Raw genomic sequence first — 114,630 nt, forward strand, 5'->3', positions numbered from 1 at the left:
TGCGGCACCACTGCGGCTTCGACCACAGCCGGATGCTCGATGAGAACACTCTCCAACTCGAATGGTGACACTTTGTAGTCGGAGGATTTGAACACGTCGTCGGTGCGGCCTACGTAGGTGATGTAGCCATCCGAATCACGTTGTGCCACATCCCCGGTGTGGTAGTAGCCGCCAGCCATTACCTGTTCGTTTCGCACCGGATCGCCGAGATAGCCGGTCATCAGATTCATCGGGCCGCGAGACAGGTCCAAGCAGATCTCGCCCTCGTCACCGAGTTCGCCGGTCACTGGATCGACCAACACCACCGGCACACCCGGCATCGGTCGCCCCATCGAACCCGCCTTAACCGGCTGTCCCGGCGTATTGCCCACCTGCAGCGTCGTCTCGGTCTGCCCGAAGCCGTCACGGATCGTCAGGCCCCACGCGTGTTCCACCTGCCGGATCACGTCGGGGTTCAGCGGTTCACCCGCGCCCAATAGCTCGCGCAGTCCAGCAGGCTTCTCGCCGAGGTCGGCCTGAATTAGCATGCGCCACACCGTTGGAGGTGCGCAGAAGGTGCTTACCGCAGCCCTGCGCAACTGGCCCATCAAGGCCGCGGCGTCGAATCGGGAATAGTTGTAGACGAAGATCGTCGACTCGGCGATCCACGGCGCGAAGAAGCAACTCCACGCATGTTTGGCCCAGCCCGGCGAACTGATCGCCAGATGCACATCGCCGGGCCGCAGCCCGATCCACGCGACAGTGGTGAAATGACCTACCGCATAACTGATTTGCGAGTGCTCCACCAACTTGGGCTTGCTCGTGGTACCTGAGGTGAAGTAGATCAGCATCGGTTCATCGACCGTGGTCACCGAATCGAACGGACCGGCCGTCTCGACATCGGCAGAATTTGAGTACGATTGCCAGCCGGCCGCATCACCGCCCACCACGATCGACAGATAGTCGCCTGCGATCTCGGCGAACTTGGCGGTATCGGCGAGATTTGTTATGACGCAACGTGCTTGGCCTCGCTCGATACGGTCACGCAGATCGTCGGGCCCGAGCGCCGCGGTCGTCGGCATCACAATGGCGCCGAGCTTCATCGCCGCGAGCATTACCTCCCACAATTCGACCTGATTGCCAAGCATCAGAATCAGTCTGTCGCCCTTGATGATTCCCAACTCGGCAAGCCAGGTGGCGACCCGGTCTGAACGGCGTACCATCTCGTCGAAGGTGACTTTGAGATCTGAACCATCCTGCTCGGTGATCCACAGGGCGATGCCGTCATTTCCGCGCGCGAAGGCGTCGAACCAGTCGATTGCCCAGTTGAAGGAGCCGGTCAGTGTCGGCCAATGGAATTCGGCGACGGCACGGTCGTAGTCACCGATCGTCTCGATCAGCTCGTCGCGACTGTGTCGATAGAGGTCGGTATTGGTAGACATGATTCTATGATCCACATCACAGCGGTCATCGACCACCCTCCGAAGAGGGTGCGAGTGCTATGCCCTGGCCAACCGTTCCGATACCCAGGTCAGCATGTCGTCGCGCACCTGAACTCGATTGGTTTCGTTGAGGATTTCGTGACGCGCCTGCGGATAGGCCGTCAGCGTCACGTCGTTCAGACCGCCGTCGTGCAGATGGTCGATCAACAGGTTGGCAAGTGCCAGTTGCCCGTTCACCGGGTCGTGTTCGCCGACCGCGACCAGAATCGGCAGATCCGAGCGCATTTCGCCGACCTGTGCCGTATCCCCGATCGACCGAGCGCCGATGAACATCTGCTTACCCGACGCCGCGTCAATACCGAACCCACAGAGATCATCAGCGATGTACCGGTCCACGACGGACTCGTCCCGCGATAGCCAATCGAAGTCGGTGCGGGCGGGCGAAAACGGAGCATTGAAAGCTGAAAGATCCAGTGGTTCATCGAGATTGAGCACGGGTTCCAGACCATCGAGCGCAGCGGTCCCACTGAGGATAACGGCGTCGGGGACATCGGAGTTCGCCAATAGGTACTGCTGAGTGGCGAATGACCCCATGCTGTGTGCGAGGACCACCAGCGGCAGATCCGGATGCTCACGAACGGCGTGGCCGACAATCACGCCGATCTCAGCGACAAGAGCTGGCCAGCCGTCCGGACCGAGATCACCGGGTTCCCGACCGTCGAGCATGGAGTGCCCGTGCCCTCGATGGTCGTAGGCGTATACCGCGAAACCGTTGTCGGCGAAGAACTCTGCGGTCTGCGCATATCGAAGGGAATGCTCACCCATGCCGTGCACGATGACGAGGATCGCATGTGCGCCGTCAACTGGCACCCAGCGTCGCCCGGCCAAGGCGTTACCGCCGATTCCAGTTTCAGTGAAGGTATCCATCAAGTTCTCCTGAGCACTTCGTCGTGGTTAGGTCAACCATCGCCTAGGCTACTGGCATGAACAGGGTGGCTGACGTGCTATTCGCCTTGTTGTGGGGGGCACCGATTCCCAACTCGTGAGGACGACGAGAAACGCCAGCGGCGCAATCCTCAATCGGATTGCGCCGCTGGCGTTTTCAGTTGCTGATATCTAGCTGGCGTCAGCCTCGCCGCCGGCTGTCTTAGACATCTCGATCGGCGTGTCTGGCACCTCACGGGGCTTCTCAGAGCCGACGAAGGTGAACTTCGCGTCGTCCCCGTCGCCCTCGCCGTCCCAGTTCTCCACGTCGACGAGCACGATCTGACCGGCCGTGATGTCGCCGAATAGGATCTTCTCGGAGAGCTGATCCTCGATCTCGCGCTGGATCGTCCGACGCAACGGGCGGGCACCGAGCACCGGGTCGAAGCCGCGCCTGGACAGCAGCGACTTGGCCTTGTCGGTGACCTCGATGGCCATGTCCTTGTTCTTAAGCGCACCTTCCACACGGTTCAGCATCAGGTCGACCATCTGGATGATCTCGTCGCGCGTCAACTGGTGGAACACGACGATGTCGTCGATACGGTTGAGGAACTCGGGCCGGAAATGCTTCTTGAGCTCGTCGTTGACCTTAAGCTTCATCCGCTCGTAATTCGAGGTCGAGTCGTCACCCTTGGTGAAGCCCAACCCAACAGCCTTCGAGATATCCGAAGTGCCCAGGTTCGAGGTGAAGATCAGCACGGTGTTCTTGAAGTCCACCGTACGTCCCTGTCCGTCGGTAAGACGGCCGTCTTCGAGGACCTGCAACAGAGTGTTGTAGATCTCCGAGTGAGCCTTCTCGATCTCGTCGAACAACACCACCGAGAACGGCTTGCGCCGCACCTTCTCGGTCAGTTGGCCGCCCTCTTCGTAGCCGACGTAGCCGGGAGGCGCACCGAACAAACGCGATGCGGTGAACCGGTCGTGGAACTCACCCATGTCGATCTGGATCAGCGCATCGTCGTCACCGAATAGGAAGTTGGCCAACGCCTTTGACAGCTCGGTCTTGCCGACACCCGACGGTCCGGCGAAGATGAACGAACCGGACGGACGCTTGGGATCCTTCAGGCCCGCACGCGTACGGCGGATCGCCTTGGAAACAGCCCTGACGGCGTCTTCCTGGCCGATGATCCGCTTGTGCAGTTCTTCCTCCATACGAAGCAGACGGGTGGTCTCCTCCTCGGTGAGCTTGAACACCGGGATGCCGGTCCAGTTCCCGAGGACCTCGGCGATCTGCTCGTCGTCGACCTCGGCCACGACATCCATATCGCCACTGCGCCATTGCTTTTCACGCTCGGCACGCTCAGCGACGAGGGTCTTTTCCTTATCGCGCAGGCTCGCTGCTTTCTCGAAGTCCTGGGCGTCGATCGCCGATTCCTTCTCCTTGCGGGCATCGGCGATGCGATCATCGAATTCCCGCAGGTCTGGCGGCGCGGTCATCCGGCGGATACGCATCCGCGCACCGGCCTCGTCGATGAGGTCGATCGCCTTGTCCGGCAGGAACCGGTCGTTGATATAGCGGTCGGCCAGTGTGGCCGCGGCCACCAACGCGCCATCGGTGATGGAAACGCGGTGGTGCGACTCGTAGCGGTCGCGCAGTCCCTTGAGGATTTCAATGGTGTGTTCCACCGACGGCTCGCCGACCTGCACCGGCTGGAAGCGCCGTTCAAGGGCCGCATCCTTCTCGATGTACTTGCGGTACTCGTCGAGGGTGGTCGCACCGATGGTCTGCAGCTCGCCGCGGGCCAGTTTCGGCTTGAGGATCGACGCCGCGTCGATGGCGCCTTCGGCCGCGCCAGCACCCACGAGCGTATGCAACTCGTCGATGAACAGAATGATGTCACCGCGGGTGTTGATCTCCTTGAGTACCTTCTTCAGGCGCTCTTCGAAGTCACCGCGATAGCGGCTGCCTGCGACCAGCGAACCGAGGTCGAGAGTGTAAAGCTGCTTGTCCTTGAGCGTCTCGGGCACATTGCCATTGACGATCGCCTGCGCCAGACCCTCGACAACGGCGGTCTTGCCGACGCCGGGCTCGCCGATGAGGACGGGGTTGTTCTTGGTACGGCGGCTCAGCACCTGCATGACCCGCTCGATTTCCTTCTCCCGGCCGATCACCGGGTCAAGTTTGCCCTCGCCGGCCGCAGCGGTCAGGTTCCGGCCGAACTGATCGAGGACCAGCGACGTCGACGGGCTGCCCGCCTCGGTGCTGCGGCCACCGGTGCCGGCTTCCTGCGGCTCCTTGCCCTGGTACCCGCTCAGCAACTGGATGACTTGCTGACGGACTCGGTTGAGGTCGGCGCCGAGTTTGACGAGTACCTGTGCGGCGACGCCTTCACCCTCGCGGATCAGGCCGAGCAGGATGTGCTCGGTGCCGATGTAGTTGTGGCCGAGTTGCAGCGCTTCACGCAGCGAGAGCTCTAGTACCTTCTTGGCACGCGGAGTGAAGGGAATATGCCCCGAGGGTGCCTGCTGGCCCTGGCCGATGATCTCCTCGACCTGGCTGCGGACGCCCTCTAGCGAGATGCCCAGCGACTCCAGCGCCTTGGCGGCAACGCCTTCACCCTCGTGGATCAAACCCAGCAGGATGTGCTCGGTGCCGATGTAGTTGTGATTGAGCATGCGCGCTTCTTCTTGGGCCAAAACCACAACCCGCCGAGCGCGATCGGTGAACCGTTCGAACATCGTTCTCCCTTTTCTTTAAAGCCTTCGACCCAGCCGCGTGACACGACAAACAGCCTGCTTGCCTCAAGTCTAGTGGTCACGTGAACTACGCCTGCAGTTAATGTCCACCCAAACGATTGACACCTGGGTCGGACTGCGGGTCTTGCAGGGCTCAACGCCGCAGGCAGAGCATCTGTTCCGAGGTCGCTACGCCCTGAGCGAACGTGCCTCAAGCTTGGGTCGCCAGGGCTGATATCAGCTGTTCAATGACATTGCGAGTCTCCCGGCGAGCTTGAGCCGGATCGTCGGCGCGAGAAATATAGAGTGCCAATTCGTCGACCGCACCGATCACCAGATGCGCTAACGGTCGCAGCGGCTGCGGTCGCAACTGCCCAAGTTCGACCGCTTGTCCCAACACGGCCTCGACGACGCTAAATCCGTATTGCTCCCCTCGCGCCCGCCATTCCTGCCAGCCGAGTACTGCCGGGGCGTCGATGAGGATGATGCGACTGAGAGCCGGATCGGCCAGACGCGCGGTGAAATCGTCGAAGCCGATGACCAGCGCGCCGAGCGGATCGTCGGCATCCGCGGTGGACATCGCCGTCGCCGTCGCGGCGATGACTTCGCTCTCGACATCGTCGAAGACCGCGGCGAATAGGCCGGTCTTGTCGCCGAATTGGTGATAGAGCGCTCCCCTGCTGACACCGGCGGCGTCGACGATCATCTGAGTGCCAACCCCCGCGAAGCCATGCTCGGCGAAGAGTCCGCGCGCAGCCGTCCGCAGTGCGTGCCGCGTGGCGGCGGTGCGCTCGGCCTGGGTTCGCCTGTTGACTTTCATACAGAGTGTTTGTAACTTTCATGCAAGGTGTTTGTAAGTCTCGTCGAAGGATAGCGCGCATGCCACTCGCAGAACTGCCCTCGGGCCAAATCGAGTACGACGTCTACGGCCCGGAAGACTCAGCCCATTCACCCGTATTGTTCGTACACGGCGTCCTGGTTAACGGATTGCTCTGGCGCGACGTCGCCCAACGCCTAGCCGATGCCGGCTACCGCAGTTATGTCCCGACCTTTCCGCTCGGCGCACACCGCATCCCCGTCCCGGTTGGGAACGAACTCACCCCACCGGCCATTGCTCAATTAATCCGCGAGTTCGTATCCGCCTTCGACCTCGGCGACGCCACGCTGGTTGGCAACGACACCGGCGGCGGCCTATGCCAATTCGCACTCGGCGTGGAACCCGATCTCGTCGGTCGCGTGGTGCTCACCAACTGCGACGCTTTCGACAAATTCCCGCCACAGCCATTCAAATTCGTCTTCACACTCCTCAAACGCAAACCTGTCCTGAATGCCGCGATGCCCGCGATGGGCGCTAAGTGGCTACGACACTCTTGGCTCGGATTCGGTTTGCTGGCAACTAAACCCGACGCCGCGCTCACCGCCGAGATGGTGCAGACGGTCCGAGCCGATCCGGCGATTCGGGCCGACGCCGCCGCGGTCATCGCGGGAATCGACGCGCTGGGCGACATGAGCATGGCGACCACCCGGATGTCGAGAGTCAAGGTCCCGGTCACCATTCTGTGGGGGATGGCCGACCGATGTTTCACCGCTGCGCTCGGTCGCCGCCTCGCATCAGCCTTCCCGGACGCGAAGTTCGTAGAAGTTCCCGGCTCCCGCACCTTCGTTTCGCTCGATGCTCCGCAGGCGGTAGTCGACGCCGTGGTGGCGATCGGGGCACGGACGAGCGACTGATTCCAGGGCGCGGCTACGCTGGATCCTCATGGGCATGCCGCCGATCCAACCGTTTCCCTTTGGTGAGTCCTCGCCGCTCGCAACAGCATTCACGTGGGCCGGGACTTCCGGACTGAACAACGAACAGCTAGCCGCACTCAGCGTCGGCGCTATCTTGAACTGCTCCAACGGATTCGCGTGCGACACCCTCGACACCGGCGAGGCGATCGTTGACGCGCAGCGACGGATGAGTGACTGGTGGGGTATCGATGACGCGGTATCGGCGCGAATCGCGGTCGGCGGCCTCCTCGACGGAATGCACAGCCGGGGTTTCGAGGTCGTCGCACCGCTTGTCCAAGACGCGATCGACAGCACCGATTCACTGATTATCGACAACCACCGCGAATTTCTCGCCGCACGCCTCACCGCGAGTGCTCTACCGGTTGTCGGCCGAATCGATGACTACAACGCGCTCTACAACCTGCGCACGATGGATATTCTCCGGCCGGTATTGCGTAACGAGAATTTCCCCGGTCATATTCGCGCATGGGATCTGGGCCGGGTCGCTTTTGTCGTCCGAATGAGTTTGCGCTGCGAATACCTCACCGAGGACGAGGCGTGGCCGATGTTGATCGCGGCCCTGTCGGCGGCACGTGACTACTACGCGAACTGGCGCCAATTCGCACATGGCTATTTGATCGGCCGCGCTTATTGGATGGCCGGCTTTGACCTCAAGAAGGCAGGAACGTCGGCATCGGAAGTCGGCGCGATGATCAACGCATTACTCGTCCGCGCGGAGAGTCCGTGGCGGCGAATGGCGCTGACCGCCGACTCCTAGGCGAAAATCCGAGCGATCGCGTGACGTGCGGTGTCTTCGTCGAGTCCGCCGGTTCGCTGTGCATCGCGAATCGACATGAACCGCTTGAATTGATCTCGCACACCCGCGTCGTCGGCCTTGTCGAGATCGTCGCGGCGCTCGTTCATCAGGTTGCGCGTCAACCAGAAAACGCGCTGGTCGGGGATGTCGATTGGCAACTTGTTACTCGTGAAGATCTTTGTCCACGATTCGTAGTCTTGCAGTTGGCCCACAAAGTACTTGCCATCCTTGTCACCCTGCGCGAAGCCCAGGATCGCGGCCGCGGGTAGTTCGTAGGCGAACCCGCGCTTGTCGTCGGCACCCGCGGCGACCATCAGAATGCGATCAGTAGTCACGGCGAGTAGACCCCACTGACCTTTGAACCAGGCGATACATGCGTTGAGCAGCAATTCACGACTGGTGAGGTATGCGATCAGGCATTCCGCGTCGGCGTCGGCCTGCGGCGACCACCACAGCGCGGCCGCGATGTCGGCACGCTCACGGTGTGCGACGCCGTAATTCTGTTCTGCTGTCACAGTAGGAATGTTGTCCGCCTCCGCCGCACTCACCGTCGGTCATACGTCTCACGCGCCTGCGCTACATCATCGACCTGCCCTTGAATGAGCTCGATCAGTACGTACAACTGACCGGCGACCGCTGCACCCCGTTCGGTCAGCGAGTATTCAACCTTTGGCGGAATAGATTGCAGCACTTCACGATTGACGAATCCGTCCCGTTCGAGCGACTGCAGCGTCACCGACAGCATCCGCTCACTTACCCCGTCGACCCGTCGTCGCAGCGCACTGAATCGCAACTCCCCCTCCCGTAGCGCGGCAAGTGCCAGCAACCCCCACCGGCTTGTCACCGCCTGCAGGATGTCGCGCGACGAGCAGTCCCGCGCGAAGACGTCGGCTTCCAGGGCAGGGTCGACGACAGGCTCACCCACGGACTCGTCAACCCTTTTCAGCGCCATGAGTCTGAGCATACTCCCGGACATGTTCTTACTTCAATATTGACACTTACTTCTAGTAAGTGCATAGTGGCTAGGAAGCACGCACCAGTGCTGAGGAAACTCTCATCGGAACCAAGGAGAACCCCAATGACCACCTATGCAGTGACCGGAGCAACCGGCGGACTCGGCGGCGCCGCCATCGACGCGCTACTCGCCAAAGGGGTCGACGCAGCCGACATCGTCGCAGTCGTACGCGACTCCACCAAGGCCGGCACCCTCGCCGACAGCGGCGTTGCGGTGCGCCAGGCGGACTATAACGACGTGCAAGCGTTGACCACCGCGCTCGCCGGCGTGGACAAATTGCTATTCGTTTCCGGTTCCGAAGTCGGTCAGCGCGCGGCACAACACGCCAATGTCATCGCCGCCATCAAGGCCGCGGGCGTGAGTTTCACGGCGTACACGAGCCTGCTTCGCGCGACCGAGAGCGCGTTGGCCCTGGGCGACGAGCACCGCGCGACCGAGAAGTCCCTCGCCGACAGCGGCATCACATACGCGCTCCTGCGCAACGGCTGGTACTGGGAGAACTACCTCGCCGCGGCAGACGCGGCTAGCGAGTCGGGCACGCTATACGGTGCCGCCGCAGACGGCCGGGTGGCAGGCGCCTCCCGTACCGACTACGCCGGGGCAGCAGTGGCAGTCTTGCTGGCAGATACCCCCCGCGCGGTCTACGAGCTCGCTGGCGACCACCCACTCACCTACGCCGAACTGGCCGCGCAGATCAGCGATATCACCGGTAAACCCGTTGTCTACCAGAATCTTTCGCAGGAGGACTACGCCGCCGCGCTGGCCGGCAACGGCCTGCCCGAACCAGTTGCGCAGATCCTCGCCGATGCCGACGCCGGGGTCGCCAACGGCCAGCTTGATTCGACGTCGACTGATCTCGTGGACCTGATCGGTCAGCCGAGCACGCCATTCGCCGAAGTGTTGCGCACGGCGCGGTAGTTCTACACTGACGGCCGAGTGGCAATCAGGCCGAAGGCAAGAACGGCGAAGCCGCCCAGATGCGCGACGGTGCGCACGACATTCCATCGGGCCCAGGAGGCCGCGAAGTCCGACCACTCGGCGACGGCCTGCTGGGCCGATGGGATGCCAGCCGCGTCAAGTTGGTTGTTGAGCGGCACGTTGAACGCCACTGTCACCAAGGTGCCAACCAAATAGCAGCCGAGCCCGACCAGAGCCCACCATCGAAGGTTCGTGTTCCAGCTGACGGCGGCGGCGAGGGCTGAGACGATCAGTCCGCCGCCGAAGATCACTCCGAATATGGGATTGAGTATTGCGACGTTGATCCGTTGCATGACGGCGACGGACGACGACGCATCGGTACGGGCGAGTGCGGGCATCACGGAGTAGGCGAATGCCGCGAAGAGGCCAGCCATGAGCCCGGAGCACAACATCGCGAGGAGTAAGACGAGAGAGCGAAGGAGGGTCATAGGACTAAGTCAACGAGACTTCTATGAGTCTCTACATAGCTAAATCACTCGAATGCATATCTATTCGTCTCATTCTCGCGATACGCTCGACCACGTGGATGCACTTGGCAGTCTGCTCAGCGGCCCTCGTGCCCAGGCCCCCTTCCTGCTACGAATGGTGATGGCCGGCAGCTGGGCGATCCGTATCGAGGACAAGGCACCGCTGACCGTCGTCGCGGTAAGTCGGGGCGAGATAGTGGTCACGTATCGCGATGGTGCGACCCACCGACTTACCACCGGATCGATCGCACTGTTTCGAGGCACCGAGTCCTACCTCGTCTGCGACGACCCAGCCAGTCCGGTGGTCGCGGTCATCGACGCGAATGGCGACTGCTACGACCCAACCGGCACCCATCCGGTCGCCGAACAGATGCGTCGGGGCATCCGCTCCTGGGGTAACGCTGACCGGGGTGCCGACACTGTCGCACTAATCGGCGCCTACCAGCTCGGCGAGGTCGGCAAGCCGCTTCTCGCCGCGCTGAGTCGCGTCACAATCGTTGCCGCGCAAGATAATCCGCTGATCGAACTGTTGGACGGCGAATTGTCGGTCAGCGCTCCCGCCCAGGAAGCCGTGCTCAATCGGTTACTGGATCTGCTTCTGGTGATGACCCTGCGCACACATCTCGCAGCCGACCCGTCGCAAGCGCCCCGCTGGTATCGAGCACATACCGATCCCGTTGTCGGATCCGCACTGGCACTGATGCACAACAACGTCGAACGGGGGTGGACCGTCGAATCACTTGCCAACCAGACCGGCGTCTCACGGGCTTGTCTGGCCAGGCGCTTCGCCGGACTCGTCGGCGAACCTCCGATGACCTACCTGACCGACTGGCGGCTGCGCGTCGCGGCGGACCTGCTGCTCGGCACCGACCTGACGATGGCGAGTATCGCCGAACGCGTCGGCTACAGTTCGGCTTTCGCGTTCAGCAGCGCGTTCAAGCGACGCCGGGGCAGCACGCCCACCGAGTACCGCCGAGCCGCGGCGGGCGACGTCGGAGACAACCGCTTACCGATGCCATGATTGACTGATATCCATGTCAGGGCAGTTCCGAAAGGTCACCAAACGTGTCGGCATCGGCACCGTAGTGGCGATTTGCTGCGTCCTGCTGGTGGTGTCGGTTGGGCTCGTCCTCGCCATCAAAACACCGCCGTCGACGGGGTATGGCCAACTACGGAACTACTCGTCGCAGCCGGAGACCGCATGGACCGTAGACAGCGATACCCTGCCCGAATACGGGCAGGGCGACGGAATCACCGTCGCGGGCAGATGGCTGGATCGATGGCTGCTATCCTATCCATCGGGCCTGGGACGCGCCTATCTCTTGGTCAGTGCGGTTTCCGGAAAACCGCTGTGGGACAACCCTATTCGAGTCGGCCTGGGAAGTTGCGCACTCAACGACGACGGCGAAGTCGGATGCGCAGTCAAACTCGGTGAAGCCGCCAATGGGTTCTATCTAGCCGATCTGGATTCCGGCAAGCTGGGGAGCGTATCGAATCTCGACTCGACGGCACAGGTGGTCGGCGTCGGATCGAATTTTCTACGCGTCGACGAAGCAGGCTACCGGGCCATGCTCGCCACACCGTCGGGTGCGGAAATCTGGACACGCACCTTCGCCTCAGCGATGCGGGCCCGCTTCGAGAATCGCATCCTGATCCTTGCCGGAGCCGACGGCACGAACGCCGTGGTCGACACCGCGACCGGCGGCAACCGACTGCGCTGCACTGATTGCGATATCAACGTCTACCCCTCCGGAATCACCTTGCAACACAACACCTACGGCAAACAGAGCGTCGATTTCTACGCGACCTCCGACGGCGCGCTCGACACCTCGAATCCGACCCACCGATCGGGCAACATCGAAGTTGTGCGGGGCGCCTCGACGTTGCCGGTACTGACCGGGATCGGTGACGCGACCGTGCAGCAAACGCAGGGACGCTACGAGATTCGCGACCCAGCCAAGCCAAAAGCACTGTGGGCCATCACCGACCCAGAACTTTCGAAGGCAAACACCCGACCGTGCGGCACCGTGGTTGCCCTCGCTCGAAAAGACCGCTCACGTGCGATCTACCGACTAGCCGACGGCACATCAGTCGGCAACATACCCGGTCCCGATCTTGATAACCCTGACGCGAATATTGACCAGCTGACCTGCGTGGGATCATCGGAGCAGACCATCGTGTTCGCGAATGCCAATCAGCTCACCGGATTCGCAGTGTCCGACGGCACCAAATGGGAACTGCCCATCATCGGCTGGGCGCAGAATGTCGACGGATATTTGGTCCTACACCAGGGACAATCACTCTCCGTCCTCGCGCCGGACTAACTGTCGGACAGAAAGGCTTGCAGCGCAGCCGAATACATCCAGACATCGTCGACGCCCATCAACTCGCGTGCGCTGTGCATTGCCAATTGCGGGGCACCGACGTCGACCGTCCGCAAGCCGGTACGGGTCGCGGTGATCGGTCCGATCGTTGACCCGCAGGGTAGATCGGCACGATGTACATACCGCTGCAGCGGCACTTTCGCCCGCTCGCACGCCAACGCGAAGACCGCCTCTCCCAGCGCATCCGAGGCATACCGCAGATTCTGATTGACCTTCAGTACCGGACCGCCGTTGATCGCGATCTGGTGTGCGGGCTCGTGTCGATCGGGATAGTTGGGATGGGTAGCGTGCGCCATATCTCCGGATACGCAGACGCTGGCCGCCATGGTCCGCAGATAGTCCTCGCGGGATCCGCCGCGCGACAACACGATTCGCTCGCACACAGTCGACAGTAGATCCGAGGCAGCACCCCGTTCGGAGCCGCTGCCGACCTCTTCATGATCGAAGAGCGCCAGCATGCGGACACCCGGAGTCTGGGGCGAATCCAGCAACGCCCGCAGCCCGGCGTAACAGGTGCCCTGATTGTCTAGCCGGGGCGCACTCAGCAGATCCTGTTGCGCGCCAACAACTCCGGAAGGGTTTACGTCGTGGGTCATCAGTTCCCACCCGAGTACCGAAACCGGCTCGACGTCGACCTGCCGGGCAACCCAGTCCAGTAGCGGCGGCGCCTGCCGCACCGCGAAGATCGCGTCGACATGGCGTTGCGGATTCGGCGTAATCCCTTTGCGATCCTCGGATAGATGAATCGCCAATTGGGGTACGCGCAGAATCGGCTCGGCGATGTGAATCAGCTTGTGACTCACCGACGAACCATCGCGGTAGGCGATGCGTCCGGACAGACCGAGGTCGCGGTCTAGCCACGAATTCAGCCAGGCACCGCCATAGGGTTCGAGCCCAACCATCGACAGCCCAGCCGAAGTCTTGTCCGGATGTTGCTTGACGCGCAGATTGGGGCTGTCGGTATGCCCACCGACAATGCGGAACGGCCCTTGGCCGGACTCCGATGACCACGCGACGATCGAGCCGCCGCGGATCACATAGAACGAACCACCGCCAGTCGGCCAGGGTGCGGTCTCTGCCAGTCGGCGATATCCCGCTGCGTCGAGTTCCGTTGCGACAGTGTCACATACGTGAAAGGGCGACGGCGAGGCATCGATGAATGCGCCAAGGCCCGCGGCGGTGGCACTAGTGTTGGTCATACCTCAACTCCTATCAAGGACATCTCTGCTCGCGCCCAGTGGGTCACCGATACCAACGTGGCGACAATCGTGGTTTGCAGAACGAGTTCGCCCGCGTTGCTGATCCAGAGAACGCCGGGCACCGCTGCCGCGGCAAACATGACCAAGGCTCCAACGAGCAGCCACGGCCACCCCGCGGCACGCCATGCGAGCGCCCCAAGGCCGATCAACACGATAATGGTGACGATGGCCGGGATCGGCGGCCCGTACATCGCGTCGTTGACATACCGCGTCGCGCCACCCGCATCGGATTCGACCAGGTCCAGCGGAGTGAGTTCGCCGATCACGCCGATAACTACGAGGCTGGCAACCATAACGGAATCGACGACGATCGCCGCTCGGGTGGTCAACCATCCGACGCCGAGTCGCGCGACCAGAAGTCCACCGACGATGATGAGCAGCGGCAGCGTGAATACGTGTAACCAGAAGCGCGGCACGTTGATAGCTGACAGCACATCGCCATAGTCGATCAGCGGACCGATGGCTACTACTACGTTGTCATAGGCCAAACCTAAGCTCACGACGACGGTGAGCCCAGATGCCACCGGCGCGGTGTCACGGCAGCGTGCCGCGACAATCGCCAATACGATCATCGCGGCACCGATCGCCGCCATGATCGCCGATATCATCAGACGTTCGCGAGGACCGTATCCAGCACAGAGTAGAACAGGCCGAGGCCGTCATCGCTTGGACCGGTCAATGCCTCGGTGGCATGCTCGGGATGCGGCATCAGGCCGACGACGCGGTTGTTCGCGCTGCAGATTCCGGCGATGTCGAGTTGTGAACCATTTGGGTTACCGCCGGCATAGCTGAAGACGATCCGCCCCTCGCCTTTGAGTTCTTCAAGCTTCTCGTCGGAGGCGACATAGCGTCCCTCACCCGATTTGAGCGGCACGAGAATCTCGGCACCCGAGTCGAATCGTGAGGTCCACGCCGTGGTGTTGTTCTCAACCTTGAGCCATTGGTCGCGGCAGATGAAATGCAGTCCCTCGTTACGCGTGAGCGCGCCGGGCAGCAGCCCGGACTCGCACAACACCTGAAAACCGTTGCAGATACCCAGAACCGGCATACCTTTGCCTGCGGCGTCAACCACCGAGCGCATCACTGGGGCGAATTTCGCGATGGCGCCGGCACGCAAGTAGTCGCCGTAGGAGAAGCCGCCAGGAACCACGACCGCGTCGACACCTTTCAGATCGTCGTCACCGTGCCACAGTTCGACTGCCTGCGCCCCGGCCAGTCGGACCGCTCGAGCCGCGTCCACGTCGTCGAGGGTGCCGGGAAAAGTGATGACACCGATACGCGCACTCACGCTCAGGCCTCCACGCGGGTCACGTTGAAGTTTTCGATAACGGTGTTCGTCAACAACTCTTCCGCGATGCGCTCGAGCGCGAGATCATCGACGGAGTCGTCTACTTCGAGTTCGAATCGCTTGCCCTGGCGAACGTCGGCGATGCCGGAGAACCCAAGTCGGCCGAGCGCACCGACAATCGCCTGTCCCTGGGGATCGAGAATCTCAGCCTTGGGCATCACGTCGACAACCACACGCGCCATGAAAGGGAACTCCTTTGAAGTGGAAATTCGGTCGCCTCAGCTTACCCGGCGCATAGGGAAGCTACAGCGCAGCCTCAATGGCGGAGATGACCTCGGGTGCACCCGGTTCGGTGCGAGGTCGGAACCGATTGACAACCGTGCCCGACGCGTCGACGAGGAACTTCTCGAAATTCCACTGCACGTCCCCGGACTCGCCGTCGGCGTCAGCGGCTTTGGTCAGCTCGGCGTAGAGCGGGTGCTGAGCTTCGCCTTTGACATCGGCCTTCTCCAGCAGTGGAAAGGTGACACCGTAGGTTGTCGAGCAGAAGGTGGCTATCTCGTCGGCGCTGCCGGGCTCCTGGCCCATGAATTGATTGCATGGCACGCCGACGACAGTCAAGCCGCGATCGCCATAGGTCTTCGCGAGCTCTTCGAGGCCGGTGTACTGCGGCGTCAGACCGCATTTGCTGGCGACATTGACTACCAACAACGGACCGGAAAAGCCGGCGAGATTCAGTGCGCTGCCGTCGAGCGCTCTTACTTCGATGTCTTTGACGTTGCTCACACCCAACGACGCTACCCGCTGGCTCGCGCCGCATCGCGGTGATTGCCGCCACCGCCGCCCGAGGCAGTGAGGCAATTCACTATTAGTTGCGCTTGCGTCAATAGTTGCGTGGAGGTTACCTTTGTCGGCGTGCAATCATCTGTTTCATCGTCTGACGATCCGGTCGGGGCCACCTGCGCCGTGCTGGAACAGTTCTTCGAGCGCATCACGTGCTCGGCGAAAGCGGCGACGATGGACACCATGGTTGCCACCGAGCTCACCTTTTCGCAGATGCGTTCGGTGTTCATTCTCGGCTCGCACGGACTGCCGATGTCGGTCAACGAACTCGCCGGTGAACTCGGCCTATCGCTCGCCGCGGCCGGCCGGGGCATCGACAAGCTCGTCGGGCTCGGCATCGTCGATCGGCGCGAAGATGCGGCGGATCGTCGCATCAAACGAATCTCATTGACCGACAAGGGCCAGGACATTGTCGACGCCCAGCTGTCTATCAAAGAAGACCTGTTGCGCGACTTCGTTTCTCGGCTGCCAGCCGAATTGCGAGACGACCTTCAGTCAACCTTGAGTTCAATTGTCAACGGCGACAACGATTATTTCCCGACTTCCATCCCACAGAAAGCTCACGCATGACGTCACCATCTTCGGCCGGCGCCGCGAAGGCACCGGACACCACGCTCGATCGGCATGTGCTGATCGTCGCTGGCGTGGTCGTGCTCGGCGCGATCATGTCCATTCTCGACGTCACCGTTGTCTCGGTGGCACAGAACACCTTCCAGACGACATTCAACACCGATGCCGCCGGCGCCGCCTGGACGATGACCGGCTACACCTTGGCCTTGGCCTCAGTTATCCCGCTATCGTCCTGGGCGGCTTCGCGTTTCGGCACCAAAAAGGTCTACCTGACCTCACTGGTGCTATTCCTGGCCGGCTCGATTCTGTGCGCGTTCGCCTGGAATATCGGCTCACTGGTCGCGTTCCGTGTGATCCAGGGTCTCGGCGGCGGTTTGCTGATGCCGATCGGCATGATGATTCTGACCAAGGCCGCCGGACCGGAGCGGATCGGTTCGATCATGGCCGTCCTCGGTATCCCGATGCTGCTCGGCCCCATCGCCGGTCCGATCCTCGGTGGCCTGCTGATCGAGAAGGCTTCGTGGCACTGGGTCTTCCTCATCAACGTGCCCGTCGGCATCGTCGCGCTGGTCTACGCCGCCCTGGTCCTCAAGGACGATGACGAGAAGTCACGTCCCAAGATCGACCTGGTCGGTCTGTTGATGCTGTCCCCCGGTCTCGCACTGTTCCTCTATGGAATTTCCTCGAGTACCGAGTCCGGCACCTTCATCACGCCGAAGGTCCTCATCCCGGCCATCGTCGGTGCGGTTCTGATCGGGCTGTTCATCTGGCACGCGCTCAACTCTGACAAGCCGCTGCTGGACTTGCGACTATTCAAGAACAAGACGCTGACCGTCTCGGTCATCACCATGAGCATCTTCATGATGGCCTTCTTCGGTGCGTCGCTGCTCTACCCGCAGTACTTCATCGCAGTCCGCGGCGAATCAACCCTGGCCGCAGGACTTTTGCTGGCTCCGCAGGGTATCGGCGCCATGCTGACCATGCCGATCGCCGGTCGGATGACGGACAAAATCGGTCCGGGCAAGTTCGTCTTGGGCGGCATCGTACTGATCTTCATCGGCATGGGGACGTTCACCATGCTCGGCGCGGATACGTCCTACTGGCTGCTTTGCGGCGCGCTGTTCGTCCAGGGTCTGGGCATGGGCATGACGATGATGCCGATCATGTCCGCCGCGCTGGCAACCCTGACCAACGCTCAGGTGCCCGACGGCTCGACGATGATGAACGTGGTGCAGCAGACCGCGTCGTCAATCGGTACTGCGGTCATCGCTGTTATCTTGGCCTCGGGCCTGAAGGGCGACATGTTCGGTGGCGCCGCATTGCTCTCGAATACCGATCCGGATAAGTACGACCAGATCGTGCAGGCCGGTAAGGCGCCGGCCCAGCCACCGCTGGACTGGTTCGAGTCGGCCGCCGGCCACTACGGCACAGCGTTCATCGTCGCGGCGGTTTTGGTCGCCGTGACGTTGATCCCGGCCTTCTTCCTGCCGCGCACGAAGATCGCATCTTCGCTGACCGAGGAAGAGATGGATCGCCAGCCGACGATCATCCACTGATCGCCGGGCTCGCACTCCCGCTCAACTAGCTGTAGCCCCCGTCTCGACGGGGGCTACAGCTATTTTGGAGGGTACGCGATCAGAGCCAGCGCTGTGCGGCCACCAGATAGTCGCGGAAGCCGGCGAAACTGTCCACTACCTGCGCAGCGGTTCGGTGCTCGGTGACCAGCCCAGCAGACTCGCCCGCATAGACCGGGGCCATCGCGGTATCGCCTTGCACACGAGCCTGTTTCATTTGCGCGGTCATCGCGTCGGGAACGTCGGCCTCCAGTTCGGTGACCCGCTCAGCCCACTGCGCGGTGAAGTCGTTGCTCAGCGCGCGGCCTCCGTAGATGGTCGGCCAATCGAACCGTTGCGCCACATCGAAAGCCCTCGTATAGACCGTCTGATCGGTGTCCGCGTCGATCACGGCCTGTTTGGCCGAGTCCTTGAACAGGCTCTCCTCCGCCGCCGCGAAGGGCGTGCCAACCCACGCGGCAGCAGCTCCGGCCGCGAGAACCGCGGCAAGTCCCCGTGCCGTCGCAATACCTCCGGCGGCCAATACCGGCTTGTCGGTGATATCCAGGACTTGTTGCAGCAGAGGCAAAGTGGCAACAACACCGCGTCCGTGGCCACCGCCTTCGTCGCCACGTACCACCACCGCGTCGACACCGGCATCAAGTACATCGAGCGCTTCGGTTCGAGTTCCGACCTGCGCCACCACCGGGATACCCGCACCGTGCACGACACTCAGATACGGCCGTGGATCACCGAAACTCAAGCTGATCACTGCAGGGGATGCCGCCAGGGTGACATCGAGCAGTTCAGGATTGTCCGGCAACGACCAGCACATCAGGCCGACACCGAATCTGCCGCCAGCCGAAGCGATTTCGAGCTCGGGCGCAAGCTGCTCGACAGTCGCGACATTCCCGACGCCGACCATGCCCAAACCGCCCGCAGCGGTGATAGCTGATGCCAGCCGACCACCGGCGGCACCGGCCATCGGCGCTCCGACGACCGGAACGCGGAGGTCGTTGAGAAGACCGTCGATATCAGTCATCGGCCAGCGCACCGGTTTGCCGCAGGATCCAGGCCAGCTCGTACGCGGTCTCCTCCCACTGCTTGTACCGACCGGAAACGCCGCCGTGGCCGGCCGACATCTCCGTTTTCAGCAAGATGGGGTTGTCCGCGGTGGTGTTCTCCTGTAGTCGCGCAACCCATTTCGCAGCCTCGACATATAGAACGCGGGTGTCGTTGAGTGAATTGAGCGCGAGAATTGACGGATACGGCTTGGGCCCGACGTTCTCATACGGCGAATACGACTTCATATATTCGTAGACCTCGGAGTCATGCAGCGGGTCACCCCACTCATCCCATTCGATGACGGTCAGCGGTAGCGACGGATCGAGAATCGAATTGAGGGCGTCCACGAATGGCACCGACGCGAGAATGCCGTTGAACAACTCGGGCGCGAGGTTGGCGACCGCACCCATCAGCAATCCGCCGGCCGAACCACCTTCTGCCACCAGATGTTTCGGATCTGTCCAGCCGGTGCCGATGAGATGACGTGCCGAATCGACGAAGTCGGTGAAGGTGTTCTTCTTGGTGAGGGTCTTCCCGTCCTCATACCAGTGACGGCCGAGTTCGCCGCCGCCACGGATATGTGCGATGACGAATACGACGCCACGGTCGAGCATCGACAACCTCGACACTGAGAATCCGGGATCCATACTCGCCTCATACGAACCGTAAGCATAGAGCAGTGTCGGCCTGGGCTCGTCGGCCGTGGCCTCAATTCCCTTGCGCCGCACAATCGAGAGCGGAATCCTGGTTCCGTCCGCGGCGGTGGCCCACTCCCGACTCTGGGTGTAGTCGCCGACGTTGTACTCACCGAGAACCACTTGCCGCTTCAGGAGCGTGCGCTGTCCGGTCGCGACGTCGAGCGACGTCACTTCCGACGGCTCGATAAAGCTCGTGTAGCCGATGCGCAGCGACGGCGTCACAAATTCCGGGTTTCCGCCCAGCCCAACGGAATACAACTCTTGGTCAAAGGTCAGCGGTGCGAAATCCTCGGCGCGCGGGATTCCTTCGATCGACCGAAGGTCGGCGATAGCGACCTGTGGGAGCGCATTCTCCCGATACGACAGGGTGAGGTAGTCGGCGAAAGCATCGACCCCTTCGATTCGCCGTTCCGACGAGTGACCGATCAGTTCCCGACGTAGCGTCGGATCGGCGACCGGCGCGATATCGACTGCCGAATTCTCATATTTGACGCCGTCGCGTTCCTCGTTGTGGGTGAACAGGAAGTAGTCCGAACCCCCGATCACGGCATGTTCGACGTCATATTCCACCCCCTCGACTCGCGGTGCGACACTGACGAATTCACCGGTCGGATTGTCAGCGGCCAGCACGTAGGCCTCCGAAGTGATCTTCGATCCAACCCCGATGACCAGATACTGCCGGCTACGAGTCAATCCCATCCCGACCCAATAGCGTTCGTCGGGCTCGTGAAAGACCTTCACGTCTTCGGTGCCGGCACCAATGTCGTGCCGCCACACCGTATCCGGACGCCACGAGTCGTCGACCGTCTGATAGAAGACATGTGCGGCGTCCTGCGACCAAACGGCCCCGCCAGCGGTATCGGCGATGACATCGTCGAGCAATTCGCCGGTAGTCAGATTCTTGAAGCGCAGTGTGTAGCGCTCGTCGCCGACGACGTCGGTGCTATAGGCCAACCACTGACCGTCGTTGCTGACCGTTGCCGCGCCGAGGCTGAAGAAGTCGTGCCCTTGCGACTCGATGTTGCTGTCCAGCAACACTTCCTCGCCGGGGAGCACTTCGCCCGGGCTCACCTTGGGCGGTGTCCAGTCGTCGGCGGAGGCGATCGGAACCCGGCAGGAAACCGAATACTGTTTGCCCTCTTCGGTTCGGACGAAGTACCAGAACTTGCCGAGCCGATACGGCAGCGACATATCGGTTTCTTGGACACGGCTCTTGATCTCACCGAAAATCTCGTCACGAAGTCCAGCAAGTGAGTCGGTATGCGCTGCGGTGTAAGCGTTTTGCGCTTCGAGATACGCGATGACCTCGGCGTCGTCCTTATCTCGCAACCACTCGTAGTTGTCGACGACGGTGTCGCCGTGGTGCGTTCGCTCGTTGCGCACCTTCTTGGCGACAGGTGGTGTGCTCGGCACGGTTGCCAATGAATCGCTCCTATTCGGCGGTCGGCCAGTCCGCGAAGGACAGCCCGGAAATTCGTTCGTACGCTTCGAGATAGCGGGCCCGAGTCCGCTCGACGACATCGGCGGGCAGCGGCGGCGGCGGGGCCTCGCCGTGCCGGTCCCAGCCGGACTCCGGGCCGGTGAGCCAGTTCCGCACAATCTGCTTGTCAAAGGAAGGTTGCACCTGCCCCGCGGTGTAACCAGCTGCCTCCCAATACCGTGACGAATCGGGAGTGAGTACCTCGTCGGCCAGAACAAGCGTGCCGTCGGCATTCTGTCCGAACTCGAATTTTGTGTCGGCCAACAGGATTCCCCGATCGGCGGCCAGCGCCGCACCGCGTGAGTAGATGTCCAGGGTTACCGTTCGCAACGTGGTGGCGAGTTCCTCGCCCACTTGTTCGGCGACGTAGCCGAAGGACACGTTCTCATCGTGATCGCCCTGCGCCGCCTTGGTAGCCGGTGTGAAGATCGGCTCGGGAAGTCGGCTCGCCTCGCCAAGTCCGGCCGGCAACTCGACACCGCAAACCGTGCCGGTGTCGCGGTAGTCGATCAATCCCGATCCGGTCAGGTAACCCCGGGCCACACACTCGACCTCCACCATCGGCAATCTGCGCACAATCATCGAACGGCCAAGGACGGTTGCGGGGATCCGCTCGTCGGTCGGCGATCCGGCGAGATGATTGGGTACCCCGAGCACGTCGAACCAGAAGAAGCTCATCGCGGTGAGGATGCGTCCCTTGTCGTCGATCGGAGTATCGAGGATGAAGTCGTATGCCGAGATCCGATCGGTGGCGACGAGCAGCAGCGTGTCGTCGTCAACTTCGTAGATCTCGCGTACCTTGCCCGACGCGATATGTCGGTACGAATCCAGGGTTGGGCGCATATGACGAGGCTAGTGCCTACAGGATCGGCGCCGGGACGTAGGTCGCCGCCTCCGGATACTGTCCGATGATCTTCTGCGCCGCGGCGATGACATCGGCCACCTGCTGTTCGGCCGCCCCGACGAAAGCCTTCTTATCAGCAAGCGCTTCATCCAGTTGGGCGCGATCGAGCGGCAGCCGATCGTCGGCGGCCAGCCGATCGAGTAGGTCGGGCTCTTTGCCGTCCTCACGCATCGCGAGGGCAACCGCGACCGCGTTTTCCTTAATCGCCTCGTGGGCGGTCTCGCGCCCGACGCCCGCGCGCACCGCCGCCATCAGCACCTTGGTGGTGGCGAGGAACGGCAGGTAGCGATCGAGTTCATTGGCGATGACGGCCGGGTACGCGCCGAATTCGGCAAGCACGGTGAGGAAGGTCTCCATCAAACCGTCGAGGGCGAAGAAGGCGTCGGGCAGAGCGACGCGGCGCACCACTGAGCAGAAGACATCGCCCTCGTTCCACTGCGCTCCGGCCAATTCGGCCGCCATCGAGCCATAGCCGCGCAACACCACGGCGAGACCGTTGACCCGTTCACAACTGCGGGTGTTCATCTTGTGCGGCATCGCCGAACTGCCGACCTGGCCGGGCTGGAATCCCTCGGTGACCAGCTCATGGCCGGCCATCAATCGAATGGTGTGGGCCAATGACGACGGTGCCGCTGCCGTCTGCACCAGCGCCGAGACAACGTCGTGGTCAAGCGAACGCGGGTAGATCTGCCCGACCGAGGTCAACGACCGCGCAAATCCGAGATGTGCGGCAACCGCGTCCTCCAACTGCGCCAGCTTCTCGGCATCGCCGCCGAGCAGGTCGAGCATGTCTTGCGACGTACCCATCGGCCCCTTGATGCCACGTAGCGGATAACGGTCGATGAGCTCCGACAGCCGGGTGAGTGCGATCATGAGTTCGTCTGCGGCAGAGGCGAATCGCTTGCCCAGGGTGGTCGCCTGCGCCGCGACGTTGTGGCTGCGCCCGGCCATCACGACAGTCGCGTACTGCGCCGCCCGATCGGTGATGCGCGCCAGGGTCGTAACGCCGTGGGCATGTACGTGGCGCAGTGACGCGAGGATCTGTAGCTGTTCCACATTCTCCGTCAGGTCCCGGCTCGTCATGCCCTTGTGGACCTGCTCATGTCCGGCGAGGGCGTTGAACTCCTCAATGCGGGCCTTCACGTCGTGGCGGGTCACGCGTTCGCGGTCGGCGATCGAGTCCAGGTCGATCTGGTCGATGACCCGCTCGTAGTCGGCGATCGCCTGTTCCGGAACGTCGATACCCAGATCGCGTTGCGCCTTGAGGACCGCGATCCACAACTGCCGCTCAGCGGCGATCTTGTTGCGCGGTGACCAGATCTCCGCCAGCTCGGCGGAGGCGTAGCGGGCGGCCAGGACATTGGAAATCGCGGGTTTAGGCACCTGACCAGTGTAGTGGGGCACTGAAATCCGCCTCAGCCGACAGCGGGGCTAGTACATCTACCACCTCGACCAGTGCGTCTCGTGCGGCGCTCGCGGCATCCAGGTCACCCTGCGCGAGCGCGCCGACGACAGCTCCGTCCTCCACCGCCAGTAATTGCGCGGCATGCGCGACATCCCCGGTTCGTCCCGACTTGACCAGCGCATCGACATGCAAAACCGACAGCAGGCCCTGCCGTTCCCGGATCGAGTCCTGCAATCCGGTGTACCGCGCGGCCAAGACCACCAGCTCATATCTGGTCGCCAACTGAGCTCGGGTGGTATCACTCCCAACGAAGACTTCAGCGAGCGCGTCGGCAGTGGCCGCCGCTCCCCGACGCCGACGAGACAAGGCGTCACATCGTACCGAGATCGCAGCTGCATCGGCTGAACTCACGTGACTGACGGCCGCGGCGAGCAGATCATCGAGCGACCCGAAGTAGTAAGTGGTGGACGCCAACGGCAACTCCGCCCGGTCGGCCACCGCTCGATGCCGCACGGCGTCCACCCCACCGGCCATCAACAGTTCCGCCGCAGCCTCGACCAAGCGGGCACGACGCCGCAGACCTTTTGGCGTCGCAGCTGTTGACATGGGGAACATCGTGCCAAACCAGTGATCACGCGGGTGGTGTATTGATCGAAATCATGAATGCCGAGCACCAGTTACCGACATAACGGGCCACCGCCGAGAAGTACCGCGACGTGAACCGCCACACTCTGGATGCCGCCCTGCTCCGCGATCAGCACCCGCTCGCCGTGAACCGCCGGCACCCAGCGGGTCCACGCGACCCCATCGTGCGGGGCCACTGAACCGGCGACGGTGACCGACCGCCCGCCGTCGACATCTGATTCGACGAAGGTCACCTCCTGGTGACTCGGAACCGGCAGGCTCAGCCGATAGACGCAGTCCGTGCCGTACCGCGACGTCGAGGTCGACACACCGGCACCAGCATGCCCAGCGGACGTCAGCGCGATCACGCCCGCCCCCGCGAACACCAAGGCCCGGCGTCCACCCGATAGCCCCTTCGCGTGACCCGAACTCATAAGCGGCGACCTTTCGCGACATGGCATTTCAGTGACATATTCCACTGTGATCGTCGCGCGATACCGAAGCGCGAGTAGCGCACTACTCGTCTATTCGCTCCCCCCGACGGAAAGGGCCTGTCGGATTACCGATCGACATCGCACAGCACGTATTCTGTTGGACGATGACTTCTTCCTCCCACAACCGATTTCCGACCGCCGTCACCCGACGTGCGGTCTTGTTGTCTGGGCTGGGTGCAGCCGCTACCGCCGGCCTCGCGGCCTGCGGCACGTCGCAAGATCGACCCAGAATCGACCCGAAGAAGATGGAGCAGCCGCAGACCGCGGACGACGAGCTCCCGCCGGAGACAAGCGAGTCGGTGGCCGAAGGCGGCCCTCCCCTGATCAACGGCAGTTTCGTATCCGCCAAGATGGGTGGACGCGCGACGAATTGGATCGTGGCACGCCCCAAAGGCGTGACCGGAAAACTCCCGGTCGTCGTGGTACTACACGCACTGAACACCAACGAGAAATCGATCTTCAGTTCCAAACTGCAAATGCATGTCGCGCTGCAGCAATATGTCGATGCCGGCAATCCACCATTCGCGCTCGCATCGGTTGATGCGCAGCGAAATTATTACCACCTGCGCGCCGATGGAACCGACGGTGGCGCGATGGTCCTCGATGAGTTCCTGCCGATGCTGGCGTCGAATCCGGCGTTGAACCTGTCGACCGAACGCATTGGCTTGTTCGGCTGGTCGATGGGCGGATACGGCGCATTGCGGCTCGGGGCGATGCTCGGAGCCCCTCGAGTCGCTGCGGTGTCAGTGAGTTCGCCCGCATTGTGGGGCGATCCCCGGAACTTCCCGCCGCGAGCATTCGACTCGTTCGAGGACTACCAGGCCAATTCCCTTTTCGGACAACAAGATCGGTTCGCTCGTATCCCACTGATGATCGATATCGGCTCCAGCGATCAGTTCTTCATGTACACGCGACAGTGGGCTGCGGGCCTACGCCCGCCGCCGGCCTTCGCCACGAGCGCGGGTGGGCACACCAATCGCTACTGGCGCAGCGTGCTGCCAGATCACATCACCTTCCTCGGGCGAAACCTGGCCGTGTAAGACGACCGGCCGCCGACAAAGCCCCACCCCGGTAGTCGAGTGCTGACGAACGAGTCAGCCACCCCCGATGGTCGAGTGCTGACGACGAGCCTGCGAGATCGTCAGTGTATCGAGACCCCCGCCAGACAAATCCCCAACTCAACCACAAACCGTCACGCACATCAAAAGCATTGACCAACTTCACCTTTCGGCCCATCCGGTCTCGATACACCGGCGGGCTCGCAAGCTCGCACGACGGCACTCGACCAACCGACAGGCCGCGCTAACTCACTCAGTTCCCCGACGGGATCGAGATTCGCCCCTCCTGTGCCGCCAGGCCGATATCACTCCGAAAGTGACTGCCCGACAACTTGATCGACGACAGACGTTCATAAGCCTTCGATCGGGCCGCAGCAAGGTCCGCTCCGGTGCCGACGACCGCGAGGACTCGACCGCCAGCCGAGATCACGTCTCCGTCGTCGTCGAAAGCCGTGCCCGCGTGTAGCACTCCGTCGCCCTGCGCACCACTGATCGCGTCGCCGGTGCGCGGCTTACCCGGATAGTTCTCCGCGGCGAGAACCACGGTGACTGCCGCGCCGTCGGACCATTCCAACACGGGGAGATCGGCCAGCGTCCCGGTAGCTGTTGCCCGAAGCGCCTGTCCCAGCGGGGATTGCAGCAGTGCGAGAACCGCCTGCGTCTCAGGATCACCGAAGCGACAATTGAATTCGACGACAGCGGGCCCTTCGGCTCCCATCGCCAGCCCAGCGTAGAGCAAACCGGAGAACGGTACGCCACGTCGAACCATCTCTGCCGCAACAGGTTTCACCACATCGGCAACGATCTGATCAACCGCGCCGGTCGGCAACCACGGCAGCGGCGTGTAGGCCCCCATTCCACCGGTGTTCGGGCCGGTATCGGCGTCACCGACGCGCTTGTGGTCCTGCGCCGGGATGAGTGGGACCACAGTCTCGCCGTCGACCAGGCAGAACAACGACACCTCGGGTCCGTCCAGGAAACTCTCCAGCAGAACCGGATGCCCGGTCTCCAGAAGTTCAGCGGCATGATCACGGGCCTTCGCCCGCTCGGGGGTCACCACCACACCCTTACCCGCGGCAAGACCGTCATCCTTGACCACCCAGGTGGGACCGAAACGATCAAGTGCCGCATCGAGATTCGCCGCACTGTCGATGATCTCGCTCCGCGCGGTGCGTACACCGGCAGCAGACATCACGTCCTTGGCGAAGGCCTTGGATCCTTCGATCCGCGCCGCGGCCGCACTTGGCCCGAAAGTCGCAAACCCGGCTGCCCGCAAGTCGTCGGCGACACCGAGTACCAACGGAACCTCGGGGCCGATCACCACCAGGTCGGCCTCCACCTTCGCGGCCAAGCTCACCACCGCTTCACCGGAACTCACATCGACGGCGTGATTGGTCGCAACCGCGCCCGTCCCCGCGTTACCGGGGGCTACGTGGAGTTCGGTGACCTGCGAGTCGCGGCTCAAACCAAGAAGCAGGGCGTGTTCGCGGCCGCCCGAGCCGATCACTAGTACGCGCACGGACAGTCACCTTACTGCAGGGCCTCTTCGGCTGGATCGGCCCGCGCCGCCAACCGCTCCAAGGCCACATCGCGGCGGGCGCCTCCACCGGCCTCGTCGACTACGAGGATGAACAACGGCGCACCCGCGGCCACCACCAAGGCGACAACGATGGATACTCCGGCCGACGCGAGAATCACCGAGCCAGCCAGAAATACCAGTGCACCCCCGCCGAGCACCACTGTGAGCGGGTCGAAGTCGAGGAGGTAGTCGTAGATCGCCAGGATTCCGATGCAGAAGATGCCGAGCGGCACCGCGACCGTCGCAGCGACAACACCGGCGCCGACATGCGCCTCATGTTCGATATAGAGTGCCGCGACATGTAACCCCGCGCCGACCGCCGCGGTAGCCATAAAGATGATGATGTGCCCGTATCCCCAGGCGAAACACTTACGGCGGCGCAGGTGCAGTGCCTCACCCGTGGGCACCACGAAGTAGATCCACCACATGGCGAACGGAATCGTCATTCCGGTCAGGCCGAGCACTGCGGTCTCGACCGTCCATCCCTCGACTCCGACGACGGCCTGGAGGGCTGCGGTAGTACCGACGATGCCCTCCCCCAAGGTGATGATGGTCAGCAATCCGTACCGCTCGGCGATATGGTGCGCGTGCCACGGAGTCGGACCCGATTTGCTGTTCTCGGCGATGACCGGTCCGCTAAGTTCGACGAAGAACAGGATGAGCGATGCGAGCGCCGCCGGTAGAAACGGCAGGTCGATAATCGCGATTGTTACCCAGCCGATCTGCGCGACGCAGATGGCAGCGGCGTAGGTCAGGCAAACGCCACGGTATCGTTCCGACGCCAGCGCGGCGCGGATCCATTGAATCGACATCGCCACGCGCATGATCACATAGCCGAATACCAACACCCGGTTGTCGAGATGCTCACGCTCCTCGAGTGAGGCGAAGACCGCCGGGATCCCCAGTGCCACTACCGCGACGCCGATCATCTGGAACAGCGTGGTTACCCGGAAGAACCAGTCGTCGGTATCGAAGGCCGACGCGAACCAACTGAAATTGATCCACGCCCAGATCGCGGCGAAGGTGGAAAAGACGAAACCCGCTGTCGCGACGAAGAAGTGCCCTTCGGCCAACGCGTGGGCTACTTGGACGCCGGCAACCGAGAAGGCCACGACGAATACCAAGTCGAAGAACAACTCGAGTGTCGTCGCGACCCGCCCGGATTCGTGCGGGTCGCGACCGGCCATTCTGGTTACTCGATGCTGGGCAGAAATCCTCATGATCGAGCACTATATTGGGTTTGCCCCAATCTGGTGCTACGACACCTTGATTGCGGTCAGCTCATAAAGCGTGATCCCGTCCACCGTCTTCGCCGTGAAGTTGCTCTCGACCCAGTCACTAATCTGCGCCGACGTTCGCGACGAGTCGGAATTGCCCATGAATCCGTCTCGACCACTTGCGATGTAGTAGTGGATCTTCTTCTGTGTCACCAACTCTTTGAACTGATCTAGCGTGGGTGACGGATCGGTCCCATTGAAGCCGCCGATCGGCATCACCGAGTGGTTCGTCGACAACTGGTATCCCGAAGCCGTCATCGACCCGACTGCCGCCGCGACCCAGGTATACCGGTCGGCGTTCTCGTTGAGGGTGGCGATGACCGTACCAGTGGGATTCGATCCCCACAGCAAACCTCCACTGCGGCCACCGGGACCGCCTTGGGAATTCGAGCCACCCGGACTCGCCTGCCTACTGTTCATCCCGCCTAGGCCACCACGGCTTCCACCGTTCATGCCGGGCATCCCGGTTGTACTGCCCGGCCCGCCCGTGTTGCCGCCGGGCATACCGTTCATGCCAGTCATGCCTGGGCCACCGCCCCGCCCGCCGCGTCGTCCGAAGCCTCCACCCGGACCACCCATGCCGCCGTTGACATTTGGCCCGGCGCTGATGATCGAACCGGATTTCGCCGTGCCGACCGTGTCGAGTGTGTATGCGAGCGGCCCGGCCAGACCGGCCACGACGGCCAGCGCGGCTGCGATGATCGCGGTCTTACGTTGCGATGGGAGGAACGCGAGGCCCCCGGCGATGCCGGCCAACAACACCAGCCAGCGTAACCATGGAAGAAAGTCGGGCGAGCGATTCAACAGTGCGAATCCCCAACCGGCCGTTGCCCATACCGCCACCGCTGCAACGATACGGACCCACAATTCGCTCCGCTGCCGCCACAACAGGGTCGCGCCGCCGCCGATCAGCGCGGCAATCGCGGGCGCCAGCGCCGCGGTGTAGTAGCTGTGGAAGATACCTTCCATGAAGCTGAATACGCCCATCGTGACAAGCAGCCACAGTCCCCATACGACGAGGAAGGCTCGCTGAGGATCACGGCGAGACATCTTGCGCAGCACAATGATTCCAGCAACCGCCACGATCAGCGCGGCCGGGATAAGCCAGGCGATCTGCCCACCTTGTCCCGGTTCGAACATCCGCGACCAGCCAGCTTCACCAAATGGGCTGAACCGACCACCCCCGGCCCCGCCGCCCGGACCACCGTAGTTGCCCATTCGGCCCGGTCCAACCGAACCAGTCTCCTCGCCGTTGATCCGGCCGATCCCGTTGTAGCCCAGAGTCAATTCCAGGATCGAGTTGGTCGGTGAACCGCCGATATACGGCCTCGACGACGCTGGCCACAGTTCGACGGTGAGGATCCACCAACCCGCGCTGACAATCAGACCGGCGAGTGCGGCGAATAGCTGCACCAGGCGCTTGCCCCAGCCATACGGACCGAACGCGAAATAGGCGATCGCAAGGCCCGGCACGATCAGCAAGACGGCCATTTGCTTTGTCAGGAAACCGAAACCGACGAACACACCGCACAGCACCAGCCAGCGGGTCCGCCCATCCTCGATCGCGCTCAAGGCCGCCCACACCGCACCGATCATCAGCAGGAGCAGCAACGCTTCAGGGTTGTTGAACCGGAACATCAGCGCTGCAACCGGCGTGACCGCCAACGTCGCACCGGCGAGAATCGCGGCCCAATGCCCGAAATAGCGTCTAGTCACGAAATACAGCAACGCGACGGAACCGATGCCCATCAGCACCTCGGGCACCAGCATCGCCCAACTGTTCAGTCCGAATATTCGCACCGACAGACCTGGAATCCACAGGGAGGCAGGCGGTTTGTCGACGGTTATCGAATTCGCCATATCCGAGGAGCCGAAGAACCATGCCTTCCACGATTGGGATCCGGCTTGGATGGCCGCGGCATAGAAGGAATTGCCCCAGCCATTGGCGGACAGATTCCAGAGGTAAGCAATGGTGGTGGCTACAAGCAATACCGCCAACGACACGCGGTGAGCGATTTGCGTTGTCCACCATCCGGATTCACGCTCTGATGCCGAGCCCCCAGCGACCTGGTCGGTCACCGGGGTGTCGGGCCGTCCGACTGATTCGTTATTGGTATCGGTGTCGGTCGCAGTTGTCATATCAGGCGCTCGCAATCGCTGCGGCGGACTGACTCTTGGCGCGAAAGACCCACCGCAGTCCGACGAATCGGGTGACGGTGGCCACCAGGTTCGCGACGACCAGCACGATCAATTCGACATGTTTACCCGCTTCCGGCGCCCAATAGTGAAGGGCAACAAGGGATAGGGCGGTGATCGCCCAACCGAACAGAAATATGCCGAAGCCGAGCATCTGATGCTGTACCGCGTTGTCGCGACCGCGGACACCAAAACTGAACCGGCGGTTGGCCGTGGTGTTGGCTACCGCGGTGATTCCCAAAGCAAGGAAATTCGCGACCTGCGCACCACAGAAGCTGTGTAACAACAGGTATAGGACGGCGTAGGCGATCGTCGACGCGACACCGACCACGCAGAACCGAATGAGCTGCCCCATCAGACCGGGTGGCACACCGTCGAGATCCGACCCTGGCGCCCGGTCTTGACCGATGGCATTGCGCAACTCGACAACCGGGATCTGTCCCCGCGCGAATGCGGTGCCGACGCGCAGGCATCCTTTGAGATCGGCGACGGCCGTCCCGACGATATCGACACTACTGTTGACATCGTCAACCCAGTCGACAGGCACCTCGGCGATACGAAGCCCGAGCCGTTCGGCGAGCACCAGGAGTTCGGTGTCGAAGAACCAGCCGGTGTCGACGATATAGGGCAGCACCACATGCGCGACGTCGGCGCGGACAGCCTTGAACCCGCACTGGGCGTCGGAGAATTTGGCGCCCATCGTGGTCCGCAAGATGAAGTTGTAGCTGCGTGAGATGAATTCCCGCTTCGGTCCGCGTACAACCCGCGAGGTACGGGCCAACCGGGTGCCGATGGCAACGTCGGAGTGGCCGGAGATCAGCGGCGCGATCAGCGGCATCAGCGCGTTGAGGTCGGTGGAGAGGTCGACGTCGCAGTAGGCGACGATCTCGGCGTCGCTGGCCTGCCACACGGCGTTGAGCGCACGGCCCCGCCCCTTCTGGTCGAGATGGGCCACGCGAAGACCGGCGACCTCGGCCACCATCGCGGCGGCGATCTCCAGGGTGCCGTCGGTGCTGGCGTTGTCAGCCACGGTGATCCGGGAGGTGTAGGGCACATGCTGGTCAAGGTGGGCCCGCAGCCGACGCAGTGTCGAACCGATGTCGTCGCGCTCGTTGTATACCGGAACGACGATGTCGAGGACGGGTGCGGTCTGGGAGTTGTCGGCGACGACGGTGATCGGCTCGGTCACAATCGGCATCCCGGTGTCGGAGCCCGCGGCGGCGGGAAGCGTGTCGGTGGTCATGGGATACAGCTTCGGATGCCGGACTTGCGCACAACTGCGTCGACGCTGTGAGGTGACTGTGCGCACCTTCTCCCCCGAAGGCTGTCGGCGCCGGGCGATACGGTGAGGGCATGACTCCCGACGCGCCCACCGCACTGCAACCCGCGCAGCAACAGGTCGCCGACCGGGTAATCACCGCACTTGCCGGCCCGCGGGCGACGTTTCGATCCGATCAATTGCGGGCCGTGAGCGCCCTTCTCGCGCCTGCGGCGCGCGTACTCGTTGTTCAAGCAACAGGGTGGGGAAAATCCGCCGTCTACTGGGCCGCGACCGCGATCCGCCGCAGCGGCGGTGCCGGGCCGACGCTGATCGTGTCACCGCTGCTGTCGCTGATGCGCGATCAAGTGGCCGCTGCCGAACGCGCGGGTCTGCTTGCCGCGACGCTGAATTCGGCGAATGTCGACGACTGGTCGGCGATCGAAGAGCAACTGCGCAACGGCGATCTCGACGTGTTGCTGGTGTCCCCGGAACGTCTGGCCAATCCGGGGTTCGGACGCCGAGTCCTCCAGGCACTGGCAGGCAACCTCGGACTACTCGTGATCGATGAGGCTCATGCCATCTCCGACTGGGGACACGATTTTCGTCCGGACTACCGCCGCGTCTCCGATGTCCTGACGACTCTCAACCCCGAAACCCCCGTCCTCGCGACGACGGCGACCGCGAATGCTCGCGTCACCGAGGATGTGGCCGTGCAACTGGGCGACGACACGCTGGTGTTGAGAGGACCACTAGCCCGAAAATCGTTACATCTCAATGTGATCAATGGCCTGTCGCCGATCCAGCGATACGGCTGGATCGCGCAGTCACTACCCGAGTTGCCGGGGTCAGGCATTGTTTACGCACTGACCGTCGCCGACACCGATCGCCTGGTCGCGGCGATAAAAGCTGTGCACGGCAACGACTATCCGGTCGCGGCCTACTCCGGCCAGCTTGACCCGACGACCCGCCACCGCCTGGAAGATGCGTTGCTGCACAACGAGATCAAGGCGCTCGTCGCAACATCGGCTCTCGGCATGGGTTATGACAAACCCGACCTCGGATTCGTGGTGCACGTCGGTTCGCCACCGTCGCCAGTCTCCTACTACCAGCAGGTCGGCCGTGCCGGTCGCGCAATCGACGAGTCCGTTGTCGCGCTGCTGGCCTCACCGATAGACGATGCCATCTGGGAGTATTTCGCCACCGCGACGATCCCCAATCCGAATCATATGGAGACCTTGCTGACAACGCTTGGCGGCCAATCAGATCCGATGTCAGTGCCTCAGCTCGAGTCGGTGACCAATTTGCGCCGTACCCGAATCGAACTCATGCTCAAACAACTCGCCGTCGACGATGTCGTCGAACGCGTGACCGACGGCTGGCGGGCGACCGGCAAGGACTGGACTTACGACCAGGCGCACTACGACGGCGTGGTGGCTGCCCGACGCCGCGAGGCAGACATTATGCGTGACTACGTGCAGGGCCGCGCGTGTTTGATGCGATTGCTCGTCGAATCCCTCGATGACCCTGACCCCGCCGATTGCGGAAAGTGCTCGGTTTGCCGCGGGCAATTGACCAACGACCTCGTGTCCACCACCGACCCCGGACAATTGCGCACGATCACCACCGCCCTGCGCCGCGACGCCATGATCCTCGAACCCCGCAAGATGTGGCCGGGCGGAACGTTCGGACAACGCGGTCGGATCAGTCCCGATGCGAAGGCCGAGGTCGGGCGGGTGTTGATTCATGCCGACGCGCCGGAATGGTCGGAGGTGCTGCGGGCCGCCCAGAACGGTGACGTTGCGGCGGTCAGCGAATTAGGCGATGCCGCCGTCGCGACGTTGGCCTCCTGGGTGCGCGCCGCCGAAATCCGGCCCGATTCCATTGTCTCGCTTCGACTTACCGGAACTGATCTCGCCGAGGCGGTCGCGAGCCATCTCCGTTCGGTCGGTCGGCGCCCGGGAACGGTCCTCCCGGTCCAAGCCGGGAGAACCCCCGACTCCGGCGCGACGGGCGCCGTCGAGGCGGCGTACTGGCGCGATCACATCGATGCACCCGATCCAAGTTCCGGCACGGTTGCCGGGCAGGTGGTGCTGATGGTGGCCGACGCGTCGTCGTCGGGGTGGCCGCTGACGATCGCCGCGGCCAAACTCCGCGAGGCTGGCGCATCGGCGGTGATGCCGTTGCTGATTCACAGAACGGTGTAGATCCGGCCAGCGAAGTCGAAGCCGCTACTCCGCGATGTGCTCGTCGAACCCCAGTTTGCGCAGGCTCGCGCGAATCTTCGCCGCAGCGTCGTCAAGTGCTGCCGGATCCGGGTTCTGGTCGGCCTTGGCCAAGTCGAAGGTTTCCAGACTGGCCGCCGGGAATACATGGATATGCAGATGCGGTACTTCGAGTCCTGCGATGAGCAATCCGACGCGGGGTGCGTCGAACGCGTCTTTGACTGCCCTACCCACCTTGCGCGAAATATCGGTCAGATGCAGGTACAGCTCGTTATCGACCTGTTCCCAGTGATCGACTTCTTCACGTGGCACTACCAGAACGTGGCCGGGCGCAACGGGATTGATCGTCAGAAAGACGACAGCGGTCTCGTCGCGCCACACGAACCGGCCGGGAAGGTCACCGTTGATGATCATGCTGAAGACAGAAGCCATGAACCCAGCCTAACGGTAGTGCTACTGCGGTATGCCGCCCTCGCCGTCGAATTCTGCGCCGTCGAACTCCTCACCATCTAACGCACCGTCGATATCGGGTGGAGCATCGATCGGCAGCCGAACCCAGAACGTCGCGCCTTCGCTCGGTGCTGAATCGACTCCGACGGTTCCACCGTGGGCGTCGATCAGTGCCGCCACTATCGACAGGCCAAGCCCGCTGCCGCCGCTCGCCTCGGTTCGATGCCGCGACGAGTCGCCACGGTAGAACCGATCGAATACATGCGCCTGTTCTTCGGCGGTCAGGCCATCACCGGTATCGATGACTTGCACCAGCGCCGACGTCGCATCGGTCGAAATCGCGAGCCGGATCGTCGCGTTGGCCGGCGTGTGAATGATCGCGTTGCGCACCAGATTGCTGAACACCTGCACTAATCGCGGCGAATCGCCGATGACAATCGGCGGTACCGTCACCCCCTTCACCTCCAGGCTGATATCCCGCGCCGGCGACGCGGCGCGGGCACTGTGGACGACGTCGGAGCCGAGCATCAGCAGATCGACCGGTTGCTGCTCGATCGGGCGCTCCTGATCAAGACGGGCCAGAATCAACAGATCCGATACCAGCAGATTCATCCGGTTGGCCTCGGCGTCGATACGCCGCATCGCGTCGGTGGGATCGGGTGCCGGCCCCTTGGAATGCAATTCGGCGAAACCTTTGATGGAGGTCAGCGGTGTGCGAAGTTCGTGGCTCGCATCTGCGACGAACTGGCGCATCTTCTCTTCGGAGCGTCGGGCAGCTCGTTCCGACGCGGCGGTCGTGGCGAACGCATGCTGAATCTGGCCCAGCATTGTGTTGAGCGAGGTCGCCAGACTACCGACTTCGGTGTTCGGCGATGCGGTGGGAACACGCATATTGAGGTTGCCACCGGCGATCGCATGGGCGGTCTCCTCAACTCTTCGCAGCGGTGCCAGACTACCGCGTACGAGCAGATAACTGAGCAACCCGATGATCACGATGACCACCGCCCCGCCGCCCAGTTGTAACCACATCAACCGCGACAGGGTTGCTTGCACATCGGTGAGTGGCGTCGCCACAATCGAGCTGCCGTTTTGGTTGGATACCTTGATAACTCGCCATTCGGGGCCGTTGCCATCGGCGGATCCGACCGTGACCGGTCCGACGCTGTAACCGTCCAGCCCCGTCAGATCGGGTGCGTCGGACGTATCGTTCGTGCTGGTTCGGATGCCATCGGAATCGGTGGTCTGCACGTAGTACTGCGACGGCGGACGGCGTGGACCAAGCGGAATCGGAATATGTATCGGCGGCGGCCCCTTCGGACGGGCCCAACTCACGACAGCGGCGTGCAGGCCGTCGTCGGTTCGCCGAATCAAGTCTTCATGCATCGACTTCGTGACCGCGAGACCGGAAACCGCGAGACCGAGAAGGAGCATGAACATGGTCAGCGCAACGAGTGACACCCGAAGCGGTACACGGCTGTTCCAGGACGTCACGGTACCGTCACCCGCGCGGTTCGCGCATGACATAACCGACGCCACGCAGGGTGTGAATCAAACGCTTGTCGCCCGTGTCGATCTTGCGCCGCAGATATGACACGTATGACTCGACGACGTTGACTTCACCGCCGAAGTCGTAGTTCCACACGTGGTCGAGAATGCGCGGCTTGGACAGCACGGTGCCTGCGTTGACCATGAAATAGCGCAGAAGGGTGAACTCGGTCGGTGACAGCGAGACCAGTTCGCCCGACTTCCATACCTCGTGCGTCTCGTCGTCGAGTTCCAGATCGGCAAAAATGATGCGCGCCGACTTCTCGGCTTGCGCTTCAAAACCACTGCGCCGCAATAGAACCTGCAGCCGGGTGACGACCTCTTCGAGGCTGAACGGCTTGGTGACGTAGTCGTCACCGCCGATCGTCAGACCGTTGACCTTGTCTTCGACACTGTCCTTCGCGGACAGAAACAGAGCGGGCGCCTCGATACCGTCGGCACGTAACCGGCGCAGCAGTCCGAACCCATCCATGCCGGGCATCATGACGTCGAGTACGAGCAGGTCGGGACGATAGGTCCGGCAGATATCGAGTGCTGCCGGGCCATTGCTGGCGGTACGGACCTCATACCCCTGGAACTTCAGCGAAACGGAGAGCAATTCGCGGATATTGTCTTCGTCGTCGACGACGAGGACTCTGGGGTTCGGGAGTGTGGTGTTGTTACCGGCCGTCACGGGCAAACCTTCAGTCATGAGATACATGGTGGGGTACCAGCATCCTCCCAGTCTGCCAGCAAACTGGGAGGTTCCTGTGAACGGTCAGCAGCAGGTTGTCAGCACATGCCGCAGGGCATCGAGCGCGTCTCTGTTGACTCGGGAGTACACACTCATGCCACGGCGTTCCGACGACACCAGTCCCGCTTTGCGGAGTTGACTCAGATGATGGCTGACGGTGGGTTCGCTCAAACCGAGCCGACCGGCGAGATCTCCGCTGCGTACGTCGTCGGCATTCATGAGTATCGATATCATCCGAATTCGCGCCGGATCGGCCAGAGCTTTTAGCCGAAGCGCCAATTCGAGGGCACCGTCGTCACCCATCGGCGGTGACGCCGAGATCGGCTCGCAGCAGATGGGCGCACTGATATCGATGACTGGCAAAGCCTTCGGCATGCGGTCACCATATCACCAAGATTGACATACGTCGAAAAGGTTGGTAGTCCTTGAAGGGCCACTTCGACATATGTCGAATATCTAGGAGGTAGTGATGTCACGTATTCAGTTGGCGCTCAACGTCGATGACCTCGACCGCGCCGTCAGATTTTACTCGAAACTCTTCGGCACTCAACCCACGAAACTTAAGCCGGGGTACGCGAACTTCGCCGTCGCAGACCCTCCGCTGAAGCTGGTATTGATGGAGACTCGCGGCCAGGGTGGATCGATCAACCACCTTGGCGTAGAGGTGGATTCGTCGGAGACCGTACGCCGGGAAGTCGAACGCTTAACCGGCCAGGGGCTGTTCACCGACCAGGAAGTCGGCAGCACCTGCTGCTACGCCACCCAAGACAAAGTGTGGATAACCGGACCGAATGAGGAACGCTGGGAGGTCTACACAGTTCTAGCAGATTCCGAGACATTCGGCGCTAGCATCGCTCCGGACCGCGAGGCATGTTGCAGCACAACAGCTTCTGAATCAACGGCGTAGACGTTGCGCGAGATCGTCGACCCGACCGACGATCTCGTCACGAATCGAACGCATCCGTTCAACCCCACCGATCCCACGTGCAGACGGCTCGTCGGTATCCCATACTTCGACCACCACTCCGGCGGGTGGCCGGATGACCGCAGCGGTTCCGACTGCCACAATCAGGTCGGCCGTGACCATTAGCTCATTGGTGAGCTGACGCGGTTCGTGGTCGCCAATATTGACACCAATCTCCGAAAGCACCCGCGTGGAAGTCTCGTTCACCGAGCCCCCGATCTCGGCGGCTGTCCCGGCTGATTCCGCTTCGAAGACCTCCGCGGCATTTGATCGCGAAATCGCCTCAGCCATAACCGATTTACCTCGGTTACTCACACAGACGAATAACACGGTGGGGCGAGTGGGGATCATCGAAACCGCTTCCTGAGCGCGAGCGAGACATAGACCAGGGCCACCAGCACGGGAACCTCGATCAACGGACCAACCACACCGGCCAAGGCCTGCCCCGAGGTGACACCGTAGGTACCGACTGCGACGGCGATAGCAAGCTCAAAGTTGTTGCCCGCAGCGGTAAATGCCAGTGTGGCCGTGCGTGGATAGCCTATGCCGACGAGGGCGCCGACTAGATATCCGCCGCCCCACATGATGGCGAAGTATGCAAGTAGCGGCAGCGCTATTCGCACGACATCCCATGGGTGCGTAGTTATCTGATCACCCTGCAGCGCGAATAGAATCACGATCGTGAATAGGAGTCCGTAAAGCGCAAAGGGACCGATCTTCGGCAGGAACCGTGACTCATACCAGTCGCGCCCATTGACGCTCTCGCCCAGACGACGAGTGAAAAATCCTGCCGCCAAGGGGATTCCGAGGAAGATGAACACCGATTTGGCGATATCCCACGGGGCCACCTCGATGGCAGTCTGTTCCAGACCGAGCCAACCGGGCAGCACTGACAGGTAGAACCATCCGAGTGCGGCGAACATGACGACCTGGAATATCGAGTTGATTGCGACCAACACCGCGGCGGCTTCTCGGTCACCGCAGGCGAGGTCATTCCAAATGATGACCATCGCGATACACCGGGCCAGACCAACAATAATCAGCCCGGTGCGGTACTCGGGCAGATCCGGCAGCATCAGCCAGGCGAGCGCGAACATCACCGCGGGGCCGAGTACCCAATTCAGCAGCAGCGACCAAATCAAGAGTGCGCGGTCGCCGGTGACGATGTCGAGTCGGTCGTAGCGAACCTTCGCGAGGACCGGGTACATCATTATCAACAGACCAATCGCGATCGGGAGCGAGACTCCGTCGACGGTCACTGCCGCGATCGAATTGTCGAGGCCCGGAATCAGCCGTCCCAGAACAAGTCCGGCGGCCATCGCCATCCCGATCCACACCGGCAGAAACCTGTCGAGCGCAGAGAGTCTCGTCAGGACACCACCGCCGGGGTCGGCAATTGGCTCCGGTTGTGTCACATCTGTTCCCGGCAGTCAGATCCGCTGATCCGCGACGCCGGGTCGACCATCAATATCGACGAGAGTTGTTGTAGCGCAGCCGGAATAACCCGGTAGTACACCCACGTCCCGCGGCGTTCGGATTCCAGGACGCCGGCATCGCGAAGGACTTTGAGATGATGCGAGATCGTCGGCTGCGACAGTTCGAAGGCCGGCAGGATGTCGCAGACACACGCCTGCGCGTTGACATGACTCGCGATGAGACTCAACAGTCGCAATCGCACCGGATCACCAATGGCCTTGAACACCCGTGCGAGCGGCTCTGCCTGCGCAACGGACAACGGTTCGGCGACCAGCGACGAACAACGCTCACCAGCAGGCTGTATGGACATATGTCTATATTGACAGATATCAATATAGAAGCCAACCTACCTGAGAAACGGAGCCGGATAACCTGGTCGCAACTGAGTTCCGTCGAGCCAGTCCGTCAATTCTGCGGCTCGCTCGCTTAATGCCCGCCGCGCCGCGACGGACACGTCCTCAAGTAGGTGCAACCGGACCCGCGCCGCATCGTCCTGCAACCAGCCGCCGACGATGCGCCCGCCCCACCACGCGGTGGCGCCGCCATTGCCATTGCTGTCGAATAGCTGGGCCCGGTGTCCGCCGAGGTAGAAGTCGCGTTCCTTGTATCCCATTGTCGTCGGATCAAGTTCGGGTAGCAGAGCTGCCTGCGGATCGGCAGCTTCGACGTCGTCCGCGTCGTCCGCGAGGACATAACCGAGGTGCCCGCCGTCCAGTTCCACCTCGACGATGTCGATGTCCGCCAACGCTTTTCGAACGGCAGTCTTGGTTGAACCCAGCCACCACACGATATCAGTCTCGGTGCCCGGCCCAAATGTCGCCAGCCAGCGTCGAATCATGGCGACGTGGCCAGCGTGAGCATCCTCCAGCGCCAGCGGTTCCCCGAGCCACTGCGTCATTCCCGCCCATCGTGGCCGCGACTGATACCACTTCCCCTCGTTGGGCCCGCGCACGATCTCGCCCGCCGCACTCATCATGCTCAGGACCCGCGGCGCCATCGCCATCCTGCCGCCGTAGGATTTCTCCGGCTTGTAGTGGATGTGACCGTCGAGGGCAGGCAGGCGCTTACGCAACTCAGCGGCGGTGTGGTCGGTGCCGTCCGCGAGTTCGGCCAAGACAGCGGCCCGAGCGGTGTCGATCCACGCTTCCGGATCATCGAAGTCGGGGCTGCGACGCAGGTCGCGCAGCATATTGGTCCGCTCCGACGCGCTGACGCGGGCAGCCGTCGCCGAGACCGCGTCGGCGAGAACCGGACGCGACATCACGAAAAGCGTTCGCCTCATACAGAGCTGTTTGACCAACGTCCTGGACTCGCAGAGTGCATCGGACATCGACTCGCGCCCAAAGCCGCTCATCCGTGCCCAAGCGGACAGATACACCGTCCACGCCGTCGTCGCATGAAGTGCGACCATCGCGTCGGCTGCTGCCTCGACGGTATTGACGCGATGCTCCGCGGCGAGAAGCTGCCGGCTGACGAGGCGGGCTCGACGCTGATCGTCGGTGATCCTGGGACGGGTCATGCGGCGATCATAGGGGTCGACTCGGACAGCTCGCGTCCTACAACCCCAACTCCTTGGCGATGATCGTCTTCATCACCTCGGTGGTGCCGCCGAAGATTCGACTCACCCGGGTGTTGGCGTAGAGGCGCGCGATCGGGTATTCCCACATGTATCCGTAGCCACCGTGTAGTTGCAGGCATTTATCGATGATCTGCCCTGCGGTCTCGGTGGCGAACAACTTGATTCGTGCGGCATCGGAGGCACTGAGTTCTCCGGCGTCGTCGAGTTCGATGCCCTTATCCACCAGCGCCTGGATGGCATCAGCTTGTGCGGCACATTCGGCCAGGACGAACTTGGTGTTCTGGAAGGCAGCAACCGGCTTCTCGAAGACAAGCCGTTCCTGCACATAGTCTTTGGCGAAACCGATGGCGGCCCACGATGTCGCGGCTGCCGCGTTACCAATGGACAGGCGCTCGCGCGGAAGATTCTGCCCAAGGTAGAAGAACCCCTTATCCTGTTCTCCCAGAAGGTTCTCCACCGGAACCATGACATCGGTAAAGGATAATTCGTTGGTATCGCTGGCCTTCAGTCCGATCTTCTCCAGTTTTCGCCCATAGGCGAACCCAGGCGCGTCAGTCGGCACGACGATCAGACTGAGGCCGAGGCGGCGGTTGGTTTCGGACGGCGGCGAGGTTCGCGCAACCACAACGCACAGTTCGGAATTCAGCGCACCGGTGATGAAAGTCTTCGAACCGTTGAGCACATAGTGTGTGCCGTCTTCGGTCAACTTCGCGGTTGTCTTGATACCAGCCAGGTCGCTGCCGGTTCCCGGTTCGGTCATCGCTATGCACAAACAGATGTCGCCAGCCGCGATGCCGGGGAACCACCGCTTCTTCTGCTCGTCGTTCGCGAGCTTGAGCAGATACGGCACGACGATGCCGGTGGTAACGCTGTAATGCCCGAACGCGACCGCCGCCTTGGCGGCCTCCTCATCCATAATGGCCTGGAATTTGTAGCTGGTCTCGCCGGCACCACCATATTCCTCGGGGATGTCGAAGCCCATCACACCCAGCTCACCCATCTTCTTGAGGAGTTCGCGCGGCACTCGACCGTCGTGTTCCCAATCGCTGTAGAACGGGCTGATCTCCTTGGCAATGAAGGCGGCGATCGTTTGCCGGAACGCTTCGTGTTCGTCGGAGTAGATGGTGCGCTTCATATGGGCCTCAATCCGTCGCAATAGGTTATTCGGGATTCACTTTGCGACCCATAGCAGCTGTTGTCAAGCAGTTCTCTTGGTAGAGTTCTGGTGATGCGACCTTCTCAACGTCGCCGCCCGCCCGACCGTGCTCAGCAAATCGTGCGGGCCGCGTCCACCTTGTTTGCCGCACACGGATTCGCGCAAGTGTCGATGGCCGACATCGCTGCTGCCGTCGGCGTCACACCGAGTTCGCTGTACCGACATTTCCCCAATAAGCACGCCTTGCTACGTGCGACGGTCGGCGCGAGCGTCCGCGCGGTCGGCCGCGTTGACCGCACATCCGACCTCAACGCGGCAATCGCGGCCGGGGCCGTCGACGCCGCATCCGATCGCTTCGCCGCCGTCCTCTGGCAACGCGAAGCGCGAAACCTCAACACGGCAGATCGCGCGGAGTTGGGAACGGAGTTGGTCAGTGCCGCCGCCGGCCTCGCCACACTCGTCAAGGCCCGCCGCCCCGAAGTGTCCGACGCCGATGCCACATTGCTCGCATGGGCGATACTCGCAGTGTTCGGCAGCACCGCTATGCATCGAGCGACGTTGCCACGCAACATCTTCGCGAATCAGCTCGAGGCCGCCGCGTTTGCAGTGGTCGACGTCGAACTGGGAGCGACAACCGCGACACTCGAGTGCGCACCGGACGAACCGCCACTTTCCACTCGCGAAATGCTTCTGGCACAGGCGATTCGACTCTTCGGCGAACGAGGATTCACCGCGGTCAGCACTGCTGACATCGGGCGTGCGGCCGGAACGTCGGGACCAAATATCTACAAGCATTTCCCGAGCAAGGCCGACATACTCGCCGCGATAGCGACGCGCGCAGGCGAGTACCGGCGTCGCGGTGTGGCCGAGGCACTCGCCGGTGTCGCCGATCCGACCGATCGACTTGCTCGACTTCTGCACGCGCACATCACCTTCGCGGTGAAGCAGCGAGATCTGATGCGCGTCCTGACCAGTGAGTTGCATCAGCTTCCCGACCCGCAGCGCAAAGGCGCACGACAGGCACAGCGTGACTATCTCAAACTCTGGGCACAGACTCTGGTCGATGCGCGGTCGGATCTCACGCCCGCACAAGCTCGAATAGTCGTGCCGGCCGCGCTGGCGATTGCCGACGATGCGGCGCGCACCGGGCAGATCGCTTCGCGCATTGACCTACCCGACCGGCTGACCGAGATCTGCTGGGCGGTACTGAATTCCGGCGGATAAGCCGGTCGACACTTGCGATGAGATAGTCCGCTAACGTAACGTTGGGGTTCGAAATCATGCAGAGGTCCGGGGGTGGCTATAGACATGACTGGTGCGATCACGAATAGCTCGGATCATATTTACCCAGCCGAAATCGGCCTATTCTTTTGTGCGATGACGATGCTCGCCCTTCCCTTCGCGCTGATTCCAACATTCCGCAACAGGAGGATCAGCCCGCTGGAGAAGTATCTTCGAGTCCTCGTGGTTATCGCCATCGAAGCGATCGTCTTCGCAATGATCCTTGGCCTGCTGATTTTCGCCCCGTTGCCGGATTCCGGCGAATTCGTCAGCTGACGGCGACGTCGATCTGTTCGGCGACTACACCACCCGGTAGCCTCGCGCTGGGCGCTGCTCCGAAACTCAATAGTGCTTGCGGGCAACGTACGTGACAGCGTGGCTGAACGAAACAGCCCTCCACCAGCCGTAGCGAGTGGAGGGCATAGCGAGCCCCCTGTCAGGATTGAACTGACGACCGCTCGCTTACAAGGCGAGTGCTCTACCACTGAGCTAAGGAGGCGTACGTGCGCAAGTATATCGGTCAGGCGATGCGGCGCCTCATCGGCACCAGCCAGGCGACGATCGACACCATCGAGCCCGGCAGCATCACGGTGTCGCCCCGCAAACCGATCGACTTCGACGACGACGCCGCAATCACCGAAATCCTCGACCTCGCCACGAAGATCGGCGCGGTTCTCCTCGATTCGGGTACCGCGGCAATCGACACCCAGGAGCAAATCCGCTTCGTCGCGGGTGTTTACGGCCTGGAGAACGTCGAAGTTGACGTCACCTACAACACCATCGTCGTGCTCGCCCGCCGAGGCAACAACCTGCCGCCGGTGACCACCATGCGGCAGGTCTACTACCGTTCGATGGATTTCACGCGACTCGCGCAGGTCGATCGCCTGGTCCGACGTATCCGCGACATGGCGCTGAGCCCGAAGACCGCCCACAGCATCGTCAACGAGATCGTGTCCGCGCCGCATCCCTACCCGCACTGGGTCGCGACCTTCGCGTGGGGATTCATGGCATCGGGTATTTCGGTACTGCTCGGCGGTCGATTCGTGGTCGGCGCCATCGCGCTGCTCACGACGATGGTGATCGTGGTGGTCAACCGATTCCTCAACCGAGTCGGCATACCAATGTTCTTCCAGCAGGTCGCGGGCGGCTTCATCACCGTCGTGCCGGCAGCGCTGATGTACGCGGCCGCACCATCGCTCGGTATCGAACTGGTGCCGTCGCAGATCATCGCGTCGGGCATGGTCGTCCTGCTGTCTGGATTGTCCCTGGTCGGGTCGGTTGAGGATGCGATCACCGGTGCCCCGATCACCGGCGTCGCGCGATTCTTCGAACTGTTGCTGATGACCGGCGGGATCATCGCGGGCGTCAGCATGGCCATCCGGCTACTCGAAGGCACCGGCATCTACCTGCCAACCATCACCGCGAATACCAACTTCGGGTTCGTCGATGCCCCTGCGCAAATCATCGCCGGAGGCCTGGCCGCCGCCGCCTACGCGCTCGCGTCCTACGCCGAGATGCGCGCCCTGCCGGTGGCCTTCTTGGCTGGGGCGATCGGAATCACGGTCGTGGTACTGACCAATCAACTTTCCGCCGGCCCGATCGTGGCGAGCAGCATCGCAGCGACGGTAACCGGCTTGTTCGGTGGTCTGCTCGCACGTAGGGCGCTGACGCCGCCACTTGTCGTCGCCGTCGCGGGCATCACTCCACTCCTGCCCGGTCTCGCCGTCTATCGCGGCCTCTACGGAATCCTCAACAGTCAATCACTTGTCGGCTTTACCTCGCTCGCCAGCGCATTCGCCATCGGGTGTGCACTCGCGGCCGGTGTGACCCTCGGCGAGTTCGTTGCTCGTGCCCTGCGTCGGCCGCAGATTCCGCACCGCCCGACGTGGAACCTGCGCCCGACCTGGATGCAGCGGACCAGGCGCGGGTAGAATCGGTACTCGACCCGTGCTTCTACCAAAGGACACCATGCCTCCGAAGACGACCGACATCGCCGACACCGACATCGAGCCCGCCGCCCTCGCCGACGAGACCGCCAGCTCGGCCCGGCGCGTCGTCGCAGCGTATGCCACCGATGCCGACGAGTGCCGCATGCTGCTCTCGATGCTCGGAATCGCCCCCGGCGACGCCAACTAATCCCCGCCCAACGGCGCACCAATAATCAAATGACTGTTTCCAGCGGCTCGGACCGCGACTCATCCCAAGATGCCCGCACCGCCGATTTTGTCGTGGTCGCCAACCGGCTTCCGGTCGACAAGGAAGTACTGCCCGACGGCACCGTTCACTGGAAGCGCAGTCCCGGTGGGCTGGTGACCGCACTCGAACCGATTCTGCAATCGCATACCGGGGCCTGGGTCGGCTGGTCGGGCGTCCCTGACTCCGACGACAACCCCGACATCGAGGGCATCGACATCCATGCGGTGCCGCTGAGCACCGAAGAGATCAACGAATACTACGAGGGGTTCTCCAACGCGACGCTGTGGCCGTTGTACCACGACGTCATCGTCAAACCGGAGTATCACCGCGAGTGGTGGAACACCTACGTCGAGATCAATCGACGCTTCGCCCAGGCGGCGTCGAAGGCCGCTGCACACGGTGCCATCGTGTGGATTCAGGACTACCAGCTGCAGCTTGTGCCGAAGATGTTGCGCATGCTCCGGCCGGACCTACGCATCGGCTTCTTCCTACATATCCCGTTTCCGCCGGTCGAGTTGTTCATGCAGATGCCGTGGCGTACCGAGATTGTCGAAGGCCTACTCGGTGCCGACCTCATCGGGTTTCACCTGCCCGGCGGCGCCCAGAATTTCCTCTACCTGGCTCGACGTCTGGCCGGGCATGCGGTCTCCAAGGGCTCCATCGGGGTTCGATCCAAATTCGGCCTGGTTCAGGTGGGATTCCGGACCGTTCGAGTTGGGGCGTTTCCCATTTCGATCGACTCCGAATCCCTCAACACACAGGCGAAGTCGAAAGCGATCCGCGCTCGCGCTGCCGAGATCCGCGCAGAGCTGGGCAATCCCAAGACAGTACTGCTCGGCGTCGACCGACTCGACTACACCAAAGGCATCGACGTCCGCCTCAAAGCATTATCCGAACTTCTCGACGAGAAGCGGGTCGATCCGAGCGACACCGCGATGGTGCAGCTCGCGACACCGAGTCGCGAACGTGTCGACTCCTATATCGCGATGCGTGCCGGTATCGAGCAGCTCGTGGGAAATATCAACGGACGCTACGGACAAGTCGGCCATCCGATAATCCAGTATCTTCACCGACCGGTGCCGCGTGAGGATTTGATCGCCTTCTTCGTCGCAGCCGACGTGATGCTCGTGACCCCACTGCGCGACGGCATGAATCTCGTTGCCAAGGAGTATGTCGCGTGCCGCAGCGATCTCGGCGGCGCGCTGGTATTGAGTGAATTCACCGGCGCCGCAGCCGAATTGCGTTCGGCGTATCAGGCCAACCCGTATGACCTGGACGGCGTCAAAGACGCGATCATGGCCGCCGTCAATCAAGATCCGGCGGAAGGTCGACGTCGCATGCGTGCGCTGCGCAGGCAGGTTCTCGCGCATGACGTCGAGCGCTGGGCTCATAGTTTCCTATCCACACTAGCCGAGAGTCAGCCGACGGTTCCAAGCGTCGATCGCACCCTCGTGCCAGCACCTCACGAAGAAGACGAGTATCCGGAAGGCTGAAATGCTTTGAGCAGCAACGGCATCCCCGAAGATCTCGCAGCTGCCCTCACCGGGCTCGCAGCGTTGCCGCGCGTCGTCGTAGCATCGGACTACGACGGCTGCATGGCGCCGATAGTTTCGCGCCCGCAAGACGCCAAACCCAATCCAGCGTCGGCAGCAGCAATCGAAAGCCTTGCGACAGCACCGGATACGTTGGCAGCGGTGGTATCGGGGCGGGCCCTATCCGACTTACGCGCATTGTCGGGTCTCAGTACGAGAGTCACCCTGATCGGCAGTCACGGCAGCGAGTTCGCTGACGGCTTCACCGTACCGATCACACCCGACGACACTGCGCGGCTGAGTCGCATCGTCAGTGAATTCCATTCACTGGCAACTCGATTCAACGGCGTCACCGTCGAGGTGAAGCCGGCCAGTACGACACTCCACGTACGCAACGCCTCCCCCGACGACGCGCAGGCCGCACTGGTCGCTGCCCGCACCGGCCCCGCAACATGGCCCGGCGTACACGCCACCGAAGGCAAAGCTGTGATCGAACTGGCCGTCATCGAGACCAGCAAAGGTATCGCGCTGGACAGCCTACGCAACCAATTCGACGCCAGCGCCGTCGTCTATCTTGGCGACGACGTGACCGACGAGAAAGCATTCGCCCACCTGCGCCACGGTCGGGATGTGAGCATCAAAGTCGGTGAAGGTTCGACCGGCGCAGAATATCGAATTCCTGGGACCGATAGCGTGGCAGCGGTTTTGGAAACCCTGGCGCAGTTGCGTCGCCGCTGAAATTTCGTCCCCCTCATAGAGCTCGGAGGGCAATATGCCCTTTGACCACAGCGAGGGGGACGAAAAATCCCGGGCGGGCACGCCCTCAATCAGCCGAAAGCGTCACTGACGTAATCGGATCCGCGTACAACACGCTCAACGCCACCACGATCGCCGCACCCTCCTGCACTCGTAGCCCAAATCTCGACGGACACAGCTCCAACGGCCAGGGCGTATGGCTCGCAGCGTCGAACGCAGCCTGGATCGGCGCCAGCCCGCGCGGATGTCCGGCGAACGCATCACCCGCGACGACAATCGCATCCGGATTCAGCACATCACGCATCATCGCCAACGACTGTCCGAGTACCCGGGCACGCTCATCAAGCAGTTCGTGATCTTCGGGAGTCTGCCCCCTACGCAGTGCGGCGGCCTGCAATGCCTCCGAGCCGATAACGTCCTGCAAGGTCGTCGACAGCGGCGACACCTGCACGGCATCTGCCGCCAGCAACGGCGCGTCAACCGGCAGATGCGCGATCGTCCCAGCACCCCGCGCGGGCACCCGCACCTTGCCGTCGAATGTTATTGCCATACCTACGGTTTCGCGCGCGTAACAGAAGAGTCCGGTGCCGCCGCCGTCTTGCGGGAATCCAAGGAGAAGCTCGGCCGCGGCCATCGCCTGCACATGCTCACACACCGACACCGGCACACCGAGGGCTTCGGTGAGGCGCAGCCCAACCGGAACCCGCCGCCATCCGAGTACCGGATGGTCGACGACACCCGAATGTTCGTCAACGTCGCCGCCCAGGGCCACGCCGCCCCACATGAGCCGGCGCCCACTGAATCGATCCGCTAATTCGCTTAGCTGCGTGGACAATTGGCTGATCGCGTCATTTCCATCGCCACTCGGTGTGGCCACCGCGTGGCTGTAGAGGGTTCGGCCGCCGATGTCAGCGATAGCCAGCAGGGTGCGCTTGGCGCCGATATGCATGCCGGCGACGCATAGTTTGTCGCGGTCGGTGGTCAGCGGATTCTTCGGGCGCCCAATGCTGCCCGGATCGACGAGGTCGGGTCGTTCCACAGTCAGCCCCACCCTCGTGAGTGCGTGAAGCTGTCGATTCACCGTCGCAGCCGACAGGCCGGTGGCCAGAACAAGTTGATCGCGGGTAATCGGCCCACCGGTACGAACGGCTTGAAGAACAGCAGCAGCGGGCACCGAACCCACGTGCAGCTCGGCAGCGACTACACCGGAACGCGACATGGCCACGAATCTAGCAGTGACTAGGCTGGTTTCATGACTTCCGCCTCATCTGACGATCGATCTGCAATCAGGGCTGATGCTAACCCTTCCGAACGTCGTGTTGCCGTGGTAACAGGAGCCAGTTCAGGTATCGGTGAGGCCACCGCGCGCTTACTCGCCGCGCAGGGCTATCACGTGGTCGTCGGCGCACGACGCCTCGACCGCATCCAACAGCTCGCCGACGAGATCGGCGGCAGCGGCTATCGACTCGATGTCACCGACCAGCAGTCGGTGACCGACTTCATCGCAAGACTCGACCGAGTCGACATTCTGGTCAACAACGCAGGTGGCGCTAAAGGCGTGCGATCGGTCGCCGAAGCCGACCTCGACGAGTGGCGCTGGATGTGGGAAACCAACGTACTCGGCACACTTCGTCTGACCAAAAGCCTACTGCCAGCGCTGATCTCCTCCGGAGACGGCTTGATCGTCACCGTCACCTCGGTCGCGGCTTTGGAGGCATATGACAACGGTGCCGGTTATACCTCGGCCAAACATGCCCAGGCATTGCTGCACCGGACGCTACGGCTCGAGTTGCTAGGGCAGCCGGTACGACTGACCGAAATCGCACCGGGCATGGTGGAGACCGAATTCTCCGTCGTACGCTTGGGTGACCAGGCCAAGGCCGATGCGATCTACGAAGGTCTGACGCCACTGTCCGCCGACGACATCGCCGAGGTGATCGGATTCGTTGCGTCGCGCCCACCGCACGTCAATCTCGACCAGATCGTCATCAAGCCTCGCGATCAGGCGAACGCGCGACGAAATATCAAGAACAACAAGTAGTTTGTGTTGTGGGACAGTGGAATTCGCTGGCTTGCGGGGTCTCGATACACCTCGTCGCTAGCGCTCCTCGGCACTCGACCAGCGAGTTGGGGGCGCAGCCACCGAACTCCGGCACTCGACCAGCGGTTGGGGGCGCAGCCAGCGACATTCGAACCCGACCGCCTACCGCGGCACCGGTGCGCCCTTCGGCGTCGCGGGCGCAGTCTTCGACGGCGCCTGGCCCTTGACCGCCGACCAACTCTTCCAGGTCTCCCAGCTGACCGCCCAGTCGTAGATGTCGCCATCAGCTTCGGACAGATCGATACGAGTGCCGGTCACCTCAACCGGATCGCCATAGATCGCAGTCGCGAAATACTGCTCGGCATTTGCCAGCGATAGATTGATGCAGCCGTTGGTGACATTCGAAGCACCTTGTACGCCAACGGTTTCCGGGTTGGCGTGGATGAACTCACCGTTATTCGAGATGCGCACCGCCCAGCGTTCTCGAATATTGAAGTAGCCCGCGGCCGGATTACTCATATAGAAGTCGGCGTGCTTCTCACTGACCACGTGAATGCCCGACCGAGTGACATTCCGGTCAACGTCGCCCTGACCGTAGCTGCATGGAATCGTCATCAAAGTGGCACCGCCGCGGATCACCACGATCTGATGCGACGACGCCTCGGCCTTCACGACCTGTGCGCGGCCGATGACGAAATCGCTGGTGACATCGCTATCACCGTAAGCGCCGCCACCGAAGTCGAGTCCGTAAAACTTGGCGGTCACATGCACTTTGGTGCCCGGTTCGAAGTATTCCCTGCTGCGCCAGTGAATCCGCGACCCGTTGTCTTCACCAAGCCAGGCCCAACTGCCTTCGGTATGTGGCGTCGTGGTGACCGTCAACGCGTTCTCGACAGCCTCCTTGTCATCGACGGTCCCATCGAATCTCAAAATGATCGGTGCGGCGATGCCAACTTCTTGGCCGTCGGCGATATTCACGACGACGCCGATCTTCTCCTTCGGCGCCAGCGTGGTGAACGATCCGTCCAACTTCCGCGACACTCGGTCATAGCCCACCGCACTGCCCGACCAGGTGTATTTGGTCCCGTACCCGAGCGGCACACTGACGGTGAAAGTCATCCGATCGTCCGACAGGGTTCCGGGAACCGCATGGCCGGCAGCGTTGAGCAACTTCACATCGGGATTGAGTACACCGCCGCCCGCTGTGACTGAGAATTTCTCGGTCGGGTTGGGCGGCGCGCTATCGAGTGCGGGCGAGAAGGTCAACGTGACGGTCGGCTGACGTGGTCCGGTCGGTTTTTTGGGCGTGGAATCTGTCGCACACGCGGCCGCTGCACCGGCCACCGCGAGCCCGGCCGCGGCGAGTACCGCGCGCCGTGTCGGCCCTTTGGCATTCATTGGACCGAGTTTACCGGCGGCGGGCCCCATACATGCGCCGGCAATTATGCGTGTGGCGCAGCCGACAGTCGCGACGTCGTGTAGTCAGGCGTCCGGAAACCCGTCGAGCACCGCCCGCGTACCGGACAAACCTAGCCGTGTCGCGCCCGCTTCTACCAGGTCAGCGGCGAATTCCGCGGTGCGGATGCCGCCACTGGCTTTCACCCCGACCCGGTCGCTGACCGCGGCACGCATCAATCGCACTGCCTCGACACTCGCACCGCCAGCCGGATGAAAACCGGTGGAGGTCTTCACAAATCCGGCACCGGCCTGCTCCGCCCGTCGACATACCTCGGTCACCGTGTCGGGGCCGGCTAACGACAGCAACGCCGCCGACTCGATGATGACTTTCAGCAGCGCGGCGTCGCCGAGCGCTTCACGCACCGTCAGGATGTCGGCGAAGACTTCGTCGAAACGTTGATCGACGGCCATACCGACGTCGATGACCATATCGACTTCGCGTGCCCCGGAATCGGCGGCGAGTCGCGCTTCGGCGGCCTTAACCAGCGAATGGTGCTTCCCAGACGGAAATCCCGCTACTACGCATAACACCTGATTGCCGGTGTCGATGGGCAACATCGACGGCGACAGGCATACGGCGTAGGTACCCAATTCGGCTGCTTCCGCGACGGTAGCCTGCGCTTGCGCGCGCGTCGCCTCCGGCTTGAGCAGCGTGTGGTCGACCAGCGCGGCGACGTCGGATCGAGTCAAGGAACGGGGGTTTGGCGAAGTCACGGAGTCGAGCTTGACACACTGACTAGGTGACCGCCGCCGACGCCCCGCAAAATTCGCAGCCCGACGCCAGCGATCGATATGTGTTGACGTTGGGTTGTCCCGACCAGACCGGCATCGTCGCACGGATCTCGGCCTTCCTGCTCGATGCCGGCGGCTGGATCACCGAAGCCGCCTATCACTCCGACGATGAGACCGGGTGGTTCTTCACCCGGCAGGCGGTTCGGGCGGATTCGATCACCGTCGGCTTCGAGGAGCTGCGCGGCCGATTCGCCGAAACCGTCGCCGCAGAATTCGGCCCGCGGACCGACTGGAGACTGACGTCCACTCGCGAGCCGAAGAAGGTCGTCCTCCTGGTCAGCAAGGATAGTCACTGCCTGATCGACCTACTCGGGCGCGCCAACCGCGGCGAATTGCCAGCGCAGATCAGTGCCGTCATCGGGAATCATGCCGACCTCGGCGAGCTGTGTACCAGTTTCGGTGTGCCGTTTCATCATGTCCCGTTCGGTGACGACAAGTCGGCCGCATTCGCGCGGGTCTCCGATATCGTCGACGCCGTCGAGCCCGACGCCGTGGTGCTGGCCAGATTCATGCAGATACTGCCGTCTGAACTCTGCGAGCGCTGGGCCGGACGCGCCATCAACATCCATCACAGCTTCCTGCCCAGTTTCGTCGGGGCGCGGCCCTATCACCAGGCATTCGCCCGGGGCGTCAAACTGATCGGCGCCACCTGCCACTACGTGACCGCCGAACTCGATGCCGGACCGATCATCGAACAAGACGTCACCCGCATCGACCACACTGATTCGACAGCCGACATGGTCCGTCAGGGCCGCGACATCGAGACATTGGTCCTCGCCCGCGGCGTTCGCTGGCATCTGGAGGACCGAATTTTGGTACACGGCCGCAAGACGGTCGTATTCGACTAGGACTTCACCAACTCGCGGATGGCCGGCCATCGCAGCGTCGGCCGCGTCAGATTGGCAGCGATGACGACCTGATCGCCTCGCGCCGCGAATTCGATGCCGTCGTCGCCGACGATGATCTGCTCGACGGTGGCGTATCGCTCGATGGCGGTCCGCAGCGTATTGCCGAGATCATCGACGATTGCCTGCGCGAACTGCGTCGGCAACCCGAACACTAGTGTGTGCACCCGAGTCACCACGAAACTGATACCTTCACCGCCGAATTCGGGGCGAATCGTGAGGGTCAACGGCAATGCCAGCACCGGCGTGCGGGCAACGATGTCCACTCGAATGCTGCGCCGGCCGGCACTGCCTCTGAGGCGGACGAGCTTATGCGGCGACGAGCCGAATAACTCACGCTCACTGACGAATTCGACGATTCGCGAATACGGCAGATATCCCTGGCAGACAACGGTCTCCAAGGTCGAGGTCGAGTCGTCACCGGTGATCCCGACTAACCGTAGCGATATCGTCACATCACCCGGCGTCGTCTGGGTGGCAATCTCGACCCAATCGACCGACCGTGAAAGCGATTGCCAGATAATCGATTTCGGCCCGAAGGACGTCACCGTAGGCAAGCCCGCCGCCTCGTGGCACCGTTCACGCACCGCCGCGTCGATCTTTGCCCGCGCGACGCCTTCGGCGGCGAGGAACACCCCACCGACGAAGGCAACCGCGAGCAGCAGCGCGACGAGCAGGGTCATCGCAGCAGTCTAAACGCAGCGGCCGACGGCCGACCGGTCGCGATCAGAACAGGGAAGAGCAGCTTCCACTCGGGCTCGACACATCCTGCTTGAGGCTGACATTGTCACCGGCGACGACGAAGTCGATCCCGGTGTCGGTGACCTTGAGCGAGGTGAACTTCACCGTGTCAAACATCGAGTCGAACATCGATTTCGACACCTGGTCGACGATGCCCTGCGCGAAATCCGACGGGATACCGAAAATTGCAGCCGTCGCGTTGGTCACCTTGAACGAAATCTTGCCATCGGCGATCTCAGGTTTCATCGTGACCGACACCGGAATCGGGATAAACGCCAACGTGTACGTCGAGTCAATCTTGATGGTTCCGTCGGCGGCGTTGCCTTCGACCTTCGTGATCTGCGTGTCACTCGATGACAAGCCGCCGGTCTCACCCGGCGTCGTCGACGACGGTGTGGTGCCGAACCCACCGGTCTTCGACAGTTCCATCACACGTGCGAAGGACAACGAGCCGTTACCGGCGATCGACCCGACCTTCGACGTGTCGCCATCCTGCGACAGGTTATCGAGCCGCATATGCAATTTCGTGCTGGCATCGGCGGCATCTTTGGTGTCGATCTGCACGAACGGAATATCGCCGGACATCCACTGCAGGAGCACTGGCTTTCCGCTCAGCGACACATCAGCTTCCGAACCCGTGAATTCGCTGACCCCTTGCGAGAGACAATCTTTGACCTTGTGCCGGAAATAGAGCTCCCCGCCTGCGAAGGCGATCACCAGCAGTAGCACCACCCCGACGCTGACCAGTGCAATGATTTTGCCGAGATGCCGTTTTGCCGGCGGATAATTGGACACCTGCGGGCTTTCGGACTGACCCGACGGTTGCGGGGTTCCAAACGCTTCGCTTGGGCTCCCGAAACTCGCCGTCGAGCCGACCGGCACGAAATCATCGTCGGCACCCTCGGGTACCTGTGAATATGCTCGAGCCGAGGGGTCGGTCGGCGGCGGCGGAAGCTGCGTGGTCTCCGGCGACTTGTCGGGGTCGGTGGACTCATCGCGTGGTTCGTCGGTCATGTTCCGGCGGTTCTCCTCGTATGGCGCTCGGTGCACCGGGGTTCGGTCAGCGGATCGGTGTTCGGTTCGCGAGGACCCCGAGCCGCTCACGTGCCGTAGCAACGATGGACAGGTCGACGTCGAAGATAACTGTGGCGGCCGTCTCACCGAAGGTCGATACAACGGTACCGAATGGATCTGTGAGCTGACTGAACCCGATACCTGTCGGCGCCTTACCCACACGTATCTCCTCGTCGTCGGGCAACGCCTGCCCGACCGCGGCAACATACGACGCGCAGTCAAGTGCACGGGCGGTCGCCAGGGTCTGCCATTGATGCAATTTGCCGGGCCCTGATCCCCACGACGTCGGGACGGCGATCAGCTCGGCACCCAATTCTGCGAGCGCCACGAATTGATCGGGAAAGCGCAGGTCATAGCAGGTTGCGACGCCGACGGTATGCCCGTCGATCTCAACGGTGACCAGGCGATCTCCCGGTGCGACGGTCGCGGATTCAGCGAATCCGAAGGCATCGTAGAGGTGGATCTTGTGATAGCCGGTCCGCGTGCCGTCGGGGCCGGCGATCAGCAACGTGTTGTAGACCCGGCCGACATCGGCCGGCGTGAACATACCGGCGATGACAGTGAGCCGATGGCGCGATGCCAGCTCGGCTACCGCGCTCGCCCACGGACCGTCGAGCGGCTCGGCGACCGGTGCCAGCGGAACTCCGAATCGACACATCGCCGCTTCTGGGAAGATCACCAAATCTACACCGTGAGCTGCGGCTTCTTCGATTTCAGCGCTCAACGTCGCCAGATTGGCAGCAGGATCGCTGCCACTGGAGATCTGAGCCAGGGCAAGACGCATGACACTCACCCTAGACGGGCGCGACGACGTCCCACGGCACGGTGAGGACATTGTCTCGGGTGGTCCGCCGGGCGACGTCGACCGGTACCCCGGCAACGCGCATCAGGCGCACCGTTTCCCGCCACCGAATCCGCTGTCCGAATGATGCGTGTGCGGCCGCCATCGTCCAGCAACGATCGGCCACGGTGAGCAGTTCGTGCACCCGTTCGCCTGGCACATTGCGGTGAATGAGCGCTTTGGGCAGTCGCGGTGCGAGTTCGGAGGGAGGACCGGTGTGCTCGGGCGCCCAGCTGAGCGTCAGGGTCCGTGGGCCGACGGCGTCGAGCAGTATCCAGCAGCAGCGACGACCGATCTCGTCGCAGGTGCCCTCGACTATCACGCCGCCCGGGGCGAGAGCGTCTTGCATCTGCCGCCATGCCCCCTCGACCTCGGACTCGTCATATTGCCTCAGCACGTTGAACGCCCGCACCAGTTGTGGTCGCAGACCTGCCAATTCGAATCCACCGACCGCGAATTCGACGCCGTCGATGGCCGACACCACGCGATCAGGATCAATCTCCAGGCCGACTAGGCGCAATGCGGGGTGATGGGCCCGCAACCGAGCGGCCATCTCGACGGCGGTATGCGGTCTGCCGCCGTAACCGAGGTCCACCGCCAGCGGCGATGGAGTTGAGTTGAGCGCGGCGAGAACCGCCGGACTCGACGCCATCCACCGATCCACCCGGCGGAGCCGGTTGATATTCGTCGTGCCGCGGGTGACGCGGCCCGATGGGCGAGGGTCAGAGATTCTTGTTGACCCAGTCCGCGGCGTACTCGGCCTCGGCACGGAACAGGTCGACGAGGTTGACCAACATCATCTGCTCGAGTTTGCCGTTGATGAACGGGATGAAGACCTTGACCTCGGAGGTCTTGCGGATGGTGCACCCGGTCTCGGTGGGGAACAGTTCCTGCCATCCGTTGAGGCTGCCCGGGCCGGCCGGAATCGACGCGTCGTAGTTGCCTGTGGTCTTCTCGGGGTCGAATGCTCCGAACGACTCCTCGCGGGTGATGACCATATCTTTCATCAACACCGTCTGTGCCAGCGGCGGAAGCTGATCGCGACCGATCGTCTGCTTGAGCACCACCCGCATACCGGCGTCACCGGATTCGAATTCCGCGACTTCGCAATGCGGCGAGATCATCTGGAATCCCGCCATCATGTCATCCCAGTACTGCCGGCTGCTCTGCGCAGCGTAGAGCTTTTCCACCGGATGCTTGTATCGAGCTGAATAGCTGAGCCGTCGTGCCATAAGCGTCACGTTACCGCTCGCAATTCACCTAAACCCAATTGACACGGGTCATTTCGGCCATTTCGGCCGTCAGCGGTGAGCTTGCTCCCATTCGACGGTGTGCTCCTGCTCAGCGTCAAGCAGCACGATGAGCTGGTCGAGGATGGCCTTTTCCACCTTGCCGCCGACGAAGGGGATGTTGACGTTGACCGTTCCGGTGTAGCGCGTCGTCGACTCTGGCGCACCAGACGTCGACAGCTTGCCGTCGACCTTGGCCGGCGCACCGTCGACTGTCGCGGTCAGTTCGCCGACGATGATGTCGCCCTGGCGGCGCAAGACCGATTTACGCGGGATATGTAGGTCACCCGGACGGATTTTGGTCACCATCGACGGCAGTTTGTCTGCCGGGACGGTCTGCGTCATCGTGACGGTGACGGTATCGCCGTCGTGAGTGAAGGTGTCCAGGCCGCCGTGGCCAATCGCTTCGAGAAGGTCGTGCCAGTATTGCTCGGTGGACACTACGGTCCAGAGCCGTTCGGTGGAAAAGGGATAGCTGACCGAGTGTTCCAAGGTGCTCGCCATACGAACAATCCCATCACATCGGCCAGCACGACGTGTGTCCAACTCCCCGGTATTCGCCGACAGCGCACCGACCGACGGCAAATTGCACCGTTCGCGCTAGCCTCTGATGGTGAATTCTCCTCGCCTGGCCGATCTGACCACGCTCCGTCTCGGCGGGCCGGTCGGTTCATTGATCCGCGCGACGACCACCCCCGACGTCATCTCAGCGCTGCGTCACGCCGACGCCGATGGTGTCGATGTATTGGTCGTCGGTGGCGGCTCCAACCTCGTGATAGCCGATGATGGATTCCGCGGCACCGCCGTGGTCATCGCGACGTCGGGTCTGGAACTCGGCTCCGACGCCGGCCGCGCGTTCGTCACCGTCGAGGCCGGAAAGCCTTGGGATTCAGTTGTTTCGGCGACGATCGAAGCCGGATTCGGTGGGCTGGAATGCCTTTCGGGTATTCCCGGATCCGCTGGCGCCACCCCGGTACAGAACGTGGGCGCATACGGCGTGGAGATCGCTGACCTCCTGCGCGAGGTGACGCTGTACGACCGGGCGTCGGGTACCAGCGCAACCGTCGGACCGGACGCCCTGGCGTTGAGCTATCGCACCAGCAGCCTTAAGCATCGCAGCGACCGGATCGTGACGTCGGTGTCGTTGTGGCTCAACGACAATGGTCGTTCGCAGCCGTTGCGCTACCGCGAGTTGGCGCAGGCGATGGGTGTGAACGAAGGCGACCGGGCATCGGCTGCGGCGGTTCGCGACCAGGTGCTGAGCCTGCGGCGCGGCAAGGGAATGGTCTCCGACGCCGACGATCATGACACCTGGAGTGCCGGTTCGTTTTTCACCAATCCGATCCTGCCGGCCGACGAGGCTGCGGCGGTCTTCGCGCGGATCCATCAGCGCATCGGCGACGACATCACCATCCCCCGCTACGCAGCCGACGACGGCGTTAAACTGTCCGCGGGCTGGCTGATCGAACGGTCGGGCTACTCGCGCGGTTATCCCGGACCGGACTCACCAGTCCGCTTGTCGACCAAACACACTCTGGCGCTGACGAATCGGGGAAACGCGACCACCGAAGAACTACTCGATCTGGCCCGCGACGTGCGCGGCGGCGTGCATCATGCATTTGGCGTATGGCTCACACCCGAGCCGGTCCTGGTCGGGTGTGAGTTCTGACGCCCGGACTACGACGCCAGTTCGGCCGCTTTGTCGGCGAGTACGGCGTCGAGCAGTTGATTGAACTTCTCCCCCGCCTCGATACTCGACATGTGGCCAACGCTGTCCCACACCACGTAGTCGTGCAGGAAACCGTTGCGCCGTAACCGATCTGCCATCAGATCTGATTGCACTTGCGGAAGTAACTTGTCCTCGGTCCCGATGACGACGGTGGTCGGCACGGTGAGCGCGTCCAATGCCGAGGCGGCGTCGAATTTTGCCAGCGCAGACCCGCACGACGCCCGACCGATCCGGTCGCAGCTGCTGACCATCTCGTCGACGAATTCGACGTGGGCGGCTCGCGCCCGGTCCCGCATCGAAATGTACTGGCCGATCTTGGCGCCGGCCGCCACCCGCGGCGTCGGCGCCGGGGTTGATGCGACGAGATATGCCGCGAGCACGCGGAACGGCTCACCGAATCTCGGCATGGTCGACGGCGCGATCTGCATATTGCTGAGAATCTTCTCCGACGCGGTTGACACCAGGAAGATATGCGAAATCTGTTCTGCCACTTGGTCGGGGAACTGCTGCGCCCAGGTCTGAATGGTCATGCCACCCATGCTGTGGCCCATCACAACCGCCTTGCGGCCGGATGGCAATACGGCCCCCAGGACGGCGTTGAGGTCACGGCCAATCAGTTCGGCAGTGGTGCGCTCATGTCCCAATGTGCTATCGCCGTGACCGCGCTGGTCGTAGGCGACGATGGTGCGCCCCGGATCGGTCGCCAGCAGATGATTGATCTGGGGCAGCCAGTAGTCGGTGTTACAGGTCCAGCCGTGCACCATGACGACGACGTCGCCGGTGCTCGCCGAGGGTTCAGGGCCGTAGGTCAGCACATTGAGCGCGGCGCCGTCGGCTGCCGTGACCGTCGAGCGGCGCGGTGCGACAGCGGGTTTTGCCAGCAGCGGGTCGGGTCCGTCTTCGATGGCGGTGTAATTCAGCGCGGCCCGCACCAGGCTGCCCAGCACCGTCACGACACCGGCCGCGGTGACTCCGATTCCCAGCGCCGCCGCACCGCCGGCAACCAGGCCAACATTCTTGATCTTCACTGACTTTGCCACTTATTCATCACTTTCCTTGGCCGCCGAGTCGGAAGACTCATCGGCGGAGAACTCGTCGGGCGGCGACTCGAAATACTTTGACGCCATCCCGACCGCTTGGGAGATCTCTTTGTCCAACGCCCTACTGAACGTAGTCTCCACGATCTCGTGGGCCATCGGCCGCACGGTCTGGATCAGTCCGGCCACCTTCGCGATCTCGACGTCGCTCATATCCCTCAGCCGCTCGTCGAAATACCGATCAGTGATGATCGAGACGAAGCTATGCGCGACATCGGCGAGGTCAGCTTCCACCCGTAACCACCGGTCGAGGAGGGCGTCGATGTCGATACCGCCGCGAACCAACGCCTCAGCGCCTTCGAGGAGTTCCGGATTGCGAATCGCGTACTGAGCACCGTCCTTCGCCAGCAGGCCGAGGGTTTGCGACAGCGCGATCGTCCGGTCACTCGCGTTGAGGGTCTTGCGAAGCTCGGTGATCGTGATCGTCGCTGCGCGGCGCAGGCTACGAAGGCGCCCGCCTCGCGGCGAACCGCGCAACACATGCTCGACGGTCATGCCGTAATGCGCGGCATGTAGGAGCTCGCTGATAGTCGCGAAGGTGTAGCCGCGCTCGAGCATGCGCGAAATCAGATTGAGGCGAACCAGATGCTCGTCGGAATACCAGCCGGTGCGACCTTTGATGATCGGCGCGGGAAGTAGTCCGCGGTCTTGGTAGACGCGGATGTTGCGGACACTGACCCCGGAAACCTGGGCGAGGTCGTTGATACGGTACTCAGCCATTCTTGCGGAACCACGACCGTCCCTGAACGCTGTCCACCCGCGGACGCACGTCGACGAGGTATACGAGCATCGCGACGTCGGCGATGATGCCGAGGAAGCTCACCGCCCCGAACAACCAGATGAACAAAGTGGCCGCGGCCAGGATCGACACCCAAATGACTTTTGACTGACGATCAACCGCCGGGAACGCATCGGCGCGTTGCACCGCCGCGTGAACCAGCGCGACCGCGGCCGCGACGCCCGCGACGACGGTCAGAGCCAGCAACACAAAGTTCTGCGCGTAATTCAACACGGTAAGGAAGTCCACGGCACCTACTCTAACTACTCGGCCGCCTCGCCGAACGCAGTGTTGCCGGGCCGCGTATGCGACCCGGCAACATTGATGCGCTCAGCCCGATGGGCACGGGGTGAGATCTACTTCTTGGGAGCGGCTTTCTTGGCCGGAGCAGCCTTCTTCGCCGGAGCAGCCTTCTTTGCGGGTGCAGCCTTCTTGGCGGCGACCTTGGCCGGAGCAGCCTTCTTCGCCGGAGCGACCTTCTTGGCCGGAGCGGCCTTCTTGGCCGGTGCGGCCTTGGTGGCTGCGGGCTTGGTGGCTGCGGGCTTGGCCGGTGCGGCCTTCTTCGCCGGAGCCTTCGCAGCCTCGTCGGCAACGTCGGACGCGACTGCGTCGACCTTGTTTCCAGCCAAGTTGGCCAGCTTGGCGGCGCGCTCGCCGACGGCGCGGGTCTGGTCGGAGATCGAACCGAGAGCGTCTTCGGTCAGACCGAGTGCATCCTGGTAGACCTTCTCCAGCTTCGGCAGGTTCTCTTCGACCAGCGGCTGGGCCTTGATCTTCTCGACAACACCCTCACCGCGTTCGGAGAGCGAAGTGAGCAGTCCGGCCGCGACGGCGAGATACGCTTCGGCAACCTTCCGCAGCTCTTCCGGGCTGAACTTGGCCTTGAGCTCTTCAAGCTCGGCGGGCAGTTCGACGGGCAGGGAGGAAAGCTTGGCCTTGGCCTCTTCGAATCGCGCCAATGCGAGTTCCCAGGTCTCGTCGACCTTGGTCTGGGCCAGCTCACGGGTCTCGTCTACGCGGGCCTGCGCCTGGTCGCGGGCGGTCTCGCCACGCTCACGCAGCTGACCGAGAAGGTCGCTCACCTGAGTCACGGCGCTGCTGAATGGATTGTCGGTCATGGAAGTTCACTCCTTCGTCGAGTCATTGCTGACTGCGGCTTGCGATGCCTCTGCGGCTGTAAAAGTCGGCCCGCTTGCTGTGCTCCCGGCGCCGGACCCCTTGTTTTCGTGCCGGAAGGACTCGTAGATCTCCAGCAAAACCTGTCGTTGACGTTCACTGATCGACGCGTCGGCGATCAGGGCGTCTCGGACTGGACTCGCGGGACGTTCTTCGAGAATCCCGGCACGGACGTACAGCACCTCAGCCGAGACACGCAGCCCCTTGGCGATCTGCGCCAGCACATCGGCGGAAGGTTTGCGCAACCCTCGTTCGATCTGGCTGAGGTACGGATTGCTGACGCCTGCGCGTTCCGCCAACTGGCGGAGCGACACCTGCGCAGCAACACGCTGCGACCGAATGAAGCCGCCGATATCCGATGCGGCATTAACCACATCCGACGCCGCGGCCGTCACCGCGTCCACCGGACCGCCGATCTTCGCATCCGTGTCGACATCGGCTGACGACGACGTCGAAGGCTTGGTTGCGGGCGATTCCGGCATCGTGTTCGACTCCATCCCTTATCGGTCATCGTCAGTATCAGCCAGGGTGCTAACAAATGCAAGCGCCGAGCTAGCGTTGTACTCAATCGACGCCTAATGTTGCGTCGCAAGCGACTCTGGGTATGCCTCGCCGATGCTTCCAACCGGGGCGCGTGTCAGCCGAAGAACAGCACCGAGACCGAATAGATGACCAGTCCGGCCAGCGCACCGACGACGGTACCGTTGATTCGGATGAACTGCAGGTCACGGCCGACCTGTAATTCGATCTTGCGGCTGGTCTCCTCGGCGTCCCAGCCGCGTACCGTCTCGGTGATCACCGAGATAATCTCCTGTGAATAGTTGGTCGCGACGTGACGCGCGACGCGTGCGACCCAGCCATTCATCTTCTGCTGTAGCCCCTGATCGTCGCGGATCCGGGTGGCGACCTGAATCACCGAGTCGGACAACGTCTTTCGCAACGTGCTGTTCGGATCGTCGAGCATCTGCTCAATCACCGCCTTGCCGGTTTTCCATGCCGTCGACGCCGCGCCGGTCACTTCGTCGCGCCCAACGAGCTCGGTCTTGATCGCCTCGAATCGGGCGATGATCTCCGGGTCGTTCTGCAGTTCATCGGCGAACTGTTCGGCGTAGGCGTGCATCGCGATCCGCACGTCGTGATCCGGATTTGTTTTCACCTTCGCGGTGAACTCCACGAGCTCGCGATGAATCCGATCGCCGACGAGGACATTGACGAACTTCGGTGCCCACGCCGGACCGTCCCGATCGACAACGCGATCGATCAACTCCTGGCTACCGACCGCCCAATCGTGTGCTCTGTCACATGCGAGTTGAATCACTGGTTCGAGGCGGTCTTCGGCGATCAACTGCTGCAGGATCCGGCCGACCGGCGGAGCCCATTCCGGCTCGGCCGCCCACCTGATCGCCGACATGATGAGTTGTTCGACATCCTCGTCCCGCAACATCTCCGACGCCAACGTCAATGCCCGCGACGCCTCGTCGGCGACCCGTGGCGCATTGACCGGATCGGCCAACCATGTCGACACCCGCCCGGGCAGATTCAGTGCTGTCGCACGAGACTCGATGAGATCGGGTGTCATGAAGTTCTCTTCGATGAACCCGCCCAATTGATCGCCGATCTGATCCTTCTTCTTTCTGATCAGCGCGGTATGCGGAATCGGCAGGCCAAGCGGCTGGCGGAACAGGGCGGTTACCGCGAACCAGTCCGCGAGCGCACCGACCATGCCGGCCTCCGACGCCGCGCGCACATACCCGACCCACTCCGCGACATCAGCACCATCGCGACTCTCCAGCCAACGAGTGAACAGGTAGACGATCGCCGCGAAAACCAGAAATCCGGTCGCCACGAACTTCATTTTGCGCAGGTCGCGACGTCGTTGAGCGTCGCCGTCTGGCGACCCCAACCCCGACAGTCCCGGCGCGGATGTCTGCAAAACGGGAAGCGATGCGTCACCGCCGGTGACGGTGACGCTTTCGGGTAAGGGTCCAGACTGCATGAAACCAGTCTTACCGAATCCCCACTAGGCTAACCAGGTGCCTCCCAACAGACCCACCCCCGTCGGGGCCGCCCGCGCCGCGGCGGCGGCAGCAGCGAATGTCACCCGCGGCATCGAACAAGCACTCATCAGTGCGACCGAGGCATCGAAGCCGCGGTCGGGCGGGCCGGAGAGCGACGGTCGCAAACAGCGGTGGGAACGGCATAAGACTCAACGTCGAGAACAGTTGGTCGAAGGCACCATCGCCGCGATTTCCAAACTCGGTTCCCACGCCGGAATGGACGAGATAGCCGGACATATCGGCGTCTCCAAAACCGTCCTGTACCGGTATTTCACCGACAAGGGCGATCTGGCCAGGTCGGTGTCGGCATCGTATTTTCAGAACACCTTGCTCCCCCGACTGCTTCAAGCCATCGTCGAAGACCGGGCCGAATTCGATCAGACTCGCGGCATCATCTCCGCATTCGTCACCACCGTCGCCGACGCGCCGCAGGTCTACCGCTTCGTGAGCGGTCGCGCAACGGCTGCCTTCGACGAACCCGAAGCGGTCGTCGTCAAACTCATCACCGCGGTCCTATCGGCTCGCCTCACCGCACGCGAATCCGACGTCCGGGGTGCGGCCATCTGGTCACACGCGGTGGTCGGAGCGACGCGCAACGTGGTGAACTGGTGGATTGCCAGTGATACCGACAGTTCGGCACAGGACGTCATCGACTACCTCACGATGCTGCTCTGGAGCGCTGCGGTCGGCGTCGCGCAATTCGACGGCTCGCGAGAACGCTTTTTTGCCGCACCACCGCCGCTACCGCCGGTAAGCTCCTGATCCATGAGCAAGTCACTGTGGACCGAACCCGCCCGGAAATCATTGCGCGCCAACGGTTTGGGGCCGATCGCCGCATTCGAACCGGAGTCCACACCGGGATTCGACGGCGACAAGGCGGACGGCGAACAGTTACTCGCCGAGCGCGGCGAACGTCTCGCGGACCTGCAAGAACTGCTGTACGCGAATGGTCGCTCCGGCGATCAGCGGTCGGTGCTGCTCATCCTGCAAGGTATGGATACCGCCGGTAAGGGCGGCATCGTCCGGCATGTTGGCGGCCTGGTCGATCCACAGGGATTGGCTATCACCGGCTTTGGCAAACCAACCGCCGAAGAACTCGCGCACGACTTTCTCTGGCGAATTCACAAGGCGTTGCCCGCGCGTGGGCGGATCGGGATCTTCGACCGCTCACACTACGAAGACGTGCTGCCCGTACGCGTGCATAATCTTGTGCCACAAGCGGAATGGGAGGCTCGCTACGACATAATCAATACCTTCGAACGTGAGCTGACCGAGCAGGGCACCACCATCATCAAATGCGCGATGGTGGTATCGAAGGACGAACAGAAGGCGCGTCTGACCGAACGTCTTGACCGTCCGGACAAGTACTGGAAATTCAACCCCGCCGACATCGACGAACGCGCGTACTGGGATGCCTATCTCGAGGCGTATCAGGCGATCTTCGATCGCACAGACACCGACGACGCACCGTGGCATATCATTCCGGCGAACCGAAAGTGGTTCTCCCGCTTGGCTATCTGCGAATTGTTGATCGCCGCGCTGGAAAGTCTGAACCTCGACTGGCCGCCAGCGGATTTCGACGTCGAGGAGCAAAAGAAGCGACTGGCCGCCTCGGAGTAGTCGTCACCGCAACACCCGGCGGGCGACCAGGCCGATGACCAGCCCCCAGAACGCACCACCGATGCCGGCAATGGTCATGCCCGCGCCAGCCGTGACGAAGGTCAACGCCGATGGGATCCTGTCCTGTTCATCGGCCAGCGCGCCAACCACCGACGAAGCGAATGTCCCCAACAGGGCCAGTCCCGCAACGGCTTCGATCAGTCCGGCCGGTGCGACGGCCGTCAACACCGTCAGTCCCCCGGCCAGCAGTGCAAGCGCCACATAGACTGCTCCCGCGCTGACTCCAGCGATCCATCGCCGCGACCGATCGGGACCCGCGTCATCACCGGCCGCCAACGCCGCCGACAACGCGGCGAGATTGATCGCGTGGCCACCGAAACACGCGGCGAGCATCGTGCCGACGCCGGTGACCGCCATCGACGCCCGCCACGGGGCCGCGTAACCGAAGGATTTCAGCACCGCCACTCCGGGCACATTCTGCGATGCCATCGTCACGATGTAGAGCGGCAGTGCCGTACCGATCAGCGCGGCGACCGTGAATGTCGGCATAGTGAATTGGACTGTCGGCCAACAGCTCTGGCCATCGGCCGGATGAACCCCCACGCCCCGAACGTAGAGGTCGACACCGATCACGACCAGCGCCGACACCAGCGCCAGCGGCAGCGCCCACCGTGGCACCCACCGCAACGCGAGCAACCACACGGCCAGAATCGGCAACGTCAGCCAGGGCTGCTCGCTGAGGGATTTCACCGGGGCCAGGCAGAGCATCATCAAGACACCGGCGAGCATCGCCTGCGCCAGGGAGGTCGGGATCCGGCTGACCAGATCACTCAGAAACGGTAGGAAACCGGTTGCCACCATCGCTATTCCAACGACTAGGAACGCGCCGACCGCGGCCGACCAGCCGCCTGGCACGGCGCCCGCCCCGGCAAGCATGGCCGCGCCCGGCGTCGACCACGCGAGGGTGATCGGCATCCGGTATCGGACACTCAAGACCATGATGCCCAACGCGAAGACCACGGTGAGTACGAACAGACCGGACGCCGCCTGCGCGGGATTCGCACCAGCCACCCGCAACCCGGCGATCACCACAACGAACGACGAGGTGAATCCCACCAGTGCGGTAACGAGACCGGCGACAACGGGCTGAGTGTTCTGCACGGAAACATCATAGGCACACCGTTCCGTAAACAGAACAGTGATACTAGGGTGATGAGCAACGACGAGATACGCCGGGCGGTGGCCGCCCGAGTGGCCGACCTGCGCGCCGAGCGCGGATTCTCGCTATCGGAACTCGCCCGTCGTGCCGGCATTGGCAAGGGATCGCTCTCTGAACTTGAAGCAGGACAACGTAACCCGACGCTGGATACGCTCTACGCCATCGCCGGACAACTCGACGTTCCGCTTACCGCACTGCTGGGTGAGCAATCTGGCACCGAAGGCACCGGAACGGGGATCGACGTCGCACTGCTGCATGTCGAACATCACCCCAACGGTGCGACTACCGAAGTGTTCTGGCTCCGACTCACACCCAACGCGCTGCGCACCTCCCCCGCACACGGTCGCGGCGTCGTCGAAAACCTGCATGTGGTCACCGGCGCCGTCACCGCCGGCCCCATCGGTGCCGAGCGGCACGCCGATACCGGCGAAAGCGTGTCGTGGCCAAGCGACGTCGTGCACATCTATCGCGGCGGTCCGGACGGCACGCTGGCCGTACTTACCATTCACTCTCCCGGCTGACCTGCACGTCCGATCAGCGAAGGTCTACCCGCCGCCTGGCTTCGGCGAGAAACGCACGTTGTACAGCCTGGGCGAACGTCTCCTGTAGGTCCTCGAACTTACGCTCGATCAACCAGGGCAGTTTAATCTTCAATTCAGCGGACATATTGGTCGAGAGCACAGCTCCGTCGTCGTGCTCAGCTATATCGAAAACACTGACCGAATTCCGTAACACCTTGCTCCGCACAATGCTCGTGGTACAGCCCGATGCGGTCCATTCGTACTGAACCAAGGCGTCGTCCTTGATTCCCAACGACGATGTCTTTGTCCTGACCAGCGCCGGCGCGCCAGTGTCGGTCCGCTCCAGAATCGTCGTCTGCGTGTGGATCGTTGGCCACGACGGCAGATACGGTCGCAACCATCGATCCAGGCCCTCGACATCGCGCAAGATATCCATCGTTTCCGCACGCGTCGCGGGTAGGACTAGTTCATGCTCCTGACTGATCATCGTTGCCTCCTGGAGTCGAAATGCGGACTACCTCGATGACGGCCACCAACTGGTCCGTCCAACTAGTGCGACCATCGCGGGAACCGTGATCGTGCGGACAATAAAGGTGTCAATAAGGATTCCGATACCGATAATGAAGCCCATCTGCACCATTGTCGAGACCGATCCGGCCATCATGCCGAACATAGCTGCGGCGAATATCATTCCGGCCGATGTGATTACCGAACCGGTTGCCATCACTGTCGGCACTACACCGTCCCGCGGCTCTCCAGATGAATTCTCCCTAAGGCGTGCGACGAATAGCATATTATAGTCCGCACCGACCGCGACCACCAAAGTGAATGCCATAGCAGGTACCGCCCAATAGATATCCTGACCTCCGATGACACCGAACACGAGAACTCCGGCACCGACTGCGGAGGCATAGGTGACAATGACCGAGGCCAGCAAATACAACGGCGCCACAATGGCGCGAAGTAGAACACACATTACTAGCAGGATGACCAACAACGTCACGATGACTATCTCTGTGAAATCGCGTCGGAACATCGACTGAAGATCGCTATTTATCGACGGGTAGCCGCCAATCGCGACTGTCGCCGTCGACAGGCTTGTATTCGGCAACGCTTGGTCGCCAACCGTCTTCAGTTCTCGGGTCAGAGCCATCGCGTCGGCGGAGAATGGGTTGGCTGTCGACTGAATCAGATATCGAGCAGTCTTCCCATCAGGTGAGATGAATGCTTTGCTGAGAATACTGAAATCGGGATTGGCGAGCAGCTGGGCGGGAAGATAAAAGCCAGATGCGGAGTCGCCGGCAGCGCTACTTCCGATCGTCTGCAGATATGCTGCAAGGGTGGTCATCGCAGAAGTCGCGGACTGTACCTGATCAGCGATCTTACGGGCTCGCTGCGCCATCGCGGCAGTGTCGGAAATATCGAGTCCGGCAGCCGAAAGCGCCGTGGACAACTGGCTAACCTTATCCAACTGACGCTCCGCCGCCGGAATATTGGCGAGCATCGCCTGCGCCTTCGCATATTGCCCAGCCAGTGCCTCGATGGTCGACTTCATCGAGTCGCGGCCGGAGGTGGTAGCAAGTGAACGCGTTAGGTCCGCGATCTTCTGGAGGGCTCCACTCTTTTTCAAGTCGCTGATTGTACGAAGTTGACCGCGCACGTGGCGACAGTCAGCGTTGTACCGGCAGAGGTCCGAGTTCAGAGCTGGCAAGATCACATTCGACGCGGAATCGAGTGCGTTCGCAAGCCCGATCAGGACTGGTGAGTACTGCGCCAGTTGGTCAACCGAGTCGGCCGACGAACTCAATGTGTTGACCAACCCCGCGTAGTTCGCCAATTCGGCTGACGCCGACTTTGCCATCGCAAGCATGGAACGAGCGCTGGCCAGCAGGTCCTCGGTATTGATATCCGCGTCGCCCGAACCCATCGACTCGATCAGACCGGCTACGGTCCGTACTTGGTCGAGTCGCTGCCGGATCTTTGGATTGGAATCACCGGCCTTGCCGAGCTGAGTACCCATCTGCGCGATTTGCCACGCAAGCGTTGCCTGGGTGAGCTTCTTGCCGTCTGGGCGAGTAATTCCGACGACTCGCTTGATGGTTCGCATCTGCGCGATCCGTCCAGCCATCTGATCCAGATCGGCCAGGCCCTGGGGCGTGCGCATATCGCGATCCGACTCAACGACCACATACTGCGGAATCATCGTGTCGGACGGGAAATGCGCATTCATCAGCGCATACCCCTGAGCACTTTCGGTGTCCTGCGGCTGCGCCTTACGATCGTCATATCCCACGTTGAGGAACGCGGTGCACCCGGCGAGTAGTCCAAGCACGACCAAGCTGGAGACTAACGTCCGACCAGGACGAGCAACCACGAGTTCGCCGACCCGCTTCCAATAGGCACCGGACCTGTCCGGCTTTGCCAGACCGAGCCCAAAACGGGCTGCGATGGTGAGGACCGCGGGCAACATCGTGACCGCGGCGAGAAAGCCGACACCAATCGAGATAGCAACCGCCGGGCCTGCCGCAGCGAGAAAGTCAAGCTTGGCCGTGAGTTGCGCAAGATTGGCTATCGCAACAGTCGCCGCAGTCGCCAGAATGACCCGTGACATCGATCCACTCGCGTGGGCGAGCGCATCCGGTTGAGACATACCGGATCGCAGGTTCTCGTGATAGCGACTAATCAGAAATACGGTGTAGTTGACACAGGCCCCAGAGAGAATAGCGATCATCAGTGAGGCCGACATCGTCGAAATAGGCAGCCCGATCTCACTCAACCCCGCCACTACACCACGGGCCACAACGATACTGGTACCCATCACGAGCAGCGGAAGTAGCGCAGTGAAGAACGACCGATAGACCAGCAACAGGATAAAGCCGATCAGGACTATCGTAATAGCCCCGATAACTTTGACATCGGCGACGCTGGACGTGGCCAGATCCCCCATAGTCGCGGTCGGCCCGGTGACATGAGCGAGCGTTCCTGACCCGTCAAAAGTCTGCCGGACAATATCGCTCGCGATCTGAAGCGACGCTATTGTCTTGGGTGATCCGACCTCGCCCGTTAGTCCCGCGAGCAGTATCCAGGCCTTACCGTCAGGACTCATGACCTGACTTCGCACCGCCGGATTGGAGGCGACGACCGGATCTCCGAGAACATCCTGCACAAACGCAACAGCATCCGGCCTGGCCTTGAAGCGTTCAACTGTCGCGTTGTATCGCGCCCGCGCGTCTGGGGTCATACCGTTCGGATTTGACTGAACGACAATTATTGAGTTCAGATTGCCCTTCTCACCGAACTTGTCCGCCATCGTCATCATCGATTGAATCGCCGCTGAATTAGTGGGCATCGGGCTCGCAGCCTTACGAGATGCGACGTTCTCCAACTGCGGCCACGCAATATTCACGACTGCCCCAAGAGCAATCCAGACAAGGACTACCAAAATCGCGTGCCGAGCGATGAACCGGCCCATTCGCTCGAATTTCGGACTGTACTGATGTGACATAGCCGCTATCCCCCGAACAACTCTGACAGATCGACCGAAGGCATCGACGGCATTCCCGCTAGTTTGACCACCGCATAGATCAGATAGACGCCGAATCCGTCGTCAGCGGTCGACAAGGTCACCGTATGACCGGAGCCGCCAATGTAGGTGGTCTGCCCGATGAACTCCTGACTTTGAAAGCCCGCCGCCAACAGCTTGTTTCGCGCCCGTGCGGTCGCATCGCGGCCGACTTCACTGACCGCAAGAAGGTAGGACGAACTCGACGAACCCGCAGCGGTCGACTGGATACGGCGATATCTGCCTGCGATCACAGGCACGTCGGCCGGGAAGCCAGCGGGCAACGCGACGCTTCCCTGCTCTGGTGATGTCAGCGGACTGACCGGCGGATAGCTGGACGTCTGTACGGAGCCGCCGGTGAGCATGTCACCACAGCCGGCCGTACTGGCCACCAGCAGCATTGCGAGCGTCGCCGTCGCAACCTGACGTTTGCGGAGAATCCTCATCTACCCCAACCTAAAGTATCGGATACTCAAGGTAGCGCACATTCTCGATCGGCAGGCGAAATCGACAGAACTGGACGGTCCGAGCGCCAGCGAGATCGCTACCGGCGGTATCGGATATCATCGACTGCGTGTCAGACGCAACGGTCACCACCAAACGAGCCGACGCGCGTACAACCCGCTGGACCGACCACCGGATCAAGGTGCGCGCAGAATTCGTTGAAGCGTCAATCAGAGCAATCGACACCATCGGTCCGAACGCCACACTGGACGACATCTGCACCGAATTAGGCGTTCGCAAGCCGAAGCTCTACCGCTTCTTCGACGACAAGAGCGATCTGTACAGCGCGATTCTGGAGAGCGTCACAGCCAGCCTGTGGGGCCGACTGGTATCAGCGATCAACTTCTACGAGGACTCGGTCGCGGATATCTTCACGCACCTGATCTCCGAATACGCCGACGTCGTCAGTGAACACCCGAACCTGGTGACCTTCCTCGTCACCGGCCAGTACGGTAGCGCCTCCGGCTCGGCACAACATCCGCTTCAAAGCATGCGAGCATCCGTCGACCGCGCCATCGTGATGTCCGAGGACGTGCTAGCCAACTTCATCAGCTCGCGTCAGCGCCTCGAGTTGACGGTCTACTCGATATTCGGCATCGCGGCTTCGGGCGCGGACTGGTGGATTCGGTCAGATAAGCCCGCAAACGATGCCCTACCGAAAACTGAGTTCGTCGAGCAACTGGTGCGTTCCATCCTCGCGATTGTCGCGGCGAATGTCGACCCCGACGTCGCCGTGGACCTTACCCAGCCCTTGCACCTCGCGCGTACCACTGACGACTTCGACCTCTAACCGGACTGGCCAGGTCGAGTCCTCCGCCACTGTGCCTCCAACCGACCAAGTTCAGTGTTCGGATCAGAGTCACTGATCCACTCACGAGCGATACGGAGCCAGTTGGCAGTGGCCCCTAGTTTCCCGAGCATGCTTGCGGTTGCTATGTCGACTCGCCGAGAGATCATGTGTTCAGGCGGCAAATGCTGACTACGAATTTCGCCGAACGCGCTACCGCCCGGATTCAGCATTTTCATTACCGACCCCGCTAACTCAGGGGTCATGGTAACTTGCTCGTCCACCATCTCCCAACGAAAAGCCCCCATCGTGTATTCAAGGCAATCATCCTCGGTGAGTTCAGTATCTGCGGCTATAATTCCCCGTCCTACAGCTAACTCACGAATCCTTTCACCATCGGAGTCGGCACCCGCACGCCACAAGTTTCGTTCGAATTCAATTGACTCGGAGTCCATTTCCTTATATGCACCGAAGTCAATAAATCCAACGCGGCCATCGGTGCCGAGCAGGACATTGCCAGGATGTGGGTCACCACAAAACTCCCCCTCACGATAAATTGTACCGACGTAGAATCGATAGACGATCTCTCCGATCCGATCGCGTTCGGATTTATCGAGCTTCGTGGATTCATCGAAATTCAGTCCCTCGAACCACTCGGTGACGAGCAATGATGGTGTACACAATTCATCGATGATATTGGGGACGCAGATGAACGGATGACCAGCGAACTTCCGTGCGACCCGGCGCTGAGTACGCGCCTCGGTCACGTAGTCGAGCTCATTGTAAAGTGCAGATCGCAACTCTCCGATGAATTCGGACGTCGCAATAGTCGGTATTGCGTTTCTCCAGAACTTCAAGAACGCAGAGAGGTTCTTAATGTCAGCCACCACTGCAGCGTCTATTCCCGGATACTTGACCTTGAGCGCCACTTCACGACCGTCGTGCATTACCGCGCGATATACCTGACCAATAGATGCGGCACCGGCGACATTTTCATCGAATTCGGCAAACACATCGTCGATGGCGGCACCAAGCTCAGTTTCTATCACAGTTCGCATCGTCGAGAAGTCCACTTCGGGTGCACTGTCGCGCAGCACCGCGAGCTTTTGGTGGAATCCTTCACGACTCTCCTCAGGAATGAAAGGGAGGTCGATAATCGACAGCATCTGCCCAAGTTTCATCGCGGCACCTTTCATACCGCCAAGGACATTCACAAGTTGCTCGGCAGCCTGTTGTAATGCGATGTCGCGGCGCTGCGAACGGACAGCGGGGGGCTGACCGACCGTCGATACACGTAATCCGACGTCACGCACGACCTGGCTCGCGACCACCTGAGTCACCTTGCGACCACGTACCAAACGCGAACCCGACAAGTCCTTCGGCGTCATCTGCACTCACTCATCCTTGGACACCCAGCGGAAACTTACGAACAAACGCACACCCTAGTCATACGCTGTAAGTGACTCCGGTCATCAGCTGCGATTTATCCCAGAGCCGCCGCCACATGACGGCATCCTTCGACAATTTCGACGAACGCGCGGCGCGAACCGGCCCACGCGATTGCGTTATGCCGCCAGTTGGCCCCCAGAACACCTCGGGGTCGGCATCTGTGGTCGTCGCGGCGAATAGCGCCGACTCGGCGGCATTCTCGGGCGGGTGTCCGGCCAGCGACGCGCCCATTTTCGCGAATCGATCGGCGATCGTCTCAGTACGGGTGAACAGATCTGTCCCTGACACTCCCGGATGCACGCCATAGGACCGCAATGGTCGGTCCGAAGCCTCGAACCGGCGATTGAGCTCTCGGGCGAACATCAGGTTCGCTAGTTTCGACTGTGCATAGGCGAGGTTCCGCTGATACCGGCGCCCCTCATAGTTGAGGTCATCAATCCACAATTTCGGGGTGTGCCCGTGCGCGATACTGCTCAGCGTCACCACTCGGTCGGCAATCTTGTCCAGTAGCAAGCCCGTCAGCGCGAAGTGACCGAGATGATTCACCCCGAATTGAGTCTCGAACCCGTCGGCTGTGCGGCCGAAGGGCACATTCATCACCCCGGCGTTATTGACGAGCACATCGAAATTCTCAATGCTACGGGCGAATTCGCGTATCGACGTCAGATCGGACAAATCCAGTTTGCGAACCTCGACGTCGCCGATGAGACCATCAGCGATCCGTTGCGCGGAATCGGTGTTTCGACATGCCATCAGCACCTTGGCATTCTTCTGCGCCAGGACACGGGTGATCACTGTCCCCAACCCGCCGTTCGCACCGGTAACGACGAATGTCTGCCCGGTTAGATCCGGGATATCAAGAGAACTCCAACTCATCTCATGCCTCCATACTCTTGCGGCGCCCGGCTGGGAGCAGCGATATCAGATCGGTGATCGATGCCTTGGAACCGAAGTAGCGAACTAACCCGGGCGCAGCTCTGTTCAGGTAGTATTGAATACGCGCTTCCGGCGTTACCGGTACCACAGTTTTTCCCTTGGCCACCGCACTCACGATCTGTGTGGCAACCTTCTCCGGCCCGTACCGACGCATCGCATATGCACGATCGCCGACTTCTTGTACACGACGTTCCTCGGCCGCATTCACGCCAGAAACCTTTGTCGTCGCAATAATATTTGTGTGCACGATTCCCGGGCAGATAGTGCTGACCCCTATGCCGTGCTCAGCCATTTCGGCACGTAGACAATCAGAGAACATAAACACCGCTGACTTGCTGGTCGAATACGCCGACATCCCACGCCCCGGCGAATACGCGGCCATACTAGACAGATTCACTATATGTCCACCAGTTCCGCGATCAACCATCTCTGCGGCAAACGCGCGAGCAGAATTTACCACCCCGAATAAATTAATCGACAACACCCGGTTGAATTCTTCTTCGGTGGTGTCCAAAAAGCTCCCCGCCGCGCCGACGCCGGCGTTATTCACAACGACGTCGGGTACGCCGTGATCGGCGACAACTGCCGCTACGTGGTCGCGGACCTGCGCTGGATCGGCTACATCTAGCTGATATGCATGCGCGCGGCCACCAGCGGTGATGATCTGTCGCGCAGTCTCGTGAGCCGAATCAGCGTTGATATCCGAGACGACGACTTCAGCTCCGCGTACAGCGAACAGCAGCGCCGTTGCCCGGCCGATTCCACTACCGGCACCCGAGACGACGACCAACTGATCACCGAATTCGCCTCGCGCCACGCCCATTTCAGCGCGCGCCAGCCCACGAGCCGGTTCTTTGCCGCTGACATGATCGATAAGTTCGGTCGTGGCACGGGCGAGTACCCCGGGATGTGAATGCGGTAGCCAATGGCCTGCCTTAAGCACCCGCCGCCAGGTCCGACGATTCCACTCGCCCTCGCCGTCGTAGGAGGATTGGCGTACAGCCGGGTCACGGGTACCGACAATCACTTGCACAGGAACATCGGTGAATCGATCCTCGGGGTGCAACATCATCGGAAGAAAGTTCGCCCGATAGACGCGCAGGGTGCGGTGGATGTCTGTGGTGAAGGTTGGCCCCAGGCTGATCTTCGCCTTATCGATCCCCTCGGCGAGCGCCAAGCCGGCCCGCCACCGCTCTGGAGTCATCGTCGCTTTGAACAGAATATTGGGTACAACTGGCATCGATGAACCGAACATATACAACAACGATCCGATTTGGCCGAGCGCCAAAACCGCACCCCGCGGGCTGCCACCGGCGAGACGCTTTCGGACGAGCTTGCTCAAGTGGTCACCGGACGGGCCACTAACCGAGGTAAACGACGCGACTCGTGATGAGATCTCTGGATCGGTGATCCACTCCCACACGGCGACACTTCCCCAGTCATGGCCCAACACGTGTACCGGTCGCCCAGGACTGACCGTGTCGGCGACAGCAAGGTAGTCCTGCGCCATTTCACTGAGCCGGAACTGCCGGAACCCTTGCGGATCGGTTGATCGTCCGGCACCCCGATTGTCAACCGTCACAACATGAAAGCGATCGACGAGATCCCCAACAACGTTGTCCCACAGGTGATGTGAATCAGGCCAGCCGTGAACGAGCAGGATCACTTCTGCGTTCGGATTTCCGTGGCGGTAATAGGCGATCGAGACATCGGCCCGACGGACAAATTCGGGGGCGGGTTCGGTTCGTCCTGGTATGGCCGTCGGGAGCGGTTCTATGTCAGCAGTTGTCGTCATTCGTTATTCCCTTCAGATTTCATCTATACGTGCATGCGCATCAACGCGATGCGTAGTCATCGACAAGCCACTTGCCCTCACGCCGAACGACAGTGAGTTTCAAGAGGTTGGGCGCTTCCCCTGGTTCGGCCTGCTGGATGTTCTGTGTCTTCTGAGTGGCGAAAACCAAAAGGTCGTAACGGTCGGGCTTGGAGGCAGTGACCGACGTTCCCAGGATTTCGCCAGTCGCGATGACTTGCGATTTCGTCATGATCTCGCTGAGGGTGTCCCGGACCTGGCCGTATTTCGTGCGAAGTGCGGGCGTGACGTCAGTAGTCACCGCGGTGAAGAAGTCATCGAGTTTTCGGTAGTCGTAAGTGAGCGAGCGTTGGGTATATGTCCGTGCGAGTTCGCTTACGGCTGCGACATCGGCTTGCCCAGCGCGAAGGTCATCACGCGCTGATGCCGCTGAGCGCCAGGCGATCGCGCAGCCGATCACAAGCGCCAGTACCGCAATCACCGCTACGCCGAGGCCCAACCTTCGCCGGTCCAATCTCACCCGTGGTAACGGCACGGTCAGCGCGCGGCGGGGACCGCGAGTGTCAGCTGACTGCCCGTCGACTGTCTCTTCCCGGTCAATCGGCTGTTCGATATTCGCATCCTTTGTGGGAGCGCTCATCATCGTTCTCCTTCGGGTGGGGCTTACTTTCCGCCAACGGTGACCGCGACATGCGCGGTGCCATCGCCGGGGAAAACTTGGAGCATGGCATTGAGAAGGTGCCCAATGTCGGCGCGGAATGGACGGACCAGCCGGGTATACGGGCTGAGCAGGGTTGCGATCAGCGTGAAATCTGGACAAAGCTGCGCGCAGTATTTAGTCAACTTGGTGACCAGCGGTCCGATCGGATCGTCGAAGATCTTCTCGCCGACATACGAATACCTCTCGTAGCCGCGAACGATGAGCAGCAGATCAGGAATTGCTACTCCGATGTCGGTCGCCGCACGGGAGATCGTCGGCCCATAGCCCGCGAAATTGTCGCCGAGTACCTGCACATTGTGATAAAGCACCCGCAACTTCTCGGCCTTGTCATCAAGCAAGGCAGCGAATTTGGTCGTCGCGGCGACAATTTTGGTGAACTCGGCCTCCCGACCCCTGAACCCACGGCCCATAGTGGCGACCAATTTGGAGATAGCCGACGGATCGAGCGAAGCGGTCAATGCGTCGAGCCGTTCCAAGGTCTCGCTCACAGTTGCCGCCGGTCGCACCTGAGCGGCGGAAACAACCGAACCGTCGGATAAATACGGTGCGGTGATCGCGGCTGCGGTGAAGTCAAGGTATTGCTCGCCCGCCGCTGATAGATTCGCCACGCGCACGGTGGCGCCGGCCGGGATTTGGGTGCCGGCGTCGATGGACAACTGTGCTCGCAGACCGGTCGATGTCTCCTCGAGCGATTCCACTCGACCGATCTCGATACCGCGCAACGTCACCCGCGACGTCGTCATCAAGCCACCCGACGAGTTCATTTCCACGGCAACGGAAATCTTGCGGTCAGCCGGGTTGTAATGAAGCACACCGACCGCCATGTACACCGAGCCAACCACGGTGATCGCCGCGAGCAGAACAAGCGTGACGGGAGCCGGCAGCTTCATCGGACCATCCCCAATCCGCGGAGGACTGCGATCAACTGGTCAGCCTGCTGCGGCGCGGTCGCATCGGTATGGACTCGCAGATTCAGCGGCGAGTTGAAGTATGGAATCAGTTTCTCCTTCAACAGTGCGTTAAAGGTCGTCATGTCCATCGCTAGGGTCTGGTCCGATTTGGCCAACGCCAGCCCAGTTGGCCTGAGCACGCCGAGGATCCGGCTCAGGTCCGGCGTCAGCGGTTTGAGCAGCGGAGTGATATTCCGGGTCAGGTGCGCGACACCGAACATGAGGTCAACCGTGCCGAAGAGGACGTCAGCCAGGCCCGCGACCCGCGGCGGCCCCTGGGTGAGTAGATAGTCGACACGGTTGGAGTTGCGACCGAGGGTCGCGCTGATCGACGCCGCCGAATCAAGGATTGTGTTGAGTTCGGGTTCACTGGTCGCGACGTCGTGAAGGGCCTGCAAACCGGCACGACGCAGGGAGATCAATTCCGCCGGGCTCGGCATCGCCGAATTGACCTCGTTCACCACCGATGCGATGTCGGCAAATGGTGCACCGACAACGAACGTCGAGATCGAACGCAACATATCCTCGACGTTGTCCGCGGGCGAGGTCTGCGAGCGTGGGAGATGACCGCCATCGGACAGCGTGCCTTTCGACCCAGAAGTCGGCTGACTGAGATTGACGTAGAGATCGCCCAGCAGAGACGACTGTTTGATTCTCGCGGTGGTTTGGGCGGACAGCACCACACCCTTTCGGATGTGGGCGTCAACCACGGCATCGCGGTCACGGAGGCTGATAGTGTCCACTATCCCGACCTCGACGCCATCGAGATACACCTTTGCCTTCGCCGGAAGGTTGAGCGCGCTCGCGAATGCGATGGAGATACGGTAGCCGTCACCGGACATCGCGGTGCCAGGTAGTGGCAGGTCAATCGCCTGTACACCACATCCAGTGAGCAATAGCGCCATCGCTGCGACGATCGGTGCACACCTCGCCAAAATCCGGTCACCCCGCTTTCTAGCTGATCGCGTCATCATCGCGCCCCGCTCATCGAAGTCAGCAGATCAGCCAGATTCATCGACAACTTCTTCCCACCCGACGTAGTCACGAATCGCGGTGACTTATAGGTGAAGAGCAGCGCGTGCATGATCGGATCGACCAGTCCGGGAAGCTTTCCCATCGCGATCGGCAGGTATCGGATCAGGTCCCCGATGTTGTCGACACGCTTGAGCAACTCGTGCGAATACGGGACAAGGGTATCTGCCAGGCCATACAGCTGCTTGTCATATCTGCCGATATTGCGTACGGCGACGGGTAGGAATTCGTTGGCGTACGCGAGCGCCTCTCCCAGTCCGTTCGTCGCGCCCTGAACGGCGCGCACAACGCCGCTGAGGTTGTCGAGCAAAGCCTTCAAATCGGGCCAGTTCGTGACGAACATATTGGTCAGCGAATAAAGCGAATCCACCATGCGCCGTACGGTCCCGTCGACCTCGGAGGTGTTTCCCAGAACCTTCGACAACGACCCCAGAAACTCGTTGAGCTGCGGGCCGGTCCCATCGGTGATCGCCGTCGCATTTGCGATGAATTTGTCGAGGGCTTCGCGCCCTTGCCGGATCTGAGTTGGATCGTTGCCGCCAAGGAGCGCCGCTGCCGTGCGATTCACGCCGTCAAGGGTGTCGCTGATCCCCTTCGGCGTTCGTGTTCGGTTGAGCGGAATGCAGCGTGCCACCGGATAAGTCGCTCCGGCCGTATACGGTTTGGTGAATTCCACACGTCGATCGGTCACAATCGAACTGGCGACCACCAATGCGCCGACATCAGCTGGCAGTTTCAGACTCTTGCGCACCTTCATATGGACTTCGACTCCCGCGCGGCGCTGCTCGATTCGGTCGATCCGCCCCACCGTGACGCCCAGCATCGAGACGTTGTTGCCGACGTACAAACCGGTCGCATCGGTGAACTCCGCGCATATTCGCTGAGATTGCAGACCGACCATTTCCATCGGTGACTGCGATGCCGCGGTGACCGTACCGACGACGACGATCAGAGCGGCCGCCAAGAGTGCGGCTCGGTGTGCCGCGAGATAGCTGACGACTTTCGCGCGGTTCAGCATGTCGTCCCCGGTGCTGGTACACACAGTCCACTGTTTCGAACGGTAATCGCCGATTGATCGACGAGAAGCCCCTTTGTCTGGTCAACACCAATCATCTTGCTGATCGTCTCGATAGCCTTCTTTAGCTGTTCGATCGCGGTGTCAGTCTTGCCGAGATCTCCCGTCAGTTTGCGGAAGATCTCCTCCACCCCAGAGATCGACGGCTCGATATGGTCGCCGAAATCCACGATCGGTCGGTGCACAATCGCCGCCAACCGCCGCAATGACTGGAAAGTCGTCACCAACTGCTGCCGATGAGTGCCGAGTTTTACCGCGACAACACCTAGACTTCGCACGAACGCGGCCAGGAGCGCCTTATCTTCGGCAATCGCTGCCACATATTCGTCAGCAACCCGCATTCCGCTGGTCAGCTGTCCGGACTGGTTTGCCAGGCCCGAGATAAGTGACGAACTCTCCGACATCAGGTTCCGAACCGCATCGGGTTCACCGGCAATCGCCCGATTTACCTCATCGATGGTGTTCCGCAACGTCGTACCGTCGAACTTGTCGACTGCTGGCGCCGCCGCTTCGAGTGCATTTGTGAGTTCGAACGCCGTCTTGGCGCGTTCCGGTGGGATCATCGTGTCACCCAACGGTCGTTGTCCAGCGGGTTGAACAGCCAGATAGTGGCCGCCGACCGGGGTCAGAAGTTTGACTTCGACCGAGGTCCGGTCGCCCAGCCACTGGTCACTGTCGACGGTGAATTTCACCGTTACTCGGTCACCGTCGAGTTCAACCGACTTCACGGCACCGACGTTGACGCCAGCGATTCGGACCAGGTCACCGGCATTAAGCGCCCCCGAATATCGCAACTGAGCAGCATATGCCGACTGTCCGAACGGAAACACGAAAATGAGAGCTGCGACGATCAATCCGATCACCGCGACAGACATTCCGGCCGCACCCCACCGGAAATCCGATCCACGGGTCAGATTCACTCGACTCATCAGGTCTTTCATCGACAAACCACCAGCCGCTGATTAGCCAGGACTATGCTGCCGATTCCTGGGATATCCGCTCGCCCCTTGGTACAAGTGAAATTCTGCGGGGCGGTCAAGCCGGACATCGAGTTGTTGAACCCGGTGATCAGCGTGGGCAACAGTGCAAGCGCTTCGGCGACCTGTTTCGTTGGTGGGAACACTCGCCGAAGGAATGAGTCGAGCGGTCCGTAACTGTCGTCGTAGGCAGCCTCCAACTGTCCGAGCAAGTCTGCGCCGCGAGTGAGCGTTTCATTCGCGTCGATTGAACTCTTCACAATTCCGTCGGCTCGGTTGGCGATATCGCCGACAATCAAATTGAGCTGCTTCACCAATTCTCCAACCTGCTGGGACTTTCCTGCGATCGACTGCGACACGATCCCCAGGTTCCCGATCAGAACCGTGATCAGTTGCTGACGATTAGAGGCGAATTTGCTGAGCTGTTCGATATCACGCAACGCTGGACCGATCCCACTGCCATCGCCCTGGATGACGCGCAGCAAATTTTCACCGAAGGTGTTGAGTGCCGCGGGATCTAGTGTCGTGAATAACGGCTGCAGTCCGTTGAATAGAACGGAGACGTCGAACGAGGCGATAGTGTTCGCAAGCGGAATCGTCGATTCGGGCGGCAGTGGCGATCCGTCCTGATCAGCCCGTATCAACTCCACGTAACGTTGGCCGACGAGGCTCTGGTATCGCACGGCAACCTTTGTATTGTCGAAGATCGGCTCATCGGATTTGACAGTGAATCCGACCCTGGCCAGCGCACCATCGAGCGTGATCGACTTGACCTTGCCGACCTGAACACCCGACATCCGAACGTCGCTGCCGGTGAATAATCCAGAGACATCGCTGATGACGGCGGTAAAGGCGCGCTGCTCTCCTTCCACCGGAGTCCGCAAAGAATTGACCACCAGAGTCAGACATGCGGCGACTATCGCGGCGAATATCCCCAGTTTTAGCGCTAGGCCAACTGTCCGCCTCATCGGCCGGCCACCTTGTTCGGGCCGACTGAACGCGTGACTTGCGGGAAATTGGTTGCGATGATGCGCAACTGGAGCTGTGGCCGACCCGCTACGTTCGGGAATGCCGCGCGAATATTCGCTATCAATTCTGGTATCCGATCGACTGCGGGCGCGATGCTGCCGATTGACACGGCGACTGGGATCACGAGGTCGAGCGCGGTCGCCGCGATTTTGCTGAACTGACCGTTATGCGTCCGGAACAGATCACCGAGTGGGTAGAGCAGTTTGTCGTTCAGACCCGCGATCGCACGCTTGGTACGGGCCCGATTCCGTTCTGTGCCAAGGAACTTCGCCTGCTCTAGCAAGTCGACCACACCGGCGACCAGCAGTGGAACCATGGACTCGGCTGCCCCCGAAATCTCCGCTCCCGTTGCCAGATACTTTCGGATCGGTCCGATCTGGTTGTCGCGGAGCATCCGTCCGGCGTTGAGAAATGCGACCAACGACTTGCCAATTCCACGCGCATTCGTGACGAATAGTCGCAGGAGACCGATAACTTCCGGATCACCAATCGTCGCGGCCAACTTACCGGCCCGAGAGAAGACGTCACTCACGGTCACCTGAGTCGAATCACGACCGATGGAAAGCGTCGCGCCGTCCCGCAACGGAGCGCCGCCGGGGGTTTTGATTAGTTCGATGGCGGTGGCACCGAATAGATTCGACGATGCGAATCGTGCCCGAACGTGATCGGTGAGATGTACGACTTGATTCGGCTCCAGTTCCAGCTCAATCCGCTGCTCCCCGTAGCCGACGGTATCGATCCGCCGCACCTTGCCGATCGAGAGTCCATTCAGTTTCACATCCGCGCCGGTGGTCAACCCTTCGCCGATCGTGGAAGCGTTGACCGTGACCCTGAACTTATTCTGAAATTCGCCTGTTGCGTACATCGAGAGAACAATGCCAACACAGATCATCACCAGCAGCAGCGCAATGCCGCGTAGTCGGATCGTCGTCGGGCTGAGTGCGCGGCCGGATTTGGTTGACATGGCGTACTACCCCGAAATCCTGATGCCGACGTCAAGACCCCAGAAGGTGAGCGTCAGCATCATGTCCGCGATCACCACGACAATGAGGCTCGCGCGAATGGCTTGACCCGAGGCCCGCCCCACGCCTTCCGGGCCACCTGCCGCGTAGAAGCCCTGATAGCTGTGGATCAGAGTAACCAGCACCACGAAGACGCCGACTTTAATAATCGAGAAGACCACATCGCTTGGCTGAATGAATGCCTCGAAATAGTGGTAGTAAGTGCCACTGGATTGACCGTGGATCACGTTGACCACCAGGGCACACGAAATATAGCTCAAAATCAGTGTGAGCAGGTACAACGGCACAGTGGTGATGAGTGCCGCGATGACCCGGGTAGTCACCACAAATGGAATAGGCTCTACTGCCATTGCTTCGAGCGCGTCGATCTCCTCATTGATTCGCATCGCGCCGATCTCCGCCGTTATCCGACAGCCAGCTTGAATCGCGAATCCGATCGCAGCGATCATGGGGGCCATCTCACGCGTATTCGCATAAGCCGAGACAAATCCGGTTAACGGCCCCATTCCCACCATATTCAGCGCGCTATACCCCTCGATGCCGATCGAGCCGCCCACGGCCAGACCCATCAATACGAGTACCGATACAGTGCCACCGCCGACCACGACCTTGCCGTTGCCGAAGGTGATATCGGTGAGTACCACCATCGTTTCGCGCCGGTAATAGCGAAGGGTATGCGGCACCGACCGCAGCATTAGCCAGTAGAAGGTGACTTGGCGCCCCAACTCGTCGGCGGGCGAGGTAACCGCGCGCGTACCGAGGCGAATGGCACGTCCCGCGCGCGACTGACCAAACGTAGTTTGGGAGAGCGTCACCATGTGATCACCCGATCCTGGCAGGTAAGAACATCGAAACGAGTTGTGTGATGATGACGTTCAGGACGAATGCCGAAATCACACCGATCACGACCGCCGCGTTGACCGCCGATGCGACCCCGCGCGGCCCGCTGCTGGCTTCAAGACCACGCTGACATGCGACGATTACAATGACCACGCCGAAAATCAGAGCCTTGGCAAGCGCGACAACTAGGTCGGATACCGTCGCGAACGCGGCGAAGGACGCCAGGTAACTGCCTGGTACCCCATTCTGGAACATGATGGTGATCGCGTACCCGACCCCGACTCCCATGAAGATAATCAGGACGCACAGCATCGGCGACAACAACATCATCGCGATCATCCGGGGTGCGACGATCCGCCGCGCGGGGTCAATGCCCATCGTGCGCATGGCATCAAATTCTTCGCGGATCGTTCGCGCGCCGAGATCTGCGGCGATCGCCGAGCCGGCGGCACCACCGAGCAGCAGTGCCGAAACCATCGGCGAGCCCTGCCGAATCACGCCCAGTCCGCCGGCGGCACCGGCCATCGACGTCGCACCGACTTGTTGGCTCAGACTGCTGACCTGCACCGAAACGATGACACCGAACGGAATGGAGACGAGCACCGCAGGTACCGCGGTGACCCGGATGATGAACCATGCCTGTGCTGCGGTCTCGGCCCACGGGAACCTTAGAGCCAGTGTGTCACCCACGGTATAGACCAATGCCTCGACAAAAAGCTTGAGTGCGCGGCCAGTAGTGGCGATAGCCGATTTGGTGGCATCGAGCTGATACTTGACGACCCGAATGATCACATTCGGCAATTGCTGCCCCGGCTTCGTGGCCGAACGATCGCTGACCGCAGTCACACCGCGACCGCTTCCAGGGCTACGGCAGCGATTTGCAGCGCGACGTTGTCGGCCTGTTCGGTCGGAAGCATGTGCCCGCTGGACGGGTATTCGACCAACCGGCCAGCGACTCCCGCGGCGAGAGTTCGTGAATGCGAAGGTGCGAAAAACCTATCTCTTCCACCTGCCAGAACGACTACCTTGGCGTGCCGATAGGTCGCCGCTACCTTGATGCGGTCATGGTCGGCGATCGAGCCGATCAACGATGCGATTGCGGGCATATGCGCCTGACTCGACTGCGCGATAGTTGAGGCCAATTGCCGGCGTGACGGGTGAGCACCGAACGCGCCGCGGGCGAACTGTCGGACCAAGGGGGCCGGGCGCTGCGGCACAGCCGCATGGCGCACTGCCATCTGGACGAATCGGGTCGCTCCGCGAGCGCCGGGAATGCGTTCGAGTGTTTTCCCAAGGCCGGGTGTCGTTGCGACGAATACCGCCCCGGTGACTCGTCGAGCCACCAAGTCCGGGTGCCGCTGCGCAAGCGCGAGCATCGTCATTCCGCCAAGTGAGTGGCCAGCCAGCACCAACGGCCCGGTCGGCACCAGGCGCCCGACGACGAACGCGAGATCGTCCGCGAGGGTCTCGAGAGATGGTTCACCACCGCTTGAACCACCGTGACCGCGGGAGTCATAACTGATCACCCGCAGCCGCGTTGAGCTGGCGGTCAGCTTGTCCGAGACCTGGTCCCAGACCTCTGATGTCAGCGACAGACCGTGCAGCAGCACAATCGTCGCGACCGGATCGGCCGCTCCCGCGTCGGAAACGAATAGTTCCGCGCCATCGTTCGTGCGCAAGTTGTACCGCCGTTGGATTGCCATTTGTGACCTCGAGTTCTGCGATGGAAATTAGTTGCTCATCACACAGGAACATAGCCGTCATACGTCCCGACTGATGTGTCATTGTCATAAATAGTTTGATGAGACTACTGGTCGAACTCGATCTCGATTTGATCGCTGATCGGCACCGCCTGGCATGCCAGCGTCAGCCCCGCCGCAAGATCCGCTTCGACGAGTGTGTCGTTCTTGCGCATCTGGACTTCTCCTGAACGCAGGGTGCATGCGCACGCACTACACGCACCTTCTCGACACGAATAGGGTGCGTCGATGCCCTTGCTCAGCAGTACGTCGAGCAGAGCGACTTCACGAGGCCACGCGAGGGTGTGGGTCTGGCCCGCCAGCTCGACCGTTACCTCGGCCGAATCCGCTCCTTCTTCGAATGGCGGAATCACGATGTCGGCGAATGGATCACCGGCCAAGGATTGGAAGACCTCGGTATGTACATGCTCGAGAGGGACCTGCGCCGCACGCATCGCAGCTTGGGCGGCAGACATGAATTTGGCCGGCCCGCACAGATATACATCGAATTTTCCGAACGGCCGGAACGCGTGTGCCATGCCTTCGACTGTCGGCATTCCTTCGTGATCATCGAGTCGGTGAAACACCGTGAACCGATCGGGAAACTCGAGCAGAATTTCCTCAAGTTCAGATCCGAAGATCACGTCGTCGTGAGTCTTATTCGCATAGTAGAAGTACACCGTGGCCGTTCCGCCGATCAGCGCGGATTTCGCGATGGACAGTAGTGGCGTCGCCCCACTCCCCGCGCCGACCAGAAGTAGATCTTGGTGCAGCGACCGCGGAACGAACTTTCCCGACGGCGACAGCACGGTCAGCAGATCGCCGGCCCGCAGATTGTCGCAGAGCCAATTCGACGCATAGCCACCTGGCACGCGTTTAACCGTGATGATCAGATTATCGTCTAGGTGTGGCGAGCTCGACAACGAGTAGCACCTGGCAACCGAGCTATCCTCACCATTTGGTACTCGCACGGTCAGAAATTGTCCAGGCAAGTAGCGAAACTTCCGTACCAGACTGTCGGGTACACCCAAGATCACCGAAACCGCGTCAGCGGTCTCGGCGACGACCTCGAGGACTTGCAGGGTCTGAACGTGTGTATTAGTCGCCACTTGCGCGATATCGACAGTACTCACAGTTCGATGCCTAGCTTCTCTCCAACCTTGAATCCAAGCCGTGCGAACGGAGCGCCGATGTCCTGATAACGAGGACCAATGACGCGCGGAATTGCGTCGAATACTCGGGCGTCAGGACCGATCAATACTCGGGGGCGGTTCGCGCGAACCCCTCGGATGATCGCGCGTGCCGCTGAATCTGGACGAGTGAAAGCGACGAGCTGGAATCCACGATTCATGAACTCCGCCTTGTCATCTGCCCCCACACCACGCGCATTCGCGATGATGTTGGTCTTGATACCCCCAGGATGTACGCAAGTAACACCCACCGGGTACTTGCCAATCTTCATTTCTTGCCGGAGCGACTCGGTGAAACCACGTACCGCGAATTTGGCAGCGTTATATGCGCTCTGCGTCGGGATACCCATTAGTCCGAAAACCGAGGAGACATTGGCGATGTGAGCATCGCCCGATTCGATCAAATGCGGCAGGAACGCCTTGGTCCCATATGTGACACCCCAGAAGTCAATATTCATAACCCATTCAAAATCCTCCCAGGTCATGTCTTTCACCTCAGCCCCCAAGGCGACACCGGCATTATTGAACAAGAGATTGGCGCGTCCGAACTCGCCAATAACATCGTCGGCGTGCTGGTAGAAGGCATCCTTGTCGGCCACATCGAGGGTGTACGGAATGGCTTTTACACCGACCTTTTCACACATCGCCGCGGTATCTGCTACGCCGGCCGTGTCGATATCTGAAAGCGCTAGCGCCGCGCCTTCGTCGGCCAGTCGGAGCGCTAGGCCCCGCCCAATACCCGACCCCGCGCCGGTAATCACAGCGACCTTATTGCGAAAATTCTTCATGGGTCTTGCCTCTCTGAATGATGGTAGTAGCGATCAAACCGCGGAACGCGCGGCCAACTGATCGACTGGTTTCGTGGCGGAGATCTTGTTGAGGAACTCGTACTCTTCGGTGGCGACGTGGCGCGTCTCCAGCCAGTACTTCCAGGTATAGCCTGGCCACAGCGTCCGGTTATTGCCGTGCGCGTCGAGATACCAGCTTTGGCAACCGCCGGTATTCCACACTGATTTCGACAACTTCTGCTGAAGCTGTTCGTTGTATGCCGTTTGGATCTCCGACCGTGGCACGATGGCGTCCACTCCACGTCGGCCGACCATCCGAATGGCTTCGCTCACATAGCGGATCTGTGACTCGATCATGAAGATGATCGACGTATGCCCGAGGCCGGTATTGGGACCCAACAGGAAGAACGCATTGGGCATTCCATCGACGGAGATTCCATGGAGTGCCTGCGGCCCTTCGTTGCGGAAACGCGTCACAAGATCCGCGCCATGCCGGCCGGTGATATCGAGTGATTCAAACGAGTCAGTGACGTGGAATCCGGTGCCATAGATGATAACGTCAGCTTCTCGCTCGACTCCATCGGCGGTGACGATTCCGGTCTTGGTTACCCGTTCAATTCCTTCGGTGATTACCGCCGACTTATCCTGGTTGAGTGCCGAGTAGTACGTATTCGAGCCGAGCAACCTTTTGCAGCCCGGGCGATAATTTGGGGTGAGTTTTCGACGTGTTTCGGGGTCATCGATCTGCTTACGGATATGTCGCTTCCCCACGATCTCGACCACTTTGAGCAGGGCCGGTCGATTGTTAAGCGCGTATGCACCTGCCTCAGCCCCCCAGTAGAGCCCCGATCGGAAGCCGCGGCGTAGACCCGGCACCCGCTCGAGGGCCTTGCGCACTATTCTCGGGATTTCGAGGTTCTCTCGCGGCAGCACCCACGCCGGAGTGCGCTGATAAAGTTGGAGTTCGGTGACGTCGTCGACGATCTGCGGGACGAACTGAATCGCGCTGGCACCGGTGCCGATGACGGCAACCTTTTTGCCGTTGAGATCGGCCGAGTGATCCCATTGCGCAGAATGAAATGCGCGTCCGGCGAACTCGTCAATTCCGGGCAGATTGGGGATGCTGGGGATATGCAGCGCGCCAATCGCTGAGACGATGAATTGGGTGACATATTCCTGCCCATCGGCAGTCCATATATGCCAACGCATCTCGTCGTCATCCCACCGCCCGCGCTCGGCGACCTTTCCGAATGACAGATACTTGTATATATCGTATTTCTCAGCTACCTCACGCAGATAGTCGAAAATCTCCGGCTGATAGGACCACAACCGCTGCCAATTGGATCTCGGCTCGAATGAGTACGAATACAGGTGAGTTGGCACGTCACACGCCGCGCCCGGATAGGTGTTATCCCGCCAGGTTCCGCCGACTTCGTCGCCCTTCTCCAAAATGATGAAGTCGCTGCGACCCTGCTTCGTCAGCTCAATCCCCATTCCGAGGCCCGAGAAGCCTGACCCAATGATCAGCACACCGGTATGGATGGGATCTCCGGGAACTTTGGGCCCGGTCTTCCGATTGGCCGTTTTGGCCGCTGACTTAGTTGCCATTATCTCGTTGTGCTCCTGACTGATGGTGAGCGAGGCAGCCCCGCAGCGCGGCACGAGAGTCGTGTCGCGGTTGAGAATTTTGAGGAGTGGCGACAAGCGCGCCGATGTCGGCGAAAGCCGAATAGAACACCGCCGCGGTTAGGCGGGTATAGCTCGCAACGTTCGGGCAGCAGCGTTGCCGGATCTGACTAATACACCCACTTCTCGGACTACGACCGACGACCTCTCATGCGGAACCATATGTCCGGCGCCCGGTTCATCGATGAGTAGTGCGCCGTCGATACTCTCAGCGATCCGCCGGCCATGGCGAGCCGGCGTGAGATGGTCGTTCGCACCCGTGAGCACGACGGTCGGGATCGAGTCGAAGTACGGCAAAACGTGGTCCCGCTCATGCAGCAGCAGCGCTTTGCCGAGGTCGGCGACGACTCCCGGATCGGCCAGGCGCATCTGTTCGATCGTGTCTTCCAAATGAGATCGTGACGCCTTCCCGCCATACAGGCCAAAGCGCATCCCCAGCCGGGTGAGCGAAGTGGATCTCATCATTTTCGGTCGGTTCAAGCGCAGAACCCACGGGGACGCCGCGATGAATCCCGGCACATATTTGACCGGTGCCCAGATCTTCCCCGACGACGTGCACGCGAAGACCGCGCCAACGACTCGCTCGGCAAGTAGCCGAGGCCAGTTTTCGGCCAACGCCATCAGGGTCATACCTCCTAGTGAGTGCCCGACCAGCACCAGGTCGCCGCTCGGCGCACATACCTCGATCACACTCTTGAGGTCGGCCGCGAGTCGCGGCAGCGTCGCGCTGCCTGCCGGGCCACTGGTCGACAGTCCATGTCCGCGCGCGTCGTAGGTCACCGTCCGGATGTCATCACCCAGATCTCGGTGCAGACCTGCGACGACGTCATCCCACAGTCGGCCAGCCAGGGTCCAGCCGTGTGTGAATACGACCGTGGTCGGAGCGAACGATGAGCCGAAGACCTCAACGCTCAGCTCCGCCGAGTCATCGGTTCGGACTATCTGCCGACTCACGCAGCGACCGATCGCTTGCGGGAACGCTTGATTTCATCGACGACGTCGCTGGGCAGCGAACGCGACATGATCAGAATGCGGGTACTTACCCGACCCTTGATGAATCCGGCTTCGTAGCAAAAGCGCAGCAATGGCTCTCCGGCAAAGACAGCACGCTTACGATATTCCGGGCTCAGTTGACTTTCGATGAGACCGCGCATCATTCCGATCCCAGTGGATCGATATACCTTCGGCGTCACTAGCGCCGGAAGGACGCCGAATACCATCACCGCGAATGCGCCACGGTGTATCGCGTTGTACACCTTGCCGTGCGCTTCCATTGACCGCACCATTTCTTCGCGGGCGTAGGTAATATGACGGGCCTCTTCGAGCACGTGGATCTTCATCAGCTGGCGGAAATGCGGCTGAATCGACTCATCGGCACTGGCTTCGCGCTGCAGTCGATCGAGTACCTCCTCGATCAGGAGTGTTCCCGCATATGACGCCGGCCCCAGTGGCACGAGACCAACCAGCCGCACAAGTTTCAGCAACGACTTCGGATAGGTATACGGTTCCAGGCCCGTCTTGTTGACCAACCGACTGAACATCGTCGAGTGTCGAGTCTCTTCGCCGACCTCTGCCAGCGCATAGCGGCAGTGATCATCGACCAAGTCGGGATTCTCCAGCACCGCCCGCATCAACATCATCGACAGGCCGACCTCCGCGTAGAGGCCAAAGCTGAGGATCGCAACAGCTTCGTGGCGACCTAATTCGTCGCGCTCGTCCTCACTCATCGCGTCCCACGTCTTGGTGCCGTACATGGTTTGGCGATGCGGCGGCAGCCAGCGCTTGTCATCTGCGAGGGGCTGGTCCCAATCGATGTCCAATTCGGGGTTGTAAGCGCGTTCAGCGGTAGAACGCAGCAAACGCTGTGCCGTCTTCTGCCGATCGCCAACCATCCGCCCTTTGGTCGCCGATGCACCGGCCATGTTCACGACCTCGGGTGTCGCCTCAACTGTCATGATTCCTCCTACTCGCGGTATCACATACTTGAGATACCATTGTGTCCTGGCTCACTCTGGGTGTCAATAGGTTCGACGTGGTGTTTACGTCAGTCGACGACTGTGCGCGGCATCGATGCGGGGTGCGGCAAGATCCGGCCCAACCGAAGAATCGCGCGCTCGGTAACCGAGCCGAATATTCCTTGCTCGATGCCGAACCGAACAAACGAGTCGGTCATCGCACGCGCCCTCATTCGGAACTGATCATCTTTTCGCGCCATTCGCAGACCGTCGCGCGGCGAGATGCCCACCGATCTATAGACCCCACCGTTGAGCAAAATCGGATAAAGCCGCGCCGCGAGGACTGCCAGTACGTGACGGCCAATCAGAACGGAAAGCGCGCTCGAGTCGGCGAGCGCGGCGCGAAACTCCATTCGAGAAAACTCGATGTGGCGCTCGTCAGATATCTCGTGGATACGCATCGTCTGCCGAACGTGAGGCTGCAGCGAAGGATCCGACGCCAGCGCGACAGCGAAGCTGTGGATAGCCTCCTGAACCAGCAAGATCATTCCGGCGGTTATGAACCCGGACGGCATGAATAGAATCGTCTTCGATAGCGCCCACGCCCCTGCGCCACCCCGATTGTTTGGGAGGTCCGCCTTGTTCACCAGTCGGGAAAACATCGCACTATTACGCGTCTCCTCCTGAATCGCTTTGAGTGAGTAACGCGTGTAGTCGTCCATCAGATTCGGGTTCTCGGCGACATTGCGGAACATCAGCATCGTCAGCGCTCCCTCGGCGAGAATGCCGAAGTTGAGAAAATTGACCAGCTCGTGTCGCCCCAGCTCCCGCCGCTGAATCGCACTCATCCGTTCCCACGCGGTGGTGCCATAAAGTGACGCTAGCCGCGGCGGTAACCAGTCGAGATCGACGTCGGCCGGTGCCGACCAGTCGACATCGAGATCGCCGTCATAGGTCTCATTGGCCGACGACAGCAGCAACCGCTGGGCCGTGTATCGACGCTCTGCGATGTGGCTCCGGTATTCGACCGGTCCACCGTCGACAGTGAGCGGGATGTCCCCGCTGAAATCCTCATTGTTATCCAATGACCTGCTCCTCTTCTTTGTTGTAAGCGGGGCCTGCCGCTGTTTCACTGCCGGAAAGTCGCTCAACGTCCAATCGCACTCCCATCGCCCTCAATCTGGGAATCAACGCATCGCCCAGCGCCACAGCGGGAGTCAATACACCCCCGAACGTCGAGAGCCGTTCTCCGTCGAGGGCGAGCGCGAGGCCGACCTGCGCGAGAATCACCGCCGTCGCGGCATATCCGGGATCACCCGTCATCGCGAATGTTGCTCGATAGCGCGCGCCGGTGGTGGTGCGCGTGTAGGTCTCGAAGGTGAAGTGGCCCTTTGCCCTACTCTTCGCATTCGGGCCACTGCCCGACGCCGGCAGGATTGCATCTGTTACCAGTTCAGGGACGTACTTGATCAGGCCGGCGAGAGGCATCATCGAAAGACCGCCCGCCATTATCGAAGCGGGGAGAAGTGACAGCGGCCCTCCCGGAACAGCCATTACCTCGGAATATTTGAATCGTCGCCCATAGGACCAGTCCGTCAGGGTGTTACTGCGTCGGACCACTCGGGTGTTATGCGGACCCATGAAGAAGCCACCCGCCCAGCCCCGCAAACCATCGTCGATGGTTCGCAGCGCGACAAGCCGCCCATCGGGCTGGCGGCCGAGTTCGGGTTCCTCATTCCGGCGGTCGCTGTGCGTATACGGATCTTGCGCGTGCCGACGCGCGACGGGATCCGCGGCCATCGCGCGCCCATGCGCGAGTCCCGACGCCGCGGTCCCGCCACTGAAACCACCTCGCACACGCCGTACCACCATCGTGGTTTCGGTTAGACTGCCCTCATGGTCTGCACGCGCGGCATCGCGAAGCAGCCAGACCAGCAGGTCTGATGGCACCGAGTCGAATCCGCTGCTATGCACGATCCGCGCTCCACTCCGGTTGGCATCCGAACCGAAAGTCAGAATGCTTTCCCGGACGAAGAGCGGCTCCCCGGTCAGGTCGGCATAGTCCGTTCCCGCCTGCGCGCATGCGCGCACAACCTCGAGCCCATAGTGCGTATAGGGCCCGACAGTGCTGACTACGACTTTCGCCGCCTCGGCCATTGCCGCGGTGGTGTGCGGTCGCTCGACATCCACGATCAACGTCTCAACCGCGGTGCCATTCGCAGCGCATCGCCGAGCAGCCACGTCGAGTTTGACCTGGTTACGCCCGGCAAGCGCGATCCTCATTCCCGCCGGCGCCACTGCGGCAAGCTCGTCGGCGGTGAGCCCGCCGACGAATCCCGTCGCTCCGAATAGCACCAGGTCGAACCTCCTGCTGTCACCCGCAGACGAACTTTGTGAAGCTGTTGCCATCTGACATCCCTGTCCAATCGGTCCTCAATCAAGTGATCTAGACCACTAAAGTGTGCGGTACTTAAGGTACCGTATACTTAGATTCCAGGGAAGGGAACTGAATCAATCAGGATGGCTACCGGGACTTCCGCAAGCCGCCAGCCAACTACAAGCCAGAGAGCAGGGTCAGGATGCCAACTCACGAGGCCCCCCGTTTCCACGACGACCCCCACGAAGAGTCCGATTACATCGGGCTCGCGACGATAATCGTGCGAGGCACCGAGATCAAAGTTGAAATCGAAATGCGCGGCTATCGTGAACCGATCGACGGCATCTTTCGCTGGATCGGTCGAGCCAAACCGAACGACGAACTGACCGAGATCGTCGGGGACCTGCAACGGATGCCCGCAACGATCCGCACGCCATATGGTTCACGCGAGGCATTCGTCGGCGATGTCGATTTCTGGGGCCGCTACCGGATCATCGGGAAGAGCACCCCACCGTTTAACGTCGTGACCGAACTTGCCGATATGTAAAAGCCGCGGACGTAGTGGGATTACGCCCCGCCGGGGCGGGCGCGGCTCAAGAAGCGGCGCCCGCCCCGATCGCGTAGTCGTAGAACCCGCGGCCTGACTTCTTACCCGTCCGGCCAGCCTCGACCATCCGAAGCAACAGCGGCGGTGGCGCGAACAGCGGTTCCTTGTACTCCTCGTACAACTTGTCCGCGATAGCTTTCACGGTGTCCAGGCCCACCATGTCACTGAGTTTGAGTGGTCCCATCGGATGGGCGCAGCCGAGGACCATCGCGCGATCGATGTCGTCAACCGTTGCGAGACCACCTTCGACCATCCGGATGGCGGATAACAGATACGGGACAAGGAGCGCGTTGACCACGAACCCGGAGCGATCGACGCAGCGCACAACCTGCTTGCCGAGCACATCCTGAGCGAAAGACTCTGCCCGACAATATGTTTCGTCGTCGGTATCAAGTGTGGTGACCAGTTCCACCAGCGGTAGCACCGGGACGGGGTTGAAGAAGTGCATACCGATCACGCGGCCCGGGTTAGTCGTCGCCATCGCGATTTTCATGATCGGAATCGACGACGTATTCGACGCGAGCACGGCGTCGGGATCGGTGACGATCGAGTCCAACCGGCCGAAGACCTCGGTCTTGATCGTCTCGTCCTCGATGATTGCCTCGATCACCAATTGACGATCGGCGAACTCCCCCAGTTCGCAGGTGAATCGCACACGGTCGACCGCTTGATCCCGTTCGCGGCCAGTCAGTTTGCCGCTGGATACGCCACGGTCGAGCGATTTGAGGATCCGGGCGCGGCCGGCGTCGAGCAATTGGGCGTTCGACTCGAAGACCAGCACGTCAACCGAAGCACGCGCGCATACCTCGGCGATACCCGCACCCATCTGTCCGGCCCCGACGATACCGACTCGAGTAGCACTCGAAACCATACGAAAATCCTTACACACCAACAGAATTGGCGAGAAACCGAGAGAAAGGGTAACCCCCGTGGGGGAACGCCCAAAACCAATTACCTACAAGTCGGGCGGCCCGCAACGAAAGTCACGAGCCGCCCAACTAAATCGCTAAAGACGCCGAGAGGGAGTCATTCCTAGTGGAACTGGCCCTCTTCGGTTGAGCCCTTCAGCGCTGCGGTCGACGTGTTGGGGTCAACCGTGGTGGCGATCCGGTCGAAGTAACCGGCGCCAACCTCACGCTGGTGCTTGGTCGCGGTGTAACCGCGCTCCTCGGCAGCGAACTCGCGCTCCTGCAGATCGACGTAGGCCGACATCTGGTTACGGGCGTAGCCGTAAGCCAGGTCGAACATCGAGTAGTTGAGGGCGTGGAAGCCGGCCAGGGTGATGAACTGGAACTTGAAGCCCATCGCGCCGAGCTCGTTCTGGAACTTGGCGATGGTGTCGTCGTCCAGGTGCTGCTTCCAGTTGAAGGAAGGCGAGCAGTTGTAGGCCAGCAGCTGGTCGGGGAATTCCGACTTGACGGCCTCGGCGAACTTCTTGGCGACCTCGAGATCGGGCTTGCCGGTCTCCATCCAGATCAGGTCAGCGTAGGGAGCGTAAGCCTTCGCACGGGCGATGCAGGGCTCGATACCCTTCTGCACGTTGTAGAAGCCTTCGCTGGTGCGCTCACCGGTGACGAACGGCTTGTCGCGCTCGTCGACGTCGGAGGTGATCAGGGTTGCGGCCTCGGCATCGGTACGCGCGATGACAACAGTGGGGGTACCGGCGACGTCGGCGGCCAGGCGAGCCGAGGTCAGGGTGCGGACATGCTGCTGGGTGGGGATGAGCACCTTGCCACCGAGGTGGCCGCACTTCTTCTCCGAGGCGAGCTGATCTTCCCAGTGGGTACCGGCGGCACCTGCGGCGATCATGGCCTTCTGCAGTTCGTAAACATTGAGTGCGCCACCGAAGCCGGCTTCACCGTCGGCAACGATCGGGACCAGCCAGTTGTCGACGGACTTGTCACCCTCGGTGGCAGCGATCTCGTCGGCGCGCAGCAGTGCGTTGTTGATGCGGCGAACCACGGCCGGAACCGAGTTGGCCGGGTACAGCGACTGGTCGGGGTAGGTGTGGCCGGACAGGTTGGCGTCACCGGCGACCTGCCAACCCGAGAGGTAGATGGCCTTCAGGCCGGCGCGAACCTGCTGAACGGCCATGTTGCCGGTCAGCGCACCGAGAGCGTTGATGTAGGAGTCGTCACCCTTGGTGACACCCTCCCAGAGGATTTCCGCGCCGCGGCGAGCGAGGGTGTTCTCCTCGACGACCGAACCCTGGAGATCGGCGACCTGCTGTGCGGTGTAATCGCGGGTGATGCCCTTCCAGCGCGGGTTGGTGTCCCAATCCTGCTGGATTTCGGCGGCGGTGCGTGGCTTACCGACGTTGCTCATTAGCTACTTCGCTTTCTTCTACTGCGACCGGTTTGGAGTCGCTGTCGTCAAGGCTGTCGTCAAGGCGAGAGAATCTTGCAAAACCTTCGGCGCCTCTAGGCGGTGCCTGCAATGAGGATGCCACAGAACAAATACCCAGGTCCAACCCCTTTCGACTGTAAAATGGGGTTAGCTTTTCGCGCGACTTTGCAAAGTTTGCGAAACTGGTCGTGTGAATCTTTCAGCGACGCCGCTAAAAAGTACGCGCGTACTGGGATTTTGGCGGCCGGAACCGAAACCACGGACGCCGACCACTCCCCCTAGACGGGCTGGCGTGGCCTCGGCCAGACTCTCGCGCAGTGAACAATTTCACACCCGCCCGCGCTATCTCGTCGCATCCCCAGCCGCCGAAAGGGCCTTACCGAATAGGCCGACGAAATCGTCGTCAGATATCGGCGCACGCGAACTGACAGCAGGTCTGGCGAAATCACTCGCCTCGCCCACCGACGTCAACTGCACCGTGACCGGAGCTACATCGGGTGCATCGAAGGTGAAACGGCCGGTTGCATATCCGGCGAGACTGACCGAAGTCGAGACCGAGCCGTCACCCAACCGCGTGCTGACGGTGCTGCGCACCACGAAGATGTCGATGACACGCAGCGAACCGATGCGGCCGGCATATCCGGCAGTCGACGATGCCAGTTCAGGCGGATCGAGCCGGACATGGTCGGTGGTGATGACCGCGCCCTTCATCGACCCACCCGTCACCGACGTCGTAGTACGCGCACAATCGCGGGTACTGGTGCGAATATCGGCGCCGACATCGCGAGGGACCGTCGATACCAATTCGGTGAGCCCCGCCGACAGGCTTCGAGCCCCGAGTACCGCCGAATTCGCCGGGGTAAGCGCCTTGTTGAACTGGGCGTCGGCGACTAGGCGGCACTGTTGCGGACTGATCGCCGTGTCGGCCGACAGGGTCAATTGTTGCGCGTTGGCCGCTGTGAGATCGTCGATGGTCAACGACTCCGAGGTGAATCCGGTCGGTAGAGCGGCCGGCGAAAGCAACATATCCGCCGGCACCGGACGTCCGATCTCGGTTTCCCCGCCGCAGCCGACTAAAACCGCGGTCCCGATCAGCAGTCCCCCAAGTGCCGTCAGCAGGCGATACGGTTGGCTCACGGCCCAACCGTACCGTGGGCGCTTCGGAGAAACGGTGGTAGCGCGGTGAGTAAGACCTACGTCGGCTCGCGACTTCGACAGTTGCGGTCCGAACGCGGTATGTCGCAAGTTTCGCTTGCGCAGACCCTTGGCATCTCGCCGTCATATCTGAACCAGATCGAACACGATGCCCGGCCACTGACATCGACGGTGTTGTCGAGGATCACCGAGATATTCGGGATCGAGGCCAGCTTCTTCGATTCGCAGGACAATGTGCGGCTGGTCGCCGAACTCCGCGAGGCGATGCTCGACGAGGATGTGGAAGCCGCGGCTGCCGCTACCGACCCGCAGGCGGTCACCGATATGGTCGCCACCAATCCCGCGATGGCGCAGGCGATGGTCAATCTGCACCGTCGCTATCGGGTGGTCACCGATCAGTTGGCCGCCGCGACCGACGAACGTGGCGATCGAAGTATGCGCGGCAGTATCAGCGCGCCGCACGAAGAGGTGCGTGACTATTTTTATCAGCGCCGCAACTACATTCACGACCTCGACGTCGCGGCCGAGGAACTCTCCACCCGCATCCGGATGCATTCGGGCGATGTTCGTCAGGCCATCGTCGACCGCTTGCAACGTGTGCACGGGGTATCCCTCAACCGCCGAGTCGATCTGGGCGATTATGTTCTGCACCAATTCGATCCGAACGCGCGTCGCCTCGACATCTCGGCCGCACTATCGGCCGGGCAGCGCACCTTCAAGGTCGCCGCCGAGTTGGCTTACCTCGAATTCGGCGACCTGATGAATGATCTCGTAGCCGAGGGAAACTTCACCTCCGACGACGCCCGGTCGCTCGCTCTGCTGGGGCTGGCCAACTATTTCGCCGCGGCCACCATCCTGCCGTACAGCCAATTCCACGGCGCCGCAGAGGATTTCCGCTACGACATCGAGCGACTCTCCGCGTTCTACGCAGTGTCATATGAAACGATCTGCCACCGACTCTCTACCTTGCAGCGACCCAATCTGCGCGGCATACCCTGGTCGTTCGTCCGGGTTGACCGCGCGGGAAACATGTCAAAGAGACAGTCCGCCACCGGATTTCACTTCTCGTCCAGTGGTGGCACCTGCCCGCTGTGGAATGTCTACGAGACATTCGGATCACCGGGGAAGATCCTCACCCAGATCGCGCAGATGCCTGACGGCCGAAACTACTTCTGGGTGGCACGCACCGTCGAACGTCGCGCCACCCGATTCGGCCAAGCGGGCAAAACCTTCGCCATCGGACTCGGGTGCGAACTGCGCCATGCCGCGCGCGTCATTTACTCCGATGGCCTGGAAATCGGCCCGCAGGCGCGGGTGACGTTGATCGGTGCCGGTTGCCGTGTCTGCGAACGCACCAACTGTCCGCAGCGCGCATTCCCCGCCCTCGGTGCCAAACTCGACATCAACGAGCATCGGAGCAGCGTCTCGCCGTACTGACCTCCGACTGCTCAGTTGGCGACGTAGGTCTGCAACATCGCTGCGGCTCCCTCGATCACCACATCGAAGTCGCGATCGGGATTGGCCAGGTAGGCGAGGGTGAGACCGTCGGTCACCACGATGACCAGTGGTGCCAGTTCTTCGCATCGCAAGGTCCACCTCACACCGACGATGTCGGCCGCGATGGAAAGCAGCCGCGCGGCCAATTCGTAATAGCCGTCGTAGAGTCGTCGTGCCAGATGGTCGATGCCATCGGTGCGCTGCGCGTAGAGGGCCAGCGACACCAGTGCGCGTTCAGTTCCCGGGTCCGCTGCCAGCGCCGCGAGATAGGTTCGCAACCCGGTCCGCACGACATCGCCAATCGACATGGGGCCGGGCGCCGATGCTTCCAATTCACTGACCAGCGCTTCGAACGAGCTAATCTCGGCTTCGATGCCCGCCTCGACGACCGCCGCGAGCAGCCCGTCGCGGGATCCGAAACTGTAGAACAGGCCCGACTGCCCGACTCCGGCGGCCGCGGCGATACGACGCGTCGTCGCGGCCTCGACTCCGTCGCTGGCGATGATGCCCAACGTCGCGTCGATGACCGCCCGACGTCGACTGCCAGTCGTCTGGCCTTCAGAGGTCATTGTCTTAGCTTATCGACTGCCAAAATCACCCAAATTGGTCACCTGAACTGACCATTCAGTATTTCGCCGGTATCGGCTACCGTGACTCCATGAGCACCCCACGGATCACCCCGGGCGGCCTGCGCGAACTCGGTCCCTTCAACTGGATCTTCGCACGCGGCGCATCGCTGGCAACCGGAGTCGACGACGCACACATATTTTCCACACTCGGTCGGGCCAAGGGCTTGTTTCGCGGCTGGCTGTATTACTCGGCGCGAATGATGCCCTTCGGCAAGCTATCCCGCAAAGACACCGAGATGATCATCATCCGCGTCGCGCATCTGCGCCAATGCGACTATGAAATGGACCATCACAAGCGCCTCGGTGCCCGAGCGGGCATCACGGGCAGTGTCTATGAAAATGTCATCGCCGGGCCAGATGCCGGGTGGGGTGATCGCGAACGGTCCCTGTTGACCGCCGCCGACGAGTTGGTCACGAAGCGTGACATCTCCGATGCCAACTGGGACGCGTTGCGTCGCCATCTCACCGAACCGCAGCAGATCGCCTTTGTTCTACTTGTCGGACAATACGATTCGCTTGCGACCACGTTGGGCACCTTACGAATCGAACGTGACAGTAAGCGCTGACGATGACCTCCATCGCCCAGCGCGTGATGCAAAGCAATGCGTTTTCGACTATCTATCAGGACCTTTGGCGGCCGACGTTCACTCGCCTCTTCAGTCTGGGCGGCCGGGCAACAGCGGATTTCGACCGAGCGTTGAGGACATACCTGGCCCGGCCGGGTGACCGGAAGGTTCTCGACGTCGCCTGTGGTCCGGGCAATTACACGGCCGAAATGGGCGCCGGATTGACCCGGGCCGGCCGGTGTGTCGGTATCGACTTCTCACCGGCGATGCTGTCGACGGCGGTTCGCACCAACTCGGCCGAACGCGTGGCCTACCTTCGGGCGGATGGCCACGCAATTCCATTCGCCGACAACACGTTCGACACGGTTACCTGCCTTGCCGCCCTGTATCTGATTCCCGATCCGCTGCCGGTCATCGACGAGTTGGTTCGGGTGTGCAGACCGGGCGGCGAAGTCGTCATCTTCACCTCGGTGCACACCGAGGTGACACGGCTGCCCGGCGTCGCGACGGTGGCCGCGGTAGGCGGATACCGCATGTTCGAGCCGTGGGAGATCACCGGACGCCTGCACGACGCCGGTGTGACCGACGTCGAGCAGACGATAATCGGATTGGGGCAGTACGTGATTGGGCGTAAGCCCTAGAACCGGGTTACGCGTCGATGAGGAGAACGTCGATCTGGTTGATCGCACTGCTCGCGCCTTCGACGACGCCCATGTCGAGTACCTTTTGCAGCCCTTCGGCGGTCTCGTAGGTGCTCGTGTACACCGCACGCGTCTTTCCGTCGACGACGCTGAACGCATAGTCGTTGCGCGACACAGGCATATCTGGCACCGGGTTGAAGTCCTCGTCGGCGAAGCCATCGTCGAAGGAGAGACTGGTTGGCTCGTCGACGGCGATGATCTGCCACCACCCCGGGTACTTGTCACCCTCTGGACTGGTCATGAAGTAGGTGACCCGCCCACCCGGCCGCAGTTCGTGGTCGACGACGGTTGCCGGATAGGTTGGAGGGCCCCAGATCTTCTCCAACTGTCGCGGATCCGCGTAGATTCCCCAGACTCGCTCAACCGAGGCGGCGAACTCCGCCGTGATGGTCAGCGTCAGGTTGTCGGTGTCGGTTTTCACGTCGATAACAGGCATGGTGATCAATCCTTCTGTGGTAGTTGAGCTTTCGGAATTCAATCGGTTGACTCTCGGACATCGGCGGCAAGTAGATCGTCGATTCGCGCGATCCGACCTCGCCACACGGCTTCGATTTCGTCGAGCATCGATGCCACTGACCGAACCGCTTCCACGTCGCCGCTGGCCAATTGCTCACGGCCACTGCGCCGCTTGGTGAGCAGCCCAGCCTTCTCCAGGACAGCGACATGTTTCTGCACGGCGGCGAAGCTCATGTCATAGGGCTCCGCCAGTGCACTGACCGAATGCTCTCCCGCCAGCACGCGTCGCAAGATATCGCGCCTGGTGCGATCGGCGAGAGCATGGAACATCGCGTCAGCTCTGTCCTCGTCAGCCTCGGTCACCACACGATCATACAACCAATCGGTTGTATGTTGTCAAACGTGCTAATTTAAAGTAAGAAATTGCTCTAAATAGAGAGGCGATACCATCAATGGACTCAACTGAACTCCCGTACGCCGAGCGAACACCGGCGGATATGCCTGGCCACTGGCTGCTGGCCCGGCTCGGCAAGCGCGTACTGCGTCCCGGCGGAGCCGAACTCTCCGAACGCATGCTGAACGATCTACCCATCACCGGTGCCGACGTACTGGAAATCGCCCCCGGACTCGGCCGGACGGCAACCGAAATCCTCGGTCGCGATCCCGGCAGTTATGTCGGAGTCGAATCCGACGATGCGGCAGTCGCACTCACCAAGTCGATCATCGGCGACGCCGGCGAGGTCGTGGAGGCGGACGCATCGGCCACCGGACTTCCCGACGCCTCGGTCGACATCGCCATCGGTGAGGCGATGCTGACTATGCAATCCGCTCGAGGCAAGGGCACCATCGTGGCCGAGGCGCATCGAGTACTGCGCGACGGCGGCCACTACGCGGTACACGAGCTCGCAATTCACCCCGACACCCTGCCGGCCGAAGACAAGACCGAATTGCAGCGCGCACTCGCCCGATCGATCAAGGTCAACGCTCGCCCACTGACCGAAACCGAGTGGCGTGAACTGTTCACCGCGAACGGTTTTGAGGTCACGCAGGTGCGCTTCGCCCCGATGGCACTGCTACAACCGCGCCGCATCATCGCCGACGAAGGCATCGGCGGAGCACTGCGCTTCATCGGCAATGTCATCCGCGACGGCGAGTCGCGCGCCCGCGTCCTGCAGATGCGATCAACGTTCCGCAAGTACCGCGCCAACTTGGCCGCCATCGAGTTGGTGGTTCGCAAGCGGCCACAATCGGAGGAGTAGTTCGGTGGCCCCCCGTACCACCGGTGTCGTCGAATGGACCGAACTGGGCGACCTGGACGCGGTCGCCGACGGCCCCCGATCCGATCGCCCCCTGGTCAAGGTCGAGGCGCGCATCGACGGCGCCACCGTCATCCGGATCGCCTTCACCGGGGGCCAGCGTATGCCCGATCACCAAGCGGCACAGCCGATTCTCATCGTGGGACAACACGGTAAAGTCGAGGTGACCATTGCCGGGACGGCCATCACGGTGACTGCCGGTCGCGCCGTGCACATCGCGGCGAATGTGCGCCACGAGTTGTTCGCGCAGGAGGCCGCAGCGGTCACGTTGCTCGTCCTCAACTCCACGGAGGCGTAGGGGCCGTACCGGGACATAACGAAGGGAAGCAGATGTCGACATCCGATCCGCGCGGTGCGGCGCTGCAAATCCTGCGCGCCGCAGGCGCACCGCTCGACGCAGGCGGCGTCGCGGACAGGCTGGGCGTCCACGTCACCACTGCCCGCTTTCATCTGAACAACCTGATCAACACCGGCGAGGCCACCACGACACAGCTGCCGTCGGCTTCGGTCGGCCGCCCCCGTCTTGGCTACGTAGCAGTCGCCACGGCACCGACCGGCGAATTGCTTAGCCTGCTCCTGGGGCGGCTCGGCGCAACGGCCGGAGCCCGTGAACAGCGCGCGGCCGAGGCCGGCCAGCTGTGGGCGGCCCGGCACCCGGCACCACCACCGCCGACTCCGGTCCCCGATCCGGTGACGGTTGTCGCCGACGCGCTGGCCGGGCTCGGATTCCAGGTGCGGTCGACAACCAGCGCGTTCGGTTCCCATGAACTGCAGATCTGCTCATGTCCACTGAAAGAACTCGGTGCCGATCATCCCGAGATAGCCCACGGTGTCGCACGCGGGGTTATCGAAGAAGCACTTTCCTCGGCCTCAGCCACCCTCGGGTCGCAATACGCGGTGACCGTGCGCCCCGATCCGGCCGGCGGCAACTGCGAGATCACTGTGCGCCTGGCCGAGTATGCCAGGAGTGATTCAACCCACCCCGCTACGCACTGACTAAGGGTTGCCTTTCATAATTAAAATGAGTAGCGTCCTTTTTATTACACCGGCTTCCTGCGGTGTATCCACCCGAAGGGACGTCCGACTATGACTCATCCACTCACCGCCATCCGCCGCGGCATACTCCTGTTCTGCGCGCTCGTCATCGCCGTCGCAGGCACCGCGCTGATCACCACACCCGCACAGGCGAAGTCCTTCCCGGCCAATTTCAAGGTGACCGCAGCCAACCCATCACTCGGCGACCTCAACGACATCGTCGAATTCCTGGTGGAGACACCCGCGTCCGATCAAGCCAAGGCGGCGAATGTCGAAGGCGGGATGAACTCGGTCGTGGTGCCGCGCACGGTGTATCAACTCGGCCTCTTCCGCGCCCCGCGCGGGTGGAATGAAGTCACCGGCCCCCTCGTCCAAAAGGGCAACTCCGTCACCGCGACGCTGAACAGCGGCTCGGCCGGCCGGCCGACCATCAGGATGACCATCGAATTCAAGCGACTCGACGGCAACTGGAAGCTCGCGGCCAGCTCGCTATGCCGGGGCGTCAAGACGGTCGGCCTCAATATCTACTGCAACAGCTAGCGACTGTTTGTGATCGATATCGTCAACCTGCACAAGGATTTTCGTGCCGGGACAGGCAGAGCGTCCGGAGTCAGTGCACTGCACGACGTCTCGCTCCGCCTGCCCGGCGGTGAATTGACCTATCTGCTCGGGCTCAACGGCGCGGGTAAGTCGACGCTGCTGCGCTGCATCTGCGGCCTGTCCGCTCCGACAAGTGGTCAGGTGACATTCCGCGGCCATGCGGTGACAACACTCCCCGACCGCGCGCGCCAGATCGGAATACATTTGGGCGCCAATCGGTTTCCCGCAGGGCACACAGCGCGGCGTTACCTTCGCTGGCGGGCCGCAGCCGCGGGCGTCCCGCGCCGCCGCGTCGATGATGTCTTAGACACCGTCAGCATGACCGGATCTGCCGATCGCAAACTCAGTGGCTTTTCGCTGGGCATGAGTCAGCGGATCGGCATCGCCGCGGCGTTACTCGCCGATCCGCCGGTACTACTGTTCGACGAACCGCTCAACGGCCTCGACATCGCCGGAATCCATTGGATGCGAACACTTCTCACCGACTTGGCGACGCAGGGTCGCGCGGTGGTCGTCGCATCACATCTACTCGACGAGGTTGCCCGCACGGCTGATCGGATCATCCTGCTCGATGAGGGCACGGTTGCCGCCGATGCCACACTCGCCGACTTCGTCGGTTCCGCGGCGGATCTCGAAGACGCCTACCTGGCACGTACGCGAACGGTAGCCGCGTGAGGTTTCGACGCGACGTGGGGAATCGCCTCATCGATGCGGTCCACGCCGAAGCGATCCGCACTGGCGGAGGTCGCAGCATTGTGTGGCTGATCGGCGTGCCGCTGGCGATCGCGACGTCGGTGGCGGTCACCCTGGCGGTCGCCATCGTGAGTGAACGGTTCGCGACCATCGGCGCCAATAGCGCCGATACGGCAACTATCCAAGTGACGTCGGTCGGCACCACGAACTCGGTGTACTGGGTGATCACATTCGCGGTGACCATCGGCGCGATCATCGCGACCTACGCGCAAGCCACCGCGTCTCGCGACACCTCGATGGATATCGAACGATTCTCGTCTCCAGATTCGGTGACCCCGCCCATCGCGCGATGGCTCTACTACGGCTCCATCATGGCCGTGGTGTCGGCCGCACTGGTCGTCGTGACGATGCTGGTCCTTCCGGCCGCATTTCCCCAGGTCTACGGCGGTGTCGACCTCGCATCGGCCAGCGGGGCGCGGTTCGTCTGGACTGTTCCGCTCTATGCTTTCGGTGCGTGCGGATTCGGTATCGGCATTGCCGCGTTGATTCGGAATCCGGCCGGTTCGGTCGCGCTTCTCCTGGGTTGGATGTACGTGGTCGAGACAGCGATCAGCTTGGCCCCCAATGGCTATGACATGCAGGGCTATATGCCGTTCCTCAACGCCGTATATGCCACCGGTCAAGAACTGGCGTTTACCGCACCGTGGTCGAAGACCAGTGGACTGGCCTACTTCCTGGCCGTTTCGGCGGCGGTCTTCAGTGTCGGTCTTATCCGGATCCGACGGGGCCGTCACTAGCCTCAAGTAGCCATCGGCGGCGGCGCAGATGGAGAATCATTCCCGTGTACACCGACGTTGGCCAGCGAATCTGGACATACCTGCGTCGCTCCCCGCTGACTTTCTGCTGGCTTGCCATCCTGCTCGCCACCACGATCGTCCAGCACCTCCTCTCGCCCGGTGCTCTCGATACGGTGCTCGCCAACCGCTCGACCAATATCGACCATCTGACGTCGAATCCATTTCGAGTCATCGTTCTCAGTCTGTTCTGGCTCGACGGCGGCGGAGGCGCGGCCTATTGGCTGCCCTACGCAGTCGCATTCGCGATCTTTCTCGCCCCGGCCGAACGATGGCTGGGCTGGCGGCGTTGGCTGGCCATCGGTTTCGCTGGCCACATTCTCGCCACCCTCCTCAGCGAGGGGACGCTGGCCCTCGCGATCGCGCACGATGTCGCCGACGACTCCATGCGCAACACCCAGGATGTCGGCGTCAGCTATTTCCTCGCCGCGATTATCGCGGTGCTGACCTTCCGCATCGCTCGACCGTGGCGGTGGGGCTATCTCGCCGGAGTTGTAGCGTGCTACGGCGTACCGTTGTTGATTTCGCCGACTTTCACTGCGCTAGGCCACTTTTCATCGGTGCTGATCGGACTGGCGTGCTACCCACTCGCACGGAGCAAGATGGCCGACCAATGGAATCCAATGGCAAGGTGGAGAGGCTCATCACCAAGGCCTTGACCGATGACATCACCGTGCTAGGTTAGCCATGTCGCGATGACACCCGGACGAGCGCACCGTACCCGGCCAGCGAAAAGACGGTGCAGGAGTTCTGTTATGGCTTGGATTATTCTCGTCATCTCCGGTGTGCTGGAAGCAGTTTGGGCAACCGCACTCGGTAAATCTGATGGCTTCACTCGACTCGCTCCGTCCATCATCTTCGGCGTCGCACTCGTGGCGTCGATGGCCGGGCTCGCCTACGCGATGCGCACCCTGCCTACTGGCACTGCCTACGCGGTGTGGGTTGGTATCGGTGCCGCACTTACGGTCACCTATGCGATGGTCACCGGCGACGAGTCAGCGTCGTGGCTGAAGATCGTATTCATTCTCGGCATCGTTGGGTGTGTGGTCGGACTCAAAGCGCTGCACTAAATCTCACAGCCGACGGTAATCCCGCACCGACATCCGGGGCCCCCGGCGTTCCGGCCGCGGCCCAACCAGCTCGATCAGTCGGATCACCCGATTACGCTGTCCGGCAAAGGGTTCCAGCAATTCCAACATACGCGCATCGTCGATGCGTTCACCGATGAGCGCGTTCCCGACAACATTCGGTATGTGGTAGTCCCCGACGGACACCGCATCGGGATCGCCGAGGGCTCTGGACCGCGTTTCCGCTTCGGTCCACGCGCCGACGCCGCGCAGCACGGTGAGCCGATCAGCATGCCGTTCCACATCAATCGTCGCCGCGCCACGAATGGTCCGCATGCGAACCGGCTCCGCGCCGCTCCGATGCCATTCCCAGCTGGGGATGTCGAGCCACGCCGCGCGGGTCGGCGGCACCCAGAGATTGTCGATCCCCGGTGCCGGTTGACCGAATTTGCGCACCAGATGCCGCCACGCACGCCACGCTTCGGCACCGACCACTTTCTGCTCGAGAATCGCGGGAACCAAAGCCTCCCAAACACGTTCGGTCCGCCCAAGCCGAAAGCCCACCGCACGCCGCACCAGCTCATCGACGATCGGATTGCCGGGCTTCAGTTCACCCGGTTCGTCTTGTGCGCCAAGAAAATCCGGCAACTGCTCCAGCAACCAGTCGGCACCCGGTCCCCATGCCGTCGCTGACACCACACCGCGGGTCGCCGTAATACGCACCGCGCCAGCACCATCCGGTGTAGAACTGGCCCGACAGACCGCCCCGCCGGCATCGAACCGAAAGGCCGGATCACCGCTACCACGACGATGGACGCCGACCGTGGCCGCGATATTCAGCGGCCACGGCGGCGTCCAGTCTCGGATCTTCGGAGTCAGAGTGACTACAGGTTGATCATATGCCCGATGGCACCGTGGAAGGTTTCCTGCAGCGCCTCCGACATCGTCGGGTGGGTATGTACGTTGCGCGCCAGCTCATTTGCGGTGAGGTCCCATTTTTGGGCGAGGGTCAGCTCGGGCAACATCTCGGACACGTTGTCGCCCACGAGGTGTCCGCCGATAAGCTCGTTATTCTCGCCGTAGGTGATGAGCTTGACAAAGCCCGACGTCTCGGCGAGCCCCTGCGCCTTGCCATTCGCGGAGAACGGGAAGGTCGACACCTTGACGTCGTACCCCTCGGCCTTCGCCTGCTCCTCGGTGAGCCCGAAGGAGGCAACCTGGGGCTGACAGAAGGTCGCCCGCGGCATCATCCGGTAGTCGCCCAGTGTCATCGTCTCGGCACCGGAGATGGTCTCCGCTGCGACGACGCCCTGCGCCTCGGCAACATGCGCCAGCTGCAGTTTGGCGGTGACGTCGCCGATGGCGTAGATGCCGTCGATATTGGTACGCATGTAATCATCGATCGCGATCGCGCCACGCTCGGTCAGCGCGACGCCCGTCGTCTCCAAGCCGAACCCGTCGACGCGGGGAGCGAAACCTACCGACATGAGGACCTTGTCGACGGTGATCTCACCCGGCTGATCCTTCGCGTCGGCGTAGGTGACGGTGACCGACGACCCGTTGTCGGTGACGGTCTGCACCTTGGTAGAGGTCAGCACCTTCACGCCGAGCTTCTTGTACTGCTTGGCGATCTCCTTGGAAATGTCCTTGTCCTCGTTGGGCAGTACCCGGTCGAGGAACTCGATGATGGTGACGTCAACACCGTAGTTGGCCAGCACGTAGCCGAACTCCATGCCGATGGCGCCCGCGCCGACGATGACGATCGATGACGGCAGCTCGCGGGTCAGGATCTGGGTCTCGTAGGTCACGACATTGTCGGACAGTTCCACACCGGGCAGCAGTTTGACGGTGGAGCCGGTATCGATGATGACGTTGTCGAAGGTGATCTCTCGGTCGGAGGCATCAGAGGCGGCTCCGCCGCGAACCACTATCGTCTTGGCATCGCGGAATACGCCATACCCGTCGATTTCGGTGATCTTGTTCTTCTTCATCAGGAAGTGGACACCCTTGACGATGCCGTCGGAGACCTTCCGGCTGCGGTCGAAGGCGGCTCCGAAATCGAAGCTCACATCCCCCGACATGCCGAAGGTGGCTGCCTGATGATTGAAGATATGCGCCAGTTCGGCGTTGCGCAGCAACGCCTTTGACGGAATACAGCCGACGTTGAGACAGACACCTCCCCAGTACTTCTCTTCGATGACTGCGGTTTTCTGACCCAGCTGGGCCGCCCGGATCGCGGCAACGTACCCACCTGGACCTGCACCAAGGACAACTGTTTCGAAGTGTTCTGACACGATCGCCAGCCTAGTCCGCGCGCGCGAGCGGTGCAGCGGGCCTCCCATACCCGCCGGTAACCGAGCTATCGCCACACCCTATCAAACACTGTTTCAATCACTGATTGGAATATGGTTTGATGTGGGTATGACCCAGACCACAGCCAGTACTCGCGATCGGCTCCTCGACTGCGCCGAGTCGCTATTGGCGATGGCACCATACGAATCGGTCTCGGTCCGGTCAATCTGCGCGAGCGCTGACGCCAACGTCGCAGCCGTCCACTACCACTTCGGCACCAAAGAAGATCTCGTCGCGGCCCTGCTGAACGAGCGACTCGCCCCGCACTGGGCTCAGCCGCTCGACGCCCTGTCGGACAGCGCCGACGTCGCCGACGTCGTCGATGCCATCCTCACCCCGTTCCTGCGGGTACACGCCGATCCGCTCGGCCGGCTGCATCTGCGCCTGCTCGCCAGAGTCGTCGACGACGCCAACCAGTCCAGTTGGCACGGTCGATGGTTCTCCCTGGATACCTGGAGTGCACTGCTTCCTCATATCGACCGCCCCCTCGCCCGGCGCCGGTGGGCGCTGGCTTTCGACCTCATCATGCGAACTTTCAGCCGTACCGATACGCCGCTGCCCGACGATGCCGTCACCGCGCTCCGCGAATTCGTCATCGCCGGTCTCGGCGCACCCTAGCGATCTCCCCCAGCCACCGGAGCCCCGATGACACCTCGCACACCGTTACCCGACCCGTTCGCGCCCGCCGACCTCGGCCCGATCACCCTGCGCAACCGATTGATCAAATGCGCAACCTTCGAGGGCATGACGCCGGACGCGGTAGTCACCGACGAGTTGGTCGAATTCCATCGCGAGGTCGCGGCAGGAGGTGTCGGCATGAGCACCGTGGCCTACTGTGCGATCGCGCCCGAAGGGCGTACCGATCGGCACCAGATCTGGATGCGGCCCGAGGAGGCGGCCGGTCTGGCGCGATTGACCGAGGCGATTCACGACGAGGGAGCCAAGGCAGCTGCTCAACTCGGACACGCAGGCGCCGTTGCCAATTCAGCGTCGAACCACCGTAAGGCATTGGGGCCCAGCCGAATACCCGCCCCGATGGGAATGTCGTTGACGCACAAGGTGACACCGACCGAGATAAGGGAATTGACCAGGACCTTCGCGAAAGCCGCACGGATCGCCGTAGATTCCGGTTTCGATGGTCTCGAAATCCATTGCGGTCATAACTATTTGCTCAGCAGCTTCTTCTCGCCGCTCCTCAATCGACGTCGCGACGCCTACGGCGGTTCGCTCGTCAATCGGGCGCGCTTCGCACGGGAGGTACTCGAGGCGGTGCGCGCCGAGGTCGGCAGCGAAGTGGCGATCTGGGCCAAACTCGGCCTGTACGACGGTGCGCCAGGCGGACTTCAGATCGACGAGGCGTGTCAGATCGCTCAGCTCCTCGAAGGCGACGGCCATCTCGACGCCATCGAACCGACTGCCGGCAGTTCACTGCTCAACCCAATGTATTTGTTCCACGGTCGGGCTCCGCGCAAGGAGTTCGCCGCCGCATTCTCCGGAGCACTCAAGGCCGGACTCAAGGTGGCCGGACCGGTATTCCTCAAGCACTACCCGTACCGCGACGCCTATCTGCTTCCGCTGGCCAGACAACTACGACAAGCTGTCGACCTGCCGCTGATCCTGCTCGGCGGCATCACCGATCGAGCGACCATCGATATGGCACTAAGCGACGGCTTCGACTTCGTCGCGATGGGCCGCGCACTACTACGCGAACCGGACCTGCCGCATCTACTCGCCGTCGACCCCACCGCACACTCCAAATGCACGCATTGCAATCTATGTATGCCAACCATCTACAGCAAGACGCGCTGTCCGATCCGCACCGGCGAGGTCTCCGATCCGTTGGCATCGGCGTAATTTCATCGCACCGCTCGGTATGCCGAACGACTAACCTCGATCAGGTGACTGACACAGACAATGATCCGTACCTCTGGCTCGAAGACGTTACCGGCGACGAAGCGCTCGCCTGGGTTCGCGCGCATAACGAGCCGACCGTCGATGCTCTGACCGGATCAGCCCGCTTCTCCGAACTCCAAGATCAGACGCTTGCGATCCTCGACTCAGACGACCGAATTCCCTACGCGGCTCGGCGCGGCGCGTATCTTTACAACTTCTGGCGTGATGCCGAGAACCCCAAAGGTCTCTGGCGACGAACGACTTTGGAGTCATACGAGACCGACGCTCCGCACTGGGATGTCATCATCGACGTCGACGAGCTTGGTCGTACCGAGGACGAGAATTGGGTCTGGCACGGCGGCACCGTATTGCGGTCGACGCTGACACCCGGCGAAAATCCCGACGAACAATACCGACACGCACTGGTCTCCCTGTCTCGCGGCGGCGCAGACGCAACCGTGATCCGCGAGTTCGACTTGGTCACCAGGACCTGGGTCGACCCAGCGGACGGCGGATATGCCTTGCCGGAGAACAAGTCTCGCGTCAGTTGGATCGACGCCGACACAATCTACGTCGGCACCGATTTCGGTGAACAGCCCGACGGCACGAGTTCGCTGACCGACTCCGGGTACCCCCGGATCGTCAAGCAATGGGTACGCGGCACACCGCTGGCTGATGCTCCGATCGTATTCATCGGAGAGACCACCGATGTCGCCGCCAATGCGAGTTTCGACGATACTCCCGGATATGAGCGCCACTTCGCCTCCCGCGCAACAGATTTCTACAATTCCGAGTTGTACGAGATCCGTGGCAACGAGAAGATTCTCGTCGACGTACCGACCGACGCGGCTGCTTCCATTCGCCTGAATTGGCTATTCGTGCTCGCCCGGTCGCCATGGGAACTCGCCGATATCACCTATCCGACCGGCACCCTGCTGGTATTCGACTACGCCGAATTCCTCGACGGAAAGCGCGACGGCACAGTACTTTTCACCCCTGACGCGCATACGAGCCTTGCCGACTTCTCGTTCACTCGTTCGCATCTGATCCTCACCACGCTGCACGACGTACGGACGCAACTCGAGATTCGCACACTCGGCGACTGGCGGCCGGTGGAGTTGGCCGGCGTACCTGACCTCGCAACCGTGTCGGTGCTCGGTGTCGATCCCGACGTGAGCGATGAGATCTTCTTGAACGCAAGCACTTTTACGCTACCCTCGACGCTGCTTCACGGCGACACCTCGGCAGGTTCGATCACACCGCTTAAGCAGGCGCCCGCCCAATACGACGCCTCCGGCGTCACCGTCGACCAGCGCTTCGCAACCTCGGCCGACGGCACGTCGGTGCCCTATTTCGTCGTGCGCCGAGGGGACATCGAATCCGGTCCAACACTGCTCTACGGCTACGGCGGCTTCGAAAATGCCTTGGTACCGGGCTATTCGGCGGTATCGGGTCGTAGCTGGGTTCAGCGCGGCGGAACGTACGTGATCGCGAACATCCGCGGCGGCGGCGAATACGGCCCCGAGTGGCACACTCAAGCAGTGAAAGCCGGGCGGCATAAGGTCTACGAGGACTTCGCGGCGGTGGCCTCAGAACTCGTCCGCGATGGCGTAACGACGGTGGAACAGCTTGGTGCACAAGGCGGTTCGAATGGCGGGCTACTGATGGGCGTGATGTTGACGCGCTATCCCGAGTTGTTCGGCGCACTAGTATGTCAGGTGCCACTGATCGACATGCGGCGCTATCACAAGCTACTCGCTGGCGCGTCGTGGATGGCTGAGTACGGCGACCCCGACAACCCCGAGGAATGGGAGTTCATCCGGCCATTCTCGCCGTATCAAAACATCTCCGCCGACGCCGAGTACCCGGAGATCTTGGTGACCACCTCCACCCGAGACGACCGGGTCCACCCGGGCCATGCCCGCAAACTCGTCGCACGCCTCGAGGAGACCGGCCACCGGCCGCACTACTACGAAAATATCGAAGGCGGGCACGGCGGGGCGGCCGACAATAAGCAGTCCGCCTTCATGTCTGCATTGGCCTACGAATTTCTTTGGGAGACTTTGACATCTACCAAATAGACCTGGGTAGTCGGTATCGGAATTCTCCGACACCGACTACCGAGGTCACTCTCAGGCTACAACCGGCCTAGACGCCCTTGTTCGGCAGCTTGTCGTATTTGTATACGTTCTTGTTGTAGAAGCGGTTCTGCCACCACATCGTGAACTGTCCTTCCGGACGGACCAGAGCGGAGTCACCCTGGCTGTTGATGTAGAAGGTATTCGACGCCCGGCACGCCGAACGGTAGCCGGTCTTCTCGACCTTCTGCACACACTTGTGCCAGTAGTCGAGGTGCGGTTCCTTCTTGACCTCGATACGGGTGGCGCCACGCTTTTTCGTTTCTTTGATCGCGCGAACGATATGCGCACACGCCGCCTCGATGTACGAGTGGTAGCTACTCGGGGCATAGCCGTACGGGCCGGTCGTCATGAAAGCATTCGGGAAGAACGGTCCCGACACACCTTGGTATGCCTGCATCCGATACTTCTCCCAGTACTCATGCAGCACTACTTCATCGTCGCCGAAGGTGTTCTCCGCGTCGTAACCGACGACGCGGAAGGGAGCGAATGAACTTGGCTCGGCGACCTGGAAACCGGTGGCGCAGATGATCGCGTCGAACTCATGCAGATCGTCCTTGCCGGTAACCAGCCCCTTCTTGTCGCCACGCGTGATCGGATCGGTGACCAGCGTGACATTCGGGCGTTTGAAGGTCGGGAAGTACTTATTCGACACCGACGGACGCTTACAGCCGATCGGGTAGTTCGGGGTCAGCCGCTTGGCCAGATCCCAATCAAAACCGACGTTCGCCCAGATCCAGGCGCGCTGCACTGGCTTGACGAAGAAGGTGCCAAACGGCAGCATCCATGGCTTTGCCAACTGCACACCACCGCCGACGCCGAGGGAAATGACACCGCCGGCGACAAATCGGATGATTTTGCGCAGGAAGATCCGGTTCAGTACGAACTGCGTGAACGGTCCGACCTTCCAGTCGGGTTTCGGTGCGGCCCAAATGCCGCGACGCTGGAACACGGTCAGGTGACCGGCGATCTTGGCAACTTCCGGGACGAGCTGCAGCG

117 protein-coding genes, 1 tRNA gene and 1 riboswitch (2 of these 119 running past the window's edge) are annotated in these 114,630 nt (G+C 61.7%); of the genes, 38 read left to right on the forward strand and 80 right to left on the reverse strand.

Annotated features, from left to right (window positions below; translation table 11 throughout):
• From AAFP29_RS05805 to AAFP29_RS05820, 4 genes are all read right to left on the reverse strand, one after another.
• Positions 1-1,421: the 5' portion of an AMP-binding protein gene (locus AAFP29_RS05805; protein WP_419216400.1), read on the reverse strand. Its footprint begins 274 nt before the window's first position; 1,421 of the gene's 1,695 nt are visible here — the first part of the coding sequence; its start codon is at positions 1,419-1,421; the stop codon falls past the left edge of the window.
• A gap of 57 nt (positions 1,422-1,478) precedes the next feature.
• Positions 1,479-2,348 (reverse strand): alpha/beta fold hydrolase, encoded by an 870-nt coding sequence (locus AAFP29_RS05810; protein ID WP_419216401.1) that lies wholly within the window; start codon positions 2,346-2,348, stop codon positions 1,479-1,481.
• Between the two features lie 189 nt (positions 2,349-2,537).
• The gene (locus tag AAFP29_RS05815; protein WP_419216402.1) at positions 2,538-5,084 is read right to left on the reverse strand and encodes an ATP-dependent Clp protease ATP-binding subunit; all 2,547 of its coding nucleotides are present in this window, start codon (positions 5,082-5,084) and stop codon (positions 2,538-2,540) included.
• Between the two features lie 208 nt (positions 5,085-5,292).
• On the reverse strand, positions 5,293-5,901 hold the full coding sequence (locus AAFP29_RS05820) for a TetR/AcrR family transcriptional regulator (protein ID WP_419216403.1): 609 nt from the start codon (positions 5,899-5,901) through the stop codon (positions 5,293-5,295).
• Between the two features lie 59 nt (positions 5,902-5,960).
• On the opposite strand from AAFP29_RS05820, the gene AAFP29_RS05825 reads away from it, so the two are divergent.
• Both AAFP29_RS05825 and AAFP29_RS05830 read left to right on the forward strand, forming a co-directional pair.
• Complete coding sequence (locus AAFP29_RS05825) at positions 5,961-6,812, forward strand: alpha/beta fold hydrolase (protein WP_419216404.1); 852 nt, start codon at positions 5,961-5,963, stop codon at positions 6,810-6,812.
• A gap of 28 nt (positions 6,813-6,840) precedes the next feature.
• A complete protein-coding gene (locus AAFP29_RS05830; protein WP_419216405.1) occupies positions 6,841-7,629 on the forward strand; it encodes a DUF1266 domain-containing protein in 789 nt (262 codons plus the stop codon).
• Here the strand turns inward: AAFP29_RS05830 and AAFP29_RS05835 are convergent.
• Both AAFP29_RS05835 and AAFP29_RS05840 read right to left on the reverse strand, forming a co-directional pair.
• Complete coding sequence (locus AAFP29_RS05835; protein WP_419216406.1) at positions 7,626-8,183, reverse strand: hypothetical protein; 558 nt, start codon at positions 8,181-8,183, stop codon at positions 7,626-7,628. The genes AAFP29_RS05830 and AAFP29_RS05835 overlap by 4 nt on opposite strands.
• A 29-nt stretch (positions 8,184-8,212) precedes the next feature.
• Positions 8,213-8,620 carry a winged helix-turn-helix transcriptional regulator gene (locus tag AAFP29_RS05840; RefSeq protein WP_419216407.1) on the reverse strand — a complete coding sequence of 136 codons (408 nt, stop codon included), beginning with the start codon at positions 8,618-8,620 and terminating at the stop codon, positions 8,213-8,215.
• A 126-nt stretch (positions 8,621-8,746) separates the two neighbouring features.
• On the opposite strand from AAFP29_RS05840, the gene AAFP29_RS05845 reads away from it, so the two are divergent.
• Positions 8,747-9,601: an NmrA family NAD(P)-binding protein gene (locus AAFP29_RS05845; protein WP_419216408.1), complete on the forward strand. Its 855-nt coding sequence runs from the start codon at positions 8,747-8,749 to the stop codon at positions 9,599-9,601.
• 2 nt (positions 9,602-9,603) lie between these two features.
• On the opposite strand, the gene AAFP29_RS05850 is transcribed toward AAFP29_RS05845, so the two are convergent.
• Positions 9,604-10,089 carry a DUF1772 domain-containing protein gene (locus AAFP29_RS05850; RefSeq protein ID WP_419216409.1) on the reverse strand — a complete coding sequence of 162 codons (486 nt, stop codon included), beginning with the start codon at positions 10,087-10,089 and terminating at the stop codon, positions 9,604-9,606.
• Positions 10,090-10,183: 94 nt separating this feature from the next.
• On the opposite strand from AAFP29_RS05850, the gene AAFP29_RS05855 reads away from it, so the two are divergent.
• Positions 10,184-11,149, forward strand: coding sequence for a cupin domain-containing protein (locus AAFP29_RS05855; protein WP_419216410.1), 966 nt, complete (start codon positions 10,184-10,186; stop codon positions 11,147-11,149).
• Between the two features lie 13 nt (positions 11,150-11,162).
• On the forward strand, positions 11,163-12,452 hold the full coding sequence (locus tag AAFP29_RS05860; protein ID WP_419216411.1) for a hypothetical protein: 1,290 nt from the start codon (positions 11,163-11,165) through the stop codon (positions 12,450-12,452).
• On the opposite strand, the gene AAFP29_RS05865 is transcribed toward AAFP29_RS05860, so the two are convergent.
• From AAFP29_RS05865 to AAFP29_RS05885, 5 genes are all read right to left on the reverse strand, one after another.
• The gene (locus AAFP29_RS05865) at positions 12,449-13,711 is read right to left on the reverse strand and encodes a M18 family aminopeptidase (protein WP_419216412.1); all 1,263 of its coding nucleotides are present in this window, start codon (positions 13,709-13,711) and stop codon (positions 12,449-12,451) included. The two genes, AAFP29_RS05860 and AAFP29_RS05865, sit on opposite strands and share 4 nt — an antisense overlap.
• Positions 13,708-14,379 (reverse strand): hypothetical protein, encoded by a 672-nt coding sequence (locus AAFP29_RS05870; protein WP_419216413.1) that lies wholly within the window; start codon positions 14,377-14,379, stop codon positions 13,708-13,710. The genes AAFP29_RS05865 and AAFP29_RS05870 overlap by 4 nt, the downstream gene beginning before the upstream one ends.
• Complete coding sequence (purQ, locus tag AAFP29_RS05875) at positions 14,379-15,059, reverse strand: phosphoribosylformylglycinamidine synthase subunit PurQ (RefSeq protein ID WP_419216415.1); 681 nt, start codon at positions 15,057-15,059, stop codon at positions 14,379-14,381. Before purQ ends, AAFP29_RS05870 begins: the two co-directional genes overlap by 1 nt.
• Positions 15,060-15,061: 2 nt before the next feature.
• A complete protein-coding gene (gene purS / locus AAFP29_RS05880) occupies positions 15,062-15,301 on the reverse strand; it encodes a phosphoribosylformylglycinamidine synthase subunit PurS (protein WP_419216416.1) in 240 nt (79 codons plus the stop codon).
• A gap of 61 nt (positions 15,302-15,362) precedes the next feature.
• On the reverse strand, positions 15,363-15,845 hold the full coding sequence (locus tag AAFP29_RS05885; protein ID WP_419216417.1) for a glutathione peroxidase: 483 nt from the start codon (positions 15,843-15,845) through the stop codon (positions 15,363-15,365).
• Between the two features lie 129 nt (positions 15,846-15,974).
• On the opposite strand from AAFP29_RS05885, the gene AAFP29_RS05890 reads away from it, so the two are divergent.
• Positions 15,975-16,472 carry a MarR family winged helix-turn-helix transcriptional regulator gene (locus AAFP29_RS05890; protein ID WP_419216418.1) on the forward strand — a complete coding sequence of 166 codons (498 nt, stop codon included), beginning with the start codon at positions 15,975-15,977 and terminating at the stop codon, positions 16,470-16,472.
• On the forward strand, positions 16,469-18,028 hold the full coding sequence (locus AAFP29_RS05895) for a DHA2 family efflux MFS transporter permease subunit (RefSeq protein WP_419216419.1): 1,560 nt from the start codon (positions 16,469-16,471) through the stop codon (positions 18,026-18,028). The genes AAFP29_RS05890 and AAFP29_RS05895 overlap by 4 nt, the downstream gene beginning before the upstream one ends.
• A 79-nt stretch (positions 18,029-18,107) precedes the next feature.
• Here the strand turns inward: AAFP29_RS05895 and AAFP29_RS05900 are convergent, their stop codons facing one another.
• The 6 genes from AAFP29_RS05900 to AAFP29_RS05925 all read right to left on the reverse strand — a co-directional run bounded on the left by AAFP29_RS05900 (position 18,108) and on the right by AAFP29_RS05925 (position 24,635).
• Complete coding sequence (locus tag AAFP29_RS05900) at positions 18,108-19,067, reverse strand: NAD(P)H-dependent flavin oxidoreductase (RefSeq protein ID WP_419216420.1); 960 nt, start codon at positions 19,065-19,067, stop codon at positions 18,108-18,110.
• Positions 19,060-21,210 (reverse strand): S9 family peptidase, encoded by a 2,151-nt coding sequence (locus AAFP29_RS05905; RefSeq protein WP_419216421.1) that lies wholly within the window; start codon positions 21,208-21,210, stop codon positions 19,060-19,062. The genes AAFP29_RS05900 and AAFP29_RS05905 overlap by 8 nt, the downstream gene beginning before the upstream one ends.
• Before the next feature lie 10 nt (positions 21,211-21,220).
• Complete coding sequence (locus AAFP29_RS05910; protein ID WP_419216422.1) at positions 21,221-22,111, reverse strand: phosphoribosylaminoimidazolesuccinocarboxamide synthase; 891 nt, start codon at positions 22,109-22,111, stop codon at positions 21,221-21,223.
• A gap of 16 nt (positions 22,112-22,127) precedes the next feature.
• Complete coding sequence (purB, locus tag AAFP29_RS05915) at positions 22,128-23,555, reverse strand: adenylosuccinate lyase (RefSeq protein WP_419216423.1); 1,428 nt, start codon at positions 23,553-23,555, stop codon at positions 22,128-22,130.
• On the reverse strand, positions 23,548-24,192 hold the full coding sequence (locus tag AAFP29_RS05920; RefSeq protein ID WP_419216424.1) for a TetR/AcrR family transcriptional regulator: 645 nt from the start codon (positions 24,190-24,192) through the stop codon (positions 23,548-23,550). Before AAFP29_RS05920 ends, purB begins: the two co-directional genes overlap by 8 nt.
• Before the next feature lie 62 nt (positions 24,193-24,254).
• Positions 24,255-24,635, reverse strand: coding sequence for a hypothetical protein (locus AAFP29_RS05925; protein WP_419216426.1), 381 nt, complete (start codon positions 24,633-24,635; stop codon positions 24,255-24,257).
• A gap of 164 nt (positions 24,636-24,799) precedes the next feature.
• Here AAFP29_RS05925 and AAFP29_RS05930 point away from each other — a divergent pair, with 164 nt between their 5' ends.
• Complete coding sequence (locus AAFP29_RS05930; RefSeq protein WP_419216427.1) at positions 24,800-25,735, forward strand: alpha/beta hydrolase; 936 nt, start codon at positions 24,800-24,802, stop codon at positions 25,733-25,735.
• A gap of 271 nt (positions 25,736-26,006) precedes the next feature.
• Here the strand turns inward: AAFP29_RS05930 and purD are convergent, their stop codons facing one another.
• The 4 genes from purD to AAFP29_RS05950 all read right to left on the reverse strand — a co-directional run bounded on the left by purD (position 26,007) and on the right by AAFP29_RS05950 (position 32,048).
• Entirely contained in the window at positions 26,007-27,272 is a 1,266-nt protein-coding gene (gene purD, locus AAFP29_RS05935; protein WP_419216428.1) for a phosphoribosylamine--glycine ligase, read from the reverse strand.
• 11 nt (positions 27,273-27,283) lie between these two features.
• Complete coding sequence (locus AAFP29_RS05940; protein ID WP_419217216.1) at positions 27,284-28,519, reverse strand: low temperature requirement protein A; 1,236 nt, start codon at positions 28,517-28,519, stop codon at positions 27,284-27,286.
• A gap of 69 nt (positions 28,520-28,588) precedes the next feature.
• Positions 28,589-30,748, reverse strand: coding sequence for an ArnT family glycosyltransferase (locus AAFP29_RS05945; protein WP_419216429.1), 2,160 nt, complete (start codon positions 30,746-30,748; stop codon positions 28,589-28,591).
• Between the two features lies 1 nt (position 30,749).
• Positions 30,750-32,048, reverse strand: coding sequence for a glycosyltransferase (locus AAFP29_RS05950; protein WP_419216430.1), 1,299 nt, complete (start codon positions 32,046-32,048; stop codon positions 30,750-30,752).
• Positions 32,049-32,158: 110 nt separating this feature from the next.
• On the opposite strand from AAFP29_RS05950, the gene AAFP29_RS05955 reads away from it, so the two are divergent.
• Positions 32,159-34,270, forward strand: a complete 2,112-nt coding sequence (locus AAFP29_RS05955) for a RecQ family ATP-dependent DNA helicase (RefSeq protein WP_419216431.1) — start codon at positions 32,159-32,161, stop codon at positions 34,268-34,270.
• A 24-nt stretch (positions 34,271-34,294) separates the two neighbouring features.
• On the opposite strand, the gene AAFP29_RS05960 is transcribed toward AAFP29_RS05955, so the two are convergent.
• The 4 genes from AAFP29_RS05960 to AAFP29_RS05975 form a co-directional block, all read right to left on the reverse strand.
• Complete coding sequence (locus AAFP29_RS05960; protein WP_419216432.1) at positions 34,295-34,720, reverse strand: HIT family protein; 426 nt, start codon at positions 34,718-34,720, stop codon at positions 34,295-34,297.
• A 21-nt stretch (positions 34,721-34,741) separates the two neighbouring features.
• Positions 34,742-36,229: an ATP-binding protein gene (locus AAFP29_RS05965; protein ID WP_419216433.1), complete on the reverse strand. Its 1,488-nt coding sequence runs from the start codon at positions 36,227-36,229 to the stop codon at positions 34,742-34,744.
• Between the two features lie 7 nt (positions 36,230-36,236).
• Positions 36,237-36,974: a response regulator transcription factor gene (locus tag AAFP29_RS05970; protein WP_419216434.1), complete on the reverse strand. Its 738-nt coding sequence runs from the start codon at positions 36,972-36,974 to the stop codon at positions 36,237-36,239.
• A gap of 66 nt (positions 36,975-37,040) precedes the next feature.
• A complete protein-coding gene (locus AAFP29_RS05975; protein ID WP_419216435.1) occupies positions 37,041-37,391 on the reverse strand; it encodes an Rv2640c family ArsR-like transcriptional regulator in 351 nt (116 codons plus the stop codon).
• Between the two features lie 94 nt (positions 37,392-37,485).
• On the opposite strand from AAFP29_RS05975, the gene AAFP29_RS05980 reads away from it, so the two are divergent.
• Positions 37,486-37,923, forward strand: a complete 438-nt coding sequence (locus AAFP29_RS05980; protein ID WP_419216436.1) for an ArsI/CadI family heavy metal resistance metalloenzyme — start codon at positions 37,486-37,488, stop codon at positions 37,921-37,923.
• Here the strand turns inward: AAFP29_RS05980 and AAFP29_RS05985 are convergent.
• The 5 genes from AAFP29_RS05985 to AAFP29_RS06005 are packed head-to-tail and all read right to left on the reverse strand — an operon-like array spanning position 37,912 to position 42,170.
• Positions 37,912-38,328, reverse strand: a complete 417-nt coding sequence (locus AAFP29_RS05985) for a low molecular weight phosphatase family protein (protein ID WP_419217217.1) — start codon at positions 38,326-38,328, stop codon at positions 37,912-37,914. The genes AAFP29_RS05980 and AAFP29_RS05985 overlap by 12 nt on opposite strands.
• Positions 38,328-39,395, reverse strand: a complete 1,068-nt coding sequence (gene arsB, locus AAFP29_RS05990; RefSeq protein ID WP_419216437.1) for an ACR3 family arsenite efflux transporter — start codon at positions 39,393-39,395, stop codon at positions 38,328-38,330. Before arsB ends, AAFP29_RS05985 begins: the two co-directional genes overlap by 1 nt.
• Positions 39,392-39,766: an ArsR/SmtB family transcription factor gene (locus AAFP29_RS05995; protein ID WP_419216438.1), complete on the reverse strand. Its 375-nt coding sequence runs from the start codon at positions 39,764-39,766 to the stop codon at positions 39,392-39,394. The genes arsB and AAFP29_RS05995 overlap by 4 nt, the downstream gene beginning before the upstream one ends.
• A gap of 36 nt (positions 39,767-39,802) precedes the next feature.
• Positions 39,803-40,975, reverse strand: a complete 1,173-nt coding sequence (locus tag AAFP29_RS06000) for a winged helix DNA-binding domain-containing protein (RefSeq protein WP_419216439.1) — start codon at positions 40,973-40,975, stop codon at positions 39,803-39,805.
• A 37-nt stretch (positions 40,976-41,012) separates the two neighbouring features.
• Positions 41,013-42,170 carry an acyl-CoA dehydrogenase family protein gene (locus AAFP29_RS06005; protein WP_419216440.1) on the reverse strand — a complete coding sequence of 386 codons (1,158 nt, stop codon included), beginning with the start codon at positions 42,168-42,170 and terminating at the stop codon, positions 41,013-41,015.
• A gap of 93 nt (positions 42,171-42,263) precedes the next feature.
• Here AAFP29_RS06005 and AAFP29_RS06010 point away from each other — a divergent pair, with 93 nt between their 5' ends.
• Positions 42,264-43,415: a TetR/AcrR family transcriptional regulator gene (locus AAFP29_RS06010; protein WP_419216441.1), complete on the forward strand. Its 1,152-nt coding sequence runs from the start codon at positions 42,264-42,266 to the stop codon at positions 43,413-43,415.
• Between the two features lie 153 nt (positions 43,416-43,568).
• A complete protein-coding gene (locus AAFP29_RS06015) occupies positions 43,569-43,748 on the forward strand; it encodes a hypothetical protein (protein WP_419216442.1) in 180 nt (59 codons plus the stop codon).
• Positions 43,749-43,899: 151 nt separating this feature from the next.
• Here the strand turns inward: AAFP29_RS06015 and AAFP29_RS06020 are convergent.
• Positions 43,900-43,971, reverse strand: a tRNA-Thr gene (locus AAFP29_RS06020).
• A 4-nt stretch (positions 43,972-43,975) separates the two neighbouring features.
• Here AAFP29_RS06020 and AAFP29_RS06025 point away from each other — a divergent pair.
• Genes AAFP29_RS06025 through otsB form a run of 4 tightly spaced genes read left to right on the forward strand, consistent with a single transcriptional unit; the run spans position 43,976 to position 47,938 of the window.
• Positions 43,976-45,403 (forward strand): threonine/serine ThrE exporter family protein, encoded by a 1,428-nt coding sequence (locus AAFP29_RS06025; protein ID WP_419216443.1) that lies wholly within the window; start codon positions 43,976-43,978, stop codon positions 45,401-45,403.
• 37 nt (positions 45,404-45,440) lie between these two features.
• Positions 45,441-45,608, forward strand: a complete 168-nt coding sequence (locus tag AAFP29_RS06030) for a hypothetical protein (protein ID WP_419216444.1) — start codon at positions 45,441-45,443, stop codon at positions 45,606-45,608.
• Between the two features lie 29 nt (positions 45,609-45,637).
• A complete protein-coding gene (locus AAFP29_RS06035) occupies positions 45,638-47,161 on the forward strand; it encodes an alpha,alpha-trehalose-phosphate synthase (UDP-forming) (RefSeq protein WP_419216445.1) in 1,524 nt (507 codons plus the stop codon).
• Positions 47,162-47,167: 6 nt separating this feature from the next.
• Positions 47,168-47,938 (forward strand): trehalose-phosphatase, encoded by a 771-nt coding sequence (gene otsB / locus AAFP29_RS06040; protein ID WP_419216446.1) that lies wholly within the window; start codon positions 47,168-47,170, stop codon positions 47,936-47,938.
• 85 nt (positions 47,939-48,023) lie between these two features.
• Here the strand turns inward: otsB and AAFP29_RS06045 are convergent, their stop codons facing one another.
• On the reverse strand, positions 48,024-49,175 hold the full coding sequence (locus AAFP29_RS06045; protein WP_419216447.1) for an ROK family protein: 1,152 nt from the start codon (positions 49,173-49,175) through the stop codon (positions 48,024-48,026).
• A gap of 33 nt (positions 49,176-49,208) precedes the next feature.
• Here AAFP29_RS06045 and AAFP29_RS06050 point away from each other — a divergent pair, with 33 nt between their 5' ends.
• Positions 49,209-49,997, forward strand: a complete 789-nt coding sequence (locus tag AAFP29_RS06050) for an SDR family oxidoreductase (RefSeq protein ID WP_419216448.1) — start codon at positions 49,209-49,211, stop codon at positions 49,995-49,997.
• A 162-nt stretch (positions 49,998-50,159) separates the two neighbouring features.
• Here AAFP29_RS06050 and AAFP29_RS06055 read toward each other — a convergent pair whose 3' ends face one another.
• The gene (locus AAFP29_RS06055) at positions 50,160-51,395 is read right to left on the reverse strand and encodes an Ig-like domain-containing protein (protein ID WP_419216449.1); all 1,236 of its coding nucleotides are present in this window, start codon (positions 51,393-51,395) and stop codon (positions 50,160-50,162) included.
• Between the two features lie 84 nt (positions 51,396-51,479).
• A complete protein-coding gene (gene deoC / locus AAFP29_RS06060; protein ID WP_419216450.1) occupies positions 51,480-52,169 on the reverse strand; it encodes a deoxyribose-phosphate aldolase in 690 nt (229 codons plus the stop codon).
• A 26-nt stretch (positions 52,170-52,195) separates the two neighbouring features.
• Here deoC and purU point away from each other — a divergent pair, with 26 nt between their 5' ends.
• Complete coding sequence (purU, locus tag AAFP29_RS06065) at positions 52,196-53,095, forward strand: formyltetrahydrofolate deformylase (RefSeq protein WP_419216451.1); 900 nt, start codon at positions 52,196-52,198, stop codon at positions 53,093-53,095.
• On the opposite strand, the gene AAFP29_RS06070 is transcribed toward purU, so the two are convergent.
• The 6 genes from AAFP29_RS06070 to AAFP29_RS06095 all read right to left on the reverse strand — a co-directional run bounded on the left by AAFP29_RS06070 (position 53,092) and on the right by AAFP29_RS06095 (position 57,601).
• A complete protein-coding gene (locus tag AAFP29_RS06070; RefSeq protein ID WP_419216452.1) occupies positions 53,092-53,835 on the reverse strand; it encodes a hypothetical protein in 744 nt (247 codons plus the stop codon). The two genes, purU and AAFP29_RS06070, sit on opposite strands and share 4 nt — an antisense overlap.
• 43 nt (positions 53,836-53,878) lie before the next feature.
• Positions 53,879-54,907, reverse strand: coding sequence for a DUF2993 domain-containing protein (locus tag AAFP29_RS06075; RefSeq protein ID WP_419216453.1), 1,029 nt, complete (start codon positions 54,905-54,907; stop codon positions 53,879-53,881).
• Positions 54,908-54,953: 46 nt separating this feature from the next.
• On the reverse strand, positions 54,954-55,751 hold the full coding sequence (locus AAFP29_RS06080) for a carbon-nitrogen hydrolase family protein (protein ID WP_419216454.1): 798 nt from the start codon (positions 55,749-55,751) through the stop codon (positions 54,954-54,956).
• 10 nt (positions 55,752-55,761) lie between these two features.
• Complete coding sequence (locus tag AAFP29_RS06085) at positions 55,762-56,460, reverse strand: class I SAM-dependent methyltransferase (RefSeq protein WP_419216455.1); 699 nt, start codon at positions 56,458-56,460, stop codon at positions 55,762-55,764.
• Positions 56,461-56,530: 70 nt separating this feature from the next.
• The gene (locus AAFP29_RS06090) at positions 56,531-57,040 is read right to left on the reverse strand and encodes a DUF2505 domain-containing protein (protein ID WP_419216456.1); all 510 of its coding nucleotides are present in this window, start codon (positions 57,038-57,040) and stop codon (positions 56,531-56,533) included.
• Between the two features lie 69 nt (positions 57,041-57,109).
• A complete protein-coding gene (locus AAFP29_RS06095; protein WP_419216457.1) occupies positions 57,110-57,601 on the reverse strand; it encodes a DUF2505 domain-containing protein in 492 nt (163 codons plus the stop codon).
• Between the two features lie 106 nt (positions 57,602-57,707).
• Between AAFP29_RS06095 and AAFP29_RS06100 the strand changes: the two genes are divergently transcribed.
• Positions 57,708-58,766, forward strand: a complete 1,059-nt coding sequence (locus AAFP29_RS06100; protein WP_419216458.1) for a UDP-N-acetylmuramate dehydrogenase — start codon at positions 57,708-57,710, stop codon at positions 58,764-58,766.
• Between the two features lie 8 nt (positions 58,767-58,774).
• Here the strand turns inward: AAFP29_RS06100 and AAFP29_RS06105 are convergent, their stop codons facing one another.
• The 6 genes from AAFP29_RS06105 to AAFP29_RS06130 all read right to left on the reverse strand — a co-directional run bounded on the left by AAFP29_RS06105 (position 58,775) and on the right by AAFP29_RS06130 (position 63,873).
• Complete coding sequence (locus AAFP29_RS06105; RefSeq protein ID WP_419216459.1) at positions 58,775-59,866, reverse strand: alpha/beta fold hydrolase; 1,092 nt, start codon at positions 59,864-59,866, stop codon at positions 58,775-58,777.
• Positions 59,867-60,643, reverse strand: a complete 777-nt coding sequence (locus tag AAFP29_RS06110) for a MerR family transcriptional regulator (protein ID WP_419216460.1) — start codon at positions 60,641-60,643, stop codon at positions 59,867-59,869.
• The gene (locus AAFP29_RS06115) at positions 60,636-60,950 is read right to left on the reverse strand and encodes a DUF2516 family protein (RefSeq protein WP_419216461.1); all 315 of its coding nucleotides are present in this window, start codon (positions 60,948-60,950) and stop codon (positions 60,636-60,638) included. The genes AAFP29_RS06110 and AAFP29_RS06115 overlap by 8 nt, the downstream gene beginning before the upstream one ends.
• A gap of 107 nt (positions 60,951-61,057) precedes the next feature.
• Positions 61,058-61,819: a heparin-binding hemagglutinin gene (locus tag AAFP29_RS06120; protein ID WP_419216462.1), complete on the reverse strand. Its 762-nt coding sequence runs from the start codon at positions 61,817-61,819 to the stop codon at positions 61,058-61,060.
• 6 nt (positions 61,820-61,825) lie between these two features.
• Positions 61,826-62,359 carry a helix-turn-helix domain-containing protein gene (locus AAFP29_RS06125; protein ID WP_419216463.1) on the reverse strand — a complete coding sequence of 178 codons (534 nt, stop codon included), beginning with the start codon at positions 62,357-62,359 and terminating at the stop codon, positions 61,826-61,828.
• Between the two features lie 155 nt (positions 62,360-62,514).
• Positions 62,515-63,873, reverse strand: a complete 1,359-nt coding sequence (locus AAFP29_RS06130) for a DUF445 domain-containing protein (RefSeq protein WP_419216465.1) — start codon at positions 63,871-63,873, stop codon at positions 62,515-62,517.
• Between the two features lie 37 nt (positions 63,874-63,910).
• On the opposite strand from AAFP29_RS06130, the gene AAFP29_RS06135 reads away from it, so the two are divergent.
• The gene (locus AAFP29_RS06135) at positions 63,911-64,696 is read left to right on the forward strand and encodes a TetR/AcrR family transcriptional regulator (protein WP_419216466.1); all 786 of its coding nucleotides are present in this window, start codon (positions 63,911-63,913) and stop codon (positions 64,694-64,696) included.
• Positions 64,697-64,699: 3 nt separating this feature from the next.
• Positions 64,700-65,554, forward strand: a complete 855-nt coding sequence (locus tag AAFP29_RS06140; RefSeq protein ID WP_419216467.1) for a polyphosphate kinase 2 family protein — start codon at positions 64,700-64,702, stop codon at positions 65,552-65,554.
• A 3-nt stretch (positions 65,555-65,557) separates the two neighbouring features.
• Here AAFP29_RS06140 and AAFP29_RS06145 read toward each other — a convergent pair whose 3' ends face one another.
• A complete protein-coding gene (locus tag AAFP29_RS06145; RefSeq protein WP_419216468.1) occupies positions 65,558-66,715 on the reverse strand; it encodes a benzoate/H(+) symporter BenE family transporter in 1,158 nt (385 codons plus the stop codon).
• Between the two features lie 51 nt (positions 66,716-66,766).
• On the opposite strand from AAFP29_RS06145, the gene AAFP29_RS06150 reads away from it, so the two are divergent.
• Positions 66,767-67,294, forward strand: a complete 528-nt coding sequence (locus AAFP29_RS06150; RefSeq protein ID WP_419216469.1) for a helix-turn-helix domain-containing protein — start codon at positions 66,767-66,769, stop codon at positions 67,292-67,294.
• A gap of 13 nt (positions 67,295-67,307) precedes the next feature.
• Here the strand turns inward: AAFP29_RS06150 and AAFP29_RS06155 are convergent, their stop codons facing one another.
• Genes AAFP29_RS06155 through AAFP29_RS06165 form a run of 3 tightly spaced genes read right to left on the reverse strand, consistent with a single transcriptional unit; the run spans position 67,308 to position 71,302 of the window.
• On the reverse strand, positions 67,308-67,781 hold the full coding sequence (locus tag AAFP29_RS06155) for a hypothetical protein (protein ID WP_419216470.1): 474 nt from the start codon (positions 67,779-67,781) through the stop codon (positions 67,308-67,310).
• Positions 67,782-67,808: 27 nt separating this feature from the next.
• Positions 67,809-70,799: an MMPL family transporter gene (locus AAFP29_RS06160; protein ID WP_419216471.1), complete on the reverse strand. Its 2,991-nt coding sequence runs from the start codon at positions 70,797-70,799 to the stop codon at positions 67,809-67,811.
• A 5-nt stretch (positions 70,800-70,804) separates the two neighbouring features.
• A complete protein-coding gene (locus tag AAFP29_RS06165; protein WP_419216472.1) occupies positions 70,805-71,302 on the reverse strand; it encodes a hypothetical protein in 498 nt (165 codons plus the stop codon).
• A gap of 128 nt (positions 71,303-71,430) precedes the next feature.
• Between AAFP29_RS06165 and AAFP29_RS06170 the strand changes: the two genes are divergently transcribed.
• Positions 71,431-72,150 carry a TetR/AcrR family transcriptional regulator gene (locus AAFP29_RS06170; protein WP_419216473.1) on the forward strand — a complete coding sequence of 240 codons (720 nt, stop codon included), beginning with the start codon at positions 71,431-71,433 and terminating at the stop codon, positions 72,148-72,150.
• Here AAFP29_RS06170 and AAFP29_RS06175 read toward each other — a convergent pair.
• The 20 genes from AAFP29_RS06175 to AAFP29_RS06270 all read right to left on the reverse strand — a co-directional run bounded on the left by AAFP29_RS06175 (position 72,147) and on the right by AAFP29_RS06270 (position 93,758).
• Entirely contained in the window at positions 72,147-73,535 is a 1,389-nt protein-coding gene (locus AAFP29_RS06175) for an ABC1 kinase family protein (protein ID WP_419217218.1), read from the reverse strand. The genes AAFP29_RS06170 and AAFP29_RS06175 overlap by 4 nt on opposite strands.
• Positions 73,536-73,593: 58 nt before the next feature.
• Positions 73,594-74,472: an oxidoreductase gene (locus tag AAFP29_RS06180; protein WP_419216475.1), complete on the reverse strand. Its 879-nt coding sequence runs from the start codon at positions 74,470-74,472 to the stop codon at positions 73,594-73,596.
• Position 74,473: 1 nt separating this feature from the next.
• Positions 74,474-76,327 (reverse strand): SDR family oxidoreductase, encoded by a 1,854-nt coding sequence (locus AAFP29_RS06185; protein WP_419216476.1) that lies wholly within the window; start codon positions 76,325-76,327, stop codon positions 74,474-74,476.
• Positions 76,328-76,367: 40 nt separating this feature from the next.
• Positions 76,368-76,985, reverse strand: coding sequence for a hypothetical protein (locus AAFP29_RS06190; protein ID WP_419216477.1), 618 nt, complete (start codon positions 76,983-76,985; stop codon positions 76,368-76,370).
• A gap of 23 nt (positions 76,986-77,008) precedes the next feature.
• Entirely contained in the window at positions 77,009-77,956 is a 948-nt protein-coding gene (locus AAFP29_RS06195) for an MlaD family protein (RefSeq protein ID WP_419216478.1), read from the reverse strand.
• Entirely contained in the window at positions 77,953-78,921 is a 969-nt protein-coding gene (locus tag AAFP29_RS06200) for an MlaD family protein (RefSeq protein WP_419216479.1), read from the reverse strand. The genes AAFP29_RS06195 and AAFP29_RS06200 overlap by 4 nt, the downstream gene beginning before the upstream one ends.
• Positions 78,922-78,986: 65 nt before the next feature.
• Positions 78,987-80,066, reverse strand: a complete 1,080-nt coding sequence (locus AAFP29_RS06205) for an MCE family protein (RefSeq protein WP_419216480.1) — start codon at positions 80,064-80,066, stop codon at positions 78,987-78,989.
• On the reverse strand, positions 80,060-81,052 hold the full coding sequence (locus AAFP29_RS06210; protein ID WP_419216481.1) for an MlaD family protein: 993 nt from the start codon (positions 81,050-81,052) through the stop codon (positions 80,060-80,062). Before AAFP29_RS06210 ends, AAFP29_RS06205 begins: the two co-directional genes overlap by 7 nt.
• Positions 81,053-81,060: 8 nt before the next feature.
• On the reverse strand, positions 81,061-82,068 hold the full coding sequence (locus tag AAFP29_RS06215) for an MlaD family protein (RefSeq protein ID WP_419216482.1): 1,008 nt from the start codon (positions 82,066-82,068) through the stop codon (positions 81,061-81,063).
• Entirely contained in the window at positions 82,065-83,093 is a 1,029-nt protein-coding gene (locus AAFP29_RS06220; protein WP_419216483.1) for an MlaD family protein, read from the reverse strand. The genes AAFP29_RS06215 and AAFP29_RS06220 overlap by 4 nt, the downstream gene beginning before the upstream one ends.
• A gap of 6 nt (positions 83,094-83,099) precedes the next feature.
• Positions 83,100-83,969, reverse strand: a complete 870-nt coding sequence (locus tag AAFP29_RS06225) for an MlaE family ABC transporter permease (protein WP_419216484.1) — start codon at positions 83,967-83,969, stop codon at positions 83,100-83,102.
• Positions 83,970-83,973: 4 nt separating this feature from the next.
• On the reverse strand, positions 83,974-84,780 hold the full coding sequence (locus AAFP29_RS06230) for an MlaE family ABC transporter permease (protein ID WP_419217219.1): 807 nt from the start codon (positions 84,778-84,780) through the stop codon (positions 83,974-83,976).
• Between the two features lie 53 nt (positions 84,781-84,833).
• On the reverse strand, positions 84,834-85,694 hold the full coding sequence (locus AAFP29_RS06235) for an alpha/beta fold hydrolase (protein ID WP_419216485.1): 861 nt from the start codon (positions 85,692-85,694) through the stop codon (positions 84,834-84,836).
• A gap of 104 nt (positions 85,695-85,798) precedes the next feature.
• Positions 85,799-86,839 carry a 2Fe-2S iron-sulfur cluster-binding protein gene (locus AAFP29_RS06240; protein WP_419217220.1) on the reverse strand — a complete coding sequence of 347 codons (1,041 nt, stop codon included), beginning with the start codon at positions 86,837-86,839 and terminating at the stop codon, positions 85,799-85,801.
• Positions 86,840-86,859: 20 nt separating this feature from the next.
• Positions 86,860-87,708 (reverse strand): SDR family NAD(P)-dependent oxidoreductase, encoded by an 849-nt coding sequence (locus AAFP29_RS06245; protein ID WP_419216487.1) that lies wholly within the window; start codon positions 87,706-87,708, stop codon positions 86,860-86,862.
• A 33-nt stretch (positions 87,709-87,741) separates the two neighbouring features.
• Positions 87,742-89,316 (reverse strand): flavin-containing monooxygenase, encoded by a 1,575-nt coding sequence (locus tag AAFP29_RS06250; RefSeq protein WP_419216488.1) that lies wholly within the window; start codon positions 89,314-89,316, stop codon positions 87,742-87,744.
• 138 nt (positions 89,317-89,454) lie between these two features.
• Positions 89,455-90,348, reverse strand: coding sequence for an alpha/beta fold hydrolase (locus AAFP29_RS06255; RefSeq protein ID WP_419216490.1), 894 nt, complete (start codon positions 90,346-90,348; stop codon positions 89,455-89,457).
• Positions 90,345-91,349: an AurF N-oxygenase family protein gene (locus AAFP29_RS06260; protein WP_419216491.1), complete on the reverse strand. Its 1,005-nt coding sequence runs from the start codon at positions 91,347-91,349 to the stop codon at positions 90,345-90,347. The genes AAFP29_RS06255 and AAFP29_RS06260 overlap by 4 nt, the downstream gene beginning before the upstream one ends.
• An 89-nt stretch (positions 91,350-91,438) precedes the next feature.
• Complete coding sequence (locus AAFP29_RS06265) at positions 91,439-92,434, reverse strand: diiron oxygenase (protein WP_419216492.1); 996 nt, start codon at positions 92,432-92,434, stop codon at positions 91,439-91,441.
• Positions 92,427-93,758 (reverse strand): saccharopine dehydrogenase family protein, encoded by a 1,332-nt coding sequence (locus tag AAFP29_RS06270; protein ID WP_419216493.1) that lies wholly within the window; start codon positions 93,756-93,758, stop codon positions 92,427-92,429. The genes AAFP29_RS06265 and AAFP29_RS06270 overlap by 8 nt, the downstream gene beginning before the upstream one ends.
• Positions 93,759-93,928: 170 nt before the next feature.
• Between AAFP29_RS06270 and AAFP29_RS06275 the strand changes: the two genes are divergently transcribed.
• Complete coding sequence (locus tag AAFP29_RS06275; protein ID WP_419216494.1) at positions 93,929-94,273, forward strand: DUF4873 domain-containing protein; 345 nt, start codon at positions 93,929-93,931, stop codon at positions 94,271-94,273.
• Between the two features lie 46 nt (positions 94,274-94,319).
• On the opposite strand, the gene AAFP29_RS06280 is transcribed toward AAFP29_RS06275, so the two are convergent.
• The 3 genes from AAFP29_RS06280 to AAFP29_RS06290 form a co-directional block, all read right to left on the reverse strand.
• Positions 94,320-95,204, reverse strand: coding sequence for a 3-hydroxybutyryl-CoA dehydrogenase (locus tag AAFP29_RS06280; RefSeq protein WP_419216495.1), 885 nt, complete (start codon positions 95,202-95,204; stop codon positions 94,320-94,322).
• A gap of 161 nt (positions 95,205-95,365) precedes the next feature.
• Positions 95,366-96,658 (reverse strand): isocitrate lyase, encoded by a 1,293-nt coding sequence (aceA, locus tag AAFP29_RS06285; protein ID WP_419216496.1) that lies wholly within the window; start codon positions 96,656-96,658, stop codon positions 95,366-95,368.
• Positions 96,659-97,021: 363 nt separating this feature from the next.
• A complete protein-coding gene (locus AAFP29_RS06290; protein ID WP_419216497.1) occupies positions 97,022-97,816 on the reverse strand; it encodes a hypothetical protein in 795 nt (264 codons plus the stop codon).
• A 45-nt stretch (positions 97,817-97,861) separates the two neighbouring features.
• On the opposite strand from AAFP29_RS06290, the gene ramB reads away from it, so the two are divergent.
• Positions 97,862-99,271, forward strand: coding sequence for an acetate metabolism transcriptional regulator RamB (gene ramB / locus AAFP29_RS06295; protein ID WP_419216498.1), 1,410 nt, complete (start codon positions 97,862-97,864; stop codon positions 99,269-99,271).
• 11 nt (positions 99,272-99,282) lie between these two features.
• Here ramB and AAFP29_RS06300 read toward each other — a convergent pair whose 3' ends face one another.
• Positions 99,283-99,900 (reverse strand): TetR/AcrR family transcriptional regulator, encoded by a 618-nt coding sequence (locus AAFP29_RS06300; protein WP_419216499.1) that lies wholly within the window; start codon positions 99,898-99,900, stop codon positions 99,283-99,285.
• Between the two features lie 89 nt (positions 99,901-99,989).
• On the opposite strand from AAFP29_RS06300, the gene AAFP29_RS06305 reads away from it, so the two are divergent.
• Positions 99,990-100,526 carry a carboxymuconolactone decarboxylase family protein gene (locus AAFP29_RS06305; protein ID WP_419216500.1) on the forward strand — a complete coding sequence of 179 codons (537 nt, stop codon included), beginning with the start codon at positions 99,990-99,992 and terminating at the stop codon, positions 100,524-100,526.
• Between the two features lie 2 nt (positions 100,527-100,528).
• Positions 100,529-101,167: a class I SAM-dependent methyltransferase gene (locus AAFP29_RS06310; RefSeq protein WP_419216501.1), complete on the forward strand. Its 639-nt coding sequence runs from the start codon at positions 100,529-100,531 to the stop codon at positions 101,165-101,167.
• 7 nt (positions 101,168-101,174) lie between these two features.
• Here AAFP29_RS06310 and AAFP29_RS06315 read toward each other — a convergent pair whose 3' ends face one another.
• Both AAFP29_RS06315 and AAFP29_RS06320 read right to left on the reverse strand, forming a co-directional pair.
• Positions 101,175-101,663 (reverse strand): SRPBCC family protein, encoded by a 489-nt coding sequence (locus tag AAFP29_RS06315; protein WP_419216502.1) that lies wholly within the window; start codon positions 101,661-101,663, stop codon positions 101,175-101,177.
• 38 nt (positions 101,664-101,701) lie between these two features.
• A complete protein-coding gene (locus AAFP29_RS06320) occupies positions 101,702-102,046 on the reverse strand; it encodes an ArsR/SmtB family transcription factor (protein ID WP_419216503.1) in 345 nt (114 codons plus the stop codon).
• 89 nt (positions 102,047-102,135) lie between these two features.
• Here AAFP29_RS06320 and AAFP29_RS06325 point away from each other — a divergent pair, with 89 nt between their 5' ends.
• The 8 genes from AAFP29_RS06325 to AAFP29_RS06360 all read left to right on the forward strand — a co-directional run bounded on the left by AAFP29_RS06325 (position 102,136) and on the right by AAFP29_RS06360 (position 107,251).
• Positions 102,136-102,942, forward strand: a complete 807-nt coding sequence (locus tag AAFP29_RS06325; RefSeq protein ID WP_419216505.1) for a methyltransferase domain-containing protein — start codon at positions 102,136-102,138, stop codon at positions 102,940-102,942.
• A 4-nt stretch (positions 102,943-102,946) separates the two neighbouring features.
• Entirely contained in the window at positions 102,947-103,297 is a 351-nt protein-coding gene (locus AAFP29_RS06330) for an XRE family transcriptional regulator (RefSeq protein ID WP_419216506.1), read from the forward strand.
• A gap of 32 nt (positions 103,298-103,329) precedes the next feature.
• Positions 103,330-103,995 carry a transcriptional regulator gene (locus tag AAFP29_RS06335; protein ID WP_419216507.1) on the forward strand — a complete coding sequence of 222 codons (666 nt, stop codon included), beginning with the start codon at positions 103,330-103,332 and terminating at the stop codon, positions 103,993-103,995.
• A gap of 90 nt (positions 103,996-104,085) precedes the next feature.
• Positions 104,086-104,574, forward strand: a complete 489-nt coding sequence (locus tag AAFP29_RS06340; protein ID WP_419216508.1) for a hypothetical protein — start codon at positions 104,086-104,088, stop codon at positions 104,572-104,574.
• A 9-nt stretch (positions 104,575-104,583) separates the two neighbouring features.
• A complete protein-coding gene (locus AAFP29_RS06345; RefSeq protein WP_419216509.1) occupies positions 104,584-105,309 on the forward strand; it encodes an ABC transporter ATP-binding protein in 726 nt (241 codons plus the stop codon).
• Positions 105,310-105,323: 14 nt separating this feature from the next.
• Entirely contained in the window at positions 105,324-106,124 is an 801-nt protein-coding gene (locus AAFP29_RS06350) for an ABC transporter permease (RefSeq protein WP_419216510.1), read from the forward strand.
• Positions 106,125-106,168: 44 nt separating this feature from the next.
• Entirely contained in the window at positions 106,169-106,840 is a 672-nt protein-coding gene (locus tag AAFP29_RS06355; protein ID WP_419216511.1) for a rhomboid-like protein, read from the forward strand.
• 20 nt (positions 106,841-106,860) lie between these two features.
• Positions 106,861-106,927, forward strand: a riboswitch (guanidine-III (ykkC-III) riboswitch).
• 9 nt (positions 106,928-106,936) lie between these two features.
• Positions 106,937-107,251, forward strand: a complete 315-nt coding sequence (locus tag AAFP29_RS06360) for a DMT family transporter (protein WP_419216512.1) — start codon at positions 106,937-106,939, stop codon at positions 107,249-107,251.
• Between the two features lie 3 nt (positions 107,252-107,254).
• On the opposite strand, the gene AAFP29_RS06365 is transcribed toward AAFP29_RS06360, so the two are convergent.
• Both AAFP29_RS06365 and lpdA read right to left on the reverse strand, forming a co-directional pair.
• Positions 107,255-108,127 (reverse strand): DNA-3-methyladenine glycosylase family protein, encoded by an 873-nt coding sequence (locus AAFP29_RS06365; protein WP_419217221.1) that lies wholly within the window; start codon positions 108,125-108,127, stop codon positions 107,255-107,257.
• 5 nt (positions 108,128-108,132) lie between these two features.
• Positions 108,133-109,542: a dihydrolipoyl dehydrogenase gene (gene lpdA / locus AAFP29_RS06370; RefSeq protein ID WP_419216513.1), complete on the reverse strand. Its 1,410-nt coding sequence runs from the start codon at positions 109,540-109,542 to the stop codon at positions 108,133-108,135.
• Positions 109,543-109,669: 127 nt separating this feature from the next.
• On the opposite strand from lpdA, the gene AAFP29_RS06375 reads away from it, so the two are divergent.
• From AAFP29_RS06375 to AAFP29_RS06385, 3 genes are read left to right on the forward strand one after another with little or no spacing between them, the layout of a single operon-like run.
• Entirely contained in the window at positions 109,670-110,218 is a 549-nt protein-coding gene (locus AAFP29_RS06375) for a TetR/AcrR family transcriptional regulator (protein ID WP_419216514.1), read from the forward strand.
• 27 nt (positions 110,219-110,245) lie between these two features.
• Positions 110,246-111,454 carry an NADH:flavin oxidoreductase gene (locus AAFP29_RS06380; protein ID WP_419216515.1) on the forward strand — a complete coding sequence of 403 codons (1,209 nt, stop codon included), beginning with the start codon at positions 110,246-110,248 and terminating at the stop codon, positions 111,452-111,454.
• Positions 111,455-111,498: 44 nt separating this feature from the next.
• Positions 111,499-113,574 carry a prolyl oligopeptidase family serine peptidase gene (locus AAFP29_RS06385; protein ID WP_419216517.1) on the forward strand — a complete coding sequence of 692 codons (2,076 nt, stop codon included), beginning with the start codon at positions 111,499-111,501 and terminating at the stop codon, positions 113,572-113,574.
• Positions 113,575-113,641: 67 nt separating this feature from the next.
• Here AAFP29_RS06385 and AAFP29_RS06390 read toward each other — a convergent pair whose 3' ends face one another.
• On the reverse strand, positions 113,642-114,630 hold the 3' portion of the coding sequence (locus AAFP29_RS06390) for a flavin-containing monooxygenase (RefSeq protein ID WP_419216518.1). It continues 682 nt past the right edge of the window; only the last 989 of its 1,671 coding nucleotides appear in the window; its start codon lies off the right edge, out of view; the stop codon is at positions 113,642-113,644.

Origin of the sequence: Gordonia sp. CPCC 205333 (assembly GCF_048537885.1) — a bacterium.
Taxonomy (GTDB): domain Bacteria; phylum Actinomycetota; class Actinomycetes; order Mycobacteriales; family Mycobacteriaceae; genus Gordonia.

Coding starts and splice junctions, on each gene's coding strand:
- AAFP29_RS06085 (WP_419216455.1), bottom strand. CDS start 56,460: ATGGCGTCGAGTCCGGCGGTTCTCGCCGCGCTCAACTCAACTCCATCG.
- AAFP29_RS06270 (WP_419216493.1), bottom strand. CDS start 93,758: ATGGCAACAGCTTCACAAAGTTCGTCTGCGGGTGACAGCAGGAGGTTC.
- AAFP29_RS06335 (WP_419216507.1), top strand. CDS start 103,330: ATGTCGACATCCGATCCGCGCGGTGCGGCGCTGCAAATCCTGCGCGCC.
- AAFP29_RS05975 (WP_419216435.1), bottom strand. CDS start 37,391: ATGCCGAAGGCTTTGCCAGTCATCGATATCAGTGCGCCCATCTGCTGC.
- AAFP29_RS05870 (WP_419216413.1), bottom strand. CDS start 14,379: ATGATATCGGCGATCATGGCGGCGATCGGTGCCGCGATGATCGTATTG.
- aceA (WP_419216496.1), bottom strand. CDS start 96,658: ATGAGCAACGTCGGTAAGCCACGCACCGCCGCCGAAATCCAGCAGGAT.
- AAFP29_RS05825 (WP_419216404.1), top strand. CDS start 5,961: ATGCCACTCGCAGAACTGCCCTCGGGCCAAATCGAGTACGACGTCTAC.
- AAFP29_RS06190 (WP_419216477.1), bottom strand. CDS start 76,985: ATGAGCGCTCCCACAAAGGATGCGAATATCGAACAGCCGATTGACCGG.
- AAFP29_RS05910 (WP_419216422.1), bottom strand. CDS start 22,111: ATGCGCCCAACCCTGGATTCGTACCGACATATCGCGTCGGGCAAGGTA.
- AAFP29_RS06120 (WP_419216462.1), bottom strand. CDS start 61,819: ATGACCGACAATCCATTCAGCAGCGCCGTGACTCAGGTGAGCGACCTT.
- AAFP29_RS06300 (WP_419216499.1), bottom strand. CDS start 99,900: ATGACCTCTGAAGGCCAGACGACTGGCAGTCGACGTCGGGCGGTCATC.
- AAFP29_RS05925 (WP_419216426.1), bottom strand. CDS start 24,635: ATGAGTTCGGGTCACGCGAAGGGGCTATCGGGTGGACGCCGGGCCTTG.
- AAFP29_RS05945 (WP_419216429.1), bottom strand. CDS start 30,748: ATGACAACTGCGACCGACACCGATACCAATAACGAATCAGTCGGACGG.
- AAFP29_RS06090 (WP_419216456.1), bottom strand. CDS start 57,040: ATGGCACGACGGCTCAGCTATTCAGCTCGATACAAGCATCCGGTGGAA.
- AAFP29_RS05995 (WP_419216438.1), bottom strand. CDS start 39,766: ATGTCCATACAGCCTGCTGGTGAGCGTTGTTCGTCGCTGGTCGCCGAA.
- AAFP29_RS06175 (WP_419217218.1), bottom strand. CDS start 73,535: ATGACGCCGAAGGACTTGTCGGGTTCGCGTTTGGTACGTGGTCGCAAG.
- AAFP29_RS06150 (WP_419216469.1), top strand. CDS start 66,767: ATGAGCAACGACGAGATACGCCGGGCGGTGGCCGCCCGAGTGGCCGAC.
- AAFP29_RS05865 (WP_419216412.1), bottom strand. CDS start 13,711: ATGACCAACACTAGTGCCACCGCCGCGGGCCTTGGCGCATTCATCGAT.
- AAFP29_RS06245 (WP_419216487.1), bottom strand. CDS start 87,708: ATGAAGAATTTTCGCAATAAGGTCGCTGTGATTACCGGCGCGGGGTCG.
- AAFP29_RS06325 (WP_419216505.1), top strand. CDS start 102,136: ATGGACTCAACTGAACTCCCGTACGCCGAGCGAACACCGGCGGATATG.
- AAFP29_RS05840 (WP_419216407.1), bottom strand. CDS start 8,620: ATGGCGCTGAAAAGGGTTGACGAGTCCGTGGGTGAGCCTGTCGTCGAC.
- AAFP29_RS06280 (WP_419216495.1), bottom strand. CDS start 95,204: ATGGTTTCGAGTGCTACTCGAGTCGGTATCGTCGGGGCCGGACAGATG.
- AAFP29_RS05950 (WP_419216430.1), bottom strand. CDS start 32,048: ATGACCACCGACACGCTTCCCGCCGCCGCGGGCTCCGACACCGGGATG.
- AAFP29_RS06005 (WP_419216440.1), bottom strand. CDS start 42,170: ATGAAGCGCACCATCTACTCCGACGAACACGAAGCGTTCCGGCAAACG.
- AAFP29_RS06250 (WP_419216488.1), bottom strand. CDS start 89,316: ATGGCAACTAAGTCAGCGGCCAAAACGGCCAATCGGAAGACCGGGCCC.
- AAFP29_RS06205 (WP_419216480.1), bottom strand. CDS start 80,066: ATGCTGAACCGCGCGAAAGTCGTCAGCTATCTCGCGGCACACCGAGCC.
- AAFP29_RS06235 (WP_419216485.1), bottom strand. CDS start 85,694: ATGGCAATCCAACGGCGGTACAACTTGCGCACGAACGATGGCGCGGAA.
- AAFP29_RS06155 (WP_419216470.1), bottom strand. CDS start 67,781: ATGATCAGTCAGGAGCATGAACTAGTCCTACCCGCGACGCGTGCGGAA.
- AAFP29_RS05980 (WP_419216436.1), top strand. CDS start 37,486: ATGTCACGTATTCAGTTGGCGCTCAACGTCGATGACCTCGACCGCGCC.
- AAFP29_RS06055 (WP_419216449.1), bottom strand. CDS start 51,395: ATGAATGCCAAAGGGCCGACACGGCGCGCGGTACTCGCCGCGGCCGGG.
- AAFP29_RS06095 (WP_419216457.1), bottom strand. CDS start 57,601: ATGGCGAGCACCTTGGAACACTCGGTCAGCTATCCCTTTTCCACCGAA.
- AAFP29_RS05830 (WP_419216405.1), top strand. CDS start 6,841: ATGGGCATGCCGCCGATCCAACCGTTTCCCTTTGGTGAGTCCTCGCCG.
- AAFP29_RS05815 (WP_419216402.1), bottom strand. CDS start 5,084: ATGTTCGAACGGTTCACCGATCGCGCTCGGCGGGTTGTGGTTTTGGCC.
- AAFP29_RS06180 (WP_419216475.1), bottom strand. CDS start 74,472: ATGAGTTGGAGTTCTCTTGATATCCCGGATCTAACCGGGCAGACATTC.
- AAFP29_RS05860 (WP_419216411.1), top strand. CDS start 11,163: ATGTCAGGGCAGTTCCGAAAGGTCACCAAACGTGTCGGCATCGGCACC.
- AAFP29_RS06110 (WP_419216460.1), bottom strand. CDS start 60,643: ATGGCTGAGTACCGTATCAACGACCTCGCCCAGGTTTCCGGGGTCAGT.
- AAFP29_RS06200 (WP_419216479.1), bottom strand. CDS start 78,921: ATGGCGCTATTGCTCACTGGATGTGGTGTACAGGCGATTGACCTGCCA.
- AAFP29_RS05920 (WP_419216424.1), bottom strand. CDS start 24,192: ATGTTCCCCATGTCAACAGCTGCGACGCCAAAAGGTCTGCGGCGTCGT.
- AAFP29_RS06080 (WP_419216454.1), bottom strand. CDS start 55,751: ATGCGTCTTGCCCTGGCTCAGATCTCCAGTGGCAGCGATCCTGCTGCC.
- AAFP29_RS05820 (WP_419216403.1), bottom strand. CDS start 5,901: ATGAAAGTCAACAGGCGAACCCAGGCCGAGCGCACCGCCGCCACGCGG.
- AAFP29_RS06360 (WP_419216512.1), top strand. CDS start 106,937: ATGGCTTGGATTATTCTCGTCATCTCCGGTGTGCTGGAAGCAGTTTGG.
- AAFP29_RS06275 (WP_419216494.1), top strand. CDS start 93,929: ATGCCAACTCACGAGGCCCCCCGTTTCCACGACGACCCCCACGAAGAG.
- AAFP29_RS06130 (WP_419216465.1), bottom strand. CDS start 63,873: ATGCAGTCTGGACCCTTACCCGAAAGCGTCACCGTCACCGGCGGTGAC.
- AAFP29_RS06050 (WP_419216448.1), top strand. CDS start 49,209: ATGACTTCCGCCTCATCTGACGATCGATCTGCAATCAGGGCTGATGCT.
- AAFP29_RS06015 (WP_419216442.1), top strand. CDS start 43,569: ATGACGATGCTCGCCCTTCCCTTCGCGCTGATTCCAACATTCCGCAAC.
- AAFP29_RS06380 (WP_419216515.1), top strand. CDS start 110,246: ATGACACCTCGCACACCGTTACCCGACCCGTTCGCGCCCGCCGACCTC.
- AAFP29_RS05895 (WP_419216419.1), top strand. CDS start 16,469: ATGACGTCACCATCTTCGGCCGGCGCCGCGAAGGCACCGGACACCACG.
- AAFP29_RS06035 (WP_419216445.1), top strand. CDS start 45,638: ATGACTGTTTCCAGCGGCTCGGACCGCGACTCATCCCAAGATGCCCGC.
- purS (WP_419216416.1), bottom strand. CDS start 15,301: ATGGCGCGTGTGGTTGTCGACGTGATGCCCAAGGCTGAGATTCTCGAT.
- AAFP29_RS05940 (WP_419217216.1), bottom strand. CDS start 28,519: ATGGCCGGTCGCGACCCGCACGAATCCGGGCGGGTCGCGACGACACTC.
- AAFP29_RS06100 (WP_419216458.1), top strand. CDS start 57,708: ATGGTGAATTCTCCTCGCCTGGCCGATCTGACCACGCTCCGTCTCGGC.
- AAFP29_RS06125 (WP_419216463.1), bottom strand. CDS start 62,359: ATGCCGGAATCGCCCGCAACCAAGCCTTCGACGTCGTCGTCAGCCGAT.
- AAFP29_RS05970 (WP_419216434.1), bottom strand. CDS start 36,974: ATGACTGAAGGTTTGCCCGTGACGGCCGGTAACAACACCACACTCCCG.
- AAFP29_RS06165 (WP_419216472.1), bottom strand. CDS start 71,302: ATGAGGATTCTCCGCAAACGTCAGGTTGCGACGGCGACGCTCGCAATG.
- AAFP29_RS06185 (WP_419216476.1), bottom strand. CDS start 76,327: ATGACGACAACTGCTGACATAGAACCGCTCCCGACGGCCATACCAGGA.
- AAFP29_RS05960 (WP_419216432.1), bottom strand. CDS start 34,720: ATGGCTTCTGTCTTCAGCATGATCATCAACGGTGACCTTCCCGGCCGG.
- AAFP29_RS05930 (WP_419216427.1), top strand. CDS start 24,800: ATGACTTCTTCCTCCCACAACCGATTTCCGACCGCCGTCACCCGACGT.
- AAFP29_RS06070 (WP_419216452.1), bottom strand. CDS start 53,835: ATGACCCTGCTCGTCGCGCTGCTGCTCGCGGTTGCCTTCGTCGGTGGG.
- AAFP29_RS06215 (WP_419216482.1), bottom strand. CDS start 82,068: ATGAGGCGGACAGTTGGCCTAGCGCTAAAACTGGGGATATTCGCCGCG.
- AAFP29_RS05955 (WP_419216431.1), top strand. CDS start 32,159: ATGACTCCCGACGCGCCCACCGCACTGCAACCCGCGCAGCAACAGGTC.
- AAFP29_RS06315 (WP_419216502.1), bottom strand. CDS start 101,663: ATGCCTGTTATCGACGTGAAAACCGACACCGACAACCTGACGCTGACC.
- AAFP29_RS06210 (WP_419216481.1), bottom strand. CDS start 81,052: ATGAGTCGAGTGAATCTGACCCGTGGATCGGATTTCCGGTGGGGTGCG.
- AAFP29_RS05850 (WP_419216409.1), bottom strand. CDS start 10,089: ATGACCCTCCTTCGCTCTCTCGTCTTACTCCTCGCGATGTTGTGCTCC.
- AAFP29_RS06305 (WP_419216500.1), top strand. CDS start 99,990: ATGAGCACCCCACGGATCACCCCGGGCGGCCTGCGCGAACTCGGTCCC.
- AAFP29_RS05845 (WP_419216408.1), top strand. CDS start 8,747: ATGACCACCTATGCAGTGACCGGAGCAACCGGCGGACTCGGCGGCGCC.
- AAFP29_RS06010 (WP_419216441.1), top strand. CDS start 42,264: ATGCGACCTTCTCAACGTCGCCGCCCGCCCGACCGTGCTCAGCAAATC.
- AAFP29_RS06195 (WP_419216478.1), bottom strand. CDS start 77,956: ATGAAGCTGCCGGCTCCCGTCACGCTTGTTCTGCTCGCGGCGATCACC.
- AAFP29_RS06030 (WP_419216444.1), top strand. CDS start 45,441: ATGCCTCCGAAGACGACCGACATCGCCGACACCGACATCGAGCCCGCC.
- AAFP29_RS06045 (WP_419216447.1), bottom strand. CDS start 49,175: ATGTCGCGTTCCGGTGTAGTCGCTGCCGAGCTGCACGTGGGTTCGGTG.
- AAFP29_RS06000 (WP_419216439.1), bottom strand. CDS start 40,975: ATGACCCGTCCCAGGATCACCGACGATCAGCGTCGAGCCCGCCTCGTC.
- AAFP29_RS06140 (WP_419216467.1), top strand. CDS start 64,700: ATGAGCAAGTCACTGTGGACCGAACCCGCCCGGAAATCATTGCGCGCC.
- AAFP29_RS06075 (WP_419216453.1), bottom strand. CDS start 54,907: ATGACCGACGAACCACGCGATGAGTCCACCGACCCCGACAAGTCGCCG.
- AAFP29_RS06220 (WP_419216483.1), bottom strand. CDS start 83,093: ATGTCAACCAAATCCGGCCGCGCACTCAGCCCGACGACGATCCGACTA.
- AAFP29_RS06375 (WP_419216514.1), top strand. CDS start 109,670: ATGACCCAGACCACAGCCAGTACTCGCGATCGGCTCCTCGACTGCGCC.
- AAFP29_RS05900 (WP_419216420.1), bottom strand. CDS start 19,067: ATGACTGATATCGACGGTCTTCTCAACGACCTCCGCGTTCCGGTCGTC.
- AAFP29_RS06225 (WP_419216484.1), bottom strand. CDS start 83,969: ATGGTGACGCTCTCCCAAACTACGTTTGGTCAGTCGCGCGCGGGACGT.
- AAFP29_RS06340 (WP_419216508.1), top strand. CDS start 104,086: ATGACTCATCCACTCACCGCCATCCGCCGCGGCATACTCCTGTTCTGC.
- AAFP29_RS06310 (WP_419216501.1), top strand. CDS start 100,529: ATGACCTCCATCGCCCAGCGCGTGATGCAAAGCAATGCGTTTTCGACT.
- AAFP29_RS05810 (WP_419216401.1), bottom strand. CDS start 2,348: ATGGATACCTTCACTGAAACTGGAATCGGCGGTAACGCCTTGGCCGGG.
- AAFP29_RS06260 (WP_419216491.1), bottom strand. CDS start 91,349: ATGACAGTTGAGGCGACACCCGAGGTCGTGAACATGGCCGGTGCATCG.
- AAFP29_RS06160 (WP_419216471.1), bottom strand. CDS start 70,799: ATGTCACATCAGTACAGTCCGAAATTCGAGCGAATGGGCCGGTTCATC.